The organism is Scardovia inopinata JCM 12537, from assembly GCF_001042695.1.
Lineage (GTDB): Bacteria > Actinomycetota > Actinomycetes > Actinomycetales > Bifidobacteriaceae > Scardovia > Scardovia inopinata.
In genome coordinates this window covers 173,015-288,357 of the sequence record NZ_AP012334.1, presented here as the reverse complement: position 1 = coordinate 288,357, position 115,343 = coordinate 173,015, and the positions used below count along the sequence as shown (strand labels likewise).

Genomic DNA, 115,343 nt, shown 5'->3' with positions numbered 1-115,343 from the left:
CGAACATTCGGTCTGATTTATGATTTTATATAAAACCTACCCTCACCCAACTGCAAGTGGAGAAAACAAAAATGGCTAATTTTCGCGGTTTCAATTTATTCCCTGTGCAGTTGGGTGAAGGGTAAATTCGCCTCAGTCACCTGAAAGATCAAATTTCGGGCATCAAGGAATCGCATCCTCCTCCCAAGCCTCAGGCAGAAGGAGTCGTTTTCCGTTGAAATCAACCAAAATCAACCTAGGACCAACCAAAATCAACCCTTTTTGACCAACAGACTGATAAACATCTGATCTGTTCCATGTAGATGCTCGAAGAGTTGAATGTCTCCCGGCCGGCCGGGAAGGGGAATATCATTTTTCGAACTGATCGAAGCCACAATCGGCCGAGTATCGAGACGGGAAAGATCAGGATGCCGGTTCAGAAGAGCGTCGACCTGATGACTGGTCTCTGCCAAAACCGGAGAACAGGTAACATAAGCAAGAATTCCACCCGGTTTAAGTGCCAGATAAGCAGAGTCCAGCAGCCGCATTTGCAGGGTTGTTAGATTGGCAATATCCTCAGGTTGCTTGCGCCACCGGGATTCGGGCCTCCTGCGCAGGGCCCCGAGCCCGGAACAGGGAGCATCAACCAGAATGCGATCGCAAGCCTGCCTGTACTTCTCCCCTATGTCACGCCCATCCCATTCAGTAACATGGCTAATGATTCCAGTCTGCTGTGGAATCGCCTGCGCCCTACCTGGCTCAATAAAAGCTGAAAGATTTTTCCTCACCAGATTAGCGCGATGGTGAGCTGGCTCATTGGCAATGAGAGTAACTGCCCTTGCACGAGGATAAAGAGGAGACTCAGCAGAGGTTTCCTGATATGCGCAGGCAGCCAATAAAGCAGCTTTACCCCCTGGGCCGGCACACATATCAAGCCATTGTTCGCCAGCAGGATTGATTTTGCGAGCTTTGGCCAAAGCCAGGGCTGCCAGTTGGCTGCCTTCATCCTCTGCACCTGCCAAATTCTGACGCACCGCAGGCAAGCTACCGGGATCAAGCCCCTTAACATGAAGGGCATACGGAGAATAGGAACCGGTTGCCCACCGGGCGGTACCGCCCGAAGATTGCTGGACCTGTGCAACCAGATCTTTCACTGTAATCAAACCCGGACGGGCACACAAAACCACTTCTGCCGGCTCATTATCTGCCGCCAGTAGCTCTTCTAGGGGAGAAGAGGAATTAGACTGACCAGACTCCAAGCTATATCCGGCATAATTCCACGACTCCCGAAACTTTTCAACAATCCATTGAGGATGCGAATAGCGAAGTGCCAGCCGTCTATCAGGATTATTTTTAGGAATCCGGGAAACAAGCATAGCCTCCCATTCCTGCCGGGTTCGGGAGGTGACTGCACGCATGACGGCATTGAGGAAGCCCGGACTGGAATGAGGAGCACCATTTTTCCCCAAATCTACAGTAGTTGATACCACGGCATAATCAGCAGAATGCATAAACAAGGCCTGATAAACACCAAGCCGAAGAATATCAAGGCTGACGGCATCGACTTTCTCTACAGGCCGATGGGCGACGGCTGCAATGACTGCGTCCAGAAAGCCCTGCCAGCGCAGGGACCCATAAACTGCATCGGTAATAAAGGCCCTATCCTGAGCCGGAACATGCAGACGATCCAGTTCCTGGGGAAGAAGGAGATTCGAGAAAGCATCATCGGAATGAATTCGATGAATAATCCGGAAAGCAGCCGACCGTGCTGATTGTTCTCTGTGACTGGTCACACTCATTCCTTATCCCTTGTCTCTAATCGCAATACGCCCGAGGAGACAGATGAGCACCACGAGCCCAGTCGGCAGCCTTCATCATTTTTTTCCCCTGAGGCTTAACCAAGTCCAATTCCAGGGGATTAGTAAGAGTGCCAACCCACACATGCTTCTTTGTTACAGCCACTTGACCCGGTGAAAGGCGGGGAGGGCGGGAAGGATTATTGGATTTATCAATATGAGCCCGGCCAAGGGTCATAGTAATTCCCGAACCGGTTCCATGGCCAGAAATCGGCTTATTTGCAGCATTCCAGGCGGGATCATCACCTCCGAGGCTATCACGTCCGGGATCATCCCGTCCTGGATCATCACCACGATGAACCCTGCACCAGGCACCCGGCTGCGGGGTACAGGCACGAATTTGACGGTCAACCGCAAAAGCAGGGACATCAAAGCGAATATGGGCATCAGCAGGATGAATTTTGGAAGCAGTCTCAAAAACGCCCTCTTCCTGATCATGGGCGCTTATTTTCCCCTCTGCCAGCCCCTGCAGGGCAGCGGCTAAAAGATAAGCCCCATCAGTAGACAAACGATCGAGAAGTTCCCCGGCAGTTTCCTGAGGCCCAATTTCAACGGTTGATTGAGCGAGGATAGGTCCATCATCAAGACCAGGCCCAATCTTAAAAACGGTCGCCCCTGTGATTTCCTCCCCAGCCCAGATGGCTCTTTGAACAGGAGCAGCCCCCCTGTATTGAGGGAGAAGGGAAAAATGAAGGTTGTACCAGCCCAGAGGAAGAGCGTTCAGAGCCGGGGGCTTGAGGATCTTCCCATATGCAACAACAGCGGCAAGATCAGGATGAAGGGCTTCAATCTGTTCAAAAAACTCTTCAGAATCCGGACTGGCTTCAACAACAGGAAGGCCCAGCTCCTGGGCAGCCTCCTTGACCGGGCTGGGGGTCAGCTTCCGTCCGCGGCCAGAGGGAGCATCCGGCCGGGTCAGAACACCCACCAGCTGCAAATCTCCCCCAGCCTGAGACAAAACCTTCAATGGCGTGACTGCTGCCTGCGGGGTTCCTGCGAAAAGAATTCTCATATGGTCCACTTTATCTACTCCGGACGATTGAAGACTAGCTCAAAGATTTAGGATTAATCTGGAATTTTAGTTCCCCCTTGAGCCGGGAGGTAGCGTGCCTGGCAGCAGCCAGGTGAAGACGCTGAGCCAGCTGCCTGGTCTTGGCAACAGGTACCCGAACCGCCGCCCGAACCCGGTCATTGCTTCCCTCCAACTGCCGGTCTTTAACCGTGGAAGGAGGCGGAATAGAGATTGGCCCCAAGACAGCAGGCATACCATCCGGCAGGAAACCCCAGTCGCCGTCTGATTCCACACCAATCTCAGAAAGCAGGTCATCAATAACTTCCCGCCGGCCCCACACATTGGCGACAGTAATGGCAGGGGGCATATCAGTTTCCTGGCGGTCAGCCGTTTCCCTGGCAGACAAAAAGGAAGAATCCCACGTCATAAGGGAATGAGCAATCGCAGGTTCGCACTCTCCTAGTAAAAGTACCTGCCCCCCATCCTCATGGGAAGCACACAGGGAGGCGGCCCTCATCCAGGCGGTGAGAATGTCAATCCTGGAATCTAGCTGTGAAGCATAGAGGCTGGTCCAGGTATCCAGAATTACCACAGCCTGATAACAGGCGGCAGAAGGATGGTGAGGCCCCTGGTAGGTCTGCTGGACCCTCAGGCCCTCCCTATGCTCCATTCGGGTTAGACCGGTGCTGATAATCTGAGGCTCGGCGCCAGGAGTAGCAATGACCACCTGAGGTCGGTCTTCAATCTGGGTCACTATTCCCCTCGGCTGATGAGGAGTTGAAGTCACAATGCGGGTATGGGGGAAAAGTCCGCGCAGCTCCTGAGCCGTTCCCAAAGCCCCAACCTGAATAACCCTCATTTTTTCTCCCCCACAATGAGGGCAGGTCCATTCAGTTGCAGCAAATCCGCACCAGAGACAGCGGGGGGCCTGCCCCTGAGTCAGGGACTGCTTAAGAGGGCCAGCGCAGCGCCGACAACGGGCCTGTCTGTGGCAGGAAGAACAGATTAGGGTCATAGACTGGCCATCATGGGGTACGCAAAGCAGAACAGGACCCACTTTCAGGGCATTATTAATGATGGAAACAGCCGTATGGGGCACCCTGGCCCCAATGGTGGGATCGGTCAGATTTTCCAATTCCTGCCTATTAAAAAGCCGAACCCAGGGGGTCATTCTTTTTGTCTCTGTTGGCAGTCCCCTGACCTCCAGGACTTTTCCACAGTCTATAGCAGTCGGCCTGCCTTCTAGCTCCCACTGACTGTAAGGACTGCGAACATGTCCCAGGGCAATAAATGTTCCTTGGTGATTCCTGGCCCTTAGCCGAAGAACATCGCGGGCATTGGCATAAGGGGTAAAACCATCCGCATTTTGATAAGCACAGTCATCCACAACCACAAAAACAGCCCGGCCTTCTACCGGAGCGTACATGGCAGCCCTGGCCCCAATAACACAGGTTACTTCAGATCTGGCCAAGGCCATGTAGGAGCGATATCGTTCCTCTGGAGTCATCATTCCGGCGAGAATACAGTAATCTCCCTGCCAGACCCCGCGAGCAGAACGCTGGGCATAAGCCTTAAGCCCGCAGGCCTGAAGACGCTGATGAAGCTGACGGATGTGAGCAGCATCAGGCAATTCCACTACGATGGGCCGGTCCGACTCCAGGCTTTTCATGATCAACCAGGACAGGTCGTCAGCCCAGGTATTGACTCCGGGCAGGCAATCCCAGACAAGGCTGTTGACTGCAGACTGCTCCCAGGCGCGATTCAAGGCATCACTGTGCTGATACAGTTTACGAATGCGCTCAGTCTGATTCTGATACGCTTGCAGAGTTTCCTGACTAAAAGGATAACCCGCCCGGGAACCTGCAGAAAAACCAGACTGCCTGCCAGGCCTGGCTGACGACCTGCCGAATCTGGGCTCTTTATCTACATGAGCCACCCGGGGAGGAACCGCCAGGCGAATAATATTAGCCCTGGTACCCCCGAAAAAATCTGCAATATCACTGATATCCTGCCTCATCTGAGCTGGAACAAGAATGGAGGATCCCATAACCCGCTCGAGAAAGCGTAAAGAACTGCGGGGGGCTGTACTTGTATCAGATCGATTCCAGATAATTCCGTTGAGCAGCCGGCCTCCAAAACGCACCCGCACTAAAGCGCCGGGCTGAGCCCTGTCTGATTGGGATTCTTCCACCAGATAATCAAAAGTCTGGCCCAGATGAGCTGCCTGCACATCTATGACTACCTGAGCAAAGGGCAGGCTCCCAGCAGGAACCTTCTGCTGAGCAGAACTCCTGCGCTTGCGCGGGGCCAGGCCTTCCAGCGTCATCTGTTCGCCCAAAATGACCATACTGTTACCCTACTACAGAGAGACTAAGAGACAAAATAGTTATCCCGGTGCCTGAAACGATGTGTTGCCGCAGGTCTCCCAGACCCTGGCTATCCCTTATCTAACCCTGCTATCTAACACTACCTGAGGTCTTGTCTACCTGAGATCCTGCAAGCCCAGGGCTGCTGTCAGCTGATCTGTCTTCGTGGTTTTTTCCCAGGTGAAGGTGTCATCAGTCCTGCCAAAGTGGCCGTAGACAGCAGTTTTGCTGTAGATTGGCCTCAGTAGATTAAGATCATCAATAATAGCACCGGGCCGCAGATCAAAAACGGATTCCACAGCTTGAGCCAGCTGAGCATCGGAAATTTGCGGATGAGTCCCGGTCCCAAAAGTATCAACATTAATGGATACAGGTTCAGCTACTCCAATGGCGTAGGCTAACTGGACTTCGACCTTATGGGCCAGGCCGGCAGCAACGATATTTTTTGCAACCCAGCGAGCAGCATAGGCAGCAGACCGATCCACCTTACTGGGATCTTTACCCGAAAAAGCCCCTCCCCCATGGTGGCCCAGACCCCCATAGGTGTCCACAATAATCTTGCGTCCGGTCAGGCCAGCATCAGCAGCCGGACCTCCCAGGACAAAAGATCCGGTGGGATTAACCAGCAAGCGGTAGCTGCTGTGCTCGATCTGACCCGTGCATTCAGCTGTCAGAACCAGATCCAGGGTGGGACTGATTACATGCTCCACCAGCTGTTCCCGCAGCCAATCCTGGCTGACTTCAGGATCATGCTGGGTAGAAATCAGAATAGTATCAATGCGCACAGGACGGCCGTCATCCCCATATTCCACCGTCACCTGGGTTTTCCCATCCGGCCTTAAATGAGGGACAAGTCCTTTCTTGCGCACATAAGCCAGACGTTCAGCCAGGCGGTGAGCCAGTTCTATAGGCAGGGGCATGAGGACAGCCGTCTCGTCACTGGCATACCCGAACATAATTCCCTGGTCGCCAGCCCCCTGCCTCTCGTACCGCTCTTCCCGGGTTGACGCCTGGCGGGAAATACCGGCATTAATTTCGGGACTCTGTTCGTTAATAGAAACCAGCACCCCTACACTGTCAGCATCCATACCCACGCGGGAGCTAGTATAGCCAATCTTTTTCAGGGTATCACGCACAATCTGATTAATGTTGACATAGCCCTGAGAACTGACTTCGCCAAAGACCAGGAACTGGCCAACAGTTGCGCAGGTTTCCACTGCCACATGAGAAGTCGGATCCTGGCTAAGAAGAGCATCTAATACGGCATCAGAAATCTGATCACATACTTTATCCGGGTGGCCTTCAGTGACGGATTCGGAGGTAATAAAACGGTGGTTATTCACAATATACAATAAAAATATGCAATAAATCTGATTGATTTTTTAGTTCAAGACGCCTTCAGACAAGTCATCTTCACCCAAAGTTTCTTCCAAAAGACCTTCGTTAATCTCCCGGAAGGCAATGGTCAACGGTTTCTCCTGATTCTTGTACTCCACCAGAGGGCCAACATTCTGTAGGAGTCCCTCATTGAGCTGGGTGAAGTAAGAATTAATCTGGCGGGCCCGCTTGGCAGCAAACATCACCAAAGCATAGCGTGACTGAGCATGCTTGTCGAGCTCATCAATAGGGGGATTAGCCAAACCTTCAGGCTGAGGAACAGTACCTAATGCCATTTTTCTCCAATGCAGACACGAACCCGGCCAGACCGGACTCTTCAATTCTTGTACACGTTTACAGAGAATTAAGTATACTCACCGGACCCGAAAAATCCAGTACACCTGGACTTAATCAGCTCTCATCTTAATCAACTCTCGTCTTAATCCCTTCTTATCTTAATCAGCCGCAGGTTTCTTTTTGGCTGTCAGCAACCCCAGCTTCTGGATACCGGAGAACATGCGGGCATAGCCAAAGAGGGACCGACCTCCATCGAGAGTCTCAATCTGAGCCATATCGTTAGCCGAGAGGGTAAAGTCCCAAATATCAAGGTTCTGTTCCATCCGGTCCCTGTGAGAAGACTTGGGAATAATGACCGTTCCCTGCTGGGTCACATAGCGCAGGGCTACCTGGGCAGCAGTTTTATTGTACTGATCACCAATTTCAATCAGAAGCGGGTTTGTAAAAATTCCCTTCTTGCCTTCTGCCATGGGAGCCCAGGCCTCGGGCTGGATTCCGTTTTGCTTCATCAGGCTCACAGATTCTTTCTGCTGGAAGAAAACATGATTTTCCACCTGATTCACCGCAGGAACAACATTCGCTCTGCCGGCAAGATCAAGAAGCCGATCGTTTTCCATATTGGAAACACCAATTGCCCGGATTTTCCCCTCGTGGTAGAGATCCTCCAGGGCCCGGTAAGCCCATAGGTAGTTGCCCACACTCTGATGGAGGAGAACCAGGTCCAGATAATCAGTCCTCAGCAAAGACAAGGACCGTTCCACGCTATCTATGGTCTTGTCATAACCAAAATTGCTGACCCAGACCTTGGTGGTCAGGAAAACCTCTTCCCTCTTGATTCCACTTTCCTCCACAGCCAGGCCAACCGCTGCCTCATTATGATAAAACTGGGCAGTATCAATCAGACGGTAACCCACATCCAGGGCCTGATCAACAATTTCCTGGCATTCCTCTGCCTTAGGAATCTGAAAAACACCAAAACCTTCCTGAGGCATAGCCACACCATTATTAAGGATGACATAAGGAACATGACCAGGCAGAGGTTTGCTCATGGGCTCCTCCCGTTCCTGGTCCTCTCCTTCTTCTGGCATAAGCTGATTTTTGCTCATGGTCATACCACCTTTATTGTGACTATTCCCCATTGCTTGTTTCATCTTCTCATTTGATACTTACAAAAAAGCCTGTGGGCGAAACACCGCCCACAGGCTAAGGACTTGGCTGTCTTTATACGGACAGCTTACTGATTCAGATCAGGCTGATCAGGTAGATCCTGCTCAGGCTCGTCTGACGTGGGCTTTTCAGCTTCTGACGGATCGACTTCTGCCGCACCGCCCAAATCGTTGAGGAAGTCATCAGGATTGAAGTCATCGCTGATGTTGAGCTGGTTGAAATCAATCTTGTTGAAATCAATATCATCCAGACCCTGACCATCATCAACAGTAATTTCCTCAGGCTCATCACCTAAGCCAAAACTGGGGTAGATAGTGTCACGGATGGCCTTGTCAGGCTCCACCTGGGCATTGCGGTAACGGGCCAGGCCGGTACCGGCAGGAATGAGCTTACCGATGATAACGTTCTCTTTCAGACCCTTGAGATCATCAACCTTATTCTGAATAGCAGCTTCTGTCAGAACCCGGGTTGTCTCCTGGAAGGAGGCGGCAGACAACCAGGACTCGGTTGCCAGGGAAGCCTTAGTAATTCCCATCAGTTCAGGACGACCATCTGCCGGACGGCCGCCTGCGGCAGCAATCTGCTCATTGGTCGCACGAAGAATCTGACGGTCGACAAGCTCGCCTTCCAGATACTTGCTGTCTCCAGGGGCAGTAATGACAGCCCTCCTCAGCATTTGGTGAACAATGACTTCAATATGCTTATCGTGGATGTCTACACCCTGGGAGCGATAGACATCATGAACGCCTTCCACAATAGCTACTTGGGCAGCACGGGGGCCGAGGACTTCCAGGATACGCTTAGGATCAACGGAACCTTCAATCAGGGCGGTACCGGCGTCTACATGCTGACCATCCTTGACCAAGAGAGGAACCCGGCGGGTAACCTTGTACTCATAGGTCTCATCGGACTCATCAGCAGAAACTGTAATAGTCCGCCCCCGGTCATTGTCTTCAATATGAACAGTTCCATCCACATCAGTAATGGGAGCTTCACCCTTAGGAGTGCGGGCTTCAAAAAGCTCAGCAACACGAGGAAGACCCTGAGTGATATCGGAAGCTGATGCCACACCACCCGAGTGGAAGGACCGGAGAGTTAGCTGGGTACCAGGTTCGCCAATGGACTGGGCAGCCACAATACCTACTGCTTCGCCCACGTCAACCAGTCGGTTGGTAGCCAGGGACCAGCCGTAGCACTTAGCGCACACCCCCCTCTTGGATTCGCAGGTCAGTACAGACCGGGCCCTGACTGATGTAACTTTGTGAGCTACCAGATCTTTGAGCACGTCCATAGACAGGGCTTGATCGCGACGGTAGAGGACAGTCTTACCATCAGCCGGATCTACTACATCGGCAGCAAGCAAACGGGAGTAAGGGCCGCCGTCAGCATTTTTGACCAGCTGCAGGTCTCCATTCTCGTCAGGCTCAGCAACCACAATTTTCAGGCCGTGCTTCGTGCCGCAATCTTCTTCACGAACAATCACATCCTGGGATACATCCACCAGACGACGGGTCAGGTAACCAGACTCTGCTGTACGCAATGCTGTATCTGCCAGACCCTTGCGGGCACCGTGCTGAGAAATGAAGTATTCCAGCACCGACAGACCATCCCGATAGTTGGACTTGACAGGACGAGGAATAATCTCGCCTCGAGGGTTAGCCACCAGGCCACGCATACCGGCAATCTGACGGATCTGCATCCAGTTTCCGCGGGCACCAGACTGAACCATAATGTTCACGTTGTTGTCCTCGTAGAAATTCTTCTGCATGGCGTCAGCAACCTTATCGGTGCATTCGGTCCAGAGGTTGATCAGCTCCTGACGGCGTTCCTCTTCTGTCAGCAGACCCATAGCATACTGATCGTTGACCTTGTCTGCCTGAGCTTCGTATTCACTGACTATCTGCTGATGCTCAGGAGGAGCAACAATATCAGAGAAAGCAATGGTTACGCCAGCCCATTGAGCCCGGGTGAAGCCCAGATCCTTGAGAGCGTCCAGGGTTGCAGCAACCTGTTCAGTAGGATAGCGGGCAGCTATATCATCGACAATGCCCGACAGCTTGCCCTTGGGAACCTGCTCATTGATATAAGGGTAATCTACAGGCAGGGTCTCGTTAAAGAGAAGACGTCCGTAAGTGGTGGCAAAAAGGATGGTTCCGTCAGCCATACGTTCCTCGTGGGCGAGAGAATCCTCACCCTGACGAGGGTCAACAACCTCAACCTGGCCAGGCTCCCAGCCGGTAGGAAGAACAAAATCGGCCGGCATACGCAGAAGGATGGTAGCCTGGGTGTCAATTTCACCCAAATCCAAAGCCATCCGTGCCTCTTCCCGGGAACCGAAAATCCGGCCCTGGCCCTTGGCCCCGGCCTTTTCCGTGGTCAAATAATAAAGGCCAAGAATCATATCCTGGGAAGGCATAGTAACAGCATGACCATCAGCCGGCTTGAGGATGTTGTCAGAACCCAGCATGAGGGCCCGGGCTTCAGCCTGAGCTTCAGCTCCCAGGGGCAGATGGACTGCCATCTGATCTCCATCAAAGTCTGCGTTGAAAGCGGCGCAGGCCAGAGGAGGCAGATGAATAGCCTTACCTTCCACCAGGACCGGCTCGAAGGCCTGAATTCCCAGTCGGTGCAGGGTAGGTGCACGGTTGAGCAGAACTGGATGGTTAGAGATAACCTCTTCCAAAACATCCCACACCACAGAGTCCCCGCGATCAACCAGACGCTTGGCGCTCTTCATATTCTGAGCATACTGTTGTTCCACCAAACGCTTGATAACAAAGGGCTTGAAAAGCTCCAAAGCCATGGATTTGGGCAGACCGCACTGATGCATGCGCAGGCTGGGCCCAACCACGATTACAGAACGGCCGGAATAGTCTACCCGCTTGCCCAACAGATTCTGGCGGAACCGGCCCTGCTTGCCCTTGAGCATGTCTGACAGGGACTTTAGCGGCCGGTTGGAAGCACCGGTCACTGCACGGCCACGGCGGCCGTTGTCGAAGAGGGAGTCAACAGCTTCCTGAAGCATGCGCTTTTCATTGTTAAGCATGATTTCAGGAGCGTGCAGCTCAATCAGCCTTTTGAGGCGGTTGTTGCGATTGATTACTCGGCGGTAGAGATCGTTCAGATCGGAAGTAGCAAAACGACCGCCGTCCAGCTGCACCATTGGACGCAGATCCGGAGGAATGACAGGGATGACATCCAGAACCATATCAGCAGGACTCTTTCCTGTATTGATAAAGGCCATGATCACCTTGAGCCTCTTCAAAGCCCGGGCCTTGCGCTGGCCATTGCCCTTCTCCACGTCTTCACGCAAGCTCTGAGCAGCTGACTGCAAGTCGAAGTCCTGCAGACGCTTCTTGACAGCCTCGGCACCCATACTGCCATCAAAGTAATCGCCGTAGCGGTCCTTCATTTCCCGCCAGAGGTCAACATCGCCTTCCATATCGCCAGGCTTGAGGCTGACAAAGCGGTCCCAGACCGCGCGCAAACGGGAAATCTCGTCGTCATAACGCTGACGGATTGCCTTCAGCTCACGCTCTGCGCTGGTACGCAGCTTGGCTTTAGCCTTGGGATCTGTTTCAGGATCAGATTCCAAGAGGGTATCCAGGTCCTCTTCCAGTTTCTTGGCTCGTTTGTCAAGTTCGTTGTCACGCCGCTTGCTCAAGGTCTGAATATCAGTATCCAGCTCATTCTGCAGCTTAACCAGATCTTTCTGACGCTGTTGCTCATCGACAGAAGTGACCATGTAGGCAGCAAAGTAGATGACTTTCTCCAAGTCCTTGGGGGAAATGTCCAGGAGATAACCCAGACGACTGGGAACTCCCTTGAAGAACCAGATGTGGGTTACAGGGGCAGCAAGTTCAATATGCCCCATCCGTTCGCGGCGCACACGGGAACGGGTAACTTCCACCCCGCAGCGTTCGCAGACAATACCTTTGAATCGCACGCGCTTATATTTACCGCATGCACACTCCCAATCCCTGGTCGGTCCAAAGATCTGTTCTCCAAAAAGACCGTCTTTCTCAGGCTTGAGGGTTCTATAGTTGATAGTCTCCGGCTTCTTGACCTCTCCGTAGCTCCAGCTGCGAATATCATCGGCGCTTGCGAGACCGATACGTACCGTATCAAATGCATTAACGTCCAGCACTATGTGTCCTGTCTGTTGATTTTTATGATTTCTTGTTTTCTTGATTCTTGCTTCTGCTTTTGCCTGCTTATTTAGAAGCTGGCTGCAGCAGTGGTGTCGACAGTATCATTGGCTGCCATAGAGGCATCAGGCCGAGCCCCAATGTTAAAGCCCAAATCGTCGGTTGCCGATTGAGGATCATCGTCCTCTTCCTTCATGTCAATGGCCTGACCTTCTGCATTCAGGACCTCAACATTCAGGGACAGGGACTGCATCTCTTTAAGCAAAACCTTGAAGGACTCAGGGATACCGGCCGGAGGCAGGTTATCGCCCTTAACAATGGCCCCATATGCCCGCACGCGGCCATCAACATCATCAGACTTGATAGTCATCATTTCGTGCAGGGTATAGGCAGCACCATAGGCTTCCAGGGCCCAGACTTCCATCTCGCCAAAGCGCTGGCCACCAAACTGGGCCTTACCGCCCAGAGGCTGCTGGGTAATCATGGAATAGGGGCCGGTAGAGCGGGCATGGATCTTGTCGTCTACCAGATGATGCAACTTCAGCATATACATGTAGCCTACAGAGATCGGCTTGGGGAAAGGCTCGCCAGTGCGGCCATCGAAGAGTTGAGCCTTGCCGTCATCTCCTACCAGGTAGTTGCCGTCACGGTCGGGCCGGGTGGTGTGAAGAAGACCATGCATAGCATCGGTACGAACACCGTCAAAGACAGGAGTTGCTACATGGCTGCCAGGATCACCCTTTTCGGCCCCGGCAGGAATGTGCTTCTTCCACTCGGCTTCCAGATCGGGATCAATGCTGATGTCCCAACCGGAATGAGCGATCCAGCCCAGATGAAGTTCCAGGACCTGACCCAGATTCATACGGCTGGGCACACCCAGGGGGTTGAGCATAATGTCAATGGGGGTTCCATCGGCCAGGAAAGGCATATCCTCTTCGGGCAGAATCCGGGAGATCACGCCCTTATTGCCGTGACGACCGGACAGCTTGTCGCCCTGAGTAATCTTGCGGTGCTGAGCAATGTAAACCCGGATCATCTGGTTAACGCCGGTAGGCAGCTCATCGCCAGCCTCTTCGGCCTCTTCCTTAGTAATCTCCTTGATGGAAATGACCGTTCCCCGTTCTCCGTGAGGTACCCGCAGAGAAGTATCACGAACTTCCCGGCTCTTCTCGCCAAAGATAGCCCGCAGGAGTCGCTCTTCAGGCGTCAGTTCAGTCTCACCCTTAGGAGTGACCTTGCCAACCAGAATATCGCCTGCTTCTACTTCAGCTCCAATGCGAACAATTCCCCGGTCATCCAGGTTAGCTACAGCATCCTCCGACACGTTGGGCAGGTCCCGGGTAATTTCCTCGGACCCCAGCTTGGTTTCGCGGGCATCAATCTCAAACTCTTCAATATGAATGGAGCTGAGAGTATCGTCTCGGACCAGGCGCTGGGAAATAATCACAGCATCCTCGTAGTTGTAGCCGTTCCAAGGCATAAAGGCGACCAAAAGGTTCTTGCCCAGGGCTATTTCACCCTGATCGGTAGCAGGACCGTCAGCCAGAACAGATCCTTCCTCAACCCGCTCTCCCTGGGAAACCAGGGGAACCTGATTGTAGCAGGTCATCTGGTTGGACCGCTGGAACTTTGTCAGCTTGTAGCTGGAGGTGGTGTCATCATCGTTCATGACCCGGATCAGGTCAGCAGACACATAGGTGACTACACCGTTCTTTTCAGACAGGACCACATCGCCTGAATCTACAGCAGCACTCCATTCACCTCCGGTTCCCACCAGGGGCCGTTCGGACTTGACCAGGGGGACGGCCTGGCGCTGCATGTTGGCGCCCATTAGGGCTCGGTGCCCTTCATCATGCTCCAGGAAGGGGATGAGGGAGGAACCAACCGAGACCATCTGGCGGGCCGAGACATCCATGTAATCCACCTGATCCACGGGCACATCCTCTGCTTCCGCTTCATCATCACGGACCAAAGCGCTCTTGGTCAGGAAATTGCCTTCTGAATCCAGCTCCTGGTTAGCCTGAGCAATCACATGGCCGTGTTCCTGATCAGCAGTCATGTAGACCACATCGTTGGTCACATGGCCGTTTTCCACCTTGCGGTAAGGAGTTTCAATGAAACCAAAGGGATTAATTCGGGCGAAAGTGGACAGGCATCCAATCAAACCAATGTTGGGGCCTTCAGGAGACTCAATGGGGCACATACGCCCAAAGTGAGATGGGTGTACATCACGAACTTCCATGGAGGCACGGTCACGGGACAGACCGCCGGGACCCAGAGCCGACAGGCGGCGCTTGTTGGTTACCGATGCCAAAGGATTGTTCTGATCCAGGAACTGGGACAACTGAGAAGTTCCGAAGAACTCCTTGATCGTTGCCGCCACGGGACGGATATTTAACAGGGACTGAGGGGTGATAGCCTCAGGTTCCTGGGTAGTCATACGCTCGCGGGCAACCCTCTCCATGCGTGACAGGCCGGTGCGCAGCTGAGTTTGAATCAGTTCACCCACCTGGCGAATGCGGCGGTTGCCGAAGTTATCAATATCGTCAGTGTCAACCGGGAGTTCAATATCTTTGCCCTCGCGCTTGCCAGGGAAAGTATCCTTTCCGTCGTGCAGGGTCACCAGATATTTCATGGTGGCTACGATATCGTCCCGGGTCAGGCTTCGATTCTGGTAGTCAGTATCCAGTCCCAGTTTGCGGTTGATCTTGTAGCGGCCAACCCGGGCAAGATCGTAACGCTTATTATTAAAATAGAAGGATTCCAGCAGGTTCCGTCCCGCTTCAGGCGTGGCGGTATCGCCAGGGCGAATGCGGCGGTAAAGCTCGGTCAGAGCCTGGTCCTGGCTAATTTCTGGTTCTTTCGACAGGGCATCCATGACCAGAGGATAGTCTGTGAAAGCCTCTGCAATCTCGGATCGGGTCATGCCAATAGCCTGGAGGAAAATGATGGCGGACTGCTTGCGCTTGCGGTCAATACGAACACCCAGAACATCACGCTTGTCAATCTCAAATTCCAGCCAGGCTCCCCGGGAAGGGATGATCTTGGCATCAAAGACGTCCTTATCTGATGTGCGGTCTGGAGTACGGCCAAAATAAACACCAGGAGACCGGACCAGCTGAGAAACAATGACCCGCTCAGTTCCGCCAATAATGAAGGTGCCATGCTTAGTCATCAGGGGGAAATCACCCATGAAAACGGTCTGAGACTTGATCTCACCGGTATCATAATTGGTGAACTCTGCGTTCACATACAGGGGTGCAGAGTAAGTCTGATCCTTCTCCCGGCATTCCTGCACGGTGTGGCGGGGTTCTTCAAAGTAAGGGTCAGTGAAGGTCAGGGACATAGTCTGAGCAAAATTTTCGATGGGTGAAATTTCATCGAAAACTTCCTGCAGACCTGAGGTGTGGCCCACGGTGTAGGTACCGTTTTTTTCATCCTCTTCGACCCGCTTACGCCAGCGCTCATTGCCCACCAGCCAATCGAAACTGTTGGTCTGCACGCCCAGAAGGTCGGGAACGGAAATAGGTTCTCGGATGGATCCAAAATTAATGCGATCAGTTGCTTTACGGAGTTCAATTTCGTGCTGATCAGCGCGAGCATAAGGAGCCGTAGTGCTTTGTGTCTTTTTCGCAGCCAAGGATTTTCCTATCGTCTACTGTAATTTCTTATGATTTACTTGCAAACGCAGGCGATGTGCCGCTATATACATCATCGCGGGCGTCAGGGAGAGTGCCCGCAATATGACACTGCTCAAAACAGTAAAAATAATAGGCCAGGGCCAGGACTTTTCACCAGACTTTTCATCAGTAGCTAGGCCATCAATGGCCCGTTCCCCTGTGCTCTTAGCGTAAATCTTATGAAAAATAAAAGGTCCTGGCTCAATAACTCAAGTCAGGACCTTCAGGCGGATGATGTGAGATTCGAACTCACGGAGGTATTGAGCCTCACACGATTTCGAGTCGTGCTCCTTCGACCGCTCGGACAATCATCCTTCTGTTTTGGCAATTATGCCACAGAGCCACAACTTTAGGCCCAGTCCAAAGTTCTCTCTGAGCTCAGCCTAGTCTCTTGGACTCAGTTCAGTCTTGAGCTCAGCTCAGTCCAAGGTCCTTTTGGCCCTGATCGCTTGAGAGCGGGCAGCCAGAAGATTATCAGGGGGATAATTTACCTTTTCCAGTGTCAGTCCACAGGCCGGAGCCGGCCCGCTGGCCCCCTCCCGCTGGGGATTATGTATCTTATCCAGGAACCACTCCAGACTCTTCTTGCCCATGCCTACCTGAAGGCTGGCATTCACCAGGGACCGGACCATGTTGTGGGCAAAAGCATCGGCAATAATGGTAAACTCCAGCAGGCCCGACTCCAGAATATCGATTTGATAAGCGCTGTCCTGACCGGGCCGCCAGCCTACGGCCTGAGTCTTGGATTGGGATTGGCCAGGATGTGCTGTCGGAATTTGAGACTTATGGTCGGAACTGGCCCGGGAACTATCCCCGGAACTGCTGGGGGAACAATCGGCAGCGTTCCTGTCAGTCTCAACCATGAGATTACCGGAGTTGGGGGAGTAATTGCTCAAGCTCAGAGAATCTGCTCCCACCCGCCGCCAATGAGCATACTTGACCTCACGGATAGTGGTTCCGCCCGGATTAGGGGTGGCAAAAGAACCAAAATCGTGGAGGCCAACTATTTCCGCCAGGGCTGTATTCATAATCTGGATGTCCGTCGATCGCCGCAGATTCAGTACAAAAGAACGCAGCCGAGGATCATAGGAGGTCTGATCATCTGCCACCCGGTATACATACACCCGGTCTGAAGCAGAGAAACGAGCATCAAAGCCCTCAGGGGCAGGACTAATAGCAGAGACGCTGAGATCATCGGGAAGAATGCGCCTGAGCCGATAAGTTAAAGCATCCCAAGGCTTGAAGCGGGCCGGATCCAGATGTCCCTGAGCCCGCCCCAGGAGATCCTGATCAAGATCCAGATGACAGACCTGGCCTCGGGCATGAACCCCTGTATCTGTACGGCCGGCAACCACCAGATGAGGCCAAAACGATACCGGGGCTGACTGATTGGCGAGAGCTTTGGCGAAAGCTGAGGGATAGTCAGCAGTCTGACCGGCAGGCTGCCACAGATGGAGAACCTTGGCAATGGCTGCCTCCAGTTCCCCCTGGACAGTTCTGAGGTCAGGCTGACGGGCCCATCCGTGAAAATCTGTACCATCATAGGAACAATCAATCTTCAAGCGCATAGAGCCCATTTTCCCATAGGGAAAGGAAATAGGTTGAAAGCCCAAACCCTGGTCTAGTACCGCATATTTATACCGTTCTTGCGACCGCGACGCAGAATGAGGCTAAAAAGCAGATACCCGATAAGTAGGTAAATCAGGCTCTGTCCGCTGACTATCAGCAACTGAGAAACGGCGACAGGCCGGGTCCAGGCCCGCTGAATCAATTCATATCCATATTGGAGGGGAAGAATTCTTCCCAGCCACATGACAGGCCGAGGAAGAAGGCTCAGCGGAACGACCATTCCTGAAACCAGCATGAGAATATAGGTAAAAAGGCTGGAATAAGACTGAGTACGGGTATAAACCACTATTAAAGCAACAAAGATGAGAGTGAAGCCAAAGAGCCCGACAAGAATAATGAGACAGAGGCCAATAATCGGCCAGTTCACAGCCATGGGAATACGCAGAAGAGCAAAAAGACCGGCGATGAAAAGAGCATCAATCACTATGGCAACCAGGCTCCAGGTTAAAGTTTTCACCATGATCTGGGTGAAGAGCGAGGTCGGTTTAAGCATCAGTTGGGTAAAAGTGCTGTCCTGTTTATCGGTCGAAATGGAGACGCTGGACTCAGTGATCATGGTTGAGGAGGCTGTCCAGAGAAAATATCCCAGCCAGGCAGTGGAATTTGACCGGGCGTCGGTGGACAGAGCAAACATAGCAATAAGGATGCTAGTCAATATTAGATCAGAGACATAATTACTCCAGTACATGCGCAGTTCCAGCAGATAGCGGCGGATTTCCGCAGCCAGTAAAATTCCGTATCTACGCATCAGTCAGCTCCCTTTTGATCAGAGTCTTCCGCTTTCTCCTGGTCAGCCAGACCACCCCCGTCTGCAAAGTCCCCAGAAGATAGACTATCCTGGTCAAAAAGGCTCAGAAGAATCGCCTCCAGGCCGTAGCGTTCCCCTTCTGCTGCTCCCATCTGGCGGCTGTGAACATCAAGAAAGTTTTGGTAGCTTCCCTGCCATTGGGTCTGACCATGAGTGATGAGGGTGATGTCATCAGCCACTGTTTCTATCACTTCCGACTGGTGAGAAGCAATAATAATTCCCACTCCTTGATGAGCCAGATTCTTAACTGTCTTAAGAAAATCCCTCTTGGAAACCACATCCAGGCCCAAAGTGGGCTCGTCCAAAATAAGAAGCTCCGGCCTGGGAAGCAAGCATAGCCGTTACCAGAGCCAATTTCTGCTGAGTCCCCCACTGGTTTATTCATATGCTCAGTCAATTCCAGAGCATCCATCAGATTGCGGGATCGAGACAGGGTTTCCTTACGGGACAGGCCATACAAGGCACCTTGATAGGCTAAGTTATTCCAGCCAGTAAGAAACATATAGGCCAGGGAAGAATCTTCCAGAACACAGGACAGGTGCGAATAGAGATTGTTCTTCCATTTTTCAACAGATTTTCCGCGAAAGGTGACCTGACCTGAATCAGGCTGAATGAGTCCGCACATCATCCGCAGGGTGGTGCTTTTGCCCGCCCCATTAGGACCCAGCAAACCCATGATCCGCCCGGGGACAATCTCCAGGGAAAGATGGGAAACGGCAGTTTTCCCCTTGAACTCCTTGCTGATGTCCTGAGCTGACAAAATATTTCTCATTCTCATCATCATATACCTTCCTTCTCTGGACTTCATCCAGGTGATATTGCAGATGATAGTCCAGATGCCATTTTAAAAAAGGACCTTGATATGAAAAACACATCAAGGTCCAATCAAAAAACAAGGAATATAAAAAGTAATCTGAACGTTTGACTTACTCAGTCTTAACAGACTTAGTATCGTCAGACTCTTCCTTTGCTTCGCCAGCCTCAGCAGCTTCTTCAACATCAGTCTGAGCGTCAGTTTCAGCTTCGGCTTCAGTTTCCTCAGCTTTGTCGTCTGCAGCCTGATCCTCTTGCTTTTCAGCTTCTACGGCTTCAGCAGCATCTTCTGCATCTTCCTTGGCGGCCTGCTTAGTAGCAGCCTCAGCCTCGGCGACAGTAGCTTTCTTGGCTGACAGGGGTTCAGTTACCAAGGCGATGATGGCCATGGGGGCTGCATCTCCGTGACGGGGAGCAGTCTTGATGATGCGGGTGTAGCCGCCCTCGCGCTCTTCCATCTGTTCAGCAATTTCAGTGAAAAGCTTGTGGACTACGGACTTGTTCCGCAGAACGCGCAAAACGCGGCGGCGGGAAGCCAGATCGCCTTTCTTGGCGAAGGTGATCAGCCTCTCAGCCAGGGGGCGCAGACGCTTGGCTTTGGGCAGGGTTGTTTTAATCTGACCATGCTCGAACAGGCTTGTAGCCATGTTGGCCAGCATCAGGCGCTCATGAGCCGGGCTTGAAGCCAGACGTGGGCCTTTCTTTGGTTGTGGCATAATTCTCCTTTCCGAGTCGGGTGGGCATCAGCCCGAACATCCGCTCGGTATTATTGTGCGGGTCTTGACAGGTTAGCTTACAAATCTTCAGGACTGAAGAAATTGCTGTCGTCAAGATCGATCTGGCCAAGTCCCAGAGGCGACTGCTTCAAAGACAGTCCCATGCTGGCGAGCTTATCTTTAACCTCATCAATAGACTTCTGACCAAAATTGCGAATGTCAAGCAGGTCCTGCTCCGACCTCTTGACCAGCTCGCCGATAGTATGGATTCCTTCGCGCTTGAGGCAATTATAAGACCGCTGAGTCAGATTAAGATCCTCGATAGGGATCTCCATCTGAGGATCGACCTCTTCGGTCACCGGGGCAGGGCCAACTTCTACGCCTTCAGCCTGATTGTTGAGCTCATGGAAAAGCCCGAAGAGCTCCACCAGGGTTGATCCGGCGGAAGCTACGGCGTCACGGGGGGTGATAGCCGGCTTTGTTTCCACATCAACGATGAGCTTATCAAAATCAGTGCGCTGCTCCACGCGGGTTGCTTCCACCTTGTAGCTCACTTTCACCACAGGTGAATAAATGGAATCAACAGGAATGCGACCGATCTCATCGCCCTCCTGCTTGTTCATCTGAGCCGGCACGTAGCCACGTCCACGCTCAACAGTGAACTCAATCTCGAGCTCTCCATCTTCGGCAAGGGTAGCAATGTGAAGATCAGGGTTGGCAATTACTACACCAGCAGGTGGAGTAATGTCAGCTGCTGTGGCTTCTCCCTCGCCGCTTTTACGCAGATACATGACAACAGGCTCATCGTACTCAGAAGTGAGCACGAGTTCTTTGATATTTAAAAGAATTTCAGTAACGTCTTCCTTGACCCCAGGCAGAGTGGTGAACTCATGCAGGGCCCCGGAAATACGTACCGATGTCACTGCTGCCCCCGGAATAGAACTCAGGAGAGTCCGGCGCAAGGAATTACCCAAAGTGTAACCAAAGCCGGGCTCCAAAGGCTCAATCGTAAAGCGCGAACGCTGGGGAGTAACTTGTTCCTCAGTAAGTGACGGACGCTGTGCAATAAGCACGTTGTATCCTTTCAGCTAGATTGGCTGTGCACTTGCCAATCAATGCGGGTTGGATGTTATTTCTTGTCTGAGTGCTTCAGACGCGGCGACGCTTAGGCGGGCGGACACCGTTGAATGCCTGCGGGGTGCGGTCGGTAATAGAACCAACCTCAAGTCCTGCAGACTGAAGAGAACGGATTGCGGTCTCGCGGCCGGAACCAGGTCCCTTGACGAATACGTCAACCTTCTTAACGCCATGCTCCTGTGCCTTACGGGCAGCCGCTTCTGCAGCCATGCCAGCAGCGTAAGGGGTGGACTTACGGGAGCCCTTGAAACCTACATCACCGCCGGAAGCCCAAGAAACAACGGCTCCTGAAGGATCAGTGATGGAGATGATCGTATTATTAAATGTTGATTTGATGTGCGCTTGGCCAACCGGTACCGACTTGCGGTCCTTGCGGCGAGGCTTGCGCGCGGCCTGCTTTGTAGCTGCCATTAACCCTCGTTTCCTTAAACGATTTTCTGCTTAGGCTTTAACGCCTTAAACCTTCTTCTTACCTGCAACTGTGCGCTTAGGACCCTTACGGGTGCGTGCGTTGGTTTTTGTACGCTGACCACGCACAGGCAAATGCCTGCGATGGCGGATACCTTGATAGCAGTTGATCTGAACCTTGCGGCGAATGTCTGCATCGATTTCACGGCGCAGATCACCTTCAATCTTATAATTGCCTTCCAGGTAATCACGAAGCTGAATGAGCTGTTCGTCAGTCAGATCCTTGACGCGAATATCCGGTGAGATACCGGTCGCTTCGAGGGTTTCTTTAGCGCGTGTGCGTCCCACACCAAAAATGTAGGTGAGGGCAACTTCAATGCGCTTCTCATTGGGGATGTCGACTCCGGCAAGACGTGCCATTGCGATTCCTTCTGTTCTACGGAGATCGTGCACCTAATCGTCCACTTATGTGGCCTAAGTCTCCGTACTTAGGGTTCAGCTTCTGCTGTGATTAGGCGCCTTACTGTGCCGCTGTATCTGCTAGCCCTGACGCTGCTTATGACGCGGGTTTTCACAGATCACCATGACGCGGCCGTGGCGGCGGATGACGCGGCATTTCTCGCAGATCCGCTTGACACTGGGACTAACCTTCATGGCTTTCCTTTTCTTGTATTACCGTGTAAGCCGGCAATTTACTTGTATCGATAGGTAATACGGCCACGGGTCAAATCGTAGGGACTCATTTCGAGCACCACACGGTCCTGAGGAAGAATACGGATGTAATTTTTCCGCATTTTCCCGGAAATAGTAGCCAGCACGATGTGTTTATTCTCGAGCTCTACCCGAAACATAGCATTAGGAAGGGCCTCAACAACCCGGCCTTCAACCTCGATCACATCATTTTTTGCCATATATCCTGTTTTCCTCGCTGCTGTTACCTCTGTGTGTCCTCGACCGAAAACACACCAAGTAGAAAGACTACCATACCCGCCAGACGATCTATGTCTGGCGGGTGGAGAGGAACTATTCTTTTCTGACAGCTTACTGACAGCAGCCTGTGGCTTACTGCTGGGAAGGCATCTGGGCGGGAGGCTGACTGTCTGGTGCAGGTCCTACAGGAGCGGGGTCAGCAGATGGGCCGGCAGAAGGCCTGGGAGGAACTGAACCGGCTGGGGTCCCAAAATTCACTCGGGGCGCTTCCCGGTCCTGCTGATCGGTTACAGAAAAGCTCTGCGCCTGTTCAAAATGGAACATGCCGGCTATCAGGTTAGAAGGAAAAACTTCCAACTTGGTGTTGTACTTCATGACCACATCATTGTAGAACTGACGGGCATAAGCAATCTTTTGCTCCAGCTCGCTCAGTTTGTTCTGCAGATCCATGAAATTCTGATTGGCTTTCAGCTCAGGATAGTTCTCTGCGGTGGCCAGGATGTTGACAATAGCCCTGCCGAGAGCATTTTCTGCCTGTGCTCTCTGCTCAATAGTTCCATTGGCGGCCATGTCTACCACCCGGGACCGAGCCTTGGCCACCTCTTCAAAAACAGATGATTCATGGGCCGCATACCCCTGAACAGTAGCCACCAGGTTAGGAACCAGATCAGCTCTCTGCTTAAGCTGGACATCGGTCTGAGCCCATCCGTTCTTCACCCGGTTACGCATGGTTACCAGGTTGTTGTACACAGAAATAGCCCAGAAGACGATTACTATAAGAATAACGATAATGACGATGGCTGCTATTGCTCCACCCATATTGTTCCTTTCGTCGGGTAGTAGGAATGCGTGTTACAGCTACAGATTTATTCTACAAGAAAGCAGCAACAGAGAGCCGCAGCAAGCGGACAAAGCCTCTCTTTTCAGCGACCCCCAAAGGAGCCGCCGCCTCCACCGCCGCCTCCACCGCCGAAGCCGCCTCCGCCAGAGAATCCACCACCGCCGGAATATCCGCTGTTGGAATATCCACTGTCGGACGATCCATAAGCCTGAGAAATAGCGGATCCCACTGTGTCTCCAATACTGGAAAAGCTGGAAGAGAAATCGGAAGCAAAATCCCCAAAGTTGTTAAAAGCTGAGGAAGGCATGTCATTAGCAAAACCCTGTCCCCCGAGGCCAGATGACTCGCCCATCCCGGATCCCCAAAAGCTCTTGTGGCTGACCAAAATATCAGGCATCCAGAACCAGCGGGTGGCAGACATACTGTAATCCATTCCAGCGGCCATGCCCAGGGATGCCTGTCCATCCACTCCTGATTGAGCCTGGCCCATGGCATTCATAGCCGAAATCTGCTGATGGAACTGCTGCAAAACTTCCTTGGTCATTCCAAAGGCAGCAGCATAAACCAAATACCGATCCCACAGGACCAGATCCTGCACTCCCCTGTCATTAAATTGGCTGAAATCCCGCAGATAATTTCGTAGAGACTCCGCCTGATAGAAATAGTCCTTCCCCTTGGCCGTTACCGGATGGATTTTCCCATATTTCCGCGCAGCGAGACCAGAGATAATCGTTGCCAGCCCTAGAACAAGGTAATAGGCAAAAGGACTGAAAAGCTGAGAAGCCTGGAAGAACTCCCAGAGGCCAAGAAGAACCATAAGGTAAGCTGTCAGTGTGGCTCCCAGCGGGTAGGATGCTGACTTAATATAAGCCTGCTTATATTCCCCGGCTAGGGAAGAGTTAAATGTCTTCAGCAGGTTAGCATTTTTCTTCTTCTTCAGAATAGAGGACATATCAGTGGAGTCGAAAGTAGGCGACCCTTTCTCCTCAGAAACACGAAGAAGAACCTTACCCAACGCTGCCTCGGTTGAATTGAGATGCAGATCCTGATACTCCTGGCTGTCGGTATGGATCAAAGCAGGGAGGATATGAACGGTCATGGCAGAGGCATAAGAGTGTTGATGCCGGTCGTTCTGCATGGAAACCATAGCAGAGCCAATCTCCTGATCGGTGGGATTATCCAGATTAAAGGACGTGTAATAGGAGGATTTACCCGGATAGACTGCGATGGCCTTCTTGGAAATCAGGGAAAGCATAAGAGATGATATCTGCTTACTCTTTGTTTTTCCATGAACCCTTTCCCCTAAATTGGCGGCCATATCCTCATAAACTCTGACAGCCAGAGACGGGCTGAAATCGGGCGGTTCCCTCCTGTAATCCCCGCTTGGTTGATATCTATACTTTTTGTATGCTTTCAGGGCCATGCTCCAGGCAAGACAAGCCATAATGATGCTGGCTGCAGTGGATCCAAAGAAAACCCAGACAGTTCTCCTGGCCTTCTGCTGGATCTGCTTATTATAGCGAGCCTCGGAATCAGCTTCTGTTTTTTGCGTCTTGTCCACAATGGCAGCGGTACTCTTGCGGGCACACTTCATGGAGTCATGGGTAAACATGGAAAGAATATCCAGGTATTGGCCGGGAGCAACAGCATCAGCCGTAAAAATCAGGGAATTATGAGCTCCTCTTTTTTTGGTGGATTCTCCGGTAAAATGATACCAGGCCCAGGATTTTTTCGTCCCCTCGGGAAAATAAAAATGTCCCTTTACATGATCTATGGGAACCGTGTTGGATTTATCAATCAAAGACCATTGGAACTGGGAAGCATCCCGATATTGAGTAATAGCATTCTCAAAAGTCATATGAATACTGAACGTATAAGTTCCCTTGTAGGTGACGGGAATATTCCAGCCCAGCTCCACTCTCTGAGTCTGACGGGATTCACCTGGCTGGGTTGGTTTAAGCTTCAGATCTGCCGGGTTTGACGACGTTTCCTGGATATATCCGTCATCATCAACTTTGGTCAGATACCAGGTGTTGGCAGCCTGAGAATTCCATTCATCTATGGAAATCTCGTGCGTATTGGCCTTCTGATAGCTGGTCTGCGTATATGTCTGCTGGCTGGTTTCATTTGTCACGGAAATATTCTTTATTCCTGTTGCCTGCCTGCTATCAAGAAGAAAACGGGTATACAGTTGCCTCCAGGCCCCTTCCCGGTTCGGCAGATCGACAGTGAGCTTTTCGGTCACATCAAGATTGCCGTTGGTCTGCATGCGAGCATGGTAAATCATAGAAGTGTAGCGGAGCTGACTTCCAGACTTCATGTGATTTTTGAAGATAGTCAGATTACCCGTCAGGTTGGGAAAAATGAGGACACAGGCCAGAAGGAGAAAAGGAAAGGTAAGCAAGGCCTTACCGAAAGATTTTCCAGCCCATCGCCAGTTGATAGCACCCATCTGTTCCACCCGTCTCTTAGGTCTGTGACTCTTAGGTCTGTGACTTACATTTACCTGATTATCATTTCGATTCCTTCAGAAGGACATCGGTAACCATTCTACCAAATACCCCGATTTCACAATACTCCGATTTCACAATACCTCAATTTCCCAGCTTCATCTGACCGAGTGCAGTTGAGTACACTATTGAGTGCACACTTGACTGCATCATGAAGCTGAACGCATTCGCCGCTACGTGGGTTATGAAAAAGCCGGGACTCCTCATTGCGAGGCCCGGCTAATCATGCATAAAACCTGTTACTTATTATTTGTCTGTTACTTATTATTTATACCGTGTGATCAAGATGATCAAGCTGGCTGATAACGGTTTTGCTAATCTGATCAATCTGGCCAACCCCGTTAATCTCCAGCAGGAGACCACGGTCTTTATAAATGTCCAGCAAGGGCTTGGTTTCCTTGGCATACACGTCCAAACGCCTGGCAATAACGTCAGGAGTATCATCAGAGCGGCCCTCAATTTCAGCCCGCTTGGTCATCCTGTCCATGAGCACCTGACGGTCAGCCTGAAGGGCAAGAACCTTATCCAGAGGAGTCTCCAGCTCTGCCAGCATCTGATCCAGGGCTTCAACCTGAGCAGCATTTCGGGGGTACCCATCCAGAATCCACCCTTGCTGAGCATCCTCCATGGCAAGACGATCCTTGATAATAGAATTGGTCAGCTGGTCGGGAACCAACTCTCCTTTATCAATAAAAGCCTGTACTTTCTTGCCCAGGTCAGTTTGGTTCTTCAGGTTATAGCGAAAAATATCCCCGGTCGAGATGGCGGGAATCTGGTAGTGCTCAGCCAGCAAAGCAGCCTGAGTACCTTTGCCCACTCCCTGGGGTCCCATAATCAAAAGACGCATTATCTGCTCCTTTATCCTTTATATCCATACAGGCACATTCCTGCATGGGTGCACACTGTACACCTGTATTGTATGTGATGTGCATACTAGTCGCATACCAGCTGTATATCTGTCGTTGCGTAATGCTGAAATTACTTATTCAGTTCTGCCTTCGCGCTGGCAGCATCAGCTTTCAGCAGGAATCCCTCATACTGGAACTGTTCTGTCTGGGCAGCTGCCTGACGAAGAGTATCCAAACCAACACCGGCAATAATCAAAATTGTGGTGCCGCCAAAGGGAAGGCGGGAGCTTAGGTTCAGAGCCATAATCAGAACTGTAGGAATCAGGCAGACAAAAAGCAGGTAAATGGAGCCTACCGTGTTAAGCCTGTTTACCACATATTTCAGATACTCTGATGTGGCCCTGCCGGCACGAATTCCTGGAATAAAGCCTCCGTATTCCTTCATATTATCTGCAGTTTCATCGGTGTTGAAGATGATAGACGTGTAGAAGAAGGTAAAGAAGACAATCATCAGGGAATAAAGGCAAATATACCACGTACTGGTGGTGTTGGCCAGGTTTGTATTAATCCAGATGACCCATTTTTGGCTGCTGTTGCCGAACTGGGCAACCAGGGTGGGGATAGCCAGAATAGACGAAGCAAAAATAGGAGGAATAACGCCTGACATGTTGACCTTAATAGGCAGGTAGGTGGACGTCCCCCCATACATCTTGCGGCCAATCATTCTGCGGGTGTACTGGACCGGAATTCGTCTTTGCATCAGTTCTATGTAGTTGACAAAGATCAGGATAAAGATAATAACAGCAACAACCACACCAAACTTTACCCACTCATGTTTGGCGTAGCCAATGGTCCAGAGCTGCGGAAGGAAACTGGAGCAGATGGAGGTAAAGATGAGGATGGACATACCATTGCCGATTCCCTTTTCAGTAATCAGCTCGGCCATCCACATGATAAATCCGGTTGCACCGGTCATGATCAAAACCATCACACTCAGGTTCCAGACAGAGCTGTCAGGAATTATCTGCTGGGTGCAGGCGCCGTTGAAGAGCTGGCCTGACCGGGCAGTTACCAGAATAGTGGTGGATTGAAGCACCGCCAGACCAATGGTCAGGTAGCGGGTGTATTCGGTAAGTTTGGCTTCGCCTGACTGGCCTTCTTTGTGGAGTTCCTCAAAGCGTGGAATAACCACGCGCAAAAGCTGGATAACGATGGATGCTGTGATGTAGGGCATGATGCCCAGAGCAAAGATGGACAGTTGGAGCAAAGCACCACCAGAGAAAAGGTTGACGAGACCAACGAAGTTCTCTGCTGTCTCTAAAGACGCACACTTCTGCACCGCAGTATAGTCCACACCAGGTGTAGGAATGAATGAGCCGATACGGAAGATGATGATCATAAAGATCACGAAAAGAATCTTATTCCGCAGCTCTTTGGTTTTTAAAGCCTGGATGAGGGTTCTCACTGGGCCTCCTCACAATTTGGAGTTCTAACACACACTAAACAAAAATTATACAAAAAACATGAGACCCCCTCAACACCGTATGCATTGAGAGGGTCTCATCCTGTCATCAGACAAGCTTACATATTCAGCCAAAGTCTGTAATCTGCTGATTATTCAGCGGAAACAGAGCCACCGGCCTCCTCAATCTTCTTCAATGCCGAGGCAGAGGCCTTGACTCCCTTGAAGGTGTATGCAGCCTTAACCTCGCCGGTTCCGAGAACCTTCACCGGCTGATTCCGGCGGACAGCTCCCTTCTCAACAAGTGCATCTACAGTGACCTCTCCCCCATCAGGGAAAAGCTGAGATACCTTGTCAAGGTTGACTACCTGGTATTCAACCTTGAAGGGGTTCCTGAATCCACGCAGCTTGGGAAGACGCATATAAAGGGGCAGCTGGCCGCCTTCAAAACCAGGACGAACCTGGTAGCGGGCTTTAGTGCCCTTAGTGCCCCGGCCAGAAGTCTTACCCTTGGAACCTTCACCACGACCCACACGGGTACGGCTCTTCTTAGCACCAACTGCTGGACGGAGGTCATGCATCTGAAGAATATCTACTTCCTGCTCTTGTGCCATAGTTATGCCTCCTCAACAGTAACCAGGTGGGCAATCCGACGGACTACGCCACGAACTATAGGGGTATCTTCGCGAACAGTGCTCTGCCCAATCTTATGCAGACCCAGGGTCCGCACACAGTCCTTCTGACGCTGATCGGCACCAGCAAGCCCCCTCTTCAGGGTGATCTTAATCTGCTTGTTGTCTGCCATTACTCACCATCCTTTGCTGCTTTTGCGGCCTGAGCTTCTTCACGAGCCTTGCGTTCCTCATCAATACCGGCAGCCTGTTCACGCAGAAGACGATCAGGAGCAACCTCCTGCAAAGTCATATTGCGGCGGGCTGCAACTTCCTGAGGCTCCTCCAGACTCTGCAAAGCCTGGATAGTTGCACGAACGGTATTGATAGCGTTGCCTGATCCCATGGTTTTGCTGAGAATATCGGAAATGCCAGCGCACTCCAAAACAGCACGGACAGCGCCGCCTGCAATTACACCGGTACCAGGGGCTGCCGGGCGCAGGAGAACTGTGCCTGCAGACTCATGGCCAATAACCGGGTGAGGAATAGTGCCACGCAGACGGGGAACAGTAAACATGTGCTTCTTGGCTTCGAGCTGGCCTTTGGCAATAGCTGCCGGGACCTCACGAGACTTGCCGTAGCCCACGCCAACAGTTCCGCGTCCATCGCCCACAACCACCAGGGCTGCGAAGCTCATGGTACGACCGCCCTTATTGGTCTTGGATACGCGACGGATAGTAACCACACGGTCCATCAGCTCATCGCGCTTGTCTTCACGGTCACGGCGGGAACGGCGCTCACCACGTCCGCGGCCCGACCTGCGGGAACGGCGCTCGCCTGCGCCTTCCTTGCCGGCAGAGGCAGCAGCCTGATCAGCGGTCTGCACGTCGGTGACCTCTTCAGTTTCTTTTACAGTCTGTTCATCGCTCACAGCTGCAAACCTCCTTCACGGGCGCCGTCTGCAACAGCTGCGACGCGGCCATGGTACTTGTTGCCGCCACGGTCAAAGACAACAGCGGTAATCCCTGCATCTATTGCCTTCTGAGCAATCTGCTCACCGACCTTCTTGGCAGCCTCGGTTTTGGTTCCCTCAAAGGAACCGAAATCATGAGCCAGAGTTGAAGCACTGACCAGGGTTACACCCTTGGTATCATCAACAATCTGAGCAACCATATTACGGTTAGAACGAGTAACAACAAGACGGGGACGCTCGGCTGTGCCGACAATCTTCTTGCGCAGACGGGCATGACGACGCAGGCGAGAGATCTTCTTACCTTTACCGATAATTTTGACTGTCATTACTTACCAGCCTTTCCAGCCTTGCGGATGATGCGCTCATCGTCGTACTTGATTCCCTTGCCCTTATAAGGTTCAGGGGAACGGAGCTTGCGGATGTTAGCGGCAACCTGGCCTACAACCTGCTTGTCTGTACCTTTGACGATAACCTCATTGGGATTAGGAATCTCAAATTCAACACCTTCAGGAGGGTTGACAGTAATCGTATGAGAATAGCCCAGGGAGAATTCAATCCCCTTACCTTTGGCCGTAGCACGATAACCTGTACCCACAATCTGCAGGCGACGGGTGAACCCATCGTGAACACCTTTGACTATGGAAGCAATAATAGAGCGGCTCAGGCCATGCTTAGCCCGGGTTTGGCGCTCATCATCTGCTGCTTCAACGAAAATTTCGTTGCCATCAAGCTTTGCAGTAATGCCCTGGGGCAGGGTGTAGCTGTCGCTTCCCTTGGAGCCCTTGGCGGTGACTACATCGCCATCGATCTTTACTTCTACTCCAGCCGGAACGGTGACGGGGAGTTTACCAATATGTGATGCCATTGACTACCCCTCCTTTACCACACGTAGGCAACGATTTCGCCGCCAATACCTCTATCGAGGCATTCCTTCTGAGTCATCAAACCGGAGCTTGTGGAGATGATAGCCACGCCCAAGCCTCCCAAAGGCATAGGGAGGGCATCGGACTTCGCGTACCGACGCAGACCAGGCTTGGAGATGCGCTTAATTCCATTGATGCTCTGCTCACCGCGGGGGCCATACTTGAGAGTAATCTCCAGGGTCTGGCCTACACGGGCTTCCTTTGCTTCGAAGCCTGCGATATAACCTTCGCGCTTCAGAATCTCAGCAATATGTGCTTTGAACTTGGAGTAAGGCATATCCACGGTTTCGTGTTTTGCCGCACTCGCATTACGCAGACGTGTCAACATATCTGCGATTGGATCTGTCATTGTCATTTTTGGGCTTATGCCCTTCCTCGCCGTGGTTTCCGTCGCTTGGCATCAGAAAGATGTATGGGCCACGGACCTTCAGCGTCAATTTTTACCAACTGGACTTCGTAACGCCGGGGAGCTCACCGCGATGAGCCTTCTCGCGAAGGCAGACACGGCAGAGACCGAACTTGCGATAAACGGAATGAGGACGTCCGCACACCTGGCAGCGGGTATAACCACGCACACCGAACTTGGGCTTACGGGCCGCCTTATTCTTCAGAGCGGTTTTTGCCATACTAGTTCTCCTTGAATGGGAATCCAAGATGCTTCAGGAGGGAGCGAGCCTCTTTGTCATCCGTGGTGTTTGTAACGACTGTAATATCCATACCGCGGCGATGATCAATGGAATCAGGATCGATCTCATGGAACATGGACTGTTCGGTCAGACCGAAGTTGTAATTGCCGTTTCCATCGAACTGGTCTGCGCTGATTCCGCGGAAATCGCGAATACGAGGGAGGGCCAGCGTCAAGAGACGATCGAGGAATTCCCACATACGATCCCCACGAAGGGTAACGAATGCGCCAATAGCCTGGCCTTCACGCAGATGGAACTGAGCAACAGACTTCTTTGCGCGCGTTACCTTGGGCTTCTGACCGGTAATCAAAGTCAGATCGCGGATGGCACCTTCAATAAGTTTGGAATCGCGGGCTGCAGCGCCAACGCCCATGGAGACGACGACCTTCTGCACCCTGGCAACCTGCATAGGATTGGAATAGTTAAATTCCTTTTCCATAGCAGGAACGATTTCCTTCAGGTACCGTACCTTGAGGCGTGGAACTGCTGGTGCTTCTACTTCAGTGCTCATGCTAGCTCCTTACCTGACTTCTTGGCTACGCGCACTCGAACGCGCTTAACTCTACCATCACGCGCTTCCTCGGAGACCTTAACACCAACGCGGGTTGGCTTCTTGGTCTCGGGGTCAATCACCATGACATTGGACCTGTGAATGGGTGCTTCAGTGGAAACAATTCCCGCTTCCTGTCCCTGCTGATTGGCGCGGACGTGCTTCTTAACGATTTGAACGCCTTCAACGATCAAACGATCGTTGGGCAGAACGCGAAGAACCTTGCCCTCGGCTCCCCTATCTTTGCCGCGGATAACCTTGACCTGGTCACCACTCTTAATCTTGGCTACCATCAGATCACCTCCGGTGCAAGGGACACAATCTTCATGAAGCGCTTATCACGCAGTTCACGACCGACCGGTCCGAAAATACGCGTTCCCTTGGGCTCGCGACCGCTGCCCAGAATGACAGCAGCATTCTCATCGAACTTGATGTATGAACCGTCTTTACGGCGGTTTTCCTTAACTGTACGAACGACGACAGCCTTAACGACATCGCCCTTCTTGACCGACCCGCCAGGAATTGCATCCTTGACGGAGGCGACAATAACATCGCCAATGCCGGCATAGCGTCGCTTCGATCCACCGAGCACGCGGATAGCCAAGATTTCCTTGGCACCCGTGTTGTCGGCAACATGAAGCCGTGATTCTGGTTGAATCATTGATTCTCCTTAGCCGAGCTGGTCCTCCTGATACACCACAGGGGTGTACCAAGAGCCTTGCCGAACTTATTTACTTAGCACGCTCCACGATGGCAGTCAAACGCCACCGCTTTGTTTTGCTTAAAGGCCTGGTTTCCATAATGGTAACGAGATCACCTACATGAGCCTCGTTCTTTTCATCATGAACCTTAACGTTGCGATTGCTACGCACGACCTTACCATAAAGGGGGTGTGTAGAACGCTGTTCCAGCGACACGGTAATGGTCTTGTCCATTGCTTCGGACACAACATAGCCGCGGCGCACCTTACGCGCATTGCGCTCAAGCTTTTCAGCCATAGTTACTTATCAGCCTTTCCGCTTGTTTCCTCGGGAGCTTCAGTAATGCCGAGCTGGCGCTCACGCAGAACAGTCAGCATACGGGCCACATCAGCTTTAACAGCCTTGATGCGGGCACTGTTTTCGAGCTGACTGGTTGCCTTCTGGAAGCGCAAGTTAAAAAGCTCTTCCTTAGACTTCTTGATCAGGCCTTCAATTTCGGCATTGGTCTTCTCATTGAGATTTTTCATACTGTAATCTGGAGTACCGATAGACATTAGTTGTTACCGCCTTCACGTGCGATGATCCTGCATTTCATAGGCAGCTTATCAATAGCCCTGCGAAGTGCCTCACGGGCTACATCCTCAGAAACACCTGAAATCTCAAACATAACACGTCCAGGATGCACGTTGGCAATCCAGAACTCAGGAGCGCCCTTACCGGAACCCATACGGGAGCCCAGGGGGTGCTTGGTCAGAGGACGGTCGGGGAAGATGGTAATCCACACACGGCCGCCACGCTTAATATAGCGTGTCATGGCAATACGGGCAGCCTCAATCTGACGATTGGTAATATAGGCAGGGGCCAAAGCCTGAATGCCGAAATCACCAAAGTTGATCTCGTTGCCACCCTTGGACATGCCGCGGCGCTTGGGGCGCTGCTGCTTACGATACTTAACGCGCTTTGGAATAAGCATTCGTTTACTCCTTTACTTCTGCTTCTTGAGCTACAGGAGCTTCTGCGCTGGCTGGCGCAGTCTGCTGGGCAGCCGCTGTGGTCTGGGCACCCTGCTCCGGACGGGAGGATCTATTAGGACGGCGAGACCGTCCGCCACGGCGAGACCTGTTGTTCTGCTGAGCCTGCTGCTCTTCAAACTGACGCTCTGTCATGTCTCCCTTGTAAATCCACACCTTGACTCCAATGCGACCATAAGTGGTACGAGCTTCGAAGAAGCCGTAGTCAATGAGGGCACGAAGGGTCTGCAGAGGGACGCGACCTTCACGGTAGAACTCAGACCTGCTCATTTCAGCTCCGCCTAAGCGGCCGGAGAGCTTGATCCTGATTCCCTGAGCACCGGCGCGCATGGCATCCTGCTGAGCCTTACGCATAGCACGGCGGAAGGTGACGCGGTTCGTCAACTGCTCAGCAATGCTCTGAGCAACCAGCTGAGCATCAATGGCAGCATTCTTCACTTCGAAGATATTCAGCTGGACCTGCTTGCCTGTGATTTTTTCCAGCTTGGCACGAACACGGTCAGCTTCTGCTCCCCGGCGGCCAATAACAATACCAGGACGGGCAGTGTGAATATCCACACGAACTCTGTCACGAGTACGCTCAATGACGATCCGGGAAACGCCTGCGCGTTCCAGGTCCTTCTGCATTTCCTTGCGAATCTTGTCATCCTCAAGAACGAAGTCGCGGTAGCGCTCCCCCGGCTTGGTGGAATCAGAGAACCACTTGCTGCGGTGAGATTCGGTTACGCCGAGGCGGTAGCCGAAGGGGTTAATCTTTTGTCCCATTATCGGGCTCCTTCCTTGTCGGCGACAACCACGGTGATATGGCTGGTACGCTTGTTGATACGTCCTGCGCGTCCCTGTGCACGGGCACGGAAGCGCTTGAGGGTAACACCCTCATCAACGTAAGTTTCCTTAACAACGAGCTCGTTCTCGCGGAACGGGACGCTGTCTTTATCGGCCAGTACACGAGCATTGGCTACAGCGCTTTCCAGAACCTTACGGACTGGAACGGCAGCATCCTGCGGTGCAAACTTCAAAATTGTGATAGCCTCGGTCGCCTTCTTGCCTCGGATGAGGTTGACCATGCGGCGAGCCTTGCGCGGTGTCACCCGTACGTGACGAGCAATTGCTTTAGCTTCCATGTGTCTTTACTCTTCCTCGCCTTACCGGCGTGCCTTTTTATCATCTTTCACATGCCCGCGGAATGTGCGCGTTGGAGCGAACTCTCCGAGCTTGTGACCAACCATTGCTTCAGTGACGAATACCGGGACATGAGTCCGACCATTGTGCACAGCAAACGTGTGCCCAATGAAATCAGGGGTAATCATGGAACGACGAGACCAGGTCTTAATAACATCATGGCTGCCGTTGGCATTCTGAGCGTCGACCTTTTTCTGTAAGTGGGCGTCGACGAATGGGCCCTTCTTGATGCTTCGAGTCATCTGTACGACACTTCCTTACTTACGATGCTTTCCAGCAGGACGACGACGAACAATCATCTTGTTGGATGCCTTCTTGGGATGACGAGTACGAACTTCGCCCTTGCCCCACGGGGACACTGGCGGCTTACCGCCGCGTGTACGACCACCATGCGGATGATCAACAGGGTTCATGGACTCACCACGGGTGATGGGCCGCTTGCCCATCCAGCGGGCGCGACCGGCCTTACCCAGCTCCAGATTGGCATGATCGGAGTTGCCGACCTCGCCTACCGTTGCCCGGCAGCGGGCATCCACATTGCGGATCTCGCCCGAAGGCATACGCAGCTGAGCATAGGCCCCATCTTTAGCCACAAGCTGAACAGATGCACCGGCAGAACGGGCAATCTTGGCCCCACCCAGGGGGCGCAGCTCAATGGCATGAACAATGGTACCTGTAGGGATATTGGTGAGAGGGAGGTTATTGCCAGGCTTAATATCGGCCTGGGCACCGGTCTCAATCAGGTCTCCCTGCTTGACTCCCTCAGGAGCAATTATGTAGCGCTTCTCACCGTCTGCATAATTGAGCAGGGCGATGCGGGCTGAACGGTTGGGATCATATTCGATCTGTGCAACCTTGGCCGGCACTCCATCCTTATCCCACCGCTTGAAATCAATGAGACGATACTGACGCTTGTGCCCACCGCCGCGATGACGGCTGGTAATACGACCGTAAGAGTTACGGCCGCCGGTCTTGCTGAGCTTGCGCAGCAAAGACTTCTCAGGGGTGGAACGGGTGATCTCAGAAAAATCAGAGACCGAAGCGTTGCGCCGCCCTGGAGTTGTTGGCTTATATTGACGGATAGCCATAATCTAGTACCTAACTTTCTCGGCTAACCTTTAGTTACCGAAGATATCGATGGTCTGACCCTGAGCAACAGTGACGATGGCCCGCTTCTGGGAAGCCCTGCGGCCAAAACCTGTACGAGTCCGCTGGGTCTTTCCCTGGCGGTTCAGAGTGTTGACGCTTGTTACCTTGACCTTGAAGATCTCTTCAATGGCTTGCTTGATTTCGACCTTGTTGGCGCTGGGATCAACAACAAAGGTGTACTGGCCACGGTCGGAATTGGCATAGCTCTTTTCAGAAACTACAGGTCTGAGGATGATGTCGTGAGCTGTCTTGCGTACTGCTGCCATTGTTAAGCCTCCTTCTGGGACTTGTCATCAGCGGTGAAAGCCTCAAGGCCTTCCTTGGTGAAGACCAGGTCTTCTGCAGTGACAACATCGTATGTATTAAGCTGATCAGCGAAAAGAACATGAACAGTAGGAAGATTGCGGACAGACAACCACTCGTTAATGTTCTCTCGATCGAGAACAACCGTGGTGAACCGCTGAGCCACAACCGGGTTGAGAGCAGCCAGAGCAGACTTGGTGGAAGGCTTATCACCCAGACCAAAGTCGACTACATGTACCCGACCTGCATTGGCACGGTCAGACAGGACATACCGCAAAGCTGCCTGCTTCATCTTCTTGGGAGTACGCTGAGAGTAGTCGCGGGGAACCGGTCCGTGGACAACGGCGCCACCTGCAAACTGAGGAGCACGGATTGAACCCTGACGGGCACGGCCGGTACCCTTCTGCTTCCATGGCTTCTTGCCGCCGCCGGAAATCCGGGCCCGATTCTTAACTGCATGAGTACCCTGACGGGCTGCAGCCAGCTGAGCCACCACTACCTGGTGTACCAGGGGAATATGAGTACGAACTTCGTCCTGAGCAATTCCGAAGATTTCTTCCGGAGCAGTAACGCTTCCGGCTTCTACACCGTCAAGACCTGTTACCTTTAAAGAAACATCAGCCATGGCTTACTCTCCCTTCACTGCAGAACGGACGAGAACGATAGCACCCTTTGGCCCAGGAACAGCTCCCTTAATAGCCAAAATGCCGCTGTCAACATTGGAAGAGACAACAGTCAGACCCTGAGTGGTGTGAGTGTTGTTGCCCATACGTCCAGCCATCCGCTTGCCCTTGAGAATACGGCTGGGGGTTGCACATGCTCCTACAGAACCAGGACGGCGCTCATTCTTGTGAGAACCGTGAGTACGACGGTAGGATTTGAAACCCCACCGCTTAATAGTTCCGGCAAAACCCTTGCCCTTGGTGGTTCCGGTAACATCGACCCGCTGTCCATCAGCGAAAGTGTCTACCGGAAGTTCCTGACCAGGCTCAAAGCTGTCTGCATCTTCTGTGCGAACCTCAACCAGATGACGACGGGGAGTAACGCCGGCCTTAGCAAAGTGACCAGCCAGCGGCTTGGTTACCTTAGTAGGATCGATAGCGCCATACCCGAGCTGAACAGCCTTGTAGCCGTCAGTCTCATCTGTTTTGACTGCGGTGATGATATTAGTAGAGACGTCCACCAGGGTGACAGGAACGAAGAAACCATTGTCGTCCCAGACCTGTGACATTCCGAGCTTTTTGCCCACGAGTGCCTTACGATTGTGATTCGATGACATTTTCTCCCCCCCCTACAGCTTGATCTCAATATTGACATCTGCAGGCAGATCAAGACGCATCAGGGAATCAACTGCCTTAGGAGTTGGATCCACAATATCAATCAGACGCTTATGCGTGCGCATCTCGAAGTGCTCGCGAGAATCCTTATACTTATGAGGAGAACGAATTACTACGAAAACGTTCTTCTCTGTAGGAAGAGGAACCGGGCCCACAACTGTTGCGCCCGCGTTCGTGACCGTCTCGACAATTTTCTTTGCCGACTGGTCAATGACCTCATGGTCATAGGACTTTAGCCTGATGCGGATTTTCTGTCCCGCCATTGCCGTCCGCCCTTTCTGCGATTCGTTACATTACCAACCTGCCAGGAGCACCGAGCAATCCCCTGCACAGCGTGCATGGGTAGGGACCACACCAGTGCGCAGCTTACAATTTATGATTGCATCTGCGCTCGCTTTTCATAATTCAAATTTAAACGAGCCTCAAACAGGCAACTTGTCTATTAAAACATAAACCCTGCCCAAAGTTCCTGAGCGTGTTTTCGCCTCAGATTATTCCCTTCCCTCCTCAGGCCATCCCCTTACTCATCCATCCCTTACCGGTTACCAGGAGATTAAATTACCAGGAGATTAGGTTACCGAAAGACCAGTCAGGTTCCATACGGACCGCAAGATTCGCACAGGAAAGCTACAGGAAGATACAGAAAAGATACATGCAGGCCGCAAGATACATGCAGGCCGGGATCGGATGCAGACAGGTTGTCTGTTTGCTCTCAATCCCGGCCTGATATGTATGACTGATATGTATGATAGGTACCTACATATGTCAGTACATCAGATTCGCATCTGAGATCAGTATCAGGTGTCTTTGCACAGAATTATTTCTGCTTATCTGACTTGCCCTTCTTGGCGCCCCCTTCCCGCTCCTGACGAATCCTGTGGCCTTCAGCCTGGGAAACGCCGTAGTAGGCTCCGATGGCAATATCTTTCATGTCCTCAATCAGGGGGATGCGGGGATTTGCGGGGGTGCATTGATCCTCGTAAGCCCTCATGCCAATACGGTCCAGTTCATCCCAGAAGAAATCTTCGTCGACGCCGCAAGCCTTGAAGTCATGATCCATTCCCAACTTATTGTCCCTGTAATCTTCCAGGGCAGCAGCCAGATTTTCTACTCCTTCTTCTGGAGTATCTGCTTTAATGCCCAGATACCTGGCAATCTGCTGGTACCGTTCGGGAGCTATGTACTTATTGTACTTAGGCCAGGAGGTAGGTTCATCAGGGATGGATCCATTGTAGCGAACCACATAGGGCAGGAGAATGGAGTTAGTCCGGCCATGAGAAATATGGCAGACAGCCCCAATAGTATGAGCCATGGAGTGGCACATACCCAGGAAGGCAGAACCAAAAGCCATACCAGCCATAGTAGCGGCATTATGAACATGTTCTTGGGCATCGGGAGCTTCTGTTCCCTTGAGAACAGCTTCATCCAGATTGTCCCAGAGCAGCTTCATTCCGTGCAGAGCCATAGCATCGGTGAAATCATTGGCATAGCAGGAGACAAAGGCCTCCAGGCAGTGAGTCATGGCATCGAGGCCAGAATCAGAAGCAACCCTGCGGGGCTGAGTCCGGGACAGGACCGGATCTACCACAGCCACAGAAGGAGTCAGAGAATAATCGGTGATTGGATACTTAAAGCCTGTTTCCTTATCGGTGATTACAGCATAGGGAGTGACTTCGGAGCCTGTTCCTGAAGTAGTGGGAATGCAGACCAGCTTGGCCTTGTGCCCCAGCTCAGGCAGGCGGAAAGCCCGCTTGCGAATATCGAAGAACTTCTCACGAATATCCTTGAATTCAATTTCCGGATGCTCATAAAGCAGCCACATAATCTTGGCCGCATCCATGGGAGAACCACCACCAATGGCAATGATGGTATCGGGATGGAAATCTTCCCTCATCATGGCGGCACCACGTTCCACTGTCTGAACCGAAGGCTCCGATTCTACATAATCGATGATGCGCCACTCCACCTTATTCAACCTCATCTGCAACTGATGAATAGCCTTATCAATAATGCCCAGCTGCAGGATGGTCTTGTCGCAGACAAAGCACACCCGGTTGACGCCCACCATATCACGCAGGTAACGGATGGCATTAGGCTCGAAATATGTCTTAGGCGGGACCTTGAACCACTGCATGTTATTGTTCCTCCGTGCAATGCGCTTAATGTTGATAAGGTTGACGGCCTGTACATTGCCGGACACGGAGTTACCACCGTAAGATCCGCATCCCAAGGTGAGAGAGGGAGCAATGGCATTATAAATATCGCCAATGCCTCCCAAGGATGCCGGTGAGTTCCAGATGATGCGGCAGGCGGGCATTCTCAATCCGTACTCATCAACCAGTTCCTTATTGTTGGTGTGGATGGCCGCTGTATGACCCATACCGAATTGAAGCATCTGCTCGCACATATCAAAGGCCTGATCCTTGTCCTTTGCCTTGAGCAGGGCATGAACAGAACTGAGCTTTTCCAGAGTCAGAGGTTCCTGAGTACCCACTTCTGCGCACTCAGCAACGATGATAGTAGTATCGTCAGGCACACTGAATCCCGCCTGGTGAGCAATCCACTGAGGGGATTTGCCTGGGACTACGGAATTGAGTTTGGGCTCAGGAGCGTCCTTGCCTGGGTAAGAAGTTACCCCAAACATGTACTGTTCCAGCCTGGCCTTTTCTTCTGCATTGACAAAGTAGGCCTTACGGCGCTTCATCTCTGTCACCAGGGCAGAATAAATATCTTGGTGAGCAATGATTCCCTGCTCTGTTGCGCAGATCATACCATAATCAAAATGCTTGGACAGGATCAGATCATTGACAGCCCGCACAACATCCACATCTTTATCTACATAGGCAGGGGCATTGCCGGCTCCCACTCCCAGGGCGGGCTTGCCTGAGGTGTAGGCAGCATGAACCATTCCCGGACCGCCTGTTGCCAGGATGGTGGCCACGCCGGGGTGCTTCATCAAGGCTCCAGTCGCCTCGATGGAAGGATGTTCAATCCACTGAATGCAATTCTGTGGAGCACCAGCCGCAATGGCGGCATCACGAACAATCCGCGCAGCCTCTTTGGAGCACTGCTGGGCGTAGGGATGGAAGCCAAAAATAATAGGGCAGCGTGTTTTCAGAGCAATCAGGGATTTGAAGATGACTGTCGAGGTAGGATTGGTGACAGGGGTTACTCCTGCAACCACGCCTACAGGTTCAGCAACTTCGGTAATGCCGTCAACATCACTCTCGCTGATAATGCCTACTGTTCTCTGGTTCATCATGTGATGAGTCACATGTTCACAGGCAAAAATATTCTTGGTAGCCTTGTCTTCTATCAGACCGCGTCCGGTCTCCTCCACAGCCATTTTCGCCAGGGTCAGATGGGCGCTGAGAGCTTCGATAGAAGCTTTTCCTACAATATAGTCAATCTTTTTTTGGTCAAAATCAGCATATTCATCCAGCGCTACCAGCGCCTTGGCAACCAAGTCATCGACTTCTTTTTGTGCTTCGCTCGCCACAGCTTTTTGTGTTTGAGTCACTGTTTCCTTCCTTCGCATCATTGAAAAACAAGTTTCACCGACTTTAAAAGTCTGCCAGCATAATTCTTTTGAGAAGGGAAATATGCAACATGTGAATTACATCACATATCCTCGATAATTTTCCCTGATCGTGTTGACATCCCCTCCTCGCACCAGGACTATCTATACTGGGGATATTTGCTAGGGGTTATCTGTCACAGGAATATCTGTCAGCTTGGGGACTGCGTTTCTTCCAGATCTTTGTAAAGACCCTGCTCTTTCTCTATTATTTGATGTTATTTGATATTAGTTGATGGTAGTTGGCACTTGCTATTTGGCAGTCATTGTTTGTAGTTAAAAATAAAGAATGGTTCTTCAGACGCAGAGTCTGAAGAACCATTCTTGCATCTGCCCGGATCTGTTGACCGGGGCTCATGAAGTTAATGAAAGCTTAACGCTTCGAGTACTGCGAAGCCTTGCGAGCCTTGTGCAAACCAGCCTTCTTGCGCTCCACCACACGGGCATCGCGGGTCAGGAAGCCAGCCTTCTTCAAAGCAGCACGATTAGAATCGCGATCGATGGCGTTCAAAGCACGAGCCACGCCCAAACGGACTGCTCCAGCCTGGCCAGTGACACCGCCACCTTCTACCCGCACCTTCACGTCAAACTTGCCTTCCAGCTTCAAAAGCACAATAGGCGAGTTCACTTCACGCTGCTGCAGGCGGCTGGGGAAGTACTCCTCCAGCTTGCGCCCATTGATAGTCCATTCACCGGTACCAGGAATCAGACGCACGCGGGCGACTGCTTCCTTGCGGCGGCCAGTGCCATAGCCGGGGGCAATGGCAGAGGTACCAGTTCCTGCACCCTGATTGGTTTCAGAGGTAAATACAGTGGTTTCCTCGGTTTCGGTAACCGCGGAGTTTTCGTTATCAGCCATGAGTTGATTCTCCTTTCGGTTCCTACTTAGCCTGCTGAGAGACCTGTTCGATCTCATAGGCTACTGGCTTATTGGGTGTATGGGGGTGCTCGGGTCCACGATAGACACGCAGACGGGTCAGCTGAGTACGGCTGAGCTTGTTCTTTGGCATCATGCCCTTAACGGCAGTCGTAATGATGCGCTCAGGATTGGATTCCAAAAGCTGTGCGTAAGAATCAGCACGCAGACCGGAAGGGTAACCAGAGTGATGGTAGAGATTCTTCTCCAGCTTATTGCCGCTGAGAGAAATCTTCTCTGCGTTAATAACAATCACATAGTTGCCCGAATCCGCATGAGGTGCGAAAGACGGCTTGTTTTTCCCGCGCAGAAGATTTGCAACTGCTACGGACAGGCGACCCAGAACCACATCGGTTGCATCAACAAGATACCATTCGTGGCTCAGGTCCTGTGGCTTTGGTGAAAATGTTTTCACAATATGACCTTTTCTTTTATTGTGTTCCAGTGCCTGCTACAGAAACCTTTGAAAACAAAGGATACTGCTAGCCTGCCATATACTTGTGGGCTCCCTGAAAGTCCTTATGCGAGTGGGAAGCGCTTTGAAGGACCCCGAAGGGAACACAACAATCGACAATACTAACCCATCAAGTCGACAGAATCAAACCGACGCCTCAATGACCAGTAATCAGGCAGACAGACAGCAGCCTGACATAAAGAAGCAGATTACTTTTCTCCATTCATGACCGCCACAAGAGAACGAGCTCGGGGAAGATCAAACAGATCCTCCAGGTAGACCGCATGGCCCTTGTCGTCGGCCAGAGGAATCCGCCAATTGGGATATTCATTATTGGTTCCCGGCTGATTCTGCGCCCGCCTCTCCCCTACAGCATCTACCAAGGCAGCTGCTTTCAGCTTGGAGGGAGAATCCAGCAGGGCCCGGTGCATGGCTTCAACGATCTCCTGCTCATGCACCTTCTCATTCTTTGTGAAGGCCTTATCCAGATACCCGTTGTCCACCAGCATGGACAGAAGCTGCTTATGCTCGTATTCGGCACTGGCCCGGAACTGTTTGGCAGGAACGGTCAACAGCCCCAAATTTTCCCGGATCTTCACATGCTCATAATTCAAATATCCTGCGGTGGGAGGCATATCATGAGTAGTTACACTGGCGAGAGCCATCTGCCTCCACTGTTTGGGAGGAACGAATTCGCCGTCGTACTGCTGATACCACTCAATTACGCATCCCATGAGCCCATGACTCTTGAGGGAGTCGGCCACATAATCGGGGACAACACCTAAATCTTCGCCTACAACCGTCCCCCCTACTCGACTGGCTTCCAGGGCCAGAATGCCCAGCATGATGGAAGAATCATACTGCACATAGGTTCCCTGATCTGCTGTCCTGCCTTCAGGAATCCACCAGAGGCGGAAAAGACCTAGAATATGATCAATACGAACAGCTCCGGCCTTGGCAAAGATGCCAGCCACCATCGTGCGATAGGTGGCATAGCCTGTCTCTTCCAGGTTAACCGGATTCAGCGGAGGCTGGCTCCAGTCCTGCCCCTGCTGGTTGAACATGTCAGGAGGGGCACCGACGGTCGCACCGCTGGCAAAGCGCTCCGGATTCCACCAGACTTCAGCCCCCTGAGGGTGCACACCCACAGCCATGTCGCTCATAATGCCAATCTTCATCCCTGCCTGCTGGGCCGCCTTCTGGGCAACGGCCAGCTGGCTGGTTGCAATCCACTCCATCCACTTGTAGAATTCCAAGCTCTGAGAATTCTGGGCACGAAGATTCTTGACCTCGGCTGAATCTTTGTTCAAAGTCTTTTCCCAGCAGTCGGGACTGGAGGTTGGAGCCCCCCATTTGTCATAAGCAAGACACCAGGTGGCATACGCTTCCAAATCTTCGCCTTCCCGGGAGCAATAATCCTCAAACTCCTTTTGACGCCCAGCAGAACGCTCTGCCTGGAAAATAGTCCACAGGGCCTGACGCTTTTTATCCCACATGGCATCGCGGTCAATCCGGTTAGGATTCTCATTCAGGATTTTGGCCTGATCATGCAGATTCTCCACAGCCGCCTTATCTGCCTGTGTGAGGGATTGATATTCTGCAATATCCTCCGGACGGGTATAAGTAAAGTTAATAAATCTGCGGGAAATAGGCAGGTAGGGAGAAGGAGTCAGGGGAGAAATGGGTTCAGCCGCGTGAACAGGGTTGATCAGAATGAAGTCTGCTCCTGTCTTCTTCTTGGCATCAACTAGCATATTTTTCAAATCGTCGAAGTCTCCCACTCCCCAGGAGTCTTCTGATCTGACCGAGTAAAGCTGAGCCATCCAGCCCCACAGACTGCCATCCTTGAGAGGATCAATCAGATCGATTTTCTCAGGAACACTGATCAGGTGAGCAACCGTATCATGGCCGTCAACTGAAACAATCAGGCTGTGATATCCCAGAGGAAGGTCAGACGGGATCACAGCATAAACGGTGTTTGGCTCCTCCTCGGTGCTCAGATCAAGCTTGGCTCCATCCTGGTAAAGACTGCCGTCTTCCAACCTGATGGTAACTGCCATCGTGTTCTGGGGACTGACATGGAGGGGGACCTTGCTGTCCATTCCGGCCACATGAAGGACAGTGGGCTTCACCAGACGCCTCTGATCATCATCCAGCTTACTGCGTAAGGCTTTCGCTGCCTTTGCTTCAGTGGAGGCATCCACATTCAGGGCTTTAAGCACCTCGATCAGGACCTGATCACTAATTTCATTAAATTCACCCGTTTGCCCGGTATACGCCGTTGCAACACCATAGGCATGGGCTAACTGGATAAGTGTGCGGCTGCTTCGCTCGCTACTTTCCTTCATTTTCACTTTTTTTTTGGTATTTCTCTTCGTTGTCATAATTCAAGAATATCCCAATAAGAAGGCGACATGCGCATGGTCTAATAAATTATTTTCCTGTCCTAGCACTTTCGGCAGCATGACGCACATCATCAACCGGATCCTGAGCCAAATCAGCCAGGAGAGCTGCTGAGGCATGAGGATTCAAGGCCGCAGCCCGGCGAACCATGGCAGATAGAATCAGGTCTTTGCCTGCATCCTGGCCAGTGCCCAAAGTTCCCAGATAATCCAAAACCTGGCTGCCTGTCCGCGGATCCTGGGCCCCCTCCAGCCTCATCTTCCAGGAAGCCCGGGGATTCATGAGGGCCGCATCCCTCACCTGGGCCTGGTCATCTTTTGTCAGCCGCCCTACCAGCCAATCCTTGGCATTAGTGTTGGAAGCTACTGCCGCCCTGACAGCTGGGTCCGGATCAGTAGATAATTTAACCAAAATATTGGGGAAAGGCATAGTAGTCGCAAGGAAAATTCTGTCTTCTACCGGTGTACTCACATTGCCTGCCACCGCCTCCAGCAAAGCCGTAGCCCGAGAAAAAGCAGCTCCGTCTGACCGGTCGGGAAGAGGACGGCGTGCCTGGCTGCTGAGCATTTTCCTGTCCTTCGAATGACGGAGACGTTCGTAGGTAGCAGTAAGCGGTTCCTGAGCCTGCGTCTCTTCTTCGGATTTCTTTGCCCCTAGCCGGGAATCTGTATGTTCCATCCCTGTCTGTGCTTTCCCTGTCTGTGCTTTTTGTATATCTTCGGTTGCAGTGTCCGTCTTATTCTGATCCATACCGCTAGATTATTGCTTCAAGGGGACGGTCAGGCTGCTGTCGCCCAGACGGCGGGGCAGAACAGTATGAGGAAAGGCACTGTTACAGAGCTGAATGAAGGAGGACTGGCCGTCAGGAGGGTCAGGGACAACGACAATCAGACTGACCTTATCGGTAAAGGACTCAGATCTGACCTCTCCCCTGCAGGTTTTTACCAGATTAATCAGGGGTTGATAGTCCCGGTATGCAAGAGTCAGGGAATAATCAACAGCAGGAACAATCTCTGCCAGTCTGCCTGCTTCAAGAGCCAGGGATGCAGCAGCCGAATAAGCCCTGGTCAAGCCCCCGGTTCCCAGAAGAATTCCGCCAAAGTATCGGCTGACTACCACCACAGTCTGACTGATTTCCCTGTGCCTGAGCAGGTTGAGAATAGGACGGCCAGCTGTTCCGGCCGGCTCCCCGTCATCACTCATTCTTTCAGATAAGTTGCTGGGGCTGGTTCCGGCAACAGCGGCAAAGGCATGGTGCCGGGCCTTCGGATGAGCCTGCCTCATGCTTTCCAAAAAATCAGCCGCCTGATCCAGACTGTCGCAATGAGCGGCAGCCCCTATAAAAACTGACTTTTTTTCTTCGTACTCCTGCAGGCTCGGATCTGAAGCCTGGTTCACCATGGTTAACATCAGGCGGTCTGGGTTTTGTTGCTGTCGGTCTTGCCAGATCCGGTAAAGGAAGGGATCAGGGTCCCGATCATGGACGGTAGCAAAACTCCCATCAAATCTTTGACTGCTGTATAAATCATGCTTCTTTCATCTGGGTCTGTTTTTTTAATCGCATCTCGGATCTTGGGCCAGGCCTGAGAAAAATTCCCGGTCAGCTCATTAATGTTGTCATACCCGCTGGCTCGCAGGGCAGCGTATACATGATTGACTATGCTCTGCCGTTTATCCACAGGTATTCCTTTAGTCCAGGTACGGATAGAGTCTGCCATGGCCTGAGCTTTGGAATCGATCCGGCTTCCCGGTTTAAAATCTCCCTCCTCAACCAGCCAGTTGAGACAGTAATGCTGATTAATACCAGACACACTGCAGGCAACAAGACTATAGTCTGGTTCCGGGTAGAGGAGCTGCCCAATTAAGCTGAATTCAGGGCAGGTCTTGTCCTCCTTGTCCTTGATTGCCTGCCAACCTGGTTGCTGGTAGAAATCAGGCCAAAAGCCAGGACCGTCATGGGAATACACACCAAGAATCCTGGCCTGGATGGCCTGCGAAGCATTAGCTGCGGCATACACAGCCATATTTCCGCCCTTGGAATGTCCTCCCAGGCGAAGAGGACGGCCGGACTTCCCCGCTACTGCAGTCAGATAAGCCAAGGCTTCGTTTTGAGACGGTATAACCTTGTGATAGGTCATCTCAAAATCTTCCTTCCATCCCACAAGACTGGCTTCCGTCCCTCTGAAAGACAGGTACTCGGTTCCGTCAGGCAGAAGAAAGGTGACTGCCCCAAACTGCTGCTCTTCGTTATGCGCCTCAGTTTGATTCTGCAGATAATACCCTATTTGGATTCCCCGATACCTGGGCGACTGGCAAATGGCTTCCAGAGCCCGGCGGTAATTATTTCCCTCTGTCTCATCACCGAACATAGCAGGAAAATTTTCAGCCAGCATAATCTGACGAAGATCGAGAAAATTTTCTGAGTCATCCGGGATCTGCTCCTTCTGCTGGCCAGGATCAGCCTTGTGCCAGGGCAGCTTCTGCCGAATCCGCCTGAAGAAACTGCCAGGATTGGCCTTGTCGGGGGCGGGAGAATCAGAAGGATCCTGAGCAGGGGCAGACGAGGCCTTGCCGGTAAACTCAGGCAGATCGAGAGTAGAAAGGGGACCGTGGTAGTGAACATACGCCAGGTAGGAAAAAAGAAGAGAGTCCACACGATTAAAGGGCCGCTGATCGAATGTATCGAACATGGTCTGCGCGTAAGAAATAATATCAGCCATGGCCCTCCTAAAATTTCTCAAATAATTTTCTCGAGGTCTGCATAATGTTCTTAAAATCTTCGCCGCCGGTATGCGGCTTTCTCATTCTACCCCCATCATAGGGCACCGAGGGGCATTAAGCTGCACACCTCTGAAGAAAAAACTCCCTGCCTGTTGCAGGGCCCCCAGGGGCTTGCTAGCTTGCTAGGGGGTTTAGGTTTCTGGGGCTTCCTGGCCTTTAGCCTTCGGGTTCCATAAAAACGGTCCTAGGTTTGGCCTGGTTGCCCTGCCAGGGTTCCAATAAAGCAACCAACCTAAGATCATGGGAGGAATCACGAGACGAATCATGGGCTGGATCATAGGCTGCGAGAGCAGCGGTTAGGCCCGTCACAGGCAGGGGAAGAATTCTTCCATGCCGGACAGCCTCCACCTGATCAGCAGACAGCGTAATCCAGGGCAGGGTCAGGGCAGCTGCCTGGGCAGGACTGTAAAAATAGGGACCATCCGGCAGACAGGGGTCAAAAACAACCCTTGGCCTACAGACTTTCTCCCCCGTCCTCCTGGTAAAAGTTCGAACGGTCGTGGAAGCCGTTAAAGCCCCCTGATCCAGGCTGAATTTGCCAATCCTGGTCCGTCTCAGCATAGTCAGATGGGCACCGCAGCCAAGGATTTTCCCCAGATCACGGCCCAGGGCACGAATATAGGTTCCTGATGAGCAGGTGATAGTAGCAGCCACATCAATCACAGGCCAGGCAGGAACAGAGTCAGTCTGACCGGGCCTGATGTCATGTATGGTAAAGTCGCTGATGGTAACCTTGCGGGACGCGAGCTGAACTTCCCTCCCCTGTCGGGCAAGATCGTACGCCCTCTGTCCCCTGACCTTAATGGCAGAGTAGGAGCTGGGAACCTGATCAATGGTGCCGGTCAGGCGCGAGCTGGCTTCCTGGATTATCCGATCAGTCAAGGAGGAAACAGGACCCTGGGAGACGACGCTTCCTTCTGCATCATCGGTAGTGGTTGCCTGTCCCAAACGGATGACTGTCTGATAGGTCTTATCAGCTCTGGTAATAAGGCTGAGCAGACGAGTTGCCTTCCCATACCCCAGGATTAAAAGCCCTGTTGCCATAGGATCCAGGGTGCCGGCATGACCAACATGCCTGGTGCCCAGCAAAGACCGGGCTGCTGCAACCACATCGTGGCTGGTGACCCCCTGGGGTTTATCGACCAGGAGAATGCCGGACTTATTTTTCAGCCTGAGTGGCGCTGTTGGCATCATTATCAGAATCAGAGTAGCTGGAGGAAGAGTCCCTGTCAGCAGGGTCAGCACCGTACTTATCAGCACCGTACTTATCATTACCGCGCTGACTATGCTGATCATCATCGTGCTTATAGGGATCAGGATCGCCGGCATAATGCGCTGCTTGTCGTAATTTCTCCAGTTCCTTGTCCCTCTTCCTGGCCACCGCTAAAACATCTTCTACTTCAGTAGCCTGGGCAGGCACCTGATCAAAAATAAATTCCAGCTGCGGCGTCAGTCTCAGTCCGGTAGACCGGCCCACCAGGGTCCTGAGATGGCCACTCGCCTGTTTCAGGGCAGCAGCTGCCCGCTTACGCTCCCCTTGAGCACGACCTTCATCCCCCAGCTGGGTCCAGTAAATTCGGGCAATCTGCATATCATTGGTGACCCTCACTTCCGTGATAGTCACGCTCTTGAGCCGGGGATCGTGAAGGTCGGTTGCCACAGCCGTGGCAACCACTCTCTGAATAACGCCGGCAATTCTGGCGGAGCGGGGATTCGTTCTGGCCATTATTGACGCTTAACCTCCTGCATTTCGAAGGTTTCAATAATATCTCCCACCTCAATGTCGTTGAAGGTGCCCAGATTGATACCGGCCTCATAACCTTCGGCCACTTCCTGGACATCGTCCTTAAAGCGCCGCAGGGAGGTAATCTCCAGATCGTTGACAGTAACAATACCGTTGCGCATAATCCGGGCTTTGGTACCTCTTTTGACCGTGCCGTCTTGGACCATAACGCCGGCAATATTGCCCAGCTTGGAGGAACGGAAGATTTCACGAATCTCGCTGTGGGAAGTGACGACTTCCTCAAACTCAGGCTTGAGCATACCCTTCAGGGAGGCTTCAATCTCTTCAATCGCCTGATAGATGACTGAGTAGTAGCGGACTTCCACCCCCTCGCGCTCTGCCAGGTCGGAAACCTGACGGCTGGGTCTGACGTTGAAACCAATGATCACAGCCTTGTCAACTGTTGCCAAATTGACATCATTCTGGGTAATGGCACCCACACCCCGGTGGATTACCTGAATACCAACTTCATCGGAAACATCAATCTTCATCAGAGAATCTTCCAAAGCTTCCACAGAACCGGAGGAATCGCCCTTGATGATCACATTCAGCATATCAATCTCAGACTTGGCAAACTGCTCCTTGAGATTCTCCAGGGAAACCCTCTTATGACGGCGGGCCAGCTGGGCGGCACGCTCTGCTGCCTCCCGCTTTTCCGCAATCTGGCGGGCTGAACGGTCGTCAGGAGCAACCAGGAAAAGATCGCCGGCAGAGGGAACCGAAGTCAAACCAAGCACGGCAACAGGAGTTGACGGAGGAGCAGCTTCAAGGTTCTGCCCATTTTCATCCAGCATGGCACGAACACGGCCATAGGAAGTTCCCGCCACAATAGCATCACCAATGTGAAGCGTTCCCTGCTGAACCAGGACCGTAGCCACAGCACCGCGGCCCTTATCAAGCCGGGCTTCCACAGTAGCTCCACGGGCAGGAGCATGAGGATTGGCCCTCAGGTCCAAGGTTGCATCAGCAGTCAGAAGAACGGCTTCCAGAAGTTTGTCAATATTGGTCCCCTGCTTGGCTGAAATATCCACAAACATGGTATCTCCGCCGTATTCTTCAGGAACCAGACCATACTCAGTCAGCTGGCCCCGGACTTTCTCCGGATTAGCCCCCTCCACATCAATTTTATTGACAGCAACCACAATGGGCACATGAGCTGCCTGGGCATGGTTGATAGCTTCCACTGTCTGAGGCATAACGCCGTCGTCAGCAGCCACTACCAGAATTGCCACATCTGTCAGCTCAGCACCGCGGGCGCGCATGGCCGTGAAGGCCTCATGTCCTGGGGTATCGAGGAAGGTTATAGGCCGGTCCATGTCATTGAGTTTGACATGAATCTGGTAGGCACCAATACGCTGGGTAATGCCACCGGCTTCATGGCTGGATACATTGGTCTGCCGAATGGTGTCCAAAAGCCGGGTCTTACCATGATCTACATGTCCCATCACCGTTACTACCGGAGGACGGGCAGTTAGATCTTCATCACTATCTTCCTGATCAAGATCAATATCAAACTGTTGAAGCAGGGCCTTATCTTCCTCTTCAGCAGAAACGATCTGAATCTTCCAGCCGATTTCATCGCCTAAAATCTGGAAGGTCGATTCATCAAGAGACTGGGTAGCCGTAGCCATTTCTCCCAGGTGGAAAAGAACTGTTACCAGGGAGGCAGTAGGAACGTTAATCTTGTCTGCCAGATCTGACAGGGTAGCCCCCTGCTGGAGGCGGACGACCTGCCCATTACCGGAAGGAATCCGGACACCGCCAATAACTGGCGCCTTCATATCCTCGTATTCCTGGCGCTGACGCTGGCGTGCTGCCTTACGAGCCTTAGAAGATTTACCTCCCTGACGGCCAAAAGCACCGGCTGTGCCTCCGCGGCCACCACGACCACGTCCACCGGCCGGGCGTGAAGGAGCACCTGCTCCCGGTCCGTTTCCAGGGGCTGCAGCTCCGAAACGACCGGGCCTACCGCCCTCAGCTCCGTTCCCGCCTGCCTGCCTGCTCCAGCGGGACAGGGCTTCCTGCCCGGAAGAATGACTGTTCCGTCCTGGACGCGGCCCCTGGCCTTGTCCCTGACCCTGTCCAGGGCGACCGCCCTTGCCGGAACGGTTTCCGCTGCGTCCACTCAGCTGATTGGACGCGAATCCCTGGCCTCCGCGGCCGCCACGACCACGTCCCCCTCTGCCGCCTTCGGCTCCCGCCCGGTTCCTGGCACCAGGACGGTTCATGGGGTGAGGACGGGGAATATCTCCAGGGGTAGGCGTACCCATCCGTTGCTTGCTCATAAAAGGATTATTCCCCGGGCGGGGAGTGCCGGGCTTATGGGGATGCGGCGGGTTCACATGCTGAGGCTGAGAGCCGCCTTCAATCCCTGATGCTGTCTGACGATGGTTCTGCTGACCCTGAGAAAGTGTATGCCGGTCCTGATTCCCCTTACCTGGCCTTTGCTGGCCAGACCGGGTTGACCCCCCCTGATGTCTGTGAGAATGTGAATCTTCCTCAGCCTTATTGACAGTGGCCTGGGCGGAGGGATTCACCGAGGACATCGCTGCCCTCATAGTGGCTGTACGGGGATTGGGACCATCGGCATGATGACCCTGAGCATGAGGCTGGTTTGTCTTCTGCCTCTGGGCCTGCCCCTGCTCCCCGGCATGACTAGCAGCCTGACTATTAGTCATGCCGCTGCCAGCAGCCCCTTCCTGGTGAGCTTGACGAGGTCCAGTCGCCTGTTTCTTGCCCTGATCAGATTTCTTGACCGCTGAATCGGTCTTTGCAAAAGCATTCTTTATTTTCCGAACCACAGGTGCTTCCACTGTGGATGAGGCAGACTTGACGAACTCGCCCATATCTTTGAGCTTATTCAAAACGTCTTTACTGCTTACGCCAAGTTCTTTGGCCAAATCGTACACGCGTGCTTTAGGCACTCATATCTCCTATCTATGGCCGCGCGCACGTTTGCGGCGGCATTATATGATACGGCTTGTAAGTTTCCGTCTCATCGTGCGACCATATTCTTTACCATGACTTTCCGGCTGTTTGCCTTACGTCAGTTTACTTTACAGCATCCCTTAGAAGAGAAATCAGCAGACTTTCGCCCAGGGACAGAGAGGATTCTGTCTCTGGCTGCTCTACTTGTCCTTAGAATCATCAGTTTTATCAGCAGGAGCATCAGGAGCCGGGGAAACCGGCAGGTCAGCAGGAGCATCAGCCGCAGAATCAGCTGCCTGAGCCTGCTCATCTTTCCTTTGAGAGGCCTCATAAGATTCAATCCCAATCTTCCACCCTGTCAGCTTGGCAGCAAGACGGGCATTCTGCCCTTCCTTACCAATTGCCAGGGAAAGCTGATCATCATGTATCAAGGCTACAGCTGTCTTGTTTCTTTCGCTGACAACGCTGACCTTAACAGCATGAGCCGGAGACAGGGCAGCAGAAACAAACTTAGCTGGATCTTCAGACCAATCCACAATATCGATCTTTTCATTGCCCAGGTTTTCCATAACGGCCCGTACCCGTTGACCAGCGGGACCAATCAAAGAACCCTTGGGATTGACTCCCTGAGCATTGGCCCGAACGGCTATCTTGGTTCTCTCCCCCGCTTCCCGGGCGATAGACATAATTTGAACAGCCCCGGTAACAAGTTCCGGCACTTCACGCTCAAATAAGCGACGGATCAATTCAGGATGAGAACGAGAGACGATAATCTCCGGCCCCTTGAGGCCTTTATTAACGCTGACTACATAGACACGAACACGCTCACCATGGCGGAAGCGCTCCCCTGGAACCTGTTCCCGGCGGGGAAGCAGGGCTTCTACGTCTCCAACAGCAATGTGCAGGTTCCCCCTGTCGTTGGAATCCTGCTGAACAACGCCAGTAATCAGTTTGCCTTTCTGACCGGCAAAAGCTCCAAAAATGTTGTCATCAGCTACTTTGCGGAAGAGGGCAGTGATGACCTGACGGGCAATATAAGCTGCCTGTCGGCCGAATCCTTCCGGGGTATCATCATATTCTTCCCCTAAAACGGGCTTGGGATGAGGATCTTCTTCTGTGGGCTCCTGGGGAATTTCTTTCTGAGCCCACACAGTGAAAGAACCTGCTCGCTCATCTAACTCCACGCGGGCGTGCCTGGCTGCGTGCGGAGTTTTCAGATAGGCAAGTCGCAGAGCCTCAGACAGGGCTGCGTCCAAGCGCTCAGGTTCAATTCCCTGTTCTGCTGCCAGACGATGCATTCCTGCAATATCAAGCTTCATACGGATTCCCTCTTTCACTAATCTATTGATTTATATTTTCACTTATGTTTGTTTGTTCTTGCTTGCTTTTTCCTGTTCCCCCAGAAAGGACAGGCAGCTTAACGCACGATAAAGTTTAGCAATATAATATGACAGCGTCAGTAATCACAGGAGAGAGGTGATGACATCAAGACTGCATATAAGCGGATGGTCTATAAAAATAATGAATAACTATAAAACAATGAATAATGCCCGCATCCTAGTGGACACGGGCATTAGGCTCATTTCTAGTCTGAAATAATAGTCTAAAATCAGACAGAAAAGAAAGGCTTATCCTACTCGAGGATCTTGGTTACACGACCTGAACCAACGGTACGGCCACCTTCGCGGACAGCGAAGGTCAGGCCCTCTTCCATAGCAATGGGCTGGAGGAGCTGAACCGTGAAGGTTGCGTGGTCACCAGGCTGAACCATCTCTACCCCTTCAGGCAGGGAGATGATACCGGTGACATCGGTAGTGCGGAAGTAGAACTGAGGACGATAGTTGGAGAAGAATGGGGTATGACGTCCACCTTCATCCTTGGTCAGAACGTAGACTTCGCCTTCGAACTTGGTGTGAGGAGTTACGGTGCCAGGAGCTGCAACAACCTGACCACGCTCAACGTCTTCACGGCCAAGACCGCGCAGAAGCAGACCAGTGTTATCTCCAGCCTCAGCCTCATCCATCTGCTTATGGAAGGTTTCGATGGAGGTAACGGTGGTGCTCTGAGTGTCGCGAAGACCAACAATCTTCACAGGAGTATTGACCTTCAAACGACCACGCTCAACACGACCGGTAACAACGGTTCCACGACCAGAGATGGTGAAGACATCCTCAATAGGCATGAGGAAGGGCTTATCCAGATCATGAACAGGGGTAGGAATGTACTCATCAACAGTGTCCATGAGCTTCTTTACGCTCTCAACCCACTTCTCATGATCAGGAGCATCATCGTGCAGTGCGCCGTATGCGGAAGTACGGATGATAGGAGCATCGCGGTCAAAGCCGTTCTCTTCAAGCAGGTCGCGGACTTCTTCCTCAACCAGCTCAATCAGCTCATCATCATCAACCATGTCGCACTTGTTCAGGGCAACAAGAATCTTCGGAACACCAACCTGCTTAGCCAGCAGAACATGTTCACGAGTCTGAGCCATAGGACCATCGGTTGCTGCTACAACCAGGATGGCGCCATCCATCTGAGCAGCACCGGTAATCATGTTCTTCACATAATCAGCGTGGCCAGGAGCATCCACATGAGCGTAATGACGCTTAGCAGTCTGATACTCAATGTGAGCGATGTTAATGGTAATACCGCGTTCCTTCTCTTCAGGAGCGGAGTCAATCTGATCAAAGTCATACTCTGGGTTCAGATCTGGGTACTCTTCATGCAGTACCTTGGAAATAGCCGCCGTAAGGGTTGTCTTACCGTGATCAACGTGACCAATGGTACCGATGTTAACGTGCGGCTTAGTGCGTTCGTACTTGGCCTTTGCCATATGTTTGTCCTCCTGGACGTCTCGTAGGTTTTCCTGCCGACCGACAATGCGCAGGCATTAGGAACCGGCAGGTTTCTCGCTACATATTACTTGTTTTTGGGTTAGTTGTCACTTCGTGTCCCCGACCCCAGCAAACATAATTATTTTAATGTCTGCGGAAGACCAAGGAAGCCGAAGTGTTTTCAATTATTATCTCTTATTTATTACCTGTAAAAAGGTGAACGTCAGTCTTCTGAAATCCTACTCACCACGCTGGGCTTTAATGATCTCGTCAGACACACTCTTGGGAACCTCTGCATAAGAGTCCATCTGCATGCTATACACAGCACGCCCCTGGGTGCGGGACCGCAGATCGCCAATGTAGCCAAACATTTCAGAAAGCGGAACCTTGGCATCAACAACCTTAACGCCAGTAGCGTCGGTCATGGACTGGATGGATCCACGACGGGAGGTCAAGTCACCAATCACGTCGCCCATATACTCCTGAGGAGTACGAACCTCAACAGCCATGATAGGCTCCAGGATCACAGGGCTGGCCTTGCGGGCACCTTCCTTGAAGGCCATGGAACCGGCAATCTTGAAGGCCATTTCAGAAGAATCAACTTCATGCATCTGGCCATCAATCAGTTCTACCCGAACGCCAACAACCGGGAACCCAGCTAAAATACCAGATTCCATGGCTTCCTGTACACCAGCATCAACAGAAGGAATGAATTCCTTGCTGATGTGGCCACCGGTCACCTGGTTGTCAAACTCATAATTCTTGCCTTCGGAGGTATCCAGAGGAAGGATATTGATGAGAACCTTAGCGAACTGTCCGGAACCACCGGTCTGCTTCTTATGAGTGTACTCAACATTCATAACAGGCTTACGGATGGTTTCACGGTAGGAAACCTGAGGATTACCTACGTTGCATTCCACATGGAATTCACGCCGCATACGATCAACCAAAATGTCCAGCTGAAGCTCGCCCATACCGGAAATCAGGGTCTGACCGGACTCTTCATCAGTTGTAACCTGGAAGGTCGGGTCTTCGTCCGACAGACGCTGCAGAGCAAGGGCCATCTTTTCCTGATCAGCCTTGGTCTTGGGCTCCACGGCAACCTGGATAACAGGATCGGGGAAGCTCATGGATTCCAGAGCAATCGGGTGCTTTTCATCGCACAGGGTATCGCCCGTGGTGACATTCTTCAGTCCGACAAAGGCATAGATGTTGCCTGCGGTCGCTATGTCTACCGGCTCTTCCTTGTTGGAATGCATCTGGAAGAGCTTACCCACACGCTCGCGCTTGTCTTTGGTGGCGTTGAGGATAGTGTCCCCCGGGTGAACAACGCCGGAGTAAACACGGACGTATACCAGCTTGCCGTAGAAGGGATGGGCGGCAATCTTGAAAGCCAGAGCGGAGAATGGCTCCTCAGCGGTAGGCTTACGATCAATCTCAATGGACTCATCATGAATGTCATAACCCTTGATGGCAGGAACATCCTCTGGGCTGGGCAGGAAGTCAACAACTCCATCCAGCATGGGCTGAACTCCCTTGTCCTTGAAAGCTGACCCGCAGAAAACAGGGTAGGCCTCAGAACGGATGGTGAGCTGGCGAATGCCGGCGCGGACTTCCTCATCGGTCAGTTCTCCTGTTTCCAGGTACTTTTCCGTGAGTTCATCGCTAGCCTCAGCGGCAGCTTCAACCAGTTCAGTATGATACTGTTCTGCCTTTTCCTTCAAATCGTCAGGAATATCAACGGTGTCGTAATGAGCACCAAGATCAGTCGTGTCCTTCCAGACGTAAGCAACCATACGGAGCAGATCAACAACACCAGTGAAGGTGTTTTCAGCCCCAATAGGCAGCTGCATAACAATAGGCTTTGCCTGCAGCTTTTCCTTGATGGTGTCTACTGAATAGTAGAAGTCAGCACCCAGCTTATCCATCTTGTTGATGAAACAAATACGGGGTACGTTGTACTTATCAGCCTGACGCCAGACAGTCTCAGACTGAGGTTCCACACCTTCCTTACCGTCGAAAACGGCTACGGCCCCATCAAGCACACGGAGGGAACGCTCTACCTCAGCGGTAAAGTCTACGTGTCCTGGGGTATCAATGATGTTGATCTGATAGCGGTCCTTGGTGTCATGAGATTGACGGTTCCAGAAGCAGGTAATAGCAGCGGAGGTAATAGTAATACCGCGCTCCTTCTCCTGATCCATCCAGTCCATGGTGGAGGCGCCATCGTGGGTTTCACCGATCTTATAATTTACACCGGTGTAATAGAGGATTCGCTCAGTTGTAGTTGTCTTGCCGGCATCAATGTGAGCCATGATGCCAATGTTACGCACATGAGTGAGGTCCTTAAGCACTTCTTGTGCTTCAGCCATTTTTACCTAACTTTCGTATAAACGATTAGCCGGAATCCTCAAGGATTACCAGCGATAGTGGGCGAAAGCCTTGTTGGCTTCTGCCATCTTATGGGTATCTTCACGACGCTTGACAGATGCACCAAGGCCATTGGAAGCATCCATGATTTCGTTGGCCAGACGCTCAGCCATGGTCTTTTCACGGCGAGCGCGGGAGAAGTCAGTCAGCCAGCGCAGGGCCAAAGTATTGGCGCGGGCAGGCTTAACCTCAACAGGCACCTGATAGGTGGCACCACCTACACGACGGGACCTAACCTCAAGGCTGGGGCGAATGTTGTCCAGAGCACGCTTAAGAACAGCTACAGGCTCCTGGTCAGTCTTTTCCTTGACCTGCTCCAGGGCAGTATAGACGATGTTTTCAGCGATGGACTTCTTACCATCAAGAAGAATCTTGTTAATGAGCTGAGCTACAACTGTCGAACCGTAAATAGGATCTGGCAGGAGCTGACGCTTTTTTGCGGGTCCTTTGCGTGACATATTTACTTAGCCTTCTTTGCTCCGTACAGGGAACGGCCCTGCTTGCGGTCCTTAACGCCCTGGGTATCGAGAGCACCGCGAACGATGTGATAGCGAACACCAGGAAGATCCTTTACACGGCCTCCGCGTACCAGCACAATAGAATGCTCCTGCAGATTGTGACCTTCGCCAGGAATATAAGCGGTTACTTCCACACCGGAACTCAGGCGCACACGGGCGACCTTACGCAGAGCCGAGTTTGGCTTCTTTGGTGTAGTGGTATATACACGGGTGCACACACCGCGGCGCAGCGGGCTCCCCTTTAGAGCCAAAACCTTGGATTTCTTCGGCTTCGGCTTGCGTCCTTTGCGGACCAGCTGTTCTATAGTAGGCAACTGTTTCTCCGATTCTGATTCGTTTCGAATTCGTACCTTTTGTGCGACCGCCGCCCTGGGGCAGGCTCAAAAAAAGAAAACCGCAGATCTCATGCAGATTCATGAGTCTCATGCGGCTTGCAGAAAATGAGTAAGCCACAGTCCACCGGCCCGATGGCCCCTATCCTCAGCGTATCCATTACTGGATGCTTCACCGAACTCGGGGATATCCTCCTGCAGCAGGCCTTTACATAGGTCTACCAGGAGCACACACAGAAAAATAGTCTATGAGGAAGCCCTGACAAACGTAACAGGATGCAGCATCTACTGAATTGGCTTCAGCCGCCCGGATCTGAGCAGGCGGGCAGACAGATGCAGGAACAAGAATCCGCAGCCGGCCCCGGCAAGAGCGTAGCCAAGATTAAGCCCTATCCCCCAGCCCCAGGAAGCAGAACCGGTCAGAATCCCTACCAAAGCAGACAGGGGGAAGAAAAGAAGAATCTTTCCCCAAGAACCTGGGTAGGAGGTGAGCGGAACAATACTCCCTGCGGTTAAAGGCAGGATAAAAGCAAGAGCATTGGACAGGGCATAGGGATCATTCATTATCAGTCCGGCAGCTGAGGTGAGGATTCCTAAAGACAAGCCCACCAGAATGGAGAAGGGAGCGGCTGCAAAAGCTGTCAGCAGAAGCTGACCGTTATGGGACGGATCAAAGGCAAAAGAAGCAGTCAGCGGTACCAACCCCATGCCAAGAGCAGCCAGGGCAGCCCAGCAGGAAATTCCCAGCCAGTAAATCGGGTAAGACCCTCTCCAGAGAATAATATCCTGAAGAACCCCAACCCAGCGGGCGTAGACCAGGCTTTGATTAATAAAAGACATGGCAGTAACCGCCATTCCTACCAAAGTACTGGCGTATCCTATGCGAACCACATTATCTGACTGGAGGCTAATCCCCATGAGCAGGGAGAAAAGAACGTCGCATAAAGGAATCAGTACTATGGAAACCAGGGCTGTGGTTGTGGTAGCCAAGGCTTGGGAAGCATGACGGCTGACCTTCATAACTGTCTTCAAACGGGAAAAGAAGCATCTGATCTGTTTCATGTCAGATCACCTCTACAGTGCCCAGAGTCCGCATGGCCTTAAAAACCCGGCCTGCAACCAGGCGGGCCCCCAGCAGCCACAGTCCGGTAACTGCCAGACAGATGATTCCGGAGCGAATCATAACCCCTGGCTGAGCGTAAGCATAGAGGAAAGTGGTGGCAGGAGTTGTGGGAAGAAGAAAAGTAAAAACCATCTGCAGCTTCTGATATATCGGAGATTGAGACGGAAAAATCCCCGAAAAGAACAGGGCCGGGGTCAAAATAAGACCTTCATAAGCCAAAGCCCTGGGCGTTATGACTGAAAGTAGGGCCAGAACATAGGTAATTGACAGTGACGCCAGCCAGAAGAGAATCATTCCCGTCAGCAGTGCAGGCAGATGAGCGAGCAGGGCTGACAGGGTGAGTCCGGATCTGCCCGGTATCAGCCAGACAAGGCCGGCAAGGGGGAAAGAGAGCAGACTAAAGGTGGCAACCGAAGAGACCAGAGCTGTTAGGGTCAGAAGGATATCTGTTTTTCCTGATACTAAATAGACCAGGGTCCCCTTAGACCGCTCAAACCCAATGATGCCGGCAGCGCTGATTGCTGAAGTCCACATACCAATGGCAGCAGACCGAAGAAAGCACAGATAGGGGTCAGCATGCCAGGCCAGTACTCCCAGCCTCTGCACAATACAGGCGGACAGGGTAGCAAAAATGACAGTCTGAGCAAAATAACCCACAGAAGCAAACTGTCTCAGTTCAAACCAGGCTATGCGTAGGAAACGTGCTGGAGTCATGCTTCCTCCTCAATCTGATCGGGCATCTGAGCAATAGCCAGAAAGGCATCTTCCAGGTTGGCCGGCCGGGTAAAAACAGATTCCAGATGAAACTTCCTGCACAGATCTGTTGTCAGCTGATTGATTCGATCCCTGCTCATTTCAGGGGAATCCTTCCACCAGATAGTAACCCTCCACTGACTGCCGGCAGAACGGGCCATCATTCTGGCCGATCCTGCCAGCTCTTTCCTTAGGTCAGACAGATCATAAGAATTGTCAGGGGCAAAGTCAGCAATTGTCGTTTGATACACATGGGCATAGGCAGCTACATCAGCAAGACTGCCGGAAACCTTCATGCGGCCGTGGCTCATCACCAGAAAAGAGGTGGCAAGTTCCTCAACTTCTTCCATAGAATGAGACGTGAGCAGGATAGCCCTGCCCTGAGCAGCGATAGATCGAATCAGACTGCGGATGTGTAGGGCAACATCCGGGTCCAGACCTGAAGTCGGTTCATCCAGAAGGAGAAGATCGACAGACCCCAGCAAACTACGGGCAATATGTAGACGCTGATATTGCCCCCGGGAGAGTTCATAGGCTTTTTTATCAGCCAGATTTCTGAGCTCTACCTGGGCCAAAACCCTGGAAACTTCCTCCTGGCGCTTGTCTGCCGGTAGCCCGGCAATATCGGCGAAGAAAAGCAAATTATCTTTCACTGATGTCCGGGGATAGAATCCGGTGCTTCCTCCCAGCATGAGACCCATATGTCTGCGGGCTTGTGCCGGATGCCTGACCGTATCATACCCACAGACTGTAATAGTCCCTGCGGAAGGGTTGAGCAGAGTAGCACACATTTTGACGGTAGTGGTCTTCCCCGCCCCGTTAAGGCCGATCAGTCCCAGAATCTGGCCCTGAGACAGATTCAGGTTCAGGTCGCTGACAGCCTCTACTTGTCCTTTATTGAAGGCGCGTGAAACATGATTAATCTGCAGAACAGGGCTGCTGCTCTGGTCTGCCTGATTGATGAGCTTCATGAGTGGCTCCTTGTACTGTTGGAGCCTTCAGTCCAACAGTTTACAGTAATAAATTAATAATGATGGATGTATTCATGACTGATGCTCCTTGAACGCACAGCAGCTCTCTGACTTGCAGCTTATCTGCTGGCTGAGCTTCTGATACGGCGGCAAACATATGCACTCCCTGGGTAAAGCCTGATTAACTAATTTATTCTTTCATTACTAAGCACGATAAATCAGGCGTTGGTTGCTTTTAACTTATCTTATTCTTAGGACCAGTGCACAGGCTCCGGACCAGTGCACAGGGCAGACTGACTCTGCTACTGCTGTGGACTGTGTGCTTTTGCGGCCCGCCCCAACAGAGTAAGTGACTCAGCAGAGCAAGCCAGCAGAGCAAATTGTACATAAAAAATCCCGTACCTCACCAAGAAGATACGGGAAAAGGAGATATGGGATTGATACAGTCAGACAGTCAGGCGAGCAAAACTAATGCTGTCGGCTGCCTCTCAGGTGGATCTTCCGGACCCAGCCGCACTGTCAGCCGCACTATTGTCCAACAGCACTACTGCCTGCCTGTACTGTTGCACTATTACTGAGCCGGAACCGAATTCCCCTTTTGCTCAACCGAACAGCGCTCAATAGCCACGGTCAGGCGGTTATCATCGAAAGAAACAAAACCGTCACTGACCTGGAAAGTGTGCTTCACTCCTTCCAGATCGGTAACAGTTAGAGGCCCATCATCTAAAAGGGAAAGAATCGGCTCATGATTGGGCAGGATCCCCATGGCACCGTTGGTCGAAGGCACCACAACATAGGAAGCCTTACCCGACCAGATCGGTCGGTCTGAAGCAGCTACATTAACTGTAATTATTGCCTTATCAGAGCCAGTCATGCTCACTCTCCCAATTCCTTTTGCAGATCATGCCATTTGCGCTCCAGATCATCAATTCCACCAATGCCGGAGAAGGCCTGTTCAGGAACCTTGTCATAGACACCATCGCAAATCCGGGTGAAGGCCTCAATGGTTTCATCAGCAGGAACATAGGAACCAGGACGGCCAGTGAACTTTTCTGCCACATAGAAGTTCTGTCCCAGGAACTGCTCAATACGGCGGGCACGGGCTACAGTGGTTTTATCTTCTTCACCCAGCTCATCAATACCGATCAGAGCAATAATATCCTGAAGCTCCTTATTACGCTGGAGAATAGCCTTGACCCTGTTGGCACAGTCGTAATGGGCCTGACCCACATAGCGGGGATCCAGGATTCTGGACGTTGACGACAGGGGGTCTACTGCCGGATAAATACCCTTGGAAGCAATGTCACGAGATAGTTCCGTAGTAGCATCCAGATGAGCAAAGGTCGTCGCGGGGGCAGGATCGGTGTAATCATCCGCAGGCACGTAAATTGCCTGTAGAGAGGTAATGGAATGACCCCGGGTTGAGGTAATGCGTTCCTGAAGGGATCCCATTTCATCGGCCAGATTCGGCTGATAGCCCACTGCTGACGGCATACGGCCCAGCAGGGTGGATACCTCAGAACCAGCCTGAGTGAAGCGGAAGATGTTGTCGATAAAAAGAAGCACATCCTGGTTCTGGACATCGCGGAAATACTCTGCCATGGTCAGGGCGGTCAGAGGAACCCGCAGACGGGTCCCTGGAGGCTCATCCATTTGACCGAAAACCAGCGCGGTTTTACCCAAAACACCGGCTTCTTCCATTTCACCAATCAGATCATTACCCTCACGGGTACGCTCGCCAACACCGGCAAAAACAGAAACACCACCGTGATTCTGGGCTACCCTCTGAATCATTTCCTGAATCAGAACGGTCTTGCCCACACCAGCGCCGCCGAAAAGTCCAATCTTGCCACCTTGAACATAAGGAGTCAGCAGATCAATGACCTTAATGCCAGTTTCAAACATCTCGGTCTTGGATTCCAGCTGGTCAAAGGGAGGAGCAGCCCGGTGAATAGGCCACCGCTCGGTAACGGTCAGGTCTTCCCCTTCCTTGCTGTTGAGAATATGACCGGACACATCAAAAACATGTCCCAGGGTCACATCGCCCACCGGGACCTCAATGGGGCCGCCGGTATCGGTAACAATAGCTCCTCGAACCAGGCCATCTGTAGGCTTAAGGGCCACAGCACGCACGATGGAATCGCCCAGGTGCTGCTCAACTTCCAGCGTAATAGTAGCGCTGCTTTCCCCTTCAACGGTTCCCACAGCCGGGATTTCTACCGTCAAAGCATTATAAATATCAGGCATGTGCCCAATGGGGAACTCGATATCAATAACCGAGCCCTGGACACGGGTTACACGGCCCTTGACAGCCTGAGACTCATCCAGCTGCTCGTTTTTCAGGGTCGCAGAAGCATTTTCCAGTGCCATTGTGCTCCTTCCTTTATTCTATTTCGGTTTTCAGCGCATCGGCGCTGCCGACGATTTCTGTCAGTTCCTGTGTAATGGAGGCTTGTCGGGATGCATTGAGCTTCCTGGTCAGTTCATCTACCAGCTTGCCTGCATTATCTGTAGCAGTATGCATAGCGTTCTGCCGGCTGGCAGTTTCCGATGCAGCTGCAGTCAGCAGGCATTCATGAACACGAGACTGAATGTACTTAGGCATAATGTTGTCAAGGACTTTTTCCGCACTGGGTTCAAAGGAATACAGGGGCGGAGCTTTCGTGACCTCAAAAACGGGGCCGGAGTCTTCCTCCTGGTTCGACTGATCTTTATCCTGCAGTCGATCCTTTCGATTGCCCTCAGTCCGACCGCTATCAACATCCTCATCATCCAATAGCTTGACTTCCACCGGAAGCATCCGCAGAATCCGAACCTTTTGAACGACCATATTAACGAATTCAGTGAATACAATATAGAACTCGCTGACGCCGCCTTCTGAGGCAGGCGCCATATACGACTCAAAAAGTGTCTTGGAAATTCGTGCAGCCATGCCAACAGTTGGAGCATCAGATTCTCCCTGCCAGGTTGCTGCAACCTGCCTGTTGCGATAGCGGTAGTAGGTAACACCTCGGCGGCCGTAGACAAAGAGTTGAGGCTCCTTGCCCTGCTTTTCCAGCCTGTTGAGCAGGGTCTCCGTTTCCCGGATGATGGAAGAGGTATAAGCCCCTGCCATTCCCCTGTCAGACGTCAGGGCCAAGACTGCAACCCGCGGATTATCTTCGTTTTTGCCCAGGATGGGGTGATCCAGGTGAGTATGGGCAGCCAAGGCCCGGACAGCGTCATAAATGGCATCAGAAAAAGGCTTGGCAGCAAGCGCAACATCGCGGGTTTTAGCGATGCGGGAAGAGGCAATCATCTCCTGTGCATTGAAGATTTTCTTCAACGATTCAGTAGATGCAATGCGCGATTTGAATGCAAGCTGTGAAGCCATACTTACTCAGCCTTCCGACCTGCCTGGTCAGCCTGATTGGTCTGTCCATCCTGTGCTGAGCCAGACTGATTCCGCTCCGACCGGCGGCGGGTGGCAATAGTCTCCTGCTCAACCTTGGTCGGGGCTTCCTTCCCTTCCTTGGCATTGACCAGAGGGGTTCCATCCTGCTTGACATAAACTCTGCGGAAAGCTTTAACGGCTTCTTCCAGCTTCTTTTCCGTGTCAGCTGTAAAATCGCCCGTTTCCCGAATGACCGACAGAATATCAGTGTTATGATCCACATAATCCAGCAGACCACGTTCGAAAGGCAGAACATCCACTAAATCAAGGTCATCCAGCCAGCCGTGAGTACCGGTCCAAATTGACACCACCTCCTGCTCAGAAGAGTAAGGAGAGAACTGAGGCTGCTTGAGCAGCTCCATCAGACGGGCTCCCCGGGTCAGCTGGGCCTTTGAAGCCGCATCCAGATCAGAAGCAAACATAGCGAAGGATTCCAAAGACCGATACTGGGCCAGAGAAATCTTCAGAGTTCCGGAAACTTTCTTCAGGGCCTTGGTCTGTGCAGCACCACCCACACGGGAGACAGAGATACCTACATCGACTGCCGGCCTCTGATTAGCATTAAAGAGGTCAGACTGAAGAAAGATCTGCCCGTCAGTAATGGAAATAACGTTGGTGGGAATGTAGGCAGACACATCGTTCGCCTTCGTCTCAATGATAGGCAGGCCAGTCATAGAACCACCGCCCATATCATCGGACAAGCGTGCACAGCGCTCAAGAAGGCGGGAGTGCAGGTAGAAAACATCGCCAGGATATGCCTCACGCCCCGGCGGCCGGCGCAGGAGGAGGGAAATGGATCGATAAGCCTCAGCCTGCTTGCTCAGATCATCAAAAACAATGAGCACATGCTTGCCCTTATACATCCAGTGCTGGCCAATTGCCGAGCCCGTATAGGGGGCAATATACTTAAAACCTGCGGAATCAGAAGCAGGAGAAGCCACAATCGTAGTGTAGGCCATAGCTCCGGCATCTTCCAAAGAAGCACGGACAGCAGCAATGGTAGAGCCTTTCTGTCCCACAGCCACATAAATGCAGCGGACCTGCTTGTTGGGATCGCCTGACTCCCAGTTCTTTTTCTGATTAATAATGGTATCGATGGCAATGGCAGTCTTACCTGTCTGTCGGTCACCAATAATCAGCTGGCGCTGGCCGCGTCCAATAGGGGTCATGGCGTCGATAGCTTTAATCCCGGTTTCCATTGGCTGATCCACAGGATGCCGATGCATCACATCGGGAGCCTGGGCTTCCAGAATTCGCCGGCCTTCGCTGGCGATAGGGCCCAACCCGTCAATTGGGCTGCCCAAAGGATCTACCACACGGCCCAAATAGCCATCACCAACAGGAACAGACAGAACCTCTCCGGTCCGCCTTACTTCCTGTCCTTCCTCAATCCCGGCAAAGTCACCAAGAATAACCACACCGATTTCACGGGCATCAAGGTTGAAGGCAAGGCCCAAGGTCCCATCTTCAAAGGTCAGTAATTCATTAGCCATGCACCCGGGCAGACCTTCTACCTGGGCAATGCCGTCCCCTGCGGTCTTCACATAGCCGACTTCCTGGGTCGGTGCGCTTGTCGGAGTATAGGACTCCACAAAGTTATCAAGCGCCTGACGTATCGCGGCGGGATCGATGGTCAATTCTGCCATTGATCACTCCTTTTCTACAGCACCTGCTGCAAATGGCGCAGCTGTGCCACAACTGTTGTATCTGTTACTTCTGCTCCAACCTGTACACGCAGACCGCCAATAACGGTACTGTCTACGACTGAGTTGATATGAACAGGATGATTAAGTTTGCGGGCATAAATCTCGGCTATTTTCTGAGTCTGAGTGTCAGACAGGGGGACAGCTGAGGTAACGGTCACTACCGTTTCTCCGCTGTGTTCGGAGATCTTCCCAATCAGCCAGGACAAGGTAGACAAGTACCGTCTGTTGCGCAGATCTCTTGTTGAATGTTCTGCCAGCCTCATGGTAATGGGGTCAAGATCATTCCCAGCCAAAAGAGCCCTCAGACACTCCACCCGCCTGTCGGCAGGTATGTAGGTATCGGACAGGTAGGAACGGACAGCAGTCAGGTTAAGAAGAGCTGAGTGAATTTTCGCCAATTCCACCGCTACTCGCCCAATCTTGCCTTCCGCATCCGCCTGGCAGGCAATAGCATCTATAGCCAGATCTTCCACGCTGTTGGAGATGTGATCCACCCGGCTCCACTGGCATTCTGTCAAAGCCTTGAGGATTTCCAGAGTCAGAGGCTGAACCTTATCAGCAACAATGGCAGAGAGCAGCTCCTGCTTATCAGCAGTGCTCCTGGCCGGGTCTGTTAATGCTCGTTCCAATTTTCGGTTTGAATCCAAAACGGAAGAAAAACCGAAGAGTTCTTCAGCTATGGAACCAGCCGACTCGCCTGCCTCTTTCAGTCGTGGGAGGAATCGTTCCCTCACTGACTTTTCAGATACGAGTGATATTTCTCCGCGCATATGTCACCTCCCCGCTAGGATCATCAATCTGTTCACCCGCATAATGTCACTCACCCTGTGAGCCTTCGGCCTTTCCTGACGTTTCCAGATTGGCAATCATGGAATCAATTATGGAATCCTGAACATCAGACTGCTGAAGCTGAGTATTGAGAATCTTTCCTGCCAAAGCCGTAGCCAGAGCACCAACCTCCCCTTTCAGGCTGACTAGAGCCTGCTGCTGCTGGGATTCAATAGACCGTTCAGCATTATCAGAGATCTGCTTAGCTTCAGACTCTGCCCGGGAACGGGCATCAGCAATGATATTTGATGCTTCAGCCCTGGCATTATCGCGAATCTTTGAAGCCTCTACCCTGGCATTCTTCAGCCGATCCTCGTACTTTTGACGGGCCTCTTCAGCTTCCTTTTTGGCTTTTTCAGCCTGGGAAATGTTCCCCTCAATCCGAGACGCACGCTCATCAAAGATTTTCTGGAACTTAGGCATGAAGAAGACGAAGAAAAAGATGCCCAGAATCACGAGGATGACAAACGACCAGAACATGTCATATGTTTCTGGCAAGAAAAGCTCAGTACCGCTCACCTTTTCAGCGAGAATCACTGCTTGCCTCCTTGAAGTAATTGCAATTGCGCATCGACTTACTGATTTCGTTGTGATTTCTGGAAGTATCCAGCAAAGGCTACTTAGCCATCAGGAAGGCAACGAAACCAAGCAGAGCAAGAACCTCAACCACAGCGAAGCCAATGTACATAATGGTGTTGAGCTTATTGCTGACCTCAGGCTGACGGGCAGTGGATTCCAAAGCCTTGCCGAAGATCATACCCAAGCCAATGCTGGGCCCAAGGGTGGCCAAACCATAGCCAAGAACGCTGAGGTTTCCGCCAACTGCTGCGAGTGTCACGAGATCCATGTGTTTCCTCCTTATTGCGACTGTCGTCGTAAAATTTAACACATCCAGCCTGACTCTGCCGAGGCAGGTCCTTCTGTCTGTGTCTTAAGTTTCCTTAAGTCTTATCTTATTTTTTCTTTTTCTTATATACTACTTATGCATTATTGCACTATGCATTTATCTGCGTAAGTACCTTACTTATCATTATTCAGTTATTCAGTTATGATGCCATTCTTCATTTACGGCACGGGCTTTGTCTCTCATCACTCAGCCTCAGGGAAGCTGGAGTTGATGTAAACTGTAGTCAGCACCGCGAAAATATAGGCCTGAAGCAGGGCAACGAATATCTCAAAGCAGGTGAGAACAAAGCCGCCCAGGAACCATACCCCGCCAACAATCTTGATGGGACCTGCCTGCGAAACCAGGTAGAACTGAGTCAGGCAGAAGCAGATGGCCACAATTAAATGGCCAGAAATCATGTTGGCAAAGAGTCGCAGTGTCAGGGACAGGGGCCGGAAAATAAATATTTCCAGCAGCTGAATAGGGGCGAGAATAATGTATACCGGCCAGGGAACTCCCGGGGGGAACATCTCGTTGCGCAGGAACTTGAAGAAACCCTGCTCCTTATGAGCCGTCCAGCAATAATTGAAGACTGTGACTAGGGCAAAAAAGAGGGGCATAACCACTGTTGCTGTTGCCGCTATATTAGCTCCGGGAATAACACCGCACAGATTAAAACATGCAATCGTCAAAAAAATTGATGTAATCAGGGGCGTGTATTTTTTCCCGCGAAGTTCACCCATTACCTGGAAGGTAATATTGTTTTGAACAAACTCAATTACCCATTCCACTGCTCCCTGCCAGCGGCTGGGGATCAGTTTTGCCCGGGCCGCAGTAATACCAAGGATGAGGACAATCAGGAAGGTCATGATGAGGCGGATCATAATAATCCGGTTCATGGCAAAGAAAGTTCCCTGAAAGAGATTCTGTTCAGGGAGAAAATCTTCCAGTCCAGGAAGCTTAGGAAGTTTCATAGCTGACAAAGTGACGGATGACTGTGCCGCTGTATAAGCGCCAAGGATACTATGTCCCAGAAAACCAGTCATATATCGCCTCCTTTATACAAACCCGACTAACTATAGTCCTTGAACGCGAAAAAAGTACCTGTGCACTGCCTGCGCGTTTCGTGACTTTCAGCTGCCAGACTCAGCAAGCAAATGCTGCGTCTTGGATTTGTAAGCGTTTTAAGGGGCTGCCGCCCCTTTTGTTTACCATCATAACGCGGCCAAGGGCCATTGCTCAACTTTTACTGACAGCGTTTCCCTCAATCGCCCGTCTGCGGAAGAAGGCAGAACCATAAATGATGAGAGCCAGCCCAATGCCAAAGGCTATGGTCAGGGCGTTAAACACAATTCCCAGAACATAAACATTGCTGTAGAAAAGAGGAACAATCAGAAAAATAATTCCAAAAATTGCATAAAGAGCCCGAATGATGGTATCTACGCTTCCCAGCCGACTGTGTTCGTAGGAACCAAACAGCATCTTGCTGAAGTAGTTGCCGGAGATCCCAATAGTCACAAAGCCCAGGGCGAAAAGAGCCAGTTTTGCTCCCACAGAGGGGACTAGAAAGACCAGAAGCAGAGCGGTCCCGGAAATCATATAATCCCAGCAGAAGAAGTGAGTTGGTTTGATCTTAATAAATGGGGCAAGCAGGGAACCCAGAAGATCTGACCCCTGCTGAACAGCAAGGACAAATCCCAGCCTCTTCACGTTCACACGGATAGAGATGAGATAGAGGGGCATGAGCGCTATCAACACGTCCAGGGCCCCGCTGAGAAAAGCCTCAATAAGAATAATGGAAGACGAAACCTTCTGCTGGGCGAAATAAGACAGAGAGGCCCGCACATCCTGAAGATATCCGTGAAGGCGATCCATACCTGCAGCGTGTGCGCCCTCCCTGCTTGGGTCGGTATCTATTTCCTGTATATGCATTTTTCTCGGAGTAATGTGCATACTCCAGAAAAAGAAAATACCGGCAATGAAGAAGGGGATGCTGATGTTCAAAACCACAAAGTAAGAGACCAGGCCCAGGAGCACTGATGCCAGGAAATTCGCTGCAATATTCAGAATGTTTGAGGTGAGATACTGAATGTCAACAGATTTCTCAATGAGATCTTCATTATCATCCAGAGCCTGGGGAACAACGCTGGTATCCAGGGCACCGATAACAGTGCTTACCAGGTAGAAGAGGAAATTAATAAAGAAAAGAATAACCAGTGGCCAGTGAGAAAGCAGGCACAGTATAATCACCGTTACAAGAACGAGGTAAACTGACTGCAAAATGACCAGCCATTTTTTCTTATCGACGATCCGGTCAATCAGATGCCCAAAGAGGAAGCCAACCATGGCAGGCAGCATAGATACAAGAGTAAAAATTGATAAGGATCCGGCTTCAATGTTATAGGCTTTTACCAGGGCAACGGTGAGGGCAACGGCATAAAAACTATCGGCAATATTGAGGAAACTCTTGCCCAATATCAGCTGCCGAAAGTTATATGTATACTTATCAGCCAATCTCATATCGTCGCACCTCCCATGTCAAAAGATCAATCTGAACACAGTTTCTGAGCACAGTTAGTATCATTTTTAACCCAGTCAGCAGTGTCCTTCAGCGAACGAACCAGATTCGTATCGCCAAATCCACATATAATTTTCCCCAGTCTTTGCATATAACAATAAGGTTCACTTAATTCGCATATTATTTACACATATACAATGTATAGTATGTATATTACATTTTTTCAACTCGACACTCCGAGAACAAGGCAACGATCAAGGGAAAGGAACCAGGTTGAGTATCCAAGAATATCGTGATAAACTAAGGGAAATCTCCAAAAATATCTTCAGCTTTTTTCAATAATTAATCCCTAATCGGAGAGGTGACAGCAATGCAGCAGGAACAGAAGAAATCATCTGATCGGTTTGATTCGCAGAAATTAAAAAAGCAGACTAGTATAGCTGCCCTTCTCTTTGCTATATCGCTGGTGATATCTATTGTACTGAACATTTTCGTATATCAGTCCCCCATCTCTTATACAGAGGTGCAGGCGTCTCCTGAAAATGCTGTGAAAACTACAGGGGTATCCCATCCTACCAATCGCACCACAACAATCCGAGAAACCTATACCTTAACAGTACGGCTTGATGATGGTTCTGAGGATCAGGTGGGAGTTAATAATCCTTCCAAATATGTAAAAGGACACAGTACAACTTTTTATCGCTACAGTAAAGATGGGGCGCTTTATGAAAGCGTTCATGCCATTCGTTCTACCCTGCCAGCAGCAAAGGCTTCTGTTTATGCTAACGTTGCAACATTTCTCCTTCTACTGTTAACAGTGGTTATGCTGGTCCTCTGGCAAAGAAGCAAAGGAAAGCAGAAAAAGCAAAAACCGCTGGAATCCCACGATTCCGAGCGGTTTCCTGGTAGCGGGAACAGGATTTGAACCTGTGACCTCTGGGTTATGAGCCCAGCGAGCTACCGAGCTGCTCCATCCCGCGACGGCTGTTTAAAACAGCTCTTACAAGGTTAGTGGCAATCTCAGATTTGTCAAATCGCGTGTCGGAATTGCGCTTGTGGGGAAATGGGGAAAATACCATCTCTGACAAACAGCCTCTAGCACAGGCCTTGGCTCTAGCCTAAAATTTTCGCCTTGGTCTTAAAAGCCTATATACTCCCCCGTATCCCCTAGTTCAGGGTAATTTGCACTCCCTTCTCCTGCAACTTGCGGAAGGTGACCTCATTGTGGGGCATACGGATTGCGTCAGCAACCAGACGGGCTTTTTTACGGGCGTCAGAGTTTACGTCCGTTTCAGTAAAATTCTCTACTGTGGAAACCAACTGAGGGTAATAGGCAGACCCTTCAGCGTAACGCCAGAAATAATCGGCATTGATGGCATCTCTGTAATGCCAGGGCTTTCTAAAGAGATTGTAGTGAATAATCTTGGGATGAGCTGGCCCCTCGGTTCCGTCAGCCATCATGGTGTTCCACTCATAGCCCAGCATCAGAATTTTCCCCTTGCACATTACGTTCAGGTAATCCTGATCCACGGCGATGGATTCCACATGGTAGGTGTTGAGCAGACTGGTGAAGCGATCAACAAAATGTTTTTCCCGCATGGCTTTAAGGTTCATGAGTAAAACCCCGGAGTTGATGTAGTCGCTTGCCGGAATGCCCAAAGCATCGAGCACATAGTCGGAGGTCTCAGGGGTTGCGGCAACGAAGTTGTCGTTCACCGCGCCAATTAAGTTATCCCCCAAATCGATGTGGTAGAGCTCAGCTATATCAACATTAGTGATCGTATCAGCATCCAAATAGATGGCTTTGTCCAAATCCGGGAACATCTGCGAAATAAAGAGACGGAAGTAGATAGTCATGGTCACATAATCTTGCCTGAGCTTATTCCGGTCCGAATTAATAGATTCCAGCATGTAGGATTCAATCGGATAGAGCTCAATAGCTACATGATTGGTAGCCATGGACCGGAATATGTCCTGGGCTTCTTTGCTCAAATCATGGTAAACAATGATGATTCTGTAAGATTTATCTGCGGTGGGGTCCGTATTGGCAATCAGAGAGGTGAGTGCCACAGACAGGTATGGGGCATAGTACTCGTCAGTTGTAAAGAAAACAGGGATTATTTCATGCATAAGGCACCTCGGGTATGAGAAACTTGCTTATATCTGTGTTCAAACGGTATTGCCGCTATTTTACCTGCACAAAGCCAAGCACATGCTAACGGCATCTTTCCCCCTACTATTAGGCTACCATTTGACTCACTGGTATATAATCTTAGTCTTTGCCAAAAACAAAAAGCCGGACCCGCTGTGAGGCGGGCTCGGCTTTTCGCGGTCATCCATCCTTATGGATGTCATCCTGATAGGTCAGAATGCGGACTCTAGAACTCTCAACTCCAGAGCTCTCCATGAGCGGCGGAGTTGTAGCAGAACTAATCCTTATCTGCAGAACGACGACGGACGGCCAGGAGGATTACAGCCAAAACGGCAGCAACCAGAACACCAGAAGCCAGGGCAATAAAGCCGGTACCAGTGCGGGCCAGCTTTGGCTTCTGCGGCTTGTTGGGAGTCGGAGGAGTTACTGGCTTGCTGGGTTTATTTGGCGTAGGAGGAGTTGTAGGTGTTGGAGGCTTTACCGGATGGGTATTGGTAATGGTGAACCCAGTCTCAGCATCACCAGTCACAGCAGCCGTGTATCCCTTAGGAGTATTGACTTCCTTGACTGTGTAGGCGATGGCCTTGCCAGCCTTGTTCTTAGCCAGACCAGTCCACTGATACTTCCAGCTGTTAGCAGCATTCAAAGTAACAGGGTCACCTGTGGCAACACCATCAGCATAAAGCTGAACTTGAACAGAATCCGGACGGATCTTATCCGCATTATTCTTATCATCCCAAACCTTGGCCACAGATACAGCAGTTACCTCTGGAGTATGCTCATTGGTAATGGTATAACCCTGGGTAGCGTCACCTGTGATCTTGGCAGTGTAGCCTTCAGGGGTATTAACCTCCTGGACTGTGTACTTGATTGGGGTGCCATTCTTGTAAACGTCAAGATCGGACCAGTTGTACTTCCACTGATTCTCTGCATTCAGAGTTACAGGATCGCCCGTGGCAACACCATCAGCATAAAGCTGAACCTGAACAGAAGAGGTGCGGGTACCATCCTGATTATCAGCATCAGACCAATTCTTGGCTACAGACAGAGAGGTCTTACCAGGAGTATGAGTGTTGGTAATGGTGTACTCATGCTCATGAGTATAAGAAAGATCGAACTTCTGCTGGTAACCGTCATTGGAGTCTTCAGTGATTGCATAGACAATCTTATGCCCATCTTTGTAAACAGGCAGATTGTTGAAGGAGAACTTCCAGCCATCAGAATCACCAACAGTCAGAGGCTTAACTTCCTGACCGGCAGCATCCTTGGCAGTACCACCATTAGCAGTCAGACGGACAATGATGGTCTTAGGACGGGTACCATCCTGGTTATTGTTATCATTCCAAACCTTGTGGCCATAAACGCGAGTCACCTCAGGTGTATGAGTATTGGTCACCAGATATCCAGTAGTAGCATCACCAACCACAGCAGCCGTGTATCCCTTGGCTTCAGAAACTTCCTTGACTGTGTAGGCAATGGCCTTGCCAGCCTTGTTCTTAGCCAGACCAGTCCACTGATACTTCCAGCTGTTAGCAGCATTCAAAGTAACAGGATCACCCTGAGCCTGACCATCAGCATAAAGCTGAACCTGAACAGAATCCGGACGAGTACCATCCTGATTATCAGCATCAACCCACTTCTTAGCAACGCATACAGCAGTAACTTCAGGAGCATGCTTATTAGTCAGGGTGTAGCCAGAAGTCTGATCGCCAGAAACCTCAGCGGTATAGCCAGCCGGAGTATTGACTTCCTTAACGGTGTAAGCAACAGCAGCACCATTATTCTTGGCCTTCAGGCCAGTCCACTGATACTTCCAGCTGTTAGCAGCATTCAAAATAACAGGGTCACCTGTGGCAACACCATCAGCATAAAGCTGAACCTGAACAGAAGAGGTGCGGGTACCATCCTGATTATCAGCATCAGACCACTTCTTTACCACAGAAACAGCAGTCGCTTCAGGAGTATGCTTATTAGTCAGAATATAACCCTTAGTAGCATCCCCAGTGACCACAGAGGTATAACCTTTAGGGGTATTGACTTCCTTAACGGTGTAAGCAATCTTATTCCCTCGTGCATTCACCGGCAAACCAGTAAATGTGTATGACCACTTATTTGCTTCGCTTAACGTAACAGGGTCACCTGTGGCAACACCGTCAGCATAAAGCTGAACCTGAACAGAACTTGGACGGGTACCATCCTGGTTATCAGCATCACACCAGTTCTTAGCAACAAACAACGAGGTCTTACCAGGAGTGCGAATATTTGTTACATTATACCCAGAAACCTTCGAAGTATATCCTTCGACTGCTGCCTCTTTAACAGTGTATGTGTAAGCATTACCATTGCTGTCTGTCTTTGGCACCTGGTTGAAGGAATATTTCCAGTTATTTGCTGCTGTTGCTTGTGTAGTTTGATATTCCTTCCCGTTCTGTAACAAGGTTATTGTAACAGCACTAGGACGAACACCATCCTGATTATCAGCATCATCCCACACTTTTTTACCAGTGATGTCTATCTTTTCAACACTCTCATACTTATTTGTAAGTGTGATCTCGTTTACACCGGTAGATGTGGATGTTGACTTGTATCCCGTTGGTACGGTTACTTCTCGAGCTGTATACTTTACAGGAGCTCCTTTGACATTCTTAACTAGTGAATCCCATTTATATTCCCAATTATTTGCAGAACTTAGGGTTACTGGCTGTCCTGTCACCTTATTATTTGCGTAGAGTTGAACTAGGATACTGCTCGGACGCTTATGCATACTGTTATTATTGTCATCCCAGACTTTTTTGACAGAAGCCGTTGTCTTATTTTGTCCGTCAATTCCGCCATCTGCATTTACATTCTGGACAGTGTGGTCAAACTCTTTACCGTTAACAGCATCCTTGTTGTGCTCGTGATACCATGCTTGACTCTTATTATCAAACTGTTTCTGATTGTAATCATCAACCGAAGTAAGATACATGATACTGAAACTATTGAGGTTAGCCTGATCTTGAGGAACTACTACTGTAAGTTCACCGGACGCGGCATCCACAGAAATGGAAGAACCTGGAAAGTCTTTTTCGAAGTTTGCAATAGCATCTTTACCGTTGTAATGTCCGGTCCTATATCCGTCAACGGTGATATCAAAACTCGTAGTATCAAGCGTTTGCCCAGGCTGAATTTGATCCTTAATATAAATACGACCATCAACATAGGCTTTCTCGTTATTCATATTAAGGAACCAGCGAACATGGTCAGTATCACTTGGCTGCATATCCCCAGTCTTATAGTAGAAAACACCAGTCGTTCCCGACTTTGGTTTAGTAACAGATACAGAAGTAGAATAACCGCCGGAAGAGATCGTAAATGAGCCTGTATTCTCATCACTCGTATCTGCTAGATTTCTTCCTTCGATATCGAACTCTGCCCATCCATGGACATTCTCCATATCGTTGATATTGTCGTTAAAAGTCACTACTGCGTTCTGCGGTGTAACTTTAAGGACACCTACATTGACACCGTCAATAAAGAGATCTATTGTTTTTGAATAGCCTTCGCCGTAAACAGTGCCGCTTGATGGCCAGTTAACAGTAATGGTATCGCCACCCCGTATCTTCTGGGCATGATCATCATACGACATCTTAAATGTCGTCTTCCCGCCGTCATTGATATGGCCTGGATTAACGGATACAGATGTTACATCACTGCTCACGTCACTTCCGGCAGCATATGCTATACTGCTGGGAACATTGGAAACCAGCATCGCGAAAATTGCGAAAAGTACTGGTATGAGTTGTGTAAAATTAAATTTCCTATGCTTAGTGAGAAATTTAGTTTTCCCCCACCTCATTTTTTCTCCTTTCTCAGAGAATCTTTGGTTATAAGAACTCTTCTTCTCTCAATCTTTACGTCGTATTGTATGAGGCATATAGGACACATTTTTTGTTAAATATCTCGCACAAAAAGTGACTCTTATATCATTAGAGCTGAAATATTTTGTAACCTGGATCAATCGATTGCTAATTTCAAAGGTTTTAGCGAGACAGATATACCGATGTATCAAGTATCCAAAAGCCGTATCCCGTTAGATCAGTCTCCCGTATCTCGAAGTTAATTTAGTTCATCTTGGCCACTTGCTCTCCAGCTAACATATTCGTTATACTCGCATCTATCTGTAATAAGAAGTAGTATGCTGAATTTAAAAGGATTTCGAATTACAATATTACTCATATCACAGTTCGAATCATATATATCCTAAATTCAGTATATATTCGCCAGAACAAGTGAGTTTGCACATGAAAGCTATGCTTTTTAAAAATTTTTGAGACACCATATGAGATATCAAGTATCGGACGGGCCTGGAGAAAAGAAAGCACGTAAGGGATTTCTTACTATTTGCCCCCTATGGTTCTACGCTTTTTACGTCGAGTCCCTATGCTCAAAGAAATAATAATCATTGCCAGAATCAGGCCTAGCAAGGACCACTCTCCTATCACAAATTTGTTGATCGGCATGTCCTGTCCATGAGAACCTTTGTCTGGCGTAGGGATTCTGTGACCTCTGACCAAAAGGCGATGATTATTTACTCCGTAAGGAGTGCAAGTAATAATTGTCCCCAAATCTTTTCCGTCAACTATAGCAAGTTTGCTTAAATCGGTAGGCTTAACAACGGATATGCGATCAACCTGATAGGTCTCTGTAATGCCTAAAACTGTGTAAGAAAAAGTATCTCCCTTTTTCATCCGGTCAAGACCGGTAAGGAGCATGGCAGAAGGCAAACCAGTATGTCCGGATACAGCGGCATGAGTTCCCGGTCCGCCAACCGGAAGTGATGTTCCGGGAAGATGACCTATGGCAATTTGCAGAACAGATTCATCAGTACCGTGATAAATGGGAAGTTCCACACCCAGTTTGGGAATGGACAGATAACCCATAATCCCTGTGCCTGTTACATCTAGGAGGGTCTCATACTCATGACGCTCTGCTTTTGTCATTTTGTAGCGGCCTTCTCCAGCAAGCGCCAGCCGCTTATTATAGGCTCGGGCCGCTTTGAGCATGGCCTTGCGGCGACTTATGGAAATATCTTTAGTCTTAGCTACATAAGCACCGACGGCTTTGGTCTGTTGAGTCCTGTTCCACAGATCACTCACTATGGGGTAAGCAATGAGACCAATGCCGGTGATCAGTGCCAGGACTATCAACACGGTAAGAAGACGCGACAGAGGCGACCGCTGTTTGCCAGCGGCAGACCTGCCGGCAGCGGATTCACCTGCTGTAGGCGGCTTGGCAGAAGCATCCATCGTATATCCTTATCATGAGTCCTGGTGTGATATTTGTCCGAGCCAATAATAGCCATGGATGTGAATACATCCACGGCTATTACGGTATTTTCAGCAATCAGCTGAGTTCTGGGCAGCTATGCCTGGTCGGCTGCTGACCCCAGTCAGCTGAAATCTTACTTGTCAGAAGCGCTTTCGTGGCGGCGGCGAGCTACCAGAGCAATAACAGCTCCGGCAATCAGACCAATGCCAACTACATACAGCAGAACCAGACCAGCGCCACCCGTCTTAGGCAGTTCAAAACCGCTCTTATTAATAACGGTTGTTGTTGCAGTAGACAAGGTGCTGTCAACAGTGAAAGCGTCAGACGGATCCACAGTCAAGGCAGTCAGCTTAGGATCATCTGAGGTGGTCTCATAAGTTGCAGAAAGAGTAAATTCAATGTCGGAAGCCTTGGTGTAACCATTAGGAACAGTGGTTTCAGACAGCTTATATTTACCTGAATCAAGACCCTTGAAAGTAAAGGTTGTGGTCTCGCCTGCTTCAATAGTAGCTACCTTAACCCAGTCACCGTTAACCTGACGGTAAAGAGTGAAGCCAGCCCCCTTCAAAGCATTGCCTTTTTCATCAACCTTCTTGGCAACGGCCTGGAATGTGAAAACAATCACCTTATCCTTAGGAGTGTGACCGGTTTCACCTTCGCCACCTGCATTAGGATTGTTGGAGAACTCAAGGTAAACCTCATTGGGGTTGCCCGGCTTACCCAGTTTAGCGTTGTCATTGAGCTTGGCGGTGTACTCAACCACAATCTTGGTGGCAGAATCCACGGAGATAGCTGCACCAGCAGCAGAGGTCAGAGTCTTAACATCGTCGAACTTCACTTGGAAGGTTTCGCCATCAGACAGACCGGAAGTAACCAGGGTGTATGCGGAAGAATTAACCTCAGTACGGGTTCCATCAGCTGCAACTGCATAAACCTTGACACTGCCCGGGTTGAAAGTCAAACCGGCAGACTGGGTATCGTGGAAGACATACTTATATGTCTTGTAAGAAGCCAGAGTTGCAGGAAGAGTTCCGGTCAGCTGGAAGGGAACATCATCGCCAATATTATAATCAGCGGCATCCTGATACTTTCCAGCCTGAGAATCGTTGACCCCATCGGTATTCTCCTTAACTTTCTTAACGACAGTAGGAGTTCCTTCCTTAGCGTTAACAGTCAGAGCTGTCTTGCCTGCGGTCTGGAGGATCATCAGGGACTTGGACTTAGCAGTGCTGGAGGTGCTATCGCTCTGAGCAATCAGATAGTAGCCCTGATCCACACCGGAGAAGGTGGCAGAAGTACCGTCACCAGTCGCGGTTGCATCCGCAGCTAAGCCTGCCTTGGCGATAGCAGAATTAACAGCCTGCGAGAAAGCTTCCAACTGAGTGCTGTCAGAGGACAGACCATTCAGATAGCTGACAATGTCAGCATCACTGGTTTTGCCGGTGGCTGTCTTCAGAACATCTTCATACTTGGAATTCACGGTGTAGGCATAGGTGTTGGAGCCATCTGCAGCTGTACCGATGGACACATTGAGCAGCCTGTAAGCTGAGTACTGGGAACCGGTACCCTTAACCGTGATTGTTGTCGTCTCAGCAGCAAAAGCATACTGAGATGCGTTGCCGGAAACCATCATGGCTGCCAAGCCAACGACGAAGGCGATAACCACCCCGGCAATTCTTGTAATTGTTTTTTTCATTGTCTCCTCGTTTCGTTTCGGCGAAGATTTTACCTTATTGCTTATTGGTTATGGACGAGTGCATATCGCACTGGTTCGCGGCGCATGTTAAACATGACGTCCATGCGCGCTGTGTACCCGGCTGCTCACGGTATGTACCGTCTCATGTCTGCGCCGAAGTATTTCTACCCCAGCCGCCAGGAAGATGAATCCCAATCCGCCTGCGAACAGACCCATAACTCCGCTGCCTCCAACCGAAGGCAGGGGGATGGGTTGCCCTTGGGGCTTATTGGAAATCTGTACCCCGAAGATGTCTCCATCTGCGGTAAATGTCAACTGAGGCGAACTCACCTTCAGGTCTGAATCGACGACCACTGTGTATTCAGTCTTATCGAGTACATACCCATCGGGAGCCTTTGTCTCAGTAAGCTTATAAGTGCCCGGAAGCAATCCGGCGAAAGGAGCCAGTCCCTTGTTGTTGGTAGTTACAGACTGGTCATAGGAGGATACAGCCCCCTGACCGGTCAGGCGGAAGGTTGCCCCTTCAAGTTTGACTGATTTGTCATCAGCATTAACCTTGGTAATCGCGAAGTTGGTTCGCTTATTCCAGAAAGGAATAGTAGAGGCGGTCAAATACTCATTCGGATTTTCCAGACTATCGGAAAGAGTGAAGTAAATCTTGTCGTCTCTGAGGGTATAGCCTTCAGGAGCTTTAACTTCTTTCAGGTAGTACTTGACACCTTTCTCCAGGGTCCATCCGTCAATATTCTGCCGGCCTTCAATCAAGGCCACGCCTTTGGAATCAGTAGTGAAGACCTTATTGGACACCAGACTGTTATCGCTAGCCTTATAAAGCTGGAACTGAGCCCCAGCAATGGTATCGCTCAAATCTCCGTAGGTGTACTTCAGAATCTTGATGCTGGGAATGGAAGCAGTACCACTGGCAGAACCATTGATCTTAGCGCTGTTATTGACAGTTGTAGAAGATCCGTTCAGGGTGGCCGTGTTGGAGTAGTTTACATTTCCTGTTGATTCAACCACAGCATTATAGGTCAGGGTCACTGGAGTTTCATCAGGGAAGGTAACAGTCAGGGTGTTGGTGGTCCGATCGTAATCATAGGTCACATGAGCACTGGGATCTACCTTGATGGAGGAAACATCCAGGAAGAGGTTGTCAGACATAACGTCAGTCATGGTCAGAGTATCGGAGTGAGGATCAATATCCAGACCATCCGGGTTCAGCTTGACTGTATATGTAGCCGTTCGATTGCCATCAAAAGCAGTCTGGCTCTTGGTCAAAGGCTTATAATTATACGTTACTTTAGCTGTGCTCGACGTGGAATCCCATTGAGCCGTATTGGACAGGGTTGCAGTTCCCTTATCGCTCAGAGCCTTGGCCTTCAAAGTATTCAAGGCTGCCTTATCCTTAACAATCAAATAGTAAACCAGCTTGTAGTGGCTGTAATAATTATCATTGGCATTCTTGGGAACAGAGGCAACATGAATAGTCATGCCCGAGCTGGTTGCAGAAGTGGTAAATGTAACATTGCCCTCGTACTGGCCATACTGGGTTCCTCCGTAAATATGGCCGGCATCATACGCAGATGAGGCATAATACTTGAGGATGGAGGTATCGAAAGTATCGGTAATATCAAGAGAATCTTTGTTGACACCGGTCAAGACCAGTTCATAGCGGTATACGGGCAGATCAGTTCCATCTACAGAAACTGTTCCAGCAGAAGTACCAGATTTGGTGATACTCTGCTCAGTAGGAGGATTAGCATCAGCAGAGCCGTGAACAGTAGTGTTATTAGCTGTTACGTCTACATTGTTGGTATGCGTTTCCTGATAACTACCAGCATTCCCATCACTCACTGCCTTCAGCCACTCCTCGTTGTTCTTGGTGGTGAGGGTAACGGTAATAGTGCGGTCGCTATCTGTAGCATTCACACCAGTTTTAGTCTTATCTTTATCTTTATAGAAAGTCAGGGTCAAGCCCTTCTCGGTGACTTCCTGCTTATAACTCTCTGATGCGGTCAGACCATCAACCACCACGGATCCGTCGACCAGAGAATCATATACATTCTTGTTGTTGAGCCAGGTTGTGGGGAAAGAATCGGTTGCTGTCAAAGTGTCATACCCAGCTTTGGGAACTGAGATAGTGAACTTCCAGGTGATATTATCTCTCGTAATCTTGGTAGCGGTCTTCTTTGTTGTCAAAGTAAAGCCAGGAGTAACATCAACACTGCCTCTGCCTTTAGTGTCACCTTTGGTGGTGACCTCATTTTTGACAGTCTGGTTAACAAGATTATCAGTAATATCTACCCGTGTAGTGTAGGAAATCTTATATTCATAGATACCATCAGAGGAGGGTACCTGATACTTCCACGATGTGGCAGAGCTCAGATCGGTGACGCCCAGATCAGCCCAGGACACCTTCCTGGTCTCCACCAGGTTCCCCTGTTTATCGTATACTCCGATAGTTATACCAGTTCCAGAGTACTTCATATTTTTCTGCGAATCGGCAGCAATAGTATCGGTAATACTGGATCCAGCCAAGGATTCATGCTTCTCGCTGTTGGCATCAATGGTCCAGGTAATGGGACGGTAAGTCCTGCCATCAGAAGTCGTTACATCGGTGCTGGCCTTGCCAGTCTTGGTAACGCTGGTAGGGGTTATTTCGTGGTTGAAATCCTTGTGAGACTCCTCAGGAGTGGGGTTTTCATGAGACTTTACCTTAACTGTATTGTTAGTCTCATCAAAAGTTGCGCTGCTGCCGGCAATTTTATCGTATTTGACATCAGCCGCATAGGTAATAGTAACCGTTTCCCCGTCCTTCATAGAAGCGAGGGTTACATTATAGCCATTGCCTGAGGTCCCGCCGGTATAAGAAGAACTGTTTCCCGAGATAGCAAAGGAGGAAGGATCATAGGTCAAAGCTGTTCCGGTGATGGTATCGGCAACATTCACATTGGTATTGGTCCCTGTTGACTGAACAGTAACTGTGTAGTAAACCTTTCCCGTGGAAGAGTCATACCTGCCCGTTTTGTTGACAGATAATTTACTGCTGTTATCAACTTCGAACTTCTTGGTGACGGTATCGCTAAACTTTATTGTTGAATCCACATTGTTCATCTTGAAGCTCAGCGACACAGGAATTTTAGTGTTCGAAGCAGCAATGAGAGAATCATAGTTAGGATCCGTTTTGTTCCACTGAATAACCAGCTTGCCATCTTTGACCTGTCAGGTATTGCCCTTAACAGTCTTCACACCGGTTGCAGTCTCCACATCAATATTAAAGTCTCCGCCTGTGGCAAGAGCTTCAAAACCTGAAGGAAGAGGGTAAGTCAGAGGATTATCATTATCGAACTGAAGTTTGCTGTTCTCAGCGAAGACAAAGCTCATTTGAACTTCTTGACCGTTGCGATAATGATAGACACCATTAGAATCAGGCTCACCCAAACCAGTAATGGTGACGGATGTCAGAAAATCTTCGAGATTGGTGCTGGAGGCGGTGGTGGAAGCTGCAATCGCTGAACCGTGACCGGCAAGGAAGGTAGCTGCAAGGGTTACAAATGCAACCAAGACTACCAAAAACCGATGCATAACTCGACGCATGGTACACTCTCCAAATCTTTTTCCGGGCGTCCACTGTACTTTTTGTACTGAAAGGGCACACCTAATAATTTATTATTAATTTTTGTTTTTTAAGTTATAAGTTAAGTTGAATTATAAGTTAAGTTATATTTAAATTATATTTATGTGACAATTATACCATCAGTTCAACAGGACTGTGCTCTAAACATCTAAGAATTTAATACTATGACCTATCGACTAAAAACTGTTGCAACGGCTTATAAACCGCAAGGCGACTAAGCTGTCAGCATAGTGGGTGCAATCCTGCCTGACATACCGTTTTTAGCAGCACATATTTATCCATAAGTATTGATTTTCCACCATTTTCTTAATATAATTATTTACAAAAAGAAAACTATGCACGTGCCCTATCAAGCCAGAAAAAGCGAGAAAAAACAGGATTGCAGATGACGCTTAACCGCATGTAATTGTGCTGATGTATACTTAAATCATCTCTTTTGCTAAGCGAAACGGCAAAAGAGGCGAAGAAAGTAAACAGGTTGTAATGACCGCCTACGAGAAAGGTTCTAAAATGACGTGCCCTCAATGTGGAAGCCAGGTGCCGAACGGAGCAACAGTGTGTCCAAACTGCGGTTCACCTCTGAATGGAACTCCTTCACAATCAGCAACCGGTACTTCAGCCGATTCAGCTTCTTTACCTCAAACAAATAATCAGCAGACGTATAACCAGCCTGGCAATCAGCAGCCCAGTAATCAGCAGCCTGGCCCGGAACAACCCTGGCAGCAGCCGGCATTCCAATCTCAGAATGGGCAGCCTGGCCAAACCGGTCAGTATCCTACAGGAAATGGGCAGTACCCCAACGCCAATGGACAGACCAATCCCAATCCCACTTCCAACGGGCAGGTTCCGCAAAATCAGACGCCAAACGGTCAGTACCCCACTGGTCAGTATCCTACAGGTCAATACCCCACCGGACAGGTACCGGCAGGCCAAATGCAGACCGGACAGGTTTATGCTCAGCAAGCTCCTACTGACCCCAAAACCAAACGCCGGAATAAGATTATCATCATTGTGATCGCCGTTGTTGCCGTCCTGGCTCTTATCATAGGCGGAGTTTTTGCAGCACTTAAGTCCAATGCGCCAACCCCTGAGAAAACTATCAAGTCTTATCTGACAGCCCTGTCTGAAGGCAACTTTGACCAGGCCAATAACATGACAGTAAGCTCAGCCCTTCCCAAGACCCGCGATTTGATGACAAGCGAGATGGGGAAGAAGACCACTACACGCATATCGAACACTGATATTTCTATGACCGGAAATGACACAGCCCGTGTTTCATACAAGGTGGGAGAACGGTACGGAACTGCTATTGTCAAGGTGACTCCTGAGGGAAAGACTATGGGATTCTTTAATAATTACAAGATTTCTCAGCCTCTGGTAGCACAGATCAGCGTCACCATGCCCCAGCAGGATGGAAATATTACGGTAAACGACAAGTCCTTCAAACAGTCTATCTTCACCGTTTCCGATAAGACAACCACCATTGTTTCTTCTGATTCAAGCTACACCACCTTCTATACCGCTGTTGCAACATATAAGGTAGATGCCTACCCGGGAATGTATACGGTTTCCATCAACGACAGTAACATTTATGAGAAAGCATCAATTGACGATGTCGCCTACACCCTGTCTACTTCTTCCTCAACCTACTCGGAGACTATGAGGCCAACCGTTAAAGATAGCTTTAGCTCCTCACTCCTGTCTTCTGTTAAGAGCTCGATTAACAGCTGCGTTTCCAGAACCGAGCCTACGGCAGACAACTGCGGGTTCATCAACCTGAAAGAAGAAGACCTGAACAAGAATGGAAAGCCCAGCAGCGACGTGACCCGTTCCCTGACCAGCTCCCTGGAGAGCTTACGAGTAACGGCCAATCTATCTACCGGTCGACTGGCTACTAATACTATCTTCTCGCGGCTCAAGTTCACTTCTAAGGAGGGAGACAAGGAGTACCTGAACCAATGGATCAAGTTTGCTCCTGCCACAGGAAAGTTCAGTATGGAAGGCTCAACTCCCAAGGTAACGTTGGATTCCAGCTACGATTCAACCAAGAATTCTGTAACTGGAACTGCCTACCGGCCGTAAATAAAATAAAATACAATACAATAATAAATATAATATATAATAAATTCGTATAAGTAAGTATACTAATTAGGTAAAGCAGAAGGGCTGCCACTCAGATCGGGTGGTAGCCCTTCTATCATTCTATTATTCCAGATTCTATTATCAGATTTTCCTCTTGGACCGCTTGGTGGATCTCCTCTTGGACCGCTTTATATCACCTTATATATTAGCTATATTAGATATATTAGCCATCAACCATAAAAATTAACAGGTGATATCCAGCAGAATCGGCGCATGATCACGCCTGTCTCCCGTATCTATCATGGTGGACTGTTTGACCCTGCTGTTTAACCGATTACTGACCAGCCAGTAATCAATACGCCAGCCTGAGTTGTTGGCTTTGCTGGTTACAGCTCGCTGAGCCCACCAGGTATATGCTCCTGCCTGATTCGGATGCAGATAGCGATAGGTATCTGTAAAGCCTGCCCCCAGAAGAGCAGTGAATTTCTGCCTTTCTTCATCAGTAAAACCTGCAGAGTGGTGATTGCTGGCCGGATGAGCAAGATCAATCTCTTGATGAGCAACATTAAAATCGCCGCAGGCAAGGATGGGTTTCGCCTCATCCAGTTCAGTCAGATAAGCCCGGTAAGCATCATCCCAAAGCTGACGGTCAGACAGGCGGCGAAGCCCATCCCCGGAATTCGGTGTATATACATTCACCAGATAGAAGTCAGGGAATTCCAGGGTTTGGAGTCTCCCCTCACAATCCATCGGTTCTGGTGAATGAATCCGGGGTTCAGTAACGGCGACCAAGGGCAGCCCTTTTTTAGACAAGCACATAGTCCCCGCATAACCTTTCCGAGCAGGCTCGACCGAGCTGCGCCAATGAACATCGTAATCATCAAAAAATTGAGATAAAGCTGTCAGATGTTTTTTGCTGGGACCAGTAGCCGGAAGTTTCGTCTCCTGTATAGCAATTACTTCGGGATTTTCGCCCCTGATAGAAGCAAGTACCTGGCGGGATTGAACAGACCTATCGGATTTTCCCAGTAAAGCCGCATTCAACGAATCTATATTCCACGAAACAAATTTCATGTCTTCAACCCTACCGTCTCCCTTATCCCATGTAAAGGAGATTTTTCTGAGTTTTTGCATTGTGGGTGGTGTGTGGCTGCTGGTGGTGTATGGACCCTTATTGTGATCGTGGGGAGTATGTTTCCTATGGAACAGGGAACCTGATCCAAGTAAACACGCATACCGGTCGTATCCTCCACCGGTTCAACTGTTTTTTATTAACAAGACAACACGAAAAACCGAGATAACTATCACCCTGGATCAAACTCTAACCAAACTCATGAAAGGCTACACAAACCCTACGTATACGACGGAGGATTCACCGCCAACCCCAACCTATAAAGAGGTTGTCTCAAGAAATTGTCATTTTTCCTGTATAAAATAGACATAGTTTACAGATTGAATGTAAACTAAAAAACCAACCTTATCAAGGAGGATAAATGGCAAAAGTAGCAATTGTGACTGGTGGCGGTCAGGGAATTGGCGAAGGAATCGCTAGACAGCTTGCTCAGGATGGGTTCACGGTAGCCGTTGCAGATATCAACAAAGAAACAGCCGCTAAGGTTGCCTCTGATATTGGAGGAGGCTCAAAAGGCTACTATGTAAATGTAGCCAAACATGACGAAATGCAGCAGCTAATCAAGGATGTTGTCGCTGATTTTGATCACATTGACGTTATGGTCAACAATGCTGGTATTGTGCGCGTTGAGCCCTTCCTTGAATCAACTGACCAGGCTTTGGATGATATTCTCAATATCAACGTTAAGGGCGCCTGGTTTGGAACCCTGGAGGCAGCCAAGCAATTTATTGCCCAGGGAACCAAAGGAAAGATTATCAACGCTTCATCGATCGCCGGCCATGAAGGCTTCGTCCCTCTAGCTGCTTACTCAGCCAGTAAATTTGCCGTCCGAGGATTTACCCAGACCACAGCCAAGGAGCTGGCCAAGTACAACATTACCGTGAACGCCTACTGCCCTGGTATTGTCCTTACTCCTATGTGGGATGACATCGATCACCGTCTGGGTCAGATTAATGGCGTTCCTGATGGCGAATCCATCAAGGCAACCCTGAGCAGCATCGCTTTAGGGCGCTTTGAACAACCGACAGACGTTGCCAACCTGGTATCTTTCCTGGCCAGCGACAAAGCAGACTATATCACCGGTCAGGCAATCCTGGTTGATGGCGGCATGAAGTTTGTTTAAAAAACAGGTTGCCCAGGCAGCCAGTTAGGATAATAAACCCTGCATAAACACAGCCATAAATATAAATACAGCATAAATACAGCCTGGGAAAATCAAAAGAATGGAATAGACAGGCAGACAGACAAAAAATATCTGATGCCTGTCTATTTTATCTGTTTTGTCTTTTTTACTCTTCTGTTTTAATCCCCTCTTATATCATTTCGCTTCAATCCTTTGCTTTCTATTCCTGAATCAGGGCTACTACTATGTGCAATGCACTGAGGATGCACTTGTATTGGCAGATTCCCTTTTCTCTGACCTTATGAAAAACTCAATGCTTAAAGTAAAGTTTATCAATTAGTTCAAGAAAGATTATAAACTCGTTATAAAGCTCTAAAGCTATAAAGCTCTAAAAAGAGGCTATAGCCCAAAGAAACTGGAGAAAGTTATCATCTCACCTACCTATGAAGCTGCATTGTTTTGTACTTTATATTTATAATGAGCTATACTATTATTCATATTCCAGAAGAGACGTACCTGGGAAGCCTTTAAAGAGACTGAACACAACCGGTTCACACTCTTTAACATAAATAAATCACACAACCAGATATAGAATAAAGTCACAGAAGGGACAGCAACAATGCAGATGCAGGGACAAAGCCAGGAACCACAGCAACAGCCAATCCAGGCGCCGCAGCCAATTCAAGCACAGCACCAGGTGCCAGCCCAGCCGTCTCAACCCTTCCAACAGTCTCAGGGCGCCTTCCAACAACCACTAATGCCCTTCAATCCATCAGCAGCTATGTCCGTGAGAGGCTTAACTAAAGTTTTTACGCAAAAAATTGCGGTCAATAATATTAATCTCGATATCCCCACCGGTTCTTTTTATGCTCTGGTCGGACCCAATGGTGCAGGCAAAACGACAACTCTCAAGATGGCAACCGGCCTGCTGCGGCCTACGGCAGGTGCTGTTGCCCTAAGTGGAACTGACGTGTGGTCTCACTTAAACCAGAGCAAACGTCAAATGGGAATTATGCCCGATTCTGACGCTCTTTTTGCCCGTCTAACTGGCTTACAAACTCTGGTTTATGCAGCCATGCTGAGAGGAATTGATAGGGAAACAGCCAAATCCCGGGCTCATGATCTGCTGACCGCCCTTGACCTGACTGAGTCTGCTAATGTATTGGTGCAAGATTATTCAGCTGGTATGACAAAGAAAATCGCCCTGGGAACTTCCCTTATCCACTCCCCCAAAATTCTGGTTTTGGATGAACCTTTTGAGGCTGTAGATCCTGTCTCGGCAGCGAATATCAGACAGATTCTGAAAAATTATGCGCAGTCCGGTGGAACTGTAATCATTTCTTCCCACGTCATGGCTCTGGTGGAGCAGCTGTGCGATCATGTGGCAATTATTTCCAACGGAAGGATTCTGGCAGCAGGAACCACAGCTGAGGTCAGCAACGGAATGTCGCTGGAAGATCGATTCCTCAGCATGGTTGGAGGTCTGCATTACAACGACAATCTGACCTGGCTGGCTCAGCAGGTACCCGCTCAGGGGCAGGCACAGGCATAGGAGGGCCTCATGGAATGGATTATTATTCGGCTTCGTTTTGCCACCACGCTTGCTTCTTTTAAAAAAAGCACCTGGCAAATCTTCTCTTATATTATTGGCATTCTCATGGCCCTGGCTACTCTTGCAGTAGTTATTGTTGCCTCTGTCGCTGGAGGATCTCACCTCAGCATGCCATCCATGGCGCCACTGACAGGAGGACTGGAAACTCTCGTCTTCACTCTGACGGGAATGTGGTGGCTGCTGACAACCCTGCTAATCAGCGGGCAAGGAGGTGCTCTTGATGCCCGAAAGTTCGCCATTTATGGAATTTCTATCGGGCAAATCACCAGGGGAATTCTCTTCGCTGGCTTTCTAACTGTTCCGGCGATAACCACCATCGTGTCATTGGCGGTCAGCTCATCTATCTGGAGGCAGGCCGGCACTGGTCCGCTTCTTTTTGCCCTGATTGGTGCTCTCCTTAGCTCTGCCTGTATAATCATGATTTCCAGGGCAGTCGCCCAGCTGGCAGAAAGCCTGGTAATCAGCACCAAAGGGAAAATCATCCTCACCACTGCCGAAATTGTTGTATTTATCGCCTTGATGTATCTGCCTTCTCTTATAAGTATTCCTTTGTCTGACTCTTTACAGGGCCCTGCTGCTACCGCCCATCTGCTCAGCATGTTTTCCGCTTCTTCCCCCTGGCTGCAAGTCTTAGGCTGGCTTCCCTGGGGAGCTGGGGCAGCAATTCCTTACGATGTCATTAGCGGAAACTTGCCATTTGCCATTCTTAAAATCGTTCTCTTACTTGCTGTAATCGCTGCCTGCTACGGAATCTATCTTTACTGCCTGCGCAGGCAGGAGATTACCCAGCCTATAGCATCAGTCTCTAAAGCCCAGGGATTAGGCACCTTCAACCAAGTTCCTGATACTCCTTCCGGAGCTGTGATTGGTCGTTTGGCAACCTCGTGGATCAGGGATGTTCGCTATCTGTCATCTTTAGGCTCCATTGTTTTTCTTATTCTTACCTATACCGTTATTTCTCTAGCGGAAAAAAACAGTCGGAGAATGGTAATAGCAATCCCCATTCTAGTCGCCTGGTTTTTTGGGATGATGGATTACAACGGGCTGGCTATGGATGGGAAAGCTTTCACTCTTTTTACAACTTCAGGGATGCCTGGGTGGAAGGAAAGACTGGCCCGATCCACTATTACGATGGGTCTGGGAATGGTATTCCTCTTGATCAGCTCCATTATTATGCTGGCTGTTGATCCTTTGAAGGGCAACCCTTTAAGAGTCGCCGCTTATCTCTTGATTTTCGGTATTTCTTTCTGTATTTTTCTGTCAGGATTAGGAATTAGCATGGTCTCTTCAACCAAATTTATTTCCCCTGTTGCCTCTGCCCAGCAACCTTTTAAGAGTCCTCAGGGAAGATCAGCTGCTCAGATTTTTTCTCCCTTCATTTTTCTGATCGTAGACATAGTACTGTGCCTTCCTTCCGCTGTTGCGGGCATCCTGGCCCTGATAAATGCGAACTTTATTGTAGCCTGCCTCAGCGTTTTCCTTTCCTTTGCCGTCGGAATTACAGTCTTTATCCTGGGAGTCAGGATTGGCGGGAAAGCCCTGGATAGCAGAGGACCAGAGATACTTACCTCTCTGGAAAATGTAACTGCCACCGCCAGCAACTAAAAAGATATCGTATGGATCGGCAGCTATCGGTAGGTATCAGCAAATATCTACAGCTATCAGCAGCGCGCTGCCGGGGTCCAAATATCTAGGCTATGCCCGAGGACTAGGCTTGGACAGGATTATGCCTGGATTGTCTTCGTTTGTTGAGGAACTACCTTCTTTCGAGAGGGATTGAAGGCTGCACGCAGAGCCCACAAAATACTGGAGGCGTCAATCAGTTCCTGGATGAAAGCTCCCAGGACAGTAGGAACAAATCCCAGGGAGGCAACAACCATAAAGATCAGAGCAGCTGCTAAACCGCCAACCACAGCCTGAATCATGATTCTGACTGTTCGCTGTGATATAGCAATGGCCTGAGCAATAGATGACAGATCATCATTCATAATAACAACTTGAGCAACCTGTGCCGCAGCTGTGGAAGACCCATCTGTCATTGCTACACTTACATCTGCAGCTGCCAGAACAGGAGTATCGTTGACTCCATCACCGACCATCAAAGTGGTGACGTGCTTCTCATTGTCAAAGCGCTGAGCAAACTTCACAGCATTGTACTTATCTTCCGGCAGAAGACCAGCCCTAACATCATCAATGCCTACTTCCTGTGCAATAACCGCGGTCGATTCAGGCCTATCTCCAGTAAGCATTGTTATGTGTTTAACCCCCTCAGCCCTAAACTGTTCTACTACCTGCCTGACGTTCGGACGAGGAATATCGCGGAGAGTCAGGCGGGCTGCCAGCTGCCCATCAATAGCAACGTAAGTGGCCATCTCATCTGCCTGAAGGGGGCTGAAGGCATCGATTGGCTGAGATGTCGATTCTGTCTCCCCCCTGCCTTGGTTTGCTTCTTGGCCTAACTCTTGGCCTAACTCTTGGCCTGATTGAGTTTTTTCTCCGGTAACAAAGCCCAGTCTTCCCACCTGAACTCGATACCCTTCAACAACAGCTTCCAGCCCCTGCCCCGATTCCTCCCAGACATCACTTACCTGGAGTCTGCCCTGCCCCAGACGCGCATCTTCCTTACGGCCGGCAGCAGTAATACCCTGAGCAAGAATATGCATAGAATAAGATTCCATGCTGCCTGCCGCCCTGATAATCCAGGAAGAATCAAGGTCCTGCGGATGCTGCCAGGATAGCAAAAGTTCCACCCGGGTCACCTGGGGCTGGGTAGTCGTTAAAGTTCCGGTTTTGTCAAAGAACATGTGAGTAACCCGGGTCAAGCTTTCAATCACCGACTGATTTTTAATGATGATATGAGCCTTCGCCAGCTGATTGGTGCCTCCCATAAAAGCAACAGGAGCGGCGATCAGCAGGGGGCACGGTGTGGCCAGAACCATCACCTGGGTAAAGCGCATAGGGTCCTTGGTAGCGATCCAAGCAATGATGCCAATCAGAAGGGAAACAATGGTAAAGGGAACAGCAATTCGATCCGCCAGTCTTACTACCGGAGCCTTACTGGACTGAGCCGATGCAACTAGATCAATAATCTTCTGATATTGAGAGTCCCTCGAAGGAGCTGTCACCCTCATGACCAAGCTGGTTCCACCATTGATAGAACCCGACAGGAGCTTATCCCCCTGAATAGCTTGCTGCGGAAGAGATTCGCCGTTGATCATCGACACATTCAACTCTGCTGAAGCAGTCAGCAGCTGGCCATCAGTTGGAACCGTCTCCCCTGGGCGGACAATGATCACATCCCCCACCTTAACAGTTGCAACATCCCTGGTCTGCCACCGTGCAGACAGAGCAGCATTGGGGTCAGTCACAGGATCAATGACCACATTTGCTGTTGCCGGAGCAGCATCAACCAGGGCAGAGATACTGTTCTTTGCCCTATGCTCCGCATAGGTTTCAATCACGTCACCCGTATAAACCATAACGCACAGAATCCAGGAAGCAAAGAACTGACCGGTCGCTAAGGTGGAAATCAACGCAATAATGACCAGCATGTCAGTGCCTACGTTGCCGTTTGCCAGACTGATCATAATATTGCGCATTACAACAGCAGCTGTATAGATGCACAGGGCAGCTATTAAGACTCGGTACAAAATTACCCACTGCTGGGCATCGCCGGCCCTGCTAATTCCCCAGAAAATCAAAGAGACTACCCCTATGCCCACAGTGAGGATCATACCTGTATAGGTCTTCCACAAATGTGCGAAATTCTTGATCGAGAAAAAGTTCCTCATTGCCCGTCCTTCCTGACGACTTGGTGTATACCTTGGTACGCATGCAATTGAATGCATGGGTACTTGGGTATATATGTACCGTATTGGCGTGCCTGCACTGTACGGATATGCCAGTATCGTGCTGTCCTCGCAAACCTGATTTCCAACCGACTCTAAGCCAGCCAAAGATCCGTCTGTATAAGGGTCTGCCTCATGAGCATTTTTTTAATTTTATTCCGACAGTCCTATCGTCGATTCGATAAACACCATATAATCTCTGTTGGCTCAAGATTCGGCGACTCACTGTTGGCTCAAGATTCGGTGACGCTGGAAAATATGAGCCTGATCACACTTGTATTTCTTCAATAAACCTTCACGTCCGCCTCCGGAGCAGTTTCAGTCAAGATATTGTGGCGTCCTCATTTTTCCTTACCGGTTTATAAAGAAAAAATTTGGGCTTACATATTGGAATCATTCAAATTACACCTTTGTCATCAACTTTTTACCCATACTACATATAGTGAGCCATGGCAAGAAACACGTCCGCATGTCGTGTCGAGACCGTGTATCATCATAACTAGTACATTAAGTTACACGAATGTAAGCATTGAATGTAAGCATTCGTGTAACCGGTATCACTAACAAACCAGGAATACTCCAGAATACGATGAAAGGATAGGCTATGGAACAACTCGTAGTCGAGAAGTCAGAAGTCAAGGACCAGGCAGGAATTGACTCCGTCAAGGTAGAAAAACGAGATGGCCGCGTTGTTCCTTTTGACTCTGTCAACATCATCCATGCTATCGAAGCTGCTTTTAAAGCTGTTGATGAAGAAGTTGGCCCTGAAGAAGTCCGTCTGATTGAGCAGATGACTCAGCGCGTAGCCTCCTCTATCACCGGCCGTTACAACGGTCCTGTTCGGATTGATGATATTCAGAGCCTGGTAGAGCACGAGCTGGTTAATGAGCATCTCTATGACATTGCCAAGGCTTACACCTCCTATCGTCTGGATAAGGATATCAAACGCGCCAAGGCCTCCGACGTCAATGAAGCCATCAAGAAGCTGGTCAACAAGGATGAGAGCCTGGTTCGGGAAAACGCCAACAAGGACAGCAACGTTTATGCTACACAGCGCGATCTGCTTGCTGGAACTGTCAGCAAGGCTTCCGCTATGAACATGCTTCCTGCAGATGTGGCGAATGCCCACATCAAGGGCGATATCCACTTCCACGATGCCGATTATTCTCCTTTTACGCCTATGACTAACTGCTCTCTGCCTGATTTTGGCGACATGCTGAGGAACGGCTTTGAGCTGGGCAATGCCATGATGGATTCCCCTAAATCTATTGGTACTGCTGCCACCCAGATTACCCAGATTATTAAGGACATTGCCGGCAGCCAGTACGGTGGTCAGACTGTGAACCGGGCAGATGAGATGCTGGCCGAGTACGCTAAGCTTGATTACAACAAGAATCTTGACACTGCCCGGGCTCTCTTCCCCGAAGGTGAAGACATTAATCTTGCCCGGACTGTTGTTCAGGGTTTCAAAGACCGTGAGCCAAAGTGGCTGCACTTTGAGAACCGTCAGCCTCTGCCCATGGATGAGCCTTTCCACGAGGATGCCGATCCCCTGGAGCAGGTGCGCGAAGTCTACGCCAAGATTATGACCCGTAAGAACATCTACGATGCTATGCAAACTATGGAGTATCAGATTAACTCCAATCGGGTCAGCAATGGTCAGACTCCTTTTGTGACTGTTGGCTTTGGCCTGGGCACCGATTGGTTCGCCCGCGAAATTCAGCGTGCTATCTTCCTGATTCGGATCCGTGGACTGGGCAAGGATAGGCACACAGCCATTTTCCCCAAGCTGGTCTACACCGTTAAGCATGGCCTGAATGATAAGCCCGGGACTCCTAACTACGACATGAAGCAGATGGCCCTGGAGTGTGCTACCAAGCGCATGTATCCCGACATTGTTTTCTATGAAAATATTGTCAAGATTACTGGATCCTTCAAAGCTCCCATGGGCTGCCGCTCCTTCCTCAATAACTGGACTGACCCGGAAACTGGCGAAGACGTTGAAGACTCTCGCATGAATCTTGGAGTTGTTTCTGTGAACATTCCCCGCATCGCCCTGGAATCCCACGGAGATAAAGAACGTTTCTGGAAGATCTTCGATCAACGGATGGAAGTAGCTCATGAAGCCCTGCAGTTCCGCATCAAGCGTTGCAAGGAAGCTACCCCCATCAATGCTCCTACCCTCTTTGAGCATGGTGCTTTTGGCCGTTTGAAGCCAACGGATAATGTCGATACCCTCTTTAACCGCAGCCGTTCCACCATCTCCCTGGGATATATTGGTCTCTATGAAGCTACAGCCATGTTCTATGGTAAGGACTGGATGACTGATCACTCCTGGGATCCAGAAGGAAAAGAGTTTGCTCTGGAGATCGTTCGCCGCATGCATAACCTTTGTGTTCAGTGGGACAAGGAAGAAGGTTACCACTACTCCGTCTACTCCACTCCTGCAGAGAGTCTGACCGACCGTTTTGCACGTATGGATAAGGAAAAGTTCGGTATTGTGGAGGGTGTCACCGATCATGACTTCTACACCAACTCCTTCCACTATCCAGTCTGGCTCCGCCCCACTCCTATGGAAAAACTTTCCTACGAGCGCGACTTCCCTTACCTGGCAAACGGTGGTTTCATCAACTACTGTGAGTTCCCGTCGCTTCAGCAGAATCCTAAGGCTCTGGAAGCTGTCTGGGATTATGCCCACAACATCGGTATTGGTTACCTGGGGACTAACACCCCTATCGATCACTGCTTCGAGTGCGGCTTCGAAGGAGACTTTGAACCAACTGAAAACGGATTCAAGTGCCCCGAGTGCGGCAACTCTGATCCTGAGAAGTGCAATGTTACCAAGCGCACCTGCGGTTACCTGGGTAACCCCGTTCAGCGCCCCATGGTTCATGGCCGTCATGAGGAGATTGCTCACCGCGTCAAGCATATGGCGGGCGAAACCGGCCATGTTACCCTGGCTAACGGCACCGTTAAGGAATGGTGGGACGACGCTAAGTAAAGCGGCCCCAGCTCGATGACTCATGGTCATCCTCCTAACCCCTAAAATTTAAAAATACAATCTCATGTGAGGCGGCTCCTTTCGGGTCGCCTCAAACCATTTATAACTCAGAAAATCCACTAAAAATCCCTGGCTGGGGATCTCCAGCCACCCTGTTTATCCCGGAAAGAAGCTGCATATGAAAGATGGATTCAGGAAAACTAAACCTCGCAACACCAGCAGCACAGTGGAAGGGACAGCTTCAGCGGCTTCCTCCGCAACCGCAAGGCCTGTTCCTGCCGGGACTGCCTCTGCCGAAACAGCTCTGGCAGAGGCCACTGCAACCGCCTCCGGTAAGACTCGAACCAGGAAGAGCGCCCACCGCGATTTTGCCAAGGGAGAGACCGGAAGAGGCCCCAGCGTTCCCAGCAATCTAACCAACAACCCTAAAGCAGGCCAATGGGATGGACGATCCATGAGCCGCAACATGATTGCCGATTATAAAAGGTTTGTTGTGACTGATGGTGAAGGCATTCGCTGCTCCCTATATGTCAGCGGCTGCCCCTTCCACTGCGATGAATGCTACAACTCTTCCATTTGGGACTTCCTTGCAGGACATGAATATTCTCAAGAATTGGAAGATCAGATTATCAAAGATCTCTCTCTGGATTATGTGCAGGGACTGACCCTTTTGGGCGGCGAACCCTTGCTTAATACTCCTATGCTCCTTAAGCTGACCAACCGTATTCGTAAGGAATTCGGCCATAACAAGGACATCTGGTGCTGGACAGGATATACCTGGGAAGAATTGATGCGTCCAGGTGAGACAGAGGACAAACTGGACCTCCTAAAGAATGTTGACATTCTTGTTGACGGGCGATATATCAAAACACTTCATGATTCCCTCCTCCAGTTCAGGGGATCCAGCAATCAACGAATTATTGATGTTCCTCGAAGTCTGGAAAGCGGAAAAGTCACCCTGTGGGACAAAATCCATGATCAGGAGCGATTCATCCCTGAGATGTACGGGAAGGACCGCTCCATAGCCGACGATAGGGAAAACGGGTAAAACAGTTACCTCTTTTTTTCGTCAGTTTTGATCCTTATAGAGCATAAAACCAATATAGAAGGCCAAGCCGGCAAAGCAAACCAATAAGACAGCAATCACAGCTGCTCCAGATACTTGACTACCGGTTTGAGCTAGAGCAGGTTTAATATGCCTAAGAGGATGAGCCTGAGGCAGGGCAGGTTTATGAGGCCGACCAGGCTGAACAGGCTTGTGAGGTGTAGGCCTGACAGTCGTCTGCTCATGCCGGGCTCCAAGAACATGAGAAACAATAATATGCCCTTGAGCAGTCCACAGGGTTGCCTTCCAATAAACGATTCCAGCAGTGGCAGTCCTGACTTGGGGGCTGACAACCGTACAAGTGCGGATCCCAGTCTTATCTGCACTGGTGCAGGATTGAAGGTTCAGTGGCACCTTTATCTCATCCAGCAGCTTGCGAGCAGATACAGAGGGGGAACCTGGAACAGCATCATAAACGGTAAACGTTACATAAGAATCATCTTTAAAAGTCCCTCTTACCTGAGCAGTATCATGGAAGTTCTCCCCTGGCTGAACTGTCTCTTTACTGACCCAGGTATTAATGGTGGCATGATCTGACGGCTTGTCATGGTCAAAGACCCTGGTCATTTCCCACTCGTCACCATAAGCTGACTGGGCAGGCATAACCCTGCTGTCTCCTTTGAAAACATAGACAAAAACGTAATAACCGTGTTTTGTGGCGTTTATGAAAACGGGCTTGCCATAAGCATCTGGAGCCCCGCCTCCTACCCGAACCTGGCCATTACGAGCCGGATAAGTCCAACTTCCCACCAGTTCATGGTGAGAATCACGCTGAGGAAGAGTCAGTCCCTGAGGTTTATAAGCACTGTCATTTTTCTGATCGGACCTATTGCCAGACCAGTAAAGGTATACCTGAGCATATTTATTATCTGCACTATAGCCCAAGACAGAATCTCCGGAATAAGAACCATGGTCAGACGGGAAACCAGCAATCGTAATCGAATCAGTCAAAGTGCTGCCGGTCAAAGCTGTGTGTTCTGCCACTGTCGATTCCACCGAGACTCTGTTCCGCATAGAAACAGTCTCCTGCGGCTCCAAAAAATCAGACACTAAATCAGCCTGCAGATAACTTTGTCCATCGACAGTCTGATCAGCCCGGGCAATAATCCACACCCAGGTGCCAAAGCTTCCGTCATGCCGGGCCTGATACGCCTGGCCACTACCATCAGGCCGAAGAGTTGCCGTGACGGTCTCCTTCTGATGAGATTCGGTAAAAGTCGCTTTCCCGTACCCGCTGGGTTTAAACCCCTTCTGTTCCAGCTGAAGAAGAAAATCCTTCCCGCTCTGACCAACAGCCGGAGAGATGATCCTTTTAAGATCAGCCTGATGAAGTCGGTCGAAATAGTAACCTGAAGCCTTCAACTCCAGACCTCGCGGCCAGGACTCACCGGAAGGTGTCTTTATGGTCACCATATCAACAGCGTGCATACCTTCATCAAGTGTCCGCGACTGGGTTTTGGTACTGATTTCCGGCATGAAAGATTTGCGAGCGCTGAAGGTTATCCCGGCAAAGGTTGCTTCTACCCCTTTCCCAGTCCGCAGGTAATCTTGATCGCTGCTCAGCCTTTCCAGACTGCCTGTGCGCGCTTGAGCTGAAACAGATACCTGGCCATCACCATCTGCTGTCCAGGTAATATCAAGAGGGTGCGACTGGGTAGTTACAGTAATTGTTTTCTTGCCTGTTTTATCAAAAACTCCTGGTCCTTTCAGAGTCACAGTAAGCGGAAGACCCGCAAGAGCCTGACCACTGGAGGAAAGAATCTGAGCATGGAAAACTCCTCGCCTATGAGCTTCAGTATAGGTGTTATTCACTGTGAAATGAGATGGGTTGGCCTTCTCAGCCTCATCCCACAGTTTTGTCATCATAGGAGCAACGGCAGGATGGTCTTTCAGAAAATATGCCCGGCGATGAGCCCACAGCCCCTTATCCCGTGATTCAAACCGATCTTTGATAAGGGCTGCGATTGCCGCGTGAATAACAGGATCAGCCTTGTCTTGGTATTTGTGGGCCAAGTAAGCAATCTTTCTAGAATCGGGACTGTCTTTCTGCTCCTTACTATCCGTGTAAGAAAACCCTTCATGCACGCCGGTTTCAATACAATAAGCATTTCTACCCTGAGCATCCCGGGCAATAACCCCCAGGTAATAAGGCAGTCCGTCAATAGTACTGACCAGATAGAATTTATCCGACGGTTTGGTCAAAGTACCACTCTGGGCATAAGCCTTTCCGGGACTGGCAGTCAAAGCTACCGCCAGCATAGACGAAGCAATGATCAGTGCTATTACAGCAGCGAGCAGTGTCTTTAATTTCTGCTGGTATAGCGACCAATCCCGCCAGAGGCGCATCTGCAGGTTATGAGACTGCAAAGAGTGTCTGTAGTTTTTTATCATTTTTCTCCTTCGTTGCAACCGCAGCATTCTATAGATGTGAGTCTGGCTTGTTCCAGACTCTGCATCCACTATGACAGGGAAGAAAATTTTTCGGAAGAAAAAATACCAATGTGGTCGAATGTGGAAAACACGCTTCATCGCAATCTTGCAAGGAGAAGGCAAGAATGTTATAAAGTTAAGCACCGGGCAGCAAATAACATAAGTATATGATTCCTGATGTTTCTCCAATGAGTAAGATAGGAAGTACGCAAGTAATGCGATTTTTAGTGAAAGGGAGATTATGGCAGCGACAGCACAATCTCAGTCTGAGAGGGAATCACCTGCAGAAGCAGGAGTAAAAAAGAGGACGAGAGCGCGTAAAGCCCAGTCCCACACTCAACCAGTCTCTGCAGCACACACTGGTGCCAAAAAGTCAATCTCACGAGCCGGGAGCACCACGGAAAGCTTAAAAAGCAGCAGGAAAAACGGCGGGAAAAGCGGTCTGAAAAGCTCAAAGACTGGCAAGAGCAAGAAATCAGCTGCCGCTTCCCCCTTCGACCGGAAAAATCCCCAGGAGTTTGGCCGGGTCAATGTTATTAACGTTTCTCCCCAGACAAGCAATGGTTTCCTTCCCCGAGTTGAGATTGGCGAATTGGTTGATGTTCAGGCCAATGTTTTTATTGAGGGGCGGACACGTGTGGGAGCCAGCGCCGTTGTTTACACCAAAACCGGTGCTCTCTTCCAAAGAGTTCCCTTAACCTGCACTGTTGCAGGGCTGGATCAGTGGAATGGTACTGTTCGCATGGGAAAGGCAGAATTAGCACTTCCTTGGGAGGAAGGCTTCGCTGCTGTGCAGCGACGGTTAGGAATCTGGAAGCTGGTGGTTGAAGGTTGGCAGGATACCTATGCAACCTGGCTGCATGATGCCCGGATTAAAATCGCTGCCCATGATGACCAGGAGAATGTTCTCGATGAAGGACAGGAAATCCTTAAACGCTGGGCTGCTAGCAAAGACGCCCACCTGACTGTCGCAGAGAAGAAAACTCTCCGCTTAGCCATTGCCCTCATCGATGATGACACCATGACGTATGATGACCGCTTGGCAGCAGCCGACAACAGTGATCTCCATGCCCTCCATGACCATAAACCCTTACGGGAAGGGATCAGCGAATCTAACCCTGTGAACTTTATGGTTGAACGTCCGCATTCCAGCTTTGCTTCCTGGTATCAGTTCTTCCCCCGATCAGAAGGCGCTTATGTAGATGACAAAACAGGAAAAATTGTTCAGGGGAATCTCAGAACAGCCCTAACCGGTCTAGACAGAGCCAAAGCTGAGGGATTTTCCATTGTATATCTCCCTCCTATCTTCCCCATTGGGGTTACCAACCGCAAGGGTAAGAACAACGCCTTGACTGCTACTGAAGATGATCCAGGCTCTCCTTTCGGCATTGGCAGTCAGCTGGGCGGACACGATACAGTTGATCCTCTCTTAGGGACCATGGAGGACTTCGAGAATTTTGTTGCTTATGCCCATAAGCTGGGGTTGGAAATTGCCCTTGATTTTGCCCTCCAATGTTCCCCTGATCATCCCTGGGTGAAACAGCATCCAGAATGGTTCAAGATCAAGCCTGATGGCACTATTGCCTTTGCTGAGAATCCTCCCAAGAAATATCAGGATATTTATCCTATTGATTTTGAAAAAGATATGCGTGGGATAGAAAAGGAAGTTGAAAGAATACTCCTTTTGTGGATTAGTAAGGGAGTGACAATTTTCCGCGTTGATAATCCGCATACTAAACCGGTGCGGTTCTGGCAGGATGTCATTACTGCTGTAACCAAGAAACATCCTGAGGTCCTCTTCCTGGCTGAAGCTTTTACGCGCCCGGCCATGATGCGGTCCTTAAGCTTTGCAGGCTTTACCCAATCTCACTGCTACTTCCCCTGGCGCAATACCAGCGAAGAGCTGAACGAGTATCTGGCTGAGACAAACAGCAACCAAGCGTTCTTCCAGCACAATACTTTCTGGCCCACTACTCCCGATATTCTTACTGCTTATCTGAGAGACAACGGAATTGCCGGGCATGCTGTGCGTGCTGTACTTGCCGCTCTGGGAAGTCCCAGCTGGGGTATTTATAACGGGTATGAGCTAATTGAAAATGTTCAGTGCGGTCAGTTTGAAGAGCCCAACGACAACGAAAAATATGAAATCAAGATTCGTGACTGGCAAAAGGCAGATGATTATGGAATTAGCGAGCTTTTGACCAGGCTCAATCAGATTCGCAATGCCCATCCAGCAACACGGACTTATCATGATTTGCATGTTTTACCCACAGCCAATCCTGCTCTGGTTGCCTTTTACCGACACCTGCCAGCGAACCTGTCAGAAAACGGCACAGCAGATACGGTGATTGTAGTGGTCAATTTGGATGGGCACAATGCTCAGCAGGGCAGTGTTCATATTGAACCATCGGCATTGGGTCTGCAGGGAAGCGAAATCCGGGTTCATGATGAACTTACCGGTCGCAACTTCACCTGGAGCTATGACAATTACGTTTCTCTAGCGCCCTGGGCTGATGTTGCCCATGTTCTCACAGTCCGGCAGCAGGATGCCCCTGCTCCCCGGAAGAGCAAACGCTAGGATTGTGTCACATGAGGATTGTCAGGAGTTAATTTATTTGCAATCACCAATAAGCAATCCGCTCAATACCGTATAATTAGGGCGGAAAGTGCCGGCAAACATTGCCTTGCATTATGCACCAAGCATGTTGTATTGCCTGCGCTTGAAGCCGCACCAGAAGCAACTATCAAAGGAGTAAAAATGGCAGAGACATTTGATGTTTTGGTGGAGATCCCCCAGGGCTCTCATAACAAGTACGAAGTTGACCATGAGACTGGCCGTATTAAGCTGGACCGCATCTTGTTCACTTCCATGGTTTATCCCGATAACTATGGATATATTGACGGCACCCTGGGCGAAGATGGAGATCCTCTGGATGCCCTGGTCATGCTCCCTGAGCCGGTCTTCCCCGGCTGCACAGTGGAATGCCGCGCTGTTGGTCTGTACCACATGGTTGACGAAGCTGGCGGCGATGACAAGGTTCTGTGCGTACCCGCCGATGTCCGTTTTGACAACATTAAAGACATCAATGACGTTTCTGATTTTCACAAAGATGAAATTGATCATTTCTTCAATCAATACAAGGCTTTAGAGCCTGGCAAGGAAGTTAAGCCCGGCTCATACTGGACTAATGCTGCCAAGGCTGAGGAAGAAATTGTCGCAGCCCGCAAGCGCCTTGCTGAGTCAGAAAAATAGAATTCGTTAAGGAATTCGTTAAGGCAGAGAGCAGAACCCGACTAGGTGCAACTGAAAATACTGCCTGATTTTGCAAGAAGCAAAACATGATGGGGGGCAATTCAACAGAACTGTCCCCCTAATTTTTACCTTCGCCTAGCAAAGAAACCTGTTTACACATAGTACCAAAACGGAAGGCTCAAAGGCGAAAGACTCACAAAGTGGAAGATTCACCGTTGAGAGGAATGACAGAACGGACAATTGCAGTAATAGCGTACTCTGTGTAATCAGCTAATTTGACATTCTTCCTATCTAACAACCATTGGAGCTGCAGGCCGTCCATCACAGCAAAAATAGCAGAACTAGCCATAAAGGCATCATTAATATTCTTGATTTGTCAGTTTAAGTTAGACGTGTGTGTTGGGTATTCGGTTGATACTTGTATTGGTGTTTTATAGTTTAGACTCTTACGAGGAATACTATTACGGTAGTGAGTCACGCTACTAATAAAAGCTTGTGATAGGCCTGTGAAATCTTTCCTTTTAGTCAACCCATCACGGCGTAAGAGCCCGTTTGAGTTCTTGTTTAATCCACGCTGTCCTGGGCATCCTGGGTCTGCGAAGAAAATATCAATATTATGCTTATTGGGAACAGTTTTCCAGTTCGAGAGTTCTTTACCACAATCACATGTCATAGACTTAAATATATGACGAGGCAGCCCGGTCATCCACGTATCTAAAGCATGCTCCATATCACAGGCGGTTCTTCCTTGTGTTTCTAATGCGATAATAGCTTTCGACTGTCTTTCTCCTAGGGTAAGGATACAACTTTTGTGGTGAGCTCCCACGATAGTATCGCCTTCCAAGTGACCGAACTCGTTACGATAATGGGGAAAGAGCTGACCGCGTTCTTGAAGATGTCTACGGAAAATGTAGCGTCCACCACGCTTATCTTTGACACCGTTACGGTGGCGTTTACCTTTCCATGGAAGAGTAGTCTTATCAAACACGCCATCCTGAGCACGCCTATACAACGTGCTTGCAGAATAGGGTAACTCTTTGTTCAAGACTCCGGTGATCACATCGAAACTCCATCCCTTGTGTAAAAGGTCTACTATCATTTCGTAATGATGGGGATGTATCTTCAGGAGTTTTCTGCCACACTTCTTTTTGTTTGCTTGATACTGCTGGTAATACGTGTACGCAGTGGAACCGTTCTTGAAACGGGAGATGACGGTATAAATAGTTTGCCGGCAGCGTTTCAGATGGTGAGCAATGAGGGTAACAGGAACACGCGCATTCCAGTAGGCTTCTATCATTGCTAACTCAGTCATGATAAGGTGTGTATACGCCATGCGTGTTAGCTTTCTTCGATTAAAGAATGGATTTTTACTCGAACCTAACACACATGATCTCTATCTAACCTAAACTGACAAACCAGGATTTCAAAACTTTTTGGTCAATACTTTTCGGTTTGGGGATAAAGAACACTTGATAATGATCACATAAATAGTTCATAAAACTTAAGCTGTTAATCACAGCATGTTCGACAACTATAATTTTTTGAGGCTTTTTTGGCCTTTATCAAAGAGTGCGGTAACTTTTTCAAAATAGTGTTTATCTAATAGATAGTCATTATGCCTCATTTTCAGCCCCCGTTTCTATTTTGAACTCGGTTAAAAAGTCATACATATATTGCGTTCGTCGTTGCGCTTCCTCCTTTCCAGTTCTTGTATTCATTAAGCCCGCCAACTTTAGTAGTTTTTCATAAAAGTGATTAATGGTCGTTCCTTTGTGCTTACGGTAATCATCATGATTCTTAAATTTCATGACTAATATGCGGGGATTATATATTTCCTGACCAGCATGGCCGCCATAGGCAAATGCGCGCGCAATTCCAATCGCGCCTAAAGCGTCAATCCTATCAGCATCTTGGACGCATTTACCTTCGTCAGAAAGCCGATAGTGATGTTCAATGTTTTTAGAATACGACATATGTTGAATAATGTTCCAAATGTCATTGTTAGCCTTAGTTGAGATGTTTTCTTTTTCGAGTAAAGCCTGCACTTCTTTTAGCCGAGTATTCATATTCATTGTAATTTTCTCATCTATGGTATCATGTAAATAACTGGCAGCTTCGACAATGTAAAGGCCCTCGGCTGTTATTTTTGAGTCATAATCCGCTCTATAGATTTTTGTAGCTGTTTCTGCAACTCTTTGCGCATGTAAATAATCATGGCCGGTTGGATCATAGGCCATATTTTTCTTAGAAAACAATTTTATATCATTCATACTCATATATATCTAGCTCCTTAATGTATTTTTTGGTGTTACAAAGTAAAGTGTTAATATAATAACAGCAATTAAAAACAAAATAAAGAAGTTAAGTTCCAATCCTTGCTTGGTTCCTAATATATCCTTTCACCCACATAAAATGAGAATTCACTAAGAACAAAAACCAGACCACATCAGTAGTGAGCAGGATAATCAAGGTTAGCAGCTTCCCGCGCAAAAGTGTCTAAGAAAAAAACTCTTTTTCCTTTATTAGGATAATGTAGAGATTCCAGAATTCGTTTTTATCAGGAAAGAAGGAGATTCCCTCGTAAATTTTCTTTACAACTCTCATACGTCATCTTCTATCAAATCATAATAACCAAGGAATCGATAAATCAAACTAAAGCCAATCATTGATTTCTGTTTCTGTGGGATACTTCCTGAAAAAATATCTCCACCAAGTGAGATTAGTCTGTCCATATCCCCCCGCTCACGGACAGTTGTTAATGTATTGCGTGCACCTGACTAGGCTTGAAATTGTCCAGACTATTTAATTCGACTTTATATTCCATTTCATTTTTATAGTACCAATCGAGTATAGCCCGTCTGTTTGAATGCCATCCAGCAAGCGTTTTGACTCATCTTTTTTAATAGTTTTGTTTTTAACTCCTCAAAAAAGGCTGTCTAGCTTCTTGTCTAGTCGCCTTTTTAATCGTATTTTATCGGAGTGGTTTTCACCTTTAAAGGATTGTTTTCTAAATTGTTCTGCATACTTCAAGAATCCTTCTTAGGTTGATAATATAAGAGTCCCCAATAATCAATCAAATCTTTGACCAGTTCAAAATCGTAAAACGATAGGTAGAGTTCTTCATAACCAACTGGGTAGCTCCTTGCTTGAAGAGGACGATTGAATTTATCAGGAACATTGAGTGGTTTATATTTGTCCAACGATGACATCAAAATCAACTCCGTTTCGTTCACAAATTTCTTCTGCTAGTTTCGTATGATTGTTACTCAAATAGGCTTCAGAATTTGTGCCCGATCCTCATCATCGCATAAACATGTTGAATAGAGTGCCAGATTCGCTCCCTTGGAATGACCTCCCACATAGTACAACCCATTGTATCTGAGGGCATCATGTAAATATTTCAATGCTTTTTTCTGAGCAGACGTTACGCTGAAGCTGATCATGAAATCTTCTTTCCAGCCAACAACAGAATCATCTGTTCCGCGAAAAGCAAGGTATCGAACTGGTGCTCCTTCCTCCTTCGCCTCACTAGCCTCATCAGCTTCACTAGCCTGCGTTCTGAAGGCCATTGCTACAAACTGTTCATCCTCTTCCGAGCTGAAAGTGGTTTGCCAATTTTCCAGGACAACCCCCGAAAAGCGCTTGCTTCTGCAAACCAGGTCAAAAAAACGTTCCGCCTCAGCAGCATTTCCAAGTCCGGTGTTTTTAAATTTACCGGTCTGATAAAGCCGTGAATGAAGCTCGCGCAATGTCATTTCTTTTTTATCACTCATCGGAAGGTCTTCAATATTCGCGTATGCTAATTGAGAAAAGACCATGCCGTCAAAAAGATTAAGCGGACTTTTATCAAAAGTTACAGTACCACACCACCATATGTAGTCAGAAAGGTTATTGTGATACACGCAGGTAGCTCCTATTTTATTGCAGTTAATACTCTGAGTCAGCTTAACACCCGGAGTCGGTTTAATTATAACAAGTAGTTAAGCAAAAATCTGCATTCACCTGCCTAATTTCAACGATTTGTAAAGACATCGTTATCTTGCTTCATAATAGAGATATGACTTCACAGATAGACAATGCAAACTCACGGGAAGACACTACTGCCCTTTCTGAGATGAATGAGGAAAATCGAGCCAACGGGACCTGGACCCGTATGCTTCAAGGCAACAAACGCTTTGCCCAGGGAACCAGCGAACACCCCTGGCAAGACGCAGAAACCAGGCGATCCTTACTACAGGGGCAAAATCCTCAGGCAGCAATCCTTACCTGCTCTGATTCTCGGGTCCCCGCAGAAATCATTTTTGATCAGGGGCTTGGCGATCTTTTTACCGTGCGTACTGCAGGAGCAACCATCGATCAGGCCGGGCTGGAATCACTGGAATATGCAGTTGATCATCTTCATGTGAGCATCATTGTAGTTTTAACTCACCAGGGCTGCTCCATTCTGCAGGAAGCCGCAGCATCAGTGCAAAAGGATGATGCAGTATCACAGGACCCTCAGGACACTGCGGCGGCTGCTTCCATCGGAACCGATAAAGCCACCTCTTCCATGCCGTTCACTATGAAGCAGGCCTTAAAAACCATTGAAATTGCGCATAAAGCAGAAATCACCAATCCCAATGATATTGAACGCATTCACATTTCCATGCAGATCGAGCGTCTGGTTGATCAGTCTGAGGTGATCCGCCAGGCCCTGTCTCAAGAAAAATTGAAGATTATCGGTGCCCGCTATGTTATGACAAACGGCCTGGTAGAAGTTCTCAGCTTCTAGATTGGCTGCATAAGGAATAAACATGTCTTCTTTATGGCTTGACATTATTTTCATCATCATATTTATGCTGGTTGGCTCGATTTTCTCGGGCACCGAGATGGCTCTCATTTCCCTCAGGGCTTCACAGATTGAGCAGCTAGAGCAGCAGGATGAGCGCGGGGCCAGAGTGGCTAAAGTAGCCCGGGATCCTAACAGGTTTCTGTCTACCGTTCAATTAGGCGTCACCCTAGCTGGCTTCCTGTCAGCATCCTTTGGAGCGAATGCCATCGCTCCCTACCTGACTCCCGTGTTTGTCCGCTGGAGAATGCCTTCCGGTTTTGCCAGCGGCCTGTCAATGGTTGTTTTGACCATTCTGATTTCCTACTTTTCCATTGTTATTTCTGAGCTGACCCCTAAACGTATTGCCCTCCAACAGCCTGTGAGAATCGCCCGCGCCGTGGTTCCGGCAGTTGATGCTATAGCTACTGCCTGCGCCCCCTTAATCTGGCTGCTGAGCAAGAACGTCAACGGCCTAGTCCGTATCTTAGGCTTTGACCCCAATGAAACAGAGAGTGAAGTCAGCGATGATGAGCTGCGGGTTCTGGTATCTTCTAATCAGCAACTAGGAAAAGATGAACGGGTCATTCTGGATGATGTTTTTGATGCATCAGAGACAATTGTAGCCGAGGTTATGCGGCCCAGGGCTGATGTTACCTTCCTCAGCGGCGATACACCCCTAGACCAGGCGGCTCAGTTTGTACGCGATATGCCTTACTCCCGCTACCCTGTCACCGGTAAGGACTTTGATGACGTTTTGGGCTTTGTCCATGTCCGCGATCTTTTGGATGTCCGTGACCCTCATGCCCGTACAGTTGCTGATGTGGTCAGAGAAGGAATTAGCCTTCCCGGCACGTCAAAGATACTTCCCTCCATAAGTCTTCTGCGCAAGCGGGGAATTCATCTGGCAATTGTTATTGATGAGTACGGCGGCACCGACGGTATTGTTACTTTGGAAGATATGACCGAAGAACTGGTGGGCGATATTCGGGATGAGTATGATTTGCCGGATCGGGAACAGGGAAAACCGGCTACCGCATTCAAAGATGGGGCTTTGGATGTTGAGGGAGGAATGACCCTAGAAGACTTTGCCGATATTTCCGGGATCGAGCTGGAGGACGGACCCTATGAAACCCTGGCCGGATATATGCAGGCTCACAGTGGCCAACTCGGCTATGTTGGCCAGGAACTGCAGATATCTGGTCCAGATCGGGATGCCCATGATACGGCCGAAACAGACCCCTCTGCTTCCGGAAACAGCGGATTTACCATGACCATTACAGCCATGGATGATCGCCGTATTCAAACCATTCAGATCCGCCGTTCTAAAATGTGATCTATCCAACAAAAGAGGAATTCGACCGGCTGAACCGGAATTCCCTTCTGTGACATCTGGTTGTCCTTACTGCAACCAATACAATCCGGAGAATAAGAATATACGGAGGTTTAGCATGGAACTTAATTATACAAATCCAGGCTTGGATGAAGAGACCAGCCAGAAGATTATTGCTATTTTGCAGAATCGTCTCAGCCAGGAGCAGGAAGCAGGCCTTATCCTCAAGCATGCACACTGGAATATGAAGGGTAAGAACTTTATTGCCGTGCATGAAATGCTGGATCCAGAAGTTGATTCTGTCCTGGGACAGGCAGATGAAACAGCCGAGCGCATCTCACAGCTGGGAGGCTGGTCAGATGGACGGGCCGACGGTATTGTAGCAAATCGCACCTGGGAAACCTTCAATGCCAAAGGTTCTCTGGATACTGCCGATTATTTGCAGGCATTGATTACTTATTATGTCTCCTTCATCGAAAATGACCGCAAAGCTATCGCAGAATTGGACCAGCTCGATGTGATTAGTTCCAACATAATTCAGGACCACGTTCAGGCCCTGGAAAAGTTCCTCTGGTTCATGCGTGCCCATCTGGCATAAAGTCTGGCGCAAAGAGAGATTCTCTCCAATAGGCCTTGTAGGAATATATCTTGTATTTCTACAAGGCTTTTTGTATACTAAAAACAACCGCTAAAACTGAGAAAAAGGAGTTTCTATGGGCGGCCTCGTAACTCTAATTATTATTCTTGTTCTTGTTTTGTGGGTCTTTTTATCAGGACTGTACGTTGTTCCCCAACAAAGAGCCTACATTATTGAGCGCTTCGGTAAGTTTCTAAAGGTCAGTGGTGCCGGTATCCATGTGAAAGTCCCTTTTGTCGACCGGATTGCCACCAAGACCAGCCTCAGAGTCAATCAACTCATGGTCAAGGTAGAAACCAAAACCTTGGATAACGTTTTCGTAACCGTTGTGGTCTCTACTCAGTTCCGGGTTGAAGCTCAGAATGTTGCTAAAGCCTATTATGAGCTGCAAGACCCTGCCGGACAGCTGCGTTCCTACATGGAAGATGCTTTAAGGAGCGCTATTCCTATGCTGACCCTTGACGATGCTTTTGCCCGCAAGGATGATGTTGCCTCTGATGTTCAAAAAACAGTGGGGGCCGAAATGGCTCGTTTTGGCTTTACTGTTGTCAAAACCCTGATCACCTCTATCGATCCTTCCAACCAGGTGAAGGCTGCCATGGATTCTATCAACGCAGCTCAGAGGGAAAAAGAGGCTACCCGCGAACGGGCAGAAGCCAATCGTATTGCCATTGAGACTCAGGCAGCTGCGGAAGCTGAGCGGACCCGCCTCCAGGGTGAAGGACAGGCGAACTACCGACGTGAGATTGCCAATGGTATTGTTGACCAAATCAAGAGCCTGCAGGCTGTGGGCATGAATATCGATGAGGTCAATAATGTGGTTTTGTTCAATCAGTATCTTGATGTGATGCGATCCCTGTCCGAATCCAAGAATGCCAAGACTGTTGTCCTGCCTGCATCTACTCCCGGAGGTTACGGAGAACTCTTTACCCAGATGACCAACTCCATGGTTTCTGCTCAGGAAGCGCAGAATACCACCACTTTAGGCGGCAGTGATACTGGCAGCTCAGCCCGGTAAAACTGACTCTTAAACAGGAGGTGCTAGTAAAGGATACAGCGATTAAGCTCTCGTCTCCTTCTCCTCCAATCGGGCAGATATCTGTTCATACGGCCACGGAAACCTTCTCCGTGGCCTTTTTCATACAAGTGGGTCAGCTCATGCACCACCACATACTCAATCAGATCGTTGGGAAGGACAGACAGGGCAAGGTTGAAACGGATTCTCCCTGTCGTCGGAGTGCAAGATCCCCACCTCGATGTCATCAGACGCAGGGTAACAGTTGAAGGGGCTCGACCCAGCAGAGCTGTATAGGCAGTCAGATAGTAGTCAATTATGGGAGCCAGGCGCTGCCTGGCAGTTTCCTTTTCCTCTGAGTCCCATTGACTGACAGGAAGAAGACAAGGGTAAGGTTCTCCAGCAAATCCACAATCATCCCCCCGGCTTGGATCACGAGTCTGCGCCTGGTGAAAAAGAGCCATCTGCTTATCAATCCAGGCTTGATGCAGGCTGATAAATTCTCGGATGGAATCTTCAGAAGCTCTGAGAGGGGCAGTTACTACAATACGGCCCAGGGGAGGCTTGACCCTCAGATACATATTCTTATTACCAGCACGGCGGATGAGACTGATTTCTTGGCCCTCAAGTCCCTCAATCCCTTTAAGCCCCTCACGATCTTCGAGACCCATGCTGCTTGTAAGACTGTCACGATGGGTCAGGCCGTCACTACCATCGCGAGTCTTAAGGGTAAACGTCGGATCAGATTCCACTCTTTTACCAGACTCTCCGCCTCGTTTTTGGCCAGATTGCAGCTCAGACTTCCGATTTCTATCCCAATTTTGGTGATTCCCGTGCCCCCATATCATGCTTTTATTGTGACACACCGCGACTACGAATGGAGTTGACCTGTTCCAGAGGTGGTTGTAGTATGACTCTTTGTGCGGTGATAGCCGGATTAATCCCTATAATCGCATAGATGGGCCCATAGCTCAGCTGGTTAGAGCGCATCCCTGATAAGGATGAGGTCGGAGGTTCAAGTCCTCCTGGGCCCACTTTGCTGAGTAATAGCAAATCCTTGGGGGTATGGCGCAGCTGGTAGCGCATCTGCTTTGCAAGCAGAGGGTCAGGGGTTCGAGTCCCCTTACCTCCACTCAAAGGTTTTATACGAGCCTGCTTTAAAAGCCAATTTTATGCTTTTCTCGGTTATATTCCACCATTGTGAGCATCTTTTTCCTATAGGCATCAAAGATTAAAACGTGCAGAAACATGTTCAAGCATGCTGAACATGTGGGGTAAAAAGTAGGGTACCATGAGACGATAATATGCCAGGTTTTTCGGCTACGGACGGGGTAGGAAGATTCAGACCGGATCACCAACCAACCACTTAATGAACGTAACCAGCTTCATGGGCTTCACGCATAATCAGGGCTGTATCATCCACACTCATCCCCTCAAAACTGCTGACAGACATAAATTGTCCCCCTTCTTCAGCAAAGGCTGTGCTAGTCTCCCCAATTTTCCTGACCACAACGGCTCCGGTCTGACTGGCGGATTTGAGACCAGGAGCAGAATCTTCAAAAATCAGGCAGCGGCCCATACTTTTCTTATCCTCAGGGTCAATCCCCAGCAGACTTGCTGCAGCAAAATAAGGATCTGGCAGAGGCTTCTTCCGGTTATCAGGCAGGGAATCATCACAAATGAAACCGGCAAAAGTGCCCTCCGGTGTCTGAGAAACCAGGTTTTCAACCAAAATTCTGGGAGAGCCGGTCACCAAAAGACAAGGAATCCCAGCCTGATGAATTCTGCCAATAAACTCCTGGGCACCGTCAATCCAGGGAAGTTGAACTGCTTCCCGCTGATGCACATAAGATACCATGGCATCAATGGTCTCCTCCTGACTGAGGGGAAGTCCCAGATTAATGAGAGCCTGAGCCACATACGCCAGAGAAGTGCCTTGAAGTCTGGCGGACAGACCGGCCGGCCAGGCAATGTCATACTTCTTCATGATGGCTCGCTCCGACTGAGCCCACAAAGGTTCAGAATTGATGATGGTTCCATCCATATCGAAGAAGACGGCCTGAGGGCCATACTGTGCCATTTCCACCATAATCCTCCTGGAAGTGATCAGGGAAAGCTGCCCGCAGTGAATCACTGGGAAGACATCCGAGGGAAACGAATGATAGGCAGCCAGTTTCCTTTCGCCTTGATTCTACAGGGCACTACAGAATAGGACACTACAGAATAGGAGGAGAATCTGTCTGTGGGCTAGGTCACAGCGAAAAATGGAATAATGCTTCCTTCCCTTTGTTGCCTCATATGGATCGGCCCGGCTTGACCGGCCGCTCGCAGCCGCAAACACAATCTTACTTATTTTGATCTGTAAAGGAGATCCCCATGGCAAAGATCCTCATGGTTGTTGGTTCCAACCGCACGAATTCTTACAATCGTCAGCTGGCTGACGCCATTGTCAAAGAAATTGGAGACCGAGCAGAGGTAAGCTTCCTGGATTATAGGAATGTGCCTCTTTTCAACCAAGATGAGGAATTCCCCGCTCCGGAATCTGTGCAGGAAGCCCGAGCAGCTTTTGATGCCGCTGATGGCATTTGGGTAGTGACCCCCCAGTACAACGATTCCTACCCTGGCCTCGTGAAGAATCTGCTTGACTGGATGTCCCGTGCCACCGAGCAGGGTGTCATGGAAAGCGCTTCCACCCAGGGAGCCAAACTAACTATCAGTTCCGCAGCTGGCAATACTGCCGGCGCCGCAGTAATTGAAAAGGCTAAAGAGCTGGGCGAATTTATTGGCATGAAGGTTATGGCTGATCCTGTTGCCGGTATTGCCCTCAGCGGGGAATCATGGCAGACCGGGAACCTGATATTAAGCGACAGTGACAAGAAGGCTGTTGCTGATCAGGCTGCAGCTTTCCTTGATTTCATCGCTCAGTAAACAAGCTGCAATAGCCATACAATGCTCATTCAATAGTTAATAGCCACAGCCTGGAAGAATAGAAGACTGGAAGAATAGAAAAACAGCTACAGCACCAGGCTGTGTGCCACTCTGGGCTATTTTTGTTCTACTTATTCTACTTAGTCTTCCCTTTCCGCTTTAAATCTCTGTTTTTGCGCATAATATCAATAACAATCCAGCAGGAAAGAACAAAAGCAACAATATATCCCATAAATCCAATGACAGGTATGCCGAAGACCACGGGCTTAATACGGGCAAAGTAGACAATGGAAGAACCTACATAAAGGCCCACAACAATTAAGGCAATAGTCAGGCGATCGACCATGAAAGACAACTGTCGCAGAGGTTCCTCTGAGCCGACCAATTCCAGATTAGTTTTCAGCTGTCCCCGAGTCAGCATGCGGGCAGCGGTTCCCGCCTCTGTCATGGCGTTCAAAGCCCCATAAAGAGCAGTCTGCGACTCCAGACCAAGCTTTGTGGCTTCCTGTTTCACATAGTCTGCTGGCTTCACTGAAGAAATCACATGGGACGTAATAATATCAATAATGTTTGCCTGAGGCATCAGCTGATTCACTAGTCCTTCCAGAGTCACCAGACTACGGGCAACTGTGGTGATGGAGCCAGGAAGTTTAAGCTTGTTGCGAGACGCCAACTGCATCATAGACATAATGAATTTGCCTATATCTAGATCATTTAAATCAACAGTCCCAAAATCAGAGATGATTAGATCAATATCTGCCAGCAAAGCAGCATTATCCACCTGCTGACCGCTGGAAGAAATATCAGCCAGACGCAGCAGACCCTCCTCCAAGGTCACCGAATCCTTGCGAGGAACAGCAAAAATCATCTGTCTAAGAATGGACCGCATCTCTGAACTGATACGGCCTACCATGCCCAAATCAATCAGAACTATCTGACCGCCACGAATGATGATATTGCCTGAATGGGGATCGGCATGGAAAAAACCTTTATCGAGAACTTGAGTGGCATAATTATCCACCAGTTTGGTGCCGATTTCTTCAAGATCATACCCCTCTTTTCGCAGAGCTGCGAAATCAGAAATAGGAATGCCATCAATATAATCCATGACCACAATGTGCTGGGTACACAGGTGCATGTAGGGACGAGGGCAGTCCATATAAGCATAATCATTAGCGAAGGCTTTGAACTCCTGGAGATTTTTCGCTTCTACTGTAAAATCGGTTTCCGACTGGAAAGTTTCCCAGAGCTCATCTACCACACCCATAAAATCAATAATCTGACTGTTCTGAGAGGCTATTTTCGTCGCAGCATTAGCGACAAAACGAATGATCTCAATATCCTGGGCCATGGTCTCCTTTACACCAGGCCGCTGGACTTTAATGGCAACATCTTCCCCTGTAATCAAAGTCGCCCTGTGCACCTGAGCCAGAGAAGCAGATCCTAAAGGTTGGGGGTCAATAAAAGAAAATACCTTGTCTATCGGGCAGTGATACTCATGCTCCACTGTGGCCTTCACCAGATTAAAGGGCATAGGATCGGCATCAGATTTCAGCTTAGCCAATTCATTGCAGTATTCCTCGGAAAGAATTTCTGATCGCATGGAAAGAATCTGCCCTACTTTAACGAAGGTAGGGC

General features: G+C 50.0%; 101 protein-coding genes and 4 tRNA genes (1 of these 105 cut by a window edge). 16 read left to right on the top strand and 89 right to left on the bottom strand.

Features of this window, described 5'->3' with window-relative positions; all coding sequences use genetic code 11:
* Positions 1–251: 251 nt before the first annotated feature.
* The 71 genes from SCIP_RS01155 to SCIP_RS00815 all read right to left on the bottom strand — a co-directional run bounded on the left by SCIP_RS01155 (position 252) and on the right by SCIP_RS00815 (position 70,606).
* A complete protein-coding gene (locus tag SCIP_RS01155; protein ID WP_040590427.1) occupies positions 252–1,778 on the bottom strand; it encodes an RsmB/NOP family class I SAM-dependent RNA methyltransferase in 1,527 nt (508 codons plus the stop codon).
* A 16-nt stretch (positions 1,779–1,794) separates the two neighbouring features.
* Positions 1,795–2,847 (bottom strand): methionyl-tRNA formyltransferase, encoded by a 1,053-nt coding sequence (gene fmt / locus SCIP_RS01150; RefSeq protein ID WP_040590426.1) that lies wholly within the window; start codon positions 2,845–2,847, stop codon positions 1,795–1,797.
* Between the two features lie 34 nt (positions 2,848–2,881).
* Complete coding sequence (locus tag SCIP_RS01145) at positions 2,882–5,194, bottom strand: primosomal protein N' family DNA-binding protein (RefSeq protein WP_006292658.1); 2,313 nt, start codon at positions 5,192–5,194, stop codon at positions 2,882–2,884.
* 135 nt (positions 5,195–5,329) lie between these two features.
* Positions 5,330–6,556: a methionine adenosyltransferase gene (gene metK, locus SCIP_RS01140; RefSeq protein WP_006292657.1), complete on the bottom strand. Its 1,227-nt coding sequence runs from the start codon at positions 6,554–6,556 to the stop codon at positions 5,330–5,332.
* 39 nt (positions 6,557–6,595) lie between these two features.
* Positions 6,596–6,886 (bottom strand): DNA-directed RNA polymerase subunit omega, encoded by a 291-nt coding sequence (gene rpoZ, locus SCIP_RS01135; RefSeq protein WP_006292656.1) that lies wholly within the window; start codon positions 6,884–6,886, stop codon positions 6,596–6,598.
* 159 nt (positions 6,887–7,045) lie between these two features.
* Positions 7,046–7,936 carry an aldo/keto reductase gene (locus tag SCIP_RS01130; RefSeq protein WP_006292655.1) on the bottom strand — a complete coding sequence of 297 codons (891 nt, stop codon included), beginning with the start codon at positions 7,934–7,936 and terminating at the stop codon, positions 7,046–7,048.
* 185 nt (positions 7,937–8,121) lie between these two features.
* A complete protein-coding gene (locus tag SCIP_RS01125; protein WP_006292654.1) occupies positions 8,122–12,201 on the bottom strand; it encodes a DNA-directed RNA polymerase subunit beta' in 4,080 nt (1,359 codons plus the stop codon).
* A gap of 71 nt (positions 12,202–12,272) precedes the next feature.
* On the bottom strand, positions 12,273–15,842 hold the full coding sequence (rpoB, locus tag SCIP_RS01120; RefSeq protein WP_006292653.1) for a DNA-directed RNA polymerase subunit beta: 3,570 nt from the start codon (positions 15,840–15,842) through the stop codon (positions 12,273–12,275).
* 268 nt (positions 15,843–16,110) lie between these two features.
* Positions 16,111–16,196, bottom strand: a tRNA-Ser gene (locus SCIP_RS01115).
* 105 nt (positions 16,197–16,301) lie between these two features.
* Positions 16,302–17,450, bottom strand: coding sequence for a tRNA pseudouridine synthase A (locus SCIP_RS01110; RefSeq protein ID WP_006292652.1), 1,149 nt, complete (start codon positions 17,448–17,450; stop codon positions 16,302–16,304).
* A 53-nt stretch (positions 17,451–17,503) separates the two neighbouring features.
* Complete coding sequence (locus tag SCIP_RS01105; RefSeq protein ID WP_006292651.1) at positions 17,504–18,259, bottom strand: ABC transporter permease; 756 nt, start codon at positions 18,257–18,259, stop codon at positions 17,504–17,506.
* Positions 18,259–18,543, bottom strand: a complete 285-nt coding sequence (locus SCIP_RS08265) for a hypothetical protein (protein ID WP_231851928.1) — start codon at positions 18,541–18,543, stop codon at positions 18,259–18,261. The genes SCIP_RS01105 and SCIP_RS08265 overlap by 1 nt, the downstream gene beginning before the upstream one ends.
* Complete coding sequence (locus SCIP_RS01100) at positions 18,507–19,103, bottom strand: ATP-binding cassette domain-containing protein (protein ID WP_231287944.1); 597 nt, start codon at positions 19,101–19,103, stop codon at positions 18,507–18,509. Before SCIP_RS01100 ends, SCIP_RS08265 begins: the two co-directional genes overlap by 37 nt.
* Before the next feature lie 142 nt (positions 19,104–19,245).
* Positions 19,246–19,848 (bottom strand): 50S ribosomal protein L17, encoded by a 603-nt coding sequence (gene rplQ, locus SCIP_RS01095; protein WP_048349248.1) that lies wholly within the window; start codon positions 19,846–19,848, stop codon positions 19,246–19,248.
* Between the two features lie 77 nt (positions 19,849–19,925).
* Positions 19,926–20,921 (bottom strand): DNA-directed RNA polymerase subunit alpha, encoded by a 996-nt coding sequence (locus SCIP_RS01090; RefSeq protein WP_006292649.1) that lies wholly within the window; start codon positions 20,919–20,921, stop codon positions 19,926–19,928.
* A gap of 76 nt (positions 20,922–20,997) precedes the next feature.
* Positions 20,998–21,396, bottom strand: a complete 399-nt coding sequence (gene rpsK, locus SCIP_RS01085; RefSeq protein ID WP_006292648.1) for a 30S ribosomal protein S11 — start codon at positions 21,394–21,396, stop codon at positions 20,998–21,000.
* Between the two features lie 45 nt (positions 21,397–21,441).
* Positions 21,442–21,813: a 30S ribosomal protein S13 gene (gene rpsM, locus SCIP_RS01080; RefSeq protein WP_006292647.1), complete on the bottom strand. Its 372-nt coding sequence runs from the start codon at positions 21,811–21,813 to the stop codon at positions 21,442–21,444.
* Between the two features lie 120 nt (positions 21,814–21,933).
* On the bottom strand, positions 21,934–22,047 hold the full coding sequence (gene rpmJ / locus SCIP_RS07715; protein ID WP_006291230.1) for a 50S ribosomal protein L36: 114 nt from the start codon (positions 22,045–22,047) through the stop codon (positions 21,934–21,936).
* A gap of 38 nt (positions 22,048–22,085) precedes the next feature.
* A complete protein-coding gene (gene infA / locus SCIP_RS01075) occupies positions 22,086–22,304 on the bottom strand; it encodes a translation initiation factor IF-1 (RefSeq protein WP_006288694.1) in 219 nt (72 codons plus the stop codon).
* A gap of 151 nt (positions 22,305–22,455) precedes the next feature.
* Positions 22,456–23,142 carry a LemA family protein gene (locus SCIP_RS01070; protein ID WP_006292646.1) on the bottom strand — a complete coding sequence of 229 codons (687 nt, stop codon included), beginning with the start codon at positions 23,140–23,142 and terminating at the stop codon, positions 22,456–22,458.
* A gap of 104 nt (positions 23,143–23,246) precedes the next feature.
* Positions 23,247–25,616, bottom strand: coding sequence for a DUF2207 domain-containing protein (locus SCIP_RS01065; protein ID WP_040590424.1), 2,370 nt, complete (start codon positions 25,614–25,616; stop codon positions 23,247–23,249).
* Between the two features lie 326 nt (positions 25,617–25,942).
* The gene (locus SCIP_RS01060) at positions 25,943–26,521 is read right to left on the bottom strand and encodes an adenylate kinase (RefSeq protein WP_006292644.1); all 579 of its coding nucleotides are present in this window, start codon (positions 26,519–26,521) and stop codon (positions 25,943–25,945) included.
* 131 nt (positions 26,522–26,652) lie between these two features.
* Complete coding sequence (secY, locus tag SCIP_RS01055; protein WP_006292643.1) at positions 26,653–27,987, bottom strand: preprotein translocase subunit SecY; 1,335 nt, start codon at positions 27,985–27,987, stop codon at positions 26,653–26,655.
* A 149-nt stretch (positions 27,988–28,136) separates the two neighbouring features.
* Positions 28,137–28,598 carry a 50S ribosomal protein L15 gene (rplO, locus tag SCIP_RS01050; protein ID WP_006292642.1) on the bottom strand — a complete coding sequence of 154 codons (462 nt, stop codon included), beginning with the start codon at positions 28,596–28,598 and terminating at the stop codon, positions 28,137–28,139.
* A gap of 2 nt (positions 28,599–28,600) precedes the next feature.
* Positions 28,601–28,789 carry a 50S ribosomal protein L30 gene (gene rpmD / locus SCIP_RS01045; protein ID WP_006292641.1) on the bottom strand — a complete coding sequence of 63 codons (189 nt, stop codon included), beginning with the start codon at positions 28,787–28,789 and terminating at the stop codon, positions 28,601–28,603.
* Positions 28,789–29,526, bottom strand: a complete 738-nt coding sequence (gene rpsE / locus SCIP_RS01040; protein ID WP_006292640.1) for a 30S ribosomal protein S5 — start codon at positions 29,524–29,526, stop codon at positions 28,789–28,791. Before rpsE ends, rpmD begins: the two co-directional genes overlap by 1 nt.
* Positions 29,523–29,894 (bottom strand): 50S ribosomal protein L18, encoded by a 372-nt coding sequence (gene rplR / locus SCIP_RS01035; RefSeq protein WP_006292639.1) that lies wholly within the window; start codon positions 29,892–29,894, stop codon positions 29,523–29,525. Before rplR ends, rpsE begins: the two co-directional genes overlap by 4 nt.
* Entirely contained in the window at positions 29,894–30,433 is a 540-nt protein-coding gene (gene rplF, locus SCIP_RS01030; RefSeq protein ID WP_006292638.1) for a 50S ribosomal protein L6, read from the bottom strand. The genes rplR and rplF overlap by 1 nt, the downstream gene beginning before the upstream one ends.
* Positions 30,434–30,447: 14 nt before the next feature.
* A complete protein-coding gene (gene rpsH, locus SCIP_RS01025; protein ID WP_006292637.1) occupies positions 30,448–30,846 on the bottom strand; it encodes a 30S ribosomal protein S8 in 399 nt (132 codons plus the stop codon).
* An 85-nt stretch (positions 30,847–30,931) separates the two neighbouring features.
* The gene (locus SCIP_RS01020; protein WP_040590422.1) at positions 30,932–31,117 is read right to left on the bottom strand and encodes a type Z 30S ribosomal protein S14; all 186 of its coding nucleotides are present in this window, start codon (positions 31,115–31,117) and stop codon (positions 30,932–30,934) included.
* A gap of 1 nt (position 31,118) precedes the next feature.
* Positions 31,119–31,688, bottom strand: a complete 570-nt coding sequence (gene rplE / locus SCIP_RS01015; RefSeq protein WP_006292635.1) for a 50S ribosomal protein L5 — start codon at positions 31,686–31,688, stop codon at positions 31,119–31,121.
* Entirely contained in the window at positions 31,685–32,020 is a 336-nt protein-coding gene (gene rplX / locus SCIP_RS01010) for a 50S ribosomal protein L24 (RefSeq protein ID WP_006292634.1), read from the bottom strand. Before rplX ends, rplE begins: the two co-directional genes overlap by 4 nt.
* Complete coding sequence (gene rplN, locus SCIP_RS01005; RefSeq protein WP_006292633.1) at positions 32,020–32,388, bottom strand: 50S ribosomal protein L14; 369 nt, start codon at positions 32,386–32,388, stop codon at positions 32,020–32,022. Before rplN ends, rplX begins: the two co-directional genes overlap by 1 nt.
* A 70-nt stretch (positions 32,389–32,458) precedes the next feature.
* Complete coding sequence (gene rpsQ, locus SCIP_RS01000; RefSeq protein ID WP_006292632.1) at positions 32,459–32,725, bottom strand: 30S ribosomal protein S17; 267 nt, start codon at positions 32,723–32,725, stop codon at positions 32,459–32,461.
* Between the two features lie 2 nt (positions 32,726–32,727).
* Positions 32,728–32,982: a 50S ribosomal protein L29 gene (gene rpmC / locus SCIP_RS00995; protein ID WP_006292631.1), complete on the bottom strand. Its 255-nt coding sequence runs from the start codon at positions 32,980–32,982 to the stop codon at positions 32,728–32,730.
* Positions 32,982–33,401, bottom strand: a complete 420-nt coding sequence (gene rplP, locus SCIP_RS00990; protein ID WP_006292630.1) for a 50S ribosomal protein L16 — start codon at positions 33,399–33,401, stop codon at positions 32,982–32,984. Before rplP ends, rpmC begins: the two co-directional genes overlap by 1 nt.
* Before the next feature lie 4 nt (positions 33,402–33,405).
* On the bottom strand, positions 33,406–34,224 hold the full coding sequence (rpsC, locus tag SCIP_RS00985; protein ID WP_006292629.1) for a 30S ribosomal protein S3: 819 nt from the start codon (positions 34,222–34,224) through the stop codon (positions 33,406–33,408).
* Positions 34,224–34,583 (bottom strand): 50S ribosomal protein L22, encoded by a 360-nt coding sequence (gene rplV / locus SCIP_RS00980; RefSeq protein WP_006292628.1) that lies wholly within the window; start codon positions 34,581–34,583, stop codon positions 34,224–34,226. The genes rpsC and rplV overlap by 1 nt, the downstream gene beginning before the upstream one ends.
* A gap of 21 nt (positions 34,584–34,604) precedes the next feature.
* Entirely contained in the window at positions 34,605–34,883 is a 279-nt protein-coding gene (gene rpsS / locus SCIP_RS00975; RefSeq protein ID WP_006292627.1) for a 30S ribosomal protein S19, read from the bottom strand.
* A gap of 15 nt (positions 34,884–34,898) precedes the next feature.
* A complete protein-coding gene (rplB, locus tag SCIP_RS00970; protein ID WP_006292626.1) occupies positions 34,899–35,729 on the bottom strand; it encodes a 50S ribosomal protein L2 in 831 nt (276 codons plus the stop codon).
* Between the two features lie 30 nt (positions 35,730–35,759).
* Complete coding sequence (gene rplW, locus SCIP_RS00965; RefSeq protein WP_006292625.1) at positions 35,760–36,056, bottom strand: 50S ribosomal protein L23; 297 nt, start codon at positions 36,054–36,056, stop codon at positions 35,760–35,762.
* A gap of 2 nt (positions 36,057–36,058) precedes the next feature.
* Positions 36,059–36,718, bottom strand: coding sequence for a 50S ribosomal protein L4 (gene rplD, locus SCIP_RS00960; protein WP_006292624.1), 660 nt, complete (start codon positions 36,716–36,718; stop codon positions 36,059–36,061).
* A 3-nt stretch (positions 36,719–36,721) separates the two neighbouring features.
* Entirely contained in the window at positions 36,722–37,372 is a 651-nt protein-coding gene (gene rplC, locus SCIP_RS00955; protein ID WP_006292623.1) for a 50S ribosomal protein L3, read from the bottom strand.
* A gap of 12 nt (positions 37,373–37,384) precedes the next feature.
* A complete protein-coding gene (gene rpsJ / locus SCIP_RS00950; protein WP_006288664.1) occupies positions 37,385–37,693 on the bottom strand; it encodes a 30S ribosomal protein S10 in 309 nt (102 codons plus the stop codon).
* A gap of 554 nt (positions 37,694–38,247) precedes the next feature.
* Positions 38,248–40,971 carry a bifunctional acetaldehyde-CoA/alcohol dehydrogenase gene (gene adhE, locus SCIP_RS00945; RefSeq protein WP_006292622.1) on the bottom strand — a complete coding sequence of 908 codons (2,724 nt, stop codon included), beginning with the start codon at positions 40,969–40,971 and terminating at the stop codon, positions 38,248–38,250.
* Positions 40,972–41,380: 409 nt separating this feature from the next.
* Positions 41,381–41,866, bottom strand: a complete 486-nt coding sequence (gene rpsI, locus SCIP_RS00940) for a 30S ribosomal protein S9 (protein ID WP_006292621.1) — start codon at positions 41,864–41,866, stop codon at positions 41,381–41,383.
* A 22-nt stretch (positions 41,867–41,888) separates the two neighbouring features.
* A complete protein-coding gene (gene rplM, locus SCIP_RS00935) occupies positions 41,889–42,338 on the bottom strand; it encodes a 50S ribosomal protein L13 (protein ID WP_040590419.1) in 450 nt (149 codons plus the stop codon).
* Positions 42,339–42,586: 248 nt separating this feature from the next.
* A complete protein-coding gene (gene malQ / locus SCIP_RS00930; protein WP_006292619.1) occupies positions 42,587–44,761 on the bottom strand; it encodes a 4-alpha-glucanotransferase in 2,175 nt (724 codons plus the stop codon).
* 49 nt (positions 44,762–44,810) lie between these two features.
* The gene (locus SCIP_RS00925) at positions 44,811–45,530 is read right to left on the bottom strand and encodes a hypothetical protein (protein ID WP_006292618.1); all 720 of its coding nucleotides are present in this window, start codon (positions 45,528–45,530) and stop codon (positions 44,811–44,813) included.
* Positions 45,531–45,539: 9 nt separating this feature from the next.
* Entirely contained in the window at positions 45,540–46,181 is a 642-nt protein-coding gene (locus tag SCIP_RS00920) for an IMPACT family protein (RefSeq protein ID WP_006292617.1), read from the bottom strand.
* A gap of 8 nt (positions 46,182–46,189) precedes the next feature.
* On the bottom strand, positions 46,190–47,500 hold the full coding sequence (locus SCIP_RS00915) for an Mbeg1-like protein (RefSeq protein WP_006292616.1): 1,311 nt from the start codon (positions 47,498–47,500) through the stop codon (positions 46,190–46,192).
* Positions 47,501–47,717: 217 nt separating this feature from the next.
* A complete protein-coding gene (gene truB, locus SCIP_RS00910; RefSeq protein WP_040590415.1) occupies positions 47,718–48,752 on the bottom strand; it encodes a tRNA pseudouridine(55) synthase TruB in 1,035 nt (344 codons plus the stop codon).
* Entirely contained in the window at positions 48,721–49,287 is a 567-nt protein-coding gene (gene rbfA / locus SCIP_RS00905) for a 30S ribosome-binding factor RbfA (protein ID WP_006292614.1), read from the bottom strand. The genes truB and rbfA overlap by 32 nt, the downstream gene beginning before the upstream one ends.
* Positions 49,287–52,268, bottom strand: a complete 2,982-nt coding sequence (gene infB, locus SCIP_RS00900; protein ID WP_006292613.1) for a translation initiation factor IF-2 — start codon at positions 52,266–52,268, stop codon at positions 49,287–49,289. Before infB ends, rbfA begins: the two co-directional genes overlap by 1 nt.
* A 204-nt stretch (positions 52,269–52,472) precedes the next feature.
* Complete coding sequence (gene nusA, locus SCIP_RS00895) at positions 52,473–53,591, bottom strand: transcription termination factor NusA (RefSeq protein WP_006292612.1); 1,119 nt, start codon at positions 53,589–53,591, stop codon at positions 52,473–52,475.
* A 314-nt stretch (positions 53,592–53,905) separates the two neighbouring features.
* Positions 53,906–55,105: an elongation factor Tu gene (gene tuf / locus SCIP_RS00890; protein ID WP_006292611.1), complete on the bottom strand. Its 1,200-nt coding sequence runs from the start codon at positions 55,103–55,105 to the stop codon at positions 53,906–53,908.
* A gap of 240 nt (positions 55,106–55,345) precedes the next feature.
* Positions 55,346–57,478, bottom strand: coding sequence for an elongation factor G (gene fusA, locus SCIP_RS00885; RefSeq protein ID WP_006292610.1), 2,133 nt, complete (start codon positions 57,476–57,478; stop codon positions 55,346–55,348).
* Between the two features lie 45 nt (positions 57,479–57,523).
* Positions 57,524–57,994 (bottom strand): 30S ribosomal protein S7, encoded by a 471-nt coding sequence (rpsG, locus tag SCIP_RS00880; RefSeq protein WP_006292609.1) that lies wholly within the window; start codon positions 57,992–57,994, stop codon positions 57,524–57,526.
* A 2-nt stretch (positions 57,995–57,996) separates the two neighbouring features.
* Positions 57,997–58,368, bottom strand: coding sequence for a 30S ribosomal protein S12 (rpsL, locus tag SCIP_RS00875; protein WP_006288638.1), 372 nt, complete (start codon positions 58,366–58,368; stop codon positions 57,997–57,999).
* Positions 58,369–58,671: 303 nt separating this feature from the next.
* Positions 58,672–59,448: a hypothetical protein gene (locus tag SCIP_RS00870; RefSeq protein ID WP_006292607.1), complete on the bottom strand. Its 777-nt coding sequence runs from the start codon at positions 59,446–59,448 to the stop codon at positions 58,672–58,674.
* Between the two features lies 1 nt (position 59,449).
* Complete coding sequence (locus SCIP_RS00865; RefSeq protein ID WP_006292606.1) at positions 59,450–60,223, bottom strand: hypothetical protein; 774 nt, start codon at positions 60,221–60,223, stop codon at positions 59,450–59,452.
* Positions 60,220–61,233, bottom strand: coding sequence for an ABC transporter ATP-binding protein (locus tag SCIP_RS00860; RefSeq protein WP_006292605.1), 1,014 nt, complete (start codon positions 61,231–61,233; stop codon positions 60,220–60,222). Before SCIP_RS00860 ends, SCIP_RS00865 begins: the two co-directional genes overlap by 4 nt.
* 571 nt (positions 61,234–61,804) lie before the next feature.
* On the bottom strand, positions 61,805–62,107 hold the full coding sequence (locus SCIP_RS00855) for a F0F1 ATP synthase subunit epsilon (RefSeq protein ID WP_040590413.1): 303 nt from the start codon (positions 62,105–62,107) through the stop codon (positions 61,805–61,807).
* 2 nt (positions 62,108–62,109) lie between these two features.
* Positions 62,110–63,603: a F0F1 ATP synthase subunit beta gene (gene atpD, locus SCIP_RS00850; protein WP_040590411.1), complete on the bottom strand. Its 1,494-nt coding sequence runs from the start codon at positions 63,601–63,603 to the stop codon at positions 62,110–62,112.
* 13 nt (positions 63,604–63,616) lie between these two features.
* Positions 63,617–64,606: a F0F1 ATP synthase subunit gamma gene (locus tag SCIP_RS00845; protein WP_006292600.1), complete on the bottom strand. Its 990-nt coding sequence runs from the start codon at positions 64,604–64,606 to the stop codon at positions 63,617–63,619.
* Positions 64,607–64,608: 2 nt separating this feature from the next.
* The gene (atpA, locus tag SCIP_RS00840) at positions 64,609–66,312 is read right to left on the bottom strand and encodes a F0F1 ATP synthase subunit alpha (protein WP_006292599.1); all 1,704 of its coding nucleotides are present in this window, start codon (positions 66,310–66,312) and stop codon (positions 64,609–64,611) included.
* A 14-nt stretch (positions 66,313–66,326) separates the two neighbouring features.
* Positions 66,327–67,142, bottom strand: a complete 816-nt coding sequence (locus SCIP_RS00835) for a F0F1 ATP synthase subunit delta (protein WP_006292598.1) — start codon at positions 67,140–67,142, stop codon at positions 66,327–66,329.
* Between the two features lie 46 nt (positions 67,143–67,188).
* A complete protein-coding gene (locus SCIP_RS00830; protein WP_040590409.1) occupies positions 67,189–67,737 on the bottom strand; it encodes a F0F1 ATP synthase subunit B in 549 nt (182 codons plus the stop codon).
* Positions 67,738–67,816: 79 nt separating this feature from the next.
* Positions 67,817–68,047 (bottom strand): ATP synthase F0 subunit C, encoded by a 231-nt coding sequence (gene atpE, locus SCIP_RS00825; RefSeq protein ID WP_006292596.1) that lies wholly within the window; start codon positions 68,045–68,047, stop codon positions 67,817–67,819.
* Positions 68,048–68,289: 242 nt separating this feature from the next.
* Positions 68,290–69,132: a F0F1 ATP synthase subunit A gene (gene atpB / locus SCIP_RS00820; protein WP_006292595.1), complete on the bottom strand. Its 843-nt coding sequence runs from the start codon at positions 69,130–69,132 to the stop codon at positions 68,290–68,292.
* A 193-nt stretch (positions 69,133–69,325) separates the two neighbouring features.
* Positions 69,326–70,606, bottom strand: a complete 1,281-nt coding sequence (locus SCIP_RS00815) for an MFS transporter (RefSeq protein ID WP_006292594.1) — start codon at positions 70,604–70,606, stop codon at positions 69,326–69,328.
* Between the two features lie 368 nt (positions 70,607–70,974).
* On the opposite strand from SCIP_RS00815, the gene SCIP_RS07710 reads away from it, so the two are divergent.
* Entirely contained in the window at positions 70,975–71,529 is a 555-nt protein-coding gene (locus SCIP_RS07710) for a hypothetical protein (protein WP_048349305.1), read from the top strand.
* Here SCIP_RS07710 and SCIP_RS00805 read toward each other — a convergent pair.
* From SCIP_RS00805 to SCIP_RS00775, 7 genes are all read right to left on the bottom strand, one after another.
* Positions 71,508–71,584: transfer RNA gene (locus SCIP_RS00805), tRNA-Met, on the bottom strand. The genes SCIP_RS07710 and SCIP_RS00805 overlap by 22 nt on opposite strands.
* Positions 71,585–71,771: 187 nt before the next feature.
* On the bottom strand, positions 71,772–72,734 hold the full coding sequence (locus SCIP_RS00800) for a glycosyltransferase family 8 protein (protein ID WP_006292593.1): 963 nt from the start codon (positions 72,732–72,734) through the stop codon (positions 71,772–71,774).
* Between the two features lie 299 nt (positions 72,735–73,033).
* Positions 73,034–76,507: a Cna B-type domain-containing protein gene (locus SCIP_RS08260; RefSeq protein ID WP_171821024.1), complete on the bottom strand. Its 3,474-nt coding sequence runs from the start codon at positions 76,505–76,507 to the stop codon at positions 73,034–73,036.
* A gap of 628 nt (positions 76,508–77,135) precedes the next feature.
* Positions 77,136–78,044 (bottom strand): class C sortase, encoded by a 909-nt coding sequence (locus SCIP_RS00790; RefSeq protein WP_006292591.1) that lies wholly within the window; start codon positions 78,042–78,044, stop codon positions 77,136–77,138.
* A 155-nt stretch (positions 78,045–78,199) separates the two neighbouring features.
* Complete coding sequence (locus SCIP_RS00785; RefSeq protein ID WP_006292590.1) at positions 78,200–79,762, bottom strand: isopeptide-forming domain-containing fimbrial protein; 1,563 nt, start codon at positions 79,760–79,762, stop codon at positions 78,200–78,202.
* Between the two features lie 87 nt (positions 79,763–79,849).
* On the bottom strand, positions 79,850–82,867 hold the full coding sequence (locus SCIP_RS00780) for a SpaA isopeptide-forming pilin-related protein (protein ID WP_040590406.1): 3,018 nt from the start codon (positions 82,865–82,867) through the stop codon (positions 79,850–79,852).
* A gap of 117 nt (positions 82,868–82,984) precedes the next feature.
* Positions 82,985–83,359 (bottom strand): DcrB/PsbP domain-containing protein, encoded by a 375-nt coding sequence (locus SCIP_RS00775; RefSeq protein WP_006292588.1) that lies wholly within the window; start codon positions 83,357–83,359, stop codon positions 82,985–82,987.
* 523 nt (positions 83,360–83,882) lie between these two features.
* Between SCIP_RS00775 and SCIP_RS00770 the strand changes: the two genes are divergently transcribed.
* A complete protein-coding gene (locus SCIP_RS00770) occupies positions 83,883–85,481 on the top strand; it encodes a zinc ribbon domain-containing protein (RefSeq protein WP_006292587.1) in 1,599 nt (532 codons plus the stop codon).
* A 243-nt stretch (positions 85,482–85,724) separates the two neighbouring features.
* Here the strand turns inward: SCIP_RS00770 and SCIP_RS00765 are convergent, their stop codons facing one another.
* A complete protein-coding gene (locus tag SCIP_RS00765; protein WP_231851927.1) occupies positions 85,725–86,615 on the bottom strand; it encodes an exodeoxyribonuclease III in 891 nt (296 codons plus the stop codon).
* Between the two features lie 359 nt (positions 86,616–86,974).
* On the opposite strand from SCIP_RS00765, the gene SCIP_RS00760 reads away from it, so the two are divergent.
* The 3 genes from SCIP_RS00760 (at position 86,975) to SCIP_RS00750 (ending at position 90,953) form a co-directional block, all read left to right on the top strand.
* The gene (locus SCIP_RS00760) at positions 86,975–87,736 is read left to right on the top strand and encodes an acetoin reductase (protein ID WP_006292585.1); all 762 of its coding nucleotides are present in this window, start codon (positions 86,975–86,977) and stop codon (positions 87,734–87,736) included.
* Between the two features lie 619 nt (positions 87,737–88,355).
* Entirely contained in the window at positions 88,356–89,288 is a 933-nt protein-coding gene (locus tag SCIP_RS00755) for an ABC transporter ATP-binding protein (RefSeq protein ID WP_006292584.1), read from the top strand.
* 9 nt (positions 89,289–89,297) lie between these two features.
* Positions 89,298–90,953 (top strand): hypothetical protein, encoded by a 1,656-nt coding sequence (locus tag SCIP_RS00750; RefSeq protein ID WP_006292583.1) that lies wholly within the window; start codon positions 89,298–89,300, stop codon positions 90,951–90,953.
* A 119-nt stretch (positions 90,954–91,072) separates the two neighbouring features.
* Here the strand turns inward: SCIP_RS00750 and SCIP_RS00745 are convergent, their stop codons facing one another.
* Entirely contained in the window at positions 91,073–93,139 is a 2,067-nt protein-coding gene (locus SCIP_RS00745) for a heavy metal translocating P-type ATPase (RefSeq protein ID WP_048349246.1), read from the bottom strand.
* Between the two features lie 661 nt (positions 93,140–93,800).
* Here SCIP_RS00745 and nrdD point away from each other — a divergent pair.
* Positions 93,801–96,197, top strand: a complete 2,397-nt coding sequence (gene nrdD, locus SCIP_RS00740; protein WP_006292581.1) for an anaerobic ribonucleoside-triphosphate reductase — start codon at positions 93,801–93,803, stop codon at positions 96,195–96,197.
* Positions 96,198–96,375: 178 nt separating this feature from the next.
* Complete coding sequence (nrdG, locus tag SCIP_RS00735; RefSeq protein ID WP_081442789.1) at positions 96,376–97,245, top strand: anaerobic ribonucleoside-triphosphate reductase activating protein; 870 nt, start codon at positions 96,376–96,378, stop codon at positions 97,243–97,245.
* Between the two features lie 21 nt (positions 97,246–97,266).
* Here nrdG and SCIP_RS00730 read toward each other — a convergent pair whose 3' ends face one another.
* The gene (locus SCIP_RS00730) at positions 97,267–99,693 is read right to left on the bottom strand and encodes a cell wall anchor protein (protein ID WP_115672860.1); all 2,427 of its coding nucleotides are present in this window, start codon (positions 99,691–99,693) and stop codon (positions 97,267–97,269) included.
* Positions 99,694–99,973: 280 nt separating this feature from the next.
* Here SCIP_RS00730 and SCIP_RS00725 point away from each other — a divergent pair, with 280 nt between their 5' ends.
* Together SCIP_RS00725 and SCIP_RS00720 are read left to right on the top strand one after the other, a co-directional pair.
* The gene (locus tag SCIP_RS00725) at positions 99,974–102,310 is read left to right on the top strand and encodes a maltotransferase domain-containing protein (protein ID WP_006292578.1); all 2,337 of its coding nucleotides are present in this window, start codon (positions 99,974–99,976) and stop codon (positions 102,308–102,310) included.
* 180 nt (positions 102,311–102,490) lie between these two features.
* Positions 102,491–102,985, top strand: coding sequence for an inorganic diphosphatase (locus SCIP_RS00720; RefSeq protein WP_006292577.1), 495 nt, complete (start codon positions 102,491–102,493; stop codon positions 102,983–102,985).
* Between the two features lie 193 nt (positions 102,986–103,178).
* On the opposite strand, the gene SCIP_RS08020 is transcribed toward SCIP_RS00720, so the two are convergent.
* The 5 genes from SCIP_RS08020 to SCIP_RS00700 all read right to left on the bottom strand — a co-directional run bounded on the left by SCIP_RS08020 (position 103,179) and on the right by SCIP_RS00700 (position 106,887).
* Positions 103,179–103,334, bottom strand: coding sequence for a hypothetical protein (locus tag SCIP_RS08020; RefSeq protein WP_006292576.1), 156 nt, complete (start codon positions 103,332–103,334; stop codon positions 103,179–103,181).
* Between the two features lie 27 nt (positions 103,335–103,361).
* Positions 103,362–104,318 (bottom strand): IS30 family transposase, encoded by a 957-nt coding sequence (locus tag SCIP_RS00715; RefSeq protein WP_006292575.1) that lies wholly within the window; start codon positions 104,316–104,318, stop codon positions 103,362–103,364.
* Between the two features lie 280 nt (positions 104,319–104,598).
* Positions 104,599–105,261 carry an HD domain-containing protein gene (locus SCIP_RS00710; protein ID WP_040590402.1) on the bottom strand — a complete coding sequence of 221 codons (663 nt, stop codon included), beginning with the start codon at positions 105,259–105,261 and terminating at the stop codon, positions 104,599–104,601.
* A 750-nt stretch (positions 105,262–106,011) separates the two neighbouring features.
* Positions 106,012–106,194, bottom strand: coding sequence for a hypothetical protein (locus SCIP_RS08120; RefSeq protein WP_196792684.1), 183 nt, complete (start codon positions 106,192–106,194; stop codon positions 106,012–106,014).
* Positions 106,195–106,251: 57 nt separating this feature from the next.
* The gene (locus SCIP_RS00700) at positions 106,252–106,887 is read right to left on the bottom strand and encodes an Mbeg1-like protein (protein ID WP_040590399.1); all 636 of its coding nucleotides are present in this window, start codon (positions 106,885–106,887) and stop codon (positions 106,252–106,254) included.
* Positions 106,888–107,042: 155 nt separating this feature from the next.
* Here SCIP_RS00700 and SCIP_RS00695 point away from each other — a divergent pair, with 155 nt between their 5' ends.
* From SCIP_RS00695 to SCIP_RS00680, 4 genes are all read left to right on the top strand, one after another.
* Positions 107,043–107,756, top strand: coding sequence for a carbonic anhydrase (locus tag SCIP_RS00695; RefSeq protein WP_006292572.1), 714 nt, complete (start codon positions 107,043–107,045; stop codon positions 107,754–107,756).
* Positions 107,757–107,778: 22 nt separating this feature from the next.
* The gene (locus SCIP_RS00690) at positions 107,779–109,128 is read left to right on the top strand and encodes a hemolysin family protein (protein WP_006292571.1); all 1,350 of its coding nucleotides are present in this window, start codon (positions 107,779–107,781) and stop codon (positions 109,126–109,128) included.
* Positions 109,129–109,243: 115 nt separating this feature from the next.
* Positions 109,244–109,723, top strand: coding sequence for a Dps family protein (locus SCIP_RS00685; protein ID WP_006292569.1), 480 nt, complete (start codon positions 109,244–109,246; stop codon positions 109,721–109,723).
* A gap of 115 nt (positions 109,724–109,838) precedes the next feature.
* Entirely contained in the window at positions 109,839–110,780 is a 942-nt protein-coding gene (locus SCIP_RS00680) for an SPFH domain-containing protein (protein ID WP_006292567.1), read from the top strand.
* 23 nt (positions 110,781–110,803) lie between these two features.
* On the opposite strand, the gene SCIP_RS00675 is transcribed toward SCIP_RS00680, so the two are convergent.
* Entirely contained in the window at positions 110,804–111,529 is a 726-nt protein-coding gene (locus SCIP_RS00675) for a M48 family metallopeptidase (RefSeq protein ID WP_006292566.1), read from the bottom strand.
* 208 nt (positions 111,530–111,737) lie between these two features.
* Between SCIP_RS00675 and SCIP_RS00670 the strand changes: the two genes are divergently transcribed.
* Both SCIP_RS00670 and SCIP_RS00665 read left to right on the top strand, forming a co-directional pair.
* A tRNA-Ile gene (locus SCIP_RS00670) sits at positions 111,738–111,811 on the top strand.
* A gap of 25 nt (positions 111,812–111,836) precedes the next feature.
* Positions 111,837–111,909, top strand: a tRNA-Ala gene (locus tag SCIP_RS00665).
* Positions 111,910–112,143: 234 nt separating this feature from the next.
* On the opposite strand, the gene SCIP_RS00660 is transcribed toward SCIP_RS00665, so the two are convergent.
* Complete coding sequence (locus tag SCIP_RS00660) at positions 112,144–112,866, bottom strand: HAD family hydrolase (RefSeq protein ID WP_231287943.1); 723 nt, start codon at positions 112,864–112,866, stop codon at positions 112,144–112,146.
* Between the two features lie 287 nt (positions 112,867–113,153).
* Between SCIP_RS00660 and SCIP_RS00655 the strand changes: the two genes are divergently transcribed.
* On the top strand, positions 113,154–113,705 hold the full coding sequence (locus SCIP_RS00655) for an NADPH-dependent FMN reductase (protein ID WP_006292564.1): 552 nt from the start codon (positions 113,154–113,156) through the stop codon (positions 113,703–113,705).
* Between the two features lie 136 nt (positions 113,706–113,841).
* Here SCIP_RS00655 and SCIP_RS00650 read toward each other — a convergent pair whose 3' ends face one another.
* Positions 113,842–115,343: the 3' portion of an ABC1 kinase family protein gene (locus tag SCIP_RS00650; RefSeq protein ID WP_006292563.1), read on the bottom strand. It continues 247 nt past the right edge of the window; only the last 1,502 of its 1,749 coding nucleotides appear in the window; its start codon lies off the right edge, out of view; it ends in the stop codon at positions 113,842–113,844.

Bases quoted from the DNA above. Each gene is read 5' to 3' on its own strand.
- SCIP_RS01155 (WP_040590427.1), bottom strand. From the start codon at position 1,778: ATGAGTGTGACCAGTCACAGAGAACAATCAGCACGGTCGGCTGCTTTC.
- fmt (WP_040590426.1), bottom strand. From the start codon at position 2,847: ATGAGAATTCTTTTCGCAGGAACCCCGCAGGCAGCAGTCACGCCATTG.
- SCIP_RS01145 (WP_006292658.1), bottom strand. From the start codon at position 5,194: ATGGTCATTTTGGGCGAACAGATGACGCTGGAAGGCCTGGCCCCGCGC.
- rpoZ (WP_006292656.1), bottom strand. From the start codon at position 6,886: ATGGCATTAGGTACTGTTCCTCAGCCTGAAGGTTTGGCTAATCCCCCT.
- SCIP_RS01130 (WP_006292655.1), bottom strand. From the start codon at position 7,936: ATGAGCAAACCTCTGCCTGGTCATGTTCCTTATGTCATCCTTAATAAT.
- SCIP_RS01110 (WP_006292652.1), bottom strand. From the start codon at position 17,450: ATGCGCTTGAAGATTGATTGTTCCTATGATGGTACAGATTTTCACGGA.
- SCIP_RS01105 (WP_006292651.1), bottom strand. From the start codon at position 18,259: ATGCGTAGATACGGAATTTTACTGGCTGCGGAAATCCGCCGCTATCTG.
- SCIP_RS01100 (WP_231287944.1), bottom strand. From the start codon at position 19,103: ATGATGATGAGAATGAGAAATATTTTGTCAGCTCAGGACATCAGCAAG.
- rplQ (WP_048349248.1), bottom strand. From the start codon at position 19,848: ATGCCACAACCAAAGAAAGGCCCACGTCTGGCTTCAAGCCCGGCTCAT.
- rpsK (WP_006292648.1), bottom strand. From the start codon at position 21,396: ATGGCAGCTACAAAGCAGGCCGCGCGCAAGCCTCGCCGCAAGGACCGC.
- rpsM (WP_006292647.1), bottom strand. From the start codon at position 21,813: ATGGCACGTCTTGCCGGAGTCGACATCCCCAATGAGAAGCGCATTGAA.
- rpmJ (WP_006291230.1), bottom strand. From the start codon at position 22,047: ATGAAGGTTAGTCCCAGTGTCAAGCGGATCTGCGAGAAATGCCGCGTC.
- infA (WP_006288694.1), bottom strand. From the start codon at position 22,304: ATGGCAAAAAATGATGTGATCGAGGTTGAAGGCCGGGTTGTTGAGGCC.
- SCIP_RS01070 (WP_006292646.1), bottom strand. From the start codon at position 23,142: ATGGGTGGAGCAATAGCAGCCATCGTCATTATCGTTATTCTTATAGTA.
- SCIP_RS01065 (WP_040590424.1), bottom strand. From the start codon at position 25,616: ATGGGTGCTATCAACTGGCGATGGGCTGGAAAATCTTTCGGTAAGGCC.
- SCIP_RS01060 (WP_006292644.1), bottom strand. From the start codon at position 26,521: ATGCGTCTTTTGATTATGGGACCCCAGGGAGTGGGCAAAGGTACTCAG.
- rplO (WP_006292642.1), bottom strand. From the start codon at position 28,598: ATGGCACAAGAGCAGGAAGTAGATATTCTTCAGATGCATGACCTCCGT.
- rpmD (WP_006292641.1), bottom strand. From the start codon at position 28,789: ATGGCAGACAACAAGCAGATTAAGATCACCCTGAAGAGGGGGCTTGCT.
- rplR (WP_006292639.1), bottom strand. From the start codon at position 29,894: ATGACAGTCAAAATTATCGGTAAAGGTAAGAAGATCTCTCGCCTGCGT.
- rplF (WP_006292638.1), bottom strand. From the start codon at position 30,433: ATGGCATCACATATTGGTAAACTCCCCGTCACCGTTCCGGCTGGAGTA.
- rpsH (WP_006292637.1), bottom strand. From the start codon at position 30,846: ATGACAATGACAGATCCAATCGCAGATATGTTGACACGTCTGCGTAAT.
- SCIP_RS01020 (WP_040590422.1), bottom strand. From the start codon at position 31,117: ATGGCAAAAACCGCTCTGAAGAATAAGGCGGCCCGTAAGCCCAAGTTC.
- rplE (WP_006292635.1), bottom strand. From the start codon at position 31,688: ATGAGCACTGAAGTAGAAGCACCAGCAGTTCCACGCCTCAAGGTACGG.
- rplX (WP_006292634.1), bottom strand. From the start codon at position 32,020: ATGGTAGCCAAGATTAAGAGTGGTGACCAGGTCAAGGTTATCCGCGGC.
- rplN (WP_006292633.1), bottom strand. From the start codon at position 32,388: ATGATTCAACCAGAATCACGGCTTCATGTTGCCGACAACACGGGTGCC.
- rpsQ (WP_006292632.1), bottom strand. From the start codon at position 32,725: ATGGCTGAAAAGCTTGAGCGCAATGCGCGTAAGGTGCGCCGCGGCTAT.
- rpmC (WP_006292631.1), bottom strand. From the start codon at position 32,982: ATGTCTATCGGTACTCCAGATTACAGTATGAAAAATCTCAATGAGAAG.
- rplP (WP_006292630.1), bottom strand. From the start codon at position 33,401: ATGCTTATTCCAAAGCGCGTTAAGTATCGTAAGCAGCAGCGCCCCAAG.
- rpsC (WP_006292629.1), bottom strand. From the start codon at position 34,224: ATGGGACAAAAGATTAACCCCTTCGGCTACCGCCTCGGCGTAACCGAA.
- rplV (WP_006292628.1), bottom strand. From the start codon at position 34,583: ATGGAAGCTAAAGCAATTGCTCGTCACGTACGGGTGACACCGCGCAAG.
- rpsS (WP_006292627.1), bottom strand. From the start codon at position 34,883: ATGACTCGAAGCATCAAGAAGGGCCCATTCGTCGACGCCCACTTACAG.
- rplB (WP_006292626.1), bottom strand. From the start codon at position 35,729: ATGGCTATCCGTCAATATAAGCCAACAACTCCAGGGCGGCGCAACGCT.
- rplW (WP_006292625.1), bottom strand. From the start codon at position 36,056: ATGGCAGCAGTACGCAAGACAGCTCACGACATCATCCTCAGACCTGTA.
- rplD (WP_006292624.1), bottom strand. From the start codon at position 36,718: ATGGCTGATGTTTCTTTAAAGGTAACAGGTCTTGACGGTGTAGAAGCC.
- rplC (WP_006292623.1), bottom strand. From the start codon at position 37,372: ATGTCATCGAATCACAATCGTAAGGCACTCGTGGGCAAAAAGCTCGGA.
- rpsJ (WP_006288664.1), bottom strand. From the start codon at position 37,693: ATGGCGGGACAGAAAATCCGCATCAGGCTAAAGTCCTATGACCATGAG.
- adhE (WP_006292622.1), bottom strand. From the start codon at position 40,971: ATGATGCGAAGGAAGGAAACAGTGACTCAAACACAAAAAGCTGTGGCG.
- rpsI (WP_006292621.1), bottom strand. From the start codon at position 41,866: ATGGCTGATAACGAAAACTCCGCGGTTACCGAAACCGAGGAAACCACT.
- malQ (WP_006292619.1), bottom strand. From the start codon at position 44,761: ATGACAACGAAGAGAAATACCAAAAAAAAAGTGAAAATGAAGGAAAGT.
- SCIP_RS00925 (WP_006292618.1), bottom strand. From the start codon at position 45,530: ATGGATCAGAATAAGACGGACACTGCAACCGAAGATATACAAAAAGCA.
- SCIP_RS00920 (WP_006292617.1), bottom strand. From the start codon at position 46,181: ATGGTGAACCAGGCTTCAGATCCGAGCCTGCAGGAGTACGAAGAAAAA.
- SCIP_RS00915 (WP_006292616.1), bottom strand. From the start codon at position 47,500: ATGGCTGATATTATTTCTTACGCGCAGACCATGTTCGATACATTCGAT.
- truB (WP_040590415.1), bottom strand. From the start codon at position 48,752: ATGCCAACAGCGCCACTCAGGCTGAAAAATAAGTCCGGCATTCTCCTG.
- rbfA (WP_006292614.1), bottom strand. From the start codon at position 49,287: ATGGCCAGAACGAATCCCCGCTCCGCCAGAATTGCCGGCGTTATTCAG.
- nusA (WP_006292612.1), bottom strand. From the start codon at position 53,591: ATGAAGCTTGATATTGCAGGAATGCATCGTCTGGCAGCAGAACAGGGA.
- tuf (WP_006292611.1), bottom strand. From the start codon at position 55,105: ATGGCAAAGGCCAAGTACGAACGCACTAAGCCGCACGTTAACATCGGT.
- fusA (WP_006292610.1), bottom strand. From the start codon at position 57,478: ATGGCTGAAGCACAAGAAGTGCTTAAGGACCTCACTCATGTGCGTAAC.
- rpsG (WP_006292609.1), bottom strand. From the start codon at position 57,994: ATGTCACGCAAAGGACCCGCAAAAAAGCGTCAGCTCCTGCCAGATCCT.
- SCIP_RS00870 (WP_006292607.1), bottom strand. From the start codon at position 59,448: ATGAAACAGATCAGATGCTTCTTTTCCCGTTTGAAGACAGTTATGAAG.
- SCIP_RS00865 (WP_006292606.1), bottom strand. From the start codon at position 60,223: ATGACTCCAGCACGTTTCCTACGCATAGCCTGGTTTGAACTGAGACAG.
- SCIP_RS00860 (WP_006292605.1), bottom strand. From the start codon at position 61,233: ATGAAGCTCATCAATCAGGCAGACCAGAGCAGCAGCCCTGTTCTGCAG.
- SCIP_RS00855 (WP_040590413.1), bottom strand. From the start codon at position 62,107: ATGACTGGCTCTGATAAGGCAATAATTACAGTTAATGTAGCTGCTTCA.
- atpD (WP_040590411.1), bottom strand. From the start codon at position 63,603: ATGGCACTGGAAAATGCTTCTGCGACCCTGAAAAACGAGCAGCTGGAT.
- SCIP_RS00845 (WP_006292600.1), bottom strand. From the start codon at position 64,606: ATGGCTTCACAGCTTGCATTCAAATCGCGCATTGCATCTACTGAATCG.
- atpA (WP_006292599.1), bottom strand. From the start codon at position 66,312: ATGGCAGAATTGACCATCGATCCCGCCGCGATACGTCAGGCGCTTGAT.
- SCIP_RS00835 (WP_006292598.1), bottom strand. From the start codon at position 67,142: ATGCGCGGAGAAATATCACTCGTATCTGAAAAGTCAGTGAGGGAACGA.
- atpE (WP_006292596.1), bottom strand. From the start codon at position 68,047: ATGGATCTCGTGACACTCGCAGCAGTTGGCGGAAACCTCAGCGTTCTT.
- atpB (WP_006292595.1), bottom strand. From the start codon at position 69,132: ATGACTGGTTTTCTGGGACATAGTATCCTTGGCGCTTATACAGCGGCA.
- SCIP_RS00815 (WP_006292594.1), bottom strand. From the start codon at position 70,606: ATGAGATTGGCTGATAAGTATACATATAACTTTCGGCAGCTGATATTG.
- SCIP_RS07710 (WP_048349305.1), top strand. From the start codon at position 70,975: ATGCAGCAGGAACAGAAGAAATCATCTGATCGGTTTGATTCGCAGAAA.
- SCIP_RS00800 (WP_006292593.1), bottom strand. From the start codon at position 72,734: ATGCATGAAATAATCCCTGTTTTCTTTACAACTGACGAGTACTATGCC.
- SCIP_RS08260 (WP_171821024.1), bottom strand. From the start codon at position 76,507: ATGCTGGTTTCCAATGTTCCCAGCAGTATAGCATATGCTGCCGGAAGT.
- SCIP_RS00790 (WP_006292591.1), bottom strand. From the start codon at position 78,044: ATGGATGCTTCTGCCAAGCCGCCTACAGCAGGTGAATCCGCTGCCGGC.
- SCIP_RS00785 (WP_006292590.1), bottom strand. From the start codon at position 79,762: ATGAAAAAAACAATTACAAGAATTGCCGGGGTGGTTATCGCCTTCGTC.
- SCIP_RS00775 (WP_006292588.1), bottom strand. From the start codon at position 83,359: ATGCGTCGAGTTATGCATCGGTTTTTGGTAGTCTTGGTTGCATTTGTA.
- SCIP_RS00770 (WP_006292587.1), top strand. From the start codon at position 83,883: ATGACCGCCTACGAGAAAGGTTCTAAAATGACGTGCCCTCAATGTGGA.
- SCIP_RS00765 (WP_231851927.1), bottom strand. From the start codon at position 86,615: ATGCAAAAACTCAGAAAAATCTCCTTTACATGGGATAAGGGAGACGGT.
- SCIP_RS00760 (WP_006292585.1), top strand. From the start codon at position 86,975: ATGGCAAAAGTAGCAATTGTGACTGGTGGCGGTCAGGGAATTGGCGAA.
- SCIP_RS00755 (WP_006292584.1), top strand. From the start codon at position 88,356: ATGCAGATGCAGGGACAAAGCCAGGAACCACAGCAACAGCCAATCCAG.
- SCIP_RS00750 (WP_006292583.1), top strand. From the start codon at position 89,298: ATGGAATGGATTATTATTCGGCTTCGTTTTGCCACCACGCTTGCTTCT.
- SCIP_RS00745 (WP_048349246.1), bottom strand. From the start codon at position 93,139: ATGAGGAACTTTTTCTCGATCAAGAATTTCGCACATTTGTGGAAGACC.
- nrdD (WP_006292581.1), top strand. From the start codon at position 93,801: ATGGAACAACTCGTAGTCGAGAAGTCAGAAGTCAAGGACCAGGCAGGA.
- nrdG (WP_081442789.1), top strand. From the start codon at position 96,376: ATGAAAGATGGATTCAGGAAAACTAAACCTCGCAACACCAGCAGCACA.
- SCIP_RS00730 (WP_115672860.1), bottom strand. From the start codon at position 99,693: ATGATAAAAAACTACAGACACTCTTTGCAGTCTCATAACCTGCAGATG.
- SCIP_RS00725 (WP_006292578.1), top strand. From the start codon at position 99,974: ATGGCAGCGACAGCACAATCTCAGTCTGAGAGGGAATCACCTGCAGAA.
- SCIP_RS00720 (WP_006292577.1), top strand. From the start codon at position 102,491: ATGGCAGAGACATTTGATGTTTTGGTGGAGATCCCCCAGGGCTCTCAT.
- SCIP_RS08020 (WP_006292576.1), bottom strand. From the start codon at position 103,334: ATGGCTAGTTCTGCTATTTTTGCTGTGATGGACGGCCTGCAGCTCCAA.
- SCIP_RS00715 (WP_006292575.1), bottom strand. From the start codon at position 104,318: ATGGCGTATACACACCTTATCATGACTGAGTTAGCAATGATAGAAGCC.
- SCIP_RS00710 (WP_040590402.1), bottom strand. From the start codon at position 105,261: ATGAGTATGAATGATATAAAATTGTTTTCTAAGAAAAATATGGCCTAT.
- SCIP_RS08120 (WP_196792684.1), bottom strand. From the start codon at position 106,194: ATGTCATCGTTGGACAAATATAAACCACTCAATGTTCCTGATAAATTC.
- SCIP_RS00695 (WP_006292572.1), top strand. From the start codon at position 107,043: ATGACTTCACAGATAGACAATGCAAACTCACGGGAAGACACTACTGCC.
- SCIP_RS00690 (WP_006292571.1), top strand. From the start codon at position 107,779: ATGTCTTCTTTATGGCTTGACATTATTTTCATCATCATATTTATGCTG.
- SCIP_RS00685 (WP_006292569.1), top strand. From the start codon at position 109,244: ATGGAACTTAATTATACAAATCCAGGCTTGGATGAAGAGACCAGCCAG.
- SCIP_RS00680 (WP_006292567.1), top strand. From the start codon at position 109,839: ATGGGCGGCCTCGTAACTCTAATTATTATTCTTGTTCTTGTTTTGTGG.
- SCIP_RS00660 (WP_231287943.1), bottom strand. From the start codon at position 112,866: ATGGTGGAAATGGCACAGTATGGCCCTCAGGCCGTCTTCTTCGATATG.
- SCIP_RS00655 (WP_006292564.1), top strand. From the start codon at position 113,154: ATGGCAAAGATCCTCATGGTTGTTGGTTCCAACCGCACGAATTCTTAC.